Genomic DNA, 115,343 nt, shown 5'->3' on the forward strand with positions numbered 1-115,343 from the left:
CGCATTGAACGAACTACAGACCAAACGTTCACAGCAATCACCCAAAGTAATTGCCCTAAACCCTTACAAAAAATTCCTGCGTATCGCAGCTGCCATTGTCATCTTGATAACAGGTTCTTATTTGTATCTAAATTTCTCAAATACTTCATACTCAAGTGAGATGGCAGAAAATACAGAAGTTGTACTTCCAGATAATTCCGAAGTTATATTGAATGCTGATTCCAAAGTTACTTTCAACGAAAAAAATTGGGATACCAATCGAAAAGTGAACTTAAGAGGTGAAGCTTTCTTTAAGGTAGCCAAAGGGAAAAAGTTTACAGTAGAGACCACTCAGGGAAGTGTAATCGTATTGGGAACCCAGTTCAACGTTGAGAACAGGGATGGTTTCTTTGAGGTAAATTGTTACGAAGGTCTTGTGCAAGTGGAGTACAAAAACATCAAAAAAGAATTACCGGCCGGAACCTCATTTTTGGTTTTAGACGGTAAAGTATTGGATGTAGAAGAATCAAATGCCTTAGAACCGTCATGGACCAGAAGCGAAAGTTCTTTTGATGGCATCCCCTTAAAATATGTCTTCAACGAGCTTGAAAGACAATTCGATATTTCCGTGAATACCGAAAATGTAGACACCAATCTCCTTTTTACAGGTACTTTTAGCAACACAGACCTAAAAATGGCGTTAAAAAGTATAGCTACCCCGTCCAGAATCAAGTTCAAGAATGAGGGTGATAATGTACTTTTCTATGCTGAGAACACAAATCAGTAGTTTTAGAAGGTTCTTCTTAGCGATTGTGTTGTTTTTGCCCTTTTTCCTAATGGCACAGACTACGCAAAGCACCTCACGTCCCGTGGTTAGTATCTTAAAAGACCTAGAAGGGCAATTCAATATTAAGTTTTCATACATAAACAAGGATATTGAAGATTTAAATACAACCCTCCCAAATAACCTTGTTGCCCTTGAAGACATCATTTCATATCTGGAGGTCCAATTCCAAATAAAGCTTGAAAAACTGAGCGACAGGTATTATTCCGTAGTTAAAAAGAGTTTGGTAGATGTCTGCGGAAGGGTATTGGACAATTTTGCCGAAAACACCGTGATGGGCGCAACCGTGGAGGTTTTGAATTCTGAAATCGCTTTAACGACCGACATGGACGGTAATTTTACCCTTAAGGATATTCCAAGGGATGCCTCTTTAAAAGTCAGGTTTTTGGGCTATATCACCCAATACGTTTCAGTTGAAGAGCTAGTATCCGGAAAAGACTGTCCTAGTATATTGATGGCCCAAAATTATCAGCAGCTTAAGGAAGTTACTGTTTACAAGTTTCTAACCACTGGCATAACTAGGGAAGAAGACGCGAGCATCACCCTAAATACAGCAGACTTTGGTATTTTACCTGGACTTATAGAGCCAGATATCCTTCAAACGGTACAGGCTTTACCAGGAATTAAGAGCATAGACGAGACTGTTTCCGACATTAATGTACGAGGTGGGACCAATGATCAGAATCTTATACTCTGGAATGGCATTAAAATGTATCAATCCGGCCACTTTTTTGGGTTGATTTCGGCATTTAACCCTTATTTGACAGATAAGGTCACCATATTCAAAAACGGGACTCCTTCTAATTATGGGGATGGGGTTAGCAGTGTACTCCAAATGGAAACCAACAACGAAATATCCGATACATTTTTTGGCGGAGCCGGTTTTAATTTTATAAGTGGAGATCTTTATGGCCAAATTCCATTGACGGATAATATGGCCTTCCAGTTTTCTGCGAGACGGTCTACCACAGATTTCTTAAACACCCCTACCTATGACCGCTTTTTTGACCGTGCGTTTCAGGATAGTGAGGTTATTGATGAAAACAATATCAGATTAAATCAAGCTTTTAGCCGTGAAGAAAACTTTTTCTTCTATGATTTCACGGCGAAATTGCTTTATGACATCAACGAAAATCATAAACTTCGCTTGAATTTTATCAACATAAATAATGATTTGAATTTTGAGGAAACCAATTTGGATACTGATGAAACGACCAATAGTCTTTTGGACCAAACCAATTTTTCCGCTGGTGCTCAACTTACAAGTCAATGGACCAGCCGGTTTTCAAGTAACTTGAACATTTATTACACCAGCTACAATTTGGATGCCCAGAATTTGTTTGCCAATCAAATACAGTTACTTTTCCAAAACAATCAAGTTGAGGAAACTGCTCTAAAGTTAAATACCTCCTATAAATTTTCCGAACGTTTAAATTGGAACAATGGTTATCAATTTATTGAAACGGGAATCAGAAATGTAACCAATATCACCCAACCGCCCTTTGGCAGCAACATTAAAGGAGTTATCCGTATTTATGCCCCACATACTGGGTTGTCTTATGCTACAGAAAACAAACACTTTATTGGGAGGATTGGTGCTCGTGTCAATTATATTGAAAACTTAGGCACTTTCAATAGGTTTCTGGTAGAACCAAGACTAAATATCAATTTTAGGGTGGCCAATTACCTTAGGGCGCAAATCTTAGGTGAGTTTAAAAGTCAGACCACCAACCAAGTTGTGGATTTGGAACAAAACTTTCTGGGTATTGAGAAAAGACGTTGGGTATTGTCCGATGACGATTCACTACCGGTAACTCAAAGCAAACAAGCTTCAGTTGGGCTTAATTATGAAAAAAATGACCTCTATTTTGGTATTGAAGGGTTTTACAAACGAGTGGATGGCATAAGCACCAGTACCCAAGGCTTCCAAAACCAAAACCAATTCAATGGAGAGATAGGGTTTTATAATGTTAGGGGAATGGAGTTGCTAATCAATAAACGAGGTGCAAACTACAGTACATGGTTCAGCTATACTTATAATGATAATGATTACACTTTTGAATCTCTTGATCCTGTTAGTTTTCCCAACAATCTGGATATTCGCCATACCCTAACCTTAGCAAGTACCTACGACTATAAAAAGCTCAAATTGGGGTTAGGAATAAATTATCGAACAGGAAGACCATTTACCGAACCTTTAGAGGGGGACGAGTCGTTGAACACTTCGGTTTTTCCAGCACAAATCAACTTTAGGGATCCCAACTCAAGTAGATTACCAGAATATTTTCGAGTGGATGCTTCGGCCATCTATAATTTTGATATAAGCAGGCGTATTAAGGCCAATGCAGGAATTTCCGTCTTAAATGTGACTGACCGTAAAAACATCCTTAACACCTATTATCGGGTAGCTGATGATAATCAGATTGAAACTGTGGAAAATATTTCATTGGGCATCACTCCAAACCTGAGTTTCAGAGTCAGTTTCTAACTCCCTTTTTCCAACTTGGACATTACAATCACATGAGGAAAAGTTATGGCCGCTAAAAAGTAAATTAAGACCGCGACCATGTTTTGAGAACTATCCTTTAAAAACCAAATTAAGGCTAATAACCCTATTATGGATATTGCCCAGTACAGGATAGACTCTTTAACATATAATCCAAACGTTCTCCAAGTAGACTCGCCATATAAATAATCCATTTGGTCCTTTAATGACGGGATGCTGTGCCAAACAATAAAGTAAATACAGAAACCCCATAACAACGAAGCGGTCTTGAAAATGATAAAGAAAACCAACAAAACAAAGAGCTCCTCCCAAAGACTGCTCTTGACCAATCTATTCGTATAAAAGAAAATACCAAAAACCAGAAGACAAAGCCCGATAAATAGGAAGGAATAGTCTATTATTTCAGTTGTTATAGATATTTTCAAAATACTCTCTAATATTGGTGTTACTTGTTCACTCTTTATATGAAAAATCATAAACAAAATAAACAATCCATAAAAGGTATAAAAAAGTGTACTCCAATAGGAATCCACTAGAATACTTTTTGACCAATGTTGTTCTCCAAAATGATACCCACTAATGAGAATAAACAAACAAAGAGCTAAAATGGGCATTGTAAAAAAAAGAGTTAAAATTCCGGCAACAACCAAAACATAGACCAAGACAATTTTAAAAAACGTTGATTTTGAATTCTTTGAGGTGACACTCTGAATCAATCGGATATCATTTGCTCCGTGCAACACTCCAAAACTCATAATCAATACATAAGAAAGTATGGTTTCAACATAGTCATCAAAAAACACAGAAAACCATAATGAAAAGACCGTGACTACAATCATTGCGCTTTTCATTTTCGTAAAATTCAATGTCTTTTGTTGAATCATCTCTAAAAAAATATGAACAAAATTATGAAATTATGTTTAGTTTTTATTAGATTTGTTTAAACAAAAACTAATAACTTAATATATACATGGAAAATTTATTAACTTCTTTACCTATGGTGGCCAAAATGGCTACCAATGATTATGTAGGCTTTACCTTCTTTGTAGGATGTATGGCCATGATGGCCGCATCTGCCTTTTTCTTTTTGTCCATGAACGGATTTGACAGAAAATGGAAAACCTCAATCTTGGTTTCCGGTCTTATCACGTTTATTGCTGCGGTACACTATTGGTACATGCGGGACTATTGGGCCGTGAATGCAGAATCGCCTACTTTCTTCCGCTATGTGGATTGGATACTTACCGTACCATTAATGTGCGTTGAGTTCTATTTGATACTCAAAGTAGCTGGAGCTAAAAAATCTTTGATGTGGAGGCTTATCTTCCTTTCTGTAATTATGCTTGTAACAGGATATCTGGGAGAAGCAGTGTATCGTGACCAAGCGCAAATTTGGGGTCTAATTTCGGGTATCGCTTACTTCGTGATTGTCTATGACATTTGGTTAGGCCAAGCAAAGAAATTGGCTCAAGAAGCTGGAGGTGCTGTTCTTAAAGCACACAAAACTTTATGCTGGTTCGTATTGGTAGGATGGGCTATTTACCCTATTGGTTACATGGCAGGGACTCCAGGATGGTACGAAGGTATTTTTGGTGGAATTTCAATGGATGTTATCTACAACATTGGTGACGCCATAAACAAAATTGGATTTGGATTGGTTATTTACAATTTAGCAGTGACTGCTACTTCTGATTCAAATGCATAGTTAATTTAGTTGGTTATTGAAAAAAGCCATGCTTTTTAAGCATGGCTTTTTTTACATTCTTTCCGGAACGTCTATACCCAATAATTTAAATGCAGCTTGAATTACTTCACCAACCTTTTTGGAAAGTTGCACCCTAAATTGCTTTTTCTGCTGATCTACTTCAGGTAAAACCGGAACTTGTTGATAAAATGAATTGAATTCCTTGGCCAAATCATATGTATAATTAGCAATCAATGCTGGACTATGGTTTTCCGCTGCCAACTGAAGCGTTTCCGGAAAAACTTGTATTTGCTTCAATAGCTCTTTCTCCTTGGCATGTAAGTCAAAAGTCATGTCACGGGTAGTCGAAATATCGAAATCTGCCTTTCTGAGAATCGATTGAATTCGGGCATAGGTATATTGAATAAAAGGACCTGTATTACCTTGAAAATCTACAGATTCCTCTGGATTGAAAAGAATTCGTTTTTTAGGGTCCACCTTCAGGATGTAATATTTTAGAGCCGCCAAACCGATTATTCGATACAGCTTTTGTTTCTCGTCTTCAGAATATCCTTCCAATTTTCCTTGAGCTTTGGATATCTCCTCAGCAGTCTCATCCATATTTTGAATAAGATCGTCCGCATCTACCACAGTACCTTCCCTACTCTTCATTTTGCCACTGGGCAAATCCACCATACCATAACTTAAGTGGTACAATTGTTCGGCCCAAGTATAACCTAACTTTTTAAGAATCAAAAACAAGACTTTAAAGTGATAGTCTTGCTCGTTACCTACAGTGTAGACCATCCCATTAATGTCTGGAAAATCAGTAACTCTTTGAATTGCTGTACCAATATCTTGGGTCATGTATACCGCAGTTCCGTCAGCACGAAGCACAATTTTTTCGTCCAATCCCTCATCACTCAAGTCAATCCAAACACTTCCATCCTCTTTTCTAAAGAAAACCCCTTTTTTTAGACCATCTTCTACCACATCTTTCCCCAACAAATAGGTGTCGCTCTCGTAATAAAGCTTGTCAAAGTCTACTCCTAGGTTCTTGTACGTGGTGTCAAAACCTGCATATACCCAACCATTCATCATTTTCCACAGCTTTACCACCTCTTCATCACCGGCCTCCCATTGACGCAGCATCGCTTTTGCTTCCAAAAGAATGGGAGCTGTCTTTTCTGCTTCCTTCTTTTCTTTGCCCTCAGATTTCAACTGCGCTATCTCAGCTTTGTAGGCTTTATCAAAAGCTACATAGTACTTTCCTACCAGATGATCGCTCTTCATTCCTGAACTCTCAGGCGTTTCTCCATTTCCAAATCGTTGCCAAGCCAGCATACTTTTGCAGATATGGATTCCGCGGTCATTCACAATTTGTGTCTTATAGACCTTGTGTCCAGAGGCTTTTAAGATTTCAGCCACCGAATAGCCCAACAAGTTGTTTCGAATATGTCCTAAATGCAAGGGTTTGTTGGTATTTGGCGAAGAATACTCCACCATAACGGAAGCTTTACTATTGGTTTGGGCAAAACCATAGTTTTCTTCGTTCTTTATACTGTTGAAGAAATTCAAATAAAACACATCAGAAACCACAAGGTTCAAAAAACCCTTGACCACATTATATCTACTGATTTCCTCAACGTGTTCCTGCAAATAATCTCCTATTTTGGAACCTATCTCAACAGGATTGCCCTTAACGTAGCGTAACATGGGAAAAATAACCACAGTGATGTCACCTTCAAAGTCCTTTCGCGTAGGTTGAAACTCCACGGATGGTACTTCCACATCATACATCTGCTTAACTGCATCCTTTACTTTTTCCACCAACAAGGGCTGTAAATCCATAAAACCTGTTTTGAGGCTGCAAAACTACATATTTTTTACCCGTTTCCATCAACAATAATGGGCTTTGCCTACAACAAACCCATCTATTTTGGTTAATTTTAAACATGCTTCTGAACGTCTCGTACAACGACAAAAAAATCAGGGAAAAAATTGACAATGAAGTGGGTAAGCCCTTTACCCTAAAAGAACGTTTTAGTATGGGCGGCATAGGGTCTCCCAAGCTGTTCATTACCGAAACCAGCGTAGAAATCCAAAATTTGCTCATTTTGGATAACAACCTCAACAGCTGTAATATCGAAATGCGCCCAAAAGGAATCATTGTGAGATTTCGTTCGTTGCTGGAAACCTACGGTTTGATTATACCCTTCTACAAATTGACCATCTATAAAGGCGATTTTGCCATATACTCCATTTACCGCGATAACTATTTTATCAAAGTGAAGTCTGATACAAAGGCTATACAGAAATTCTTTAAAAAACTATTGGATTATAAGGCGGATAACGCGCCCACTTCAATTGAAGACCTATGAAAATCCTTCTCACTGGTGCTAATGGCTACATAGGTATGCGATTGCTGCCCAAACTCTTGGAAATGGGCCATGAAGTAGTCTGCGCCGTGCGGGATGAAACCCGATTGTCCATTGATCGTGAAACCCGTAAAAAAGTAGAGGTTATTGAGATTGATTTCCTCAAAGATGTGGTGCAAAATAAAATCCCGAAGGACATTGATGTCGCCTATTTCCTGATTCATTTGATGACGGTGACTACCAAGAACTTTGATGAACTGGAAGCACAGGTCGCAAGAAACTTCAATGAATATGTGAAGGGAACCAACATCAAACAGGTTATTTACCTCAGCGGCATTGTTAACGATAAAAACCTGTCCAAACATCTATGGTCGCGCAAAAATGTTGAAAACATCCTTCAAGATGGCCCATTTTCACTGACTGTACTGCGTGCCGGCATCATTGTAGGTTCGGGAAGTTCTTCTTTTGAAATTATTCGTGATCTCTGTGAAAAACTTCCGCTCATGGTAACCCCAAAATGGGTATTGACCAAAACCCAGCCTATTGCCATTCGAGATGTGATCAACTTCCTTTTGGGTGTGTTGGGGCATGAACAAACCTATGACGATTCCTTTGATATTGCCGGACCAGACGTGCTCACCTATAAAGAAATGTTGCATCAGTATGCCGAAGCACGCGGATTTAAGAATTGGATATACACCGTACCGGTCATGACCCCCAAACTATCCTCATATTGGCTCTATTTTGTAACCTCAACATCCTATAAACTGGCTTTGAATCTGGTGGATAGCATGAAAATTGAGGTCATCGCAGAAGATACACGCCTTCAAGATATTCTTGGAATCAAACCCCATACCTACAAAGAGGCCATTGACATGGCTTTTATAAAAATTGCTCAAAACTCCGTGGTTAGTAGCTGGAAGGATAGCATGGTAAGTGGAAATTTCAATAAAAATCTAGAGAAGTATATCCAAGTACCCAAATTTGGGGTGTTGAAAGATGTGCAGACCTTAAAGGTAGAAGACGAGAATAAAGCGTTGGAAAACATTTGGAAGATTGGTGGAGAAACAGGTTGGTACTATGGTGGTTGGCTTTGGAAAATTCGTGGTTTTTTGGACAAACTCAATGGAGGGCCAGGGTTACGAAGGGGACGTACCCACCCAGATAAAATTTTTCCTGGGGATGCATTGGATTTCTGGCGGGTACTCCTAGCCGATAAAAAGAAAAAACGCTTGCTCCTCTTTGCAGAAATGCGCCTACCTGGGGAAGCATGGTTGGAGTTTCGCATAGACGACAACAAAGTCCTGCATCAAACCGCCACCTTTCGGCCCAAAGGTCTAAAAGGGCGACTATACTGGTACAGCGTTCTCCCCTTTCACTTCTTTATTTTTGGGGGAATGATTCGCAACTTGGCGAATACCTGATGTTTTTGGCTCCTATTCTGTTATAAAATCAAGTTAAAATCGTCTAAGTGGAGGCAACCCTTTGCCTACTTTTGATGTCTTTATGTTGATGATAGCCAAAAACAACCCTATGTCCGTACGCAAATCTCTCATCTTTTTTGCAATCGCTTTGATTACCATGCCTGTGGCATTGGCACAGAATGTAAGTTCAAGACTGGTTGATGCCAAGACAAAAAAAGGCATTCCCTACGCCACCGTGCAGTATGGAGAGAATCAGGGAGTGATTACAAACGAAGAAGGCCGCTTTAGCTTCATGTTGGAAAAAGACTCCCTAGCTTTGGATTCCGTCTACATCTCTTCTTTGGGGTACAAAAAAATTGGATTCACCCTAGAACAACTTCAAGATTCGGTGGTTTTGGTACAGCCTAAAAACATTGAGCTGAGCGGGGTCTATCTTTTTGATAAAGAACTGGAGGTAGACGATATTATGCGTAAGGTAAAGGAACGTTTACCCCAAAACACCAATGACCAGCCCGTAAAACAACGTTATTTTTTACGGCAATCCGTTTTTGGCAATATCCATAAAATCGATTTGGGGTTTGAGAAGTCTTCAATAGAAGGTCTAGATAAAGAATTGGTAGATAGTATCGCCAGGACGGTACCCCGAAACTCATATTTCTATACGGAGGCATTGGGGGATTTTTACAAAACAAGAGATGCCAATAAAGTGAACGTGCTTAGGGCTGCAGAACTGTATGACAAAAAGGACATTGGTTCTTTTGAGGACTTAGGTGAGCGAATGGAAGAAATGTTCAAGAAAAACGTGAAAAAGGACTCCTATCTCAAGATAAAGTCAGGTCTTTTTAGCCAAAAAGTACAGGTGGACTCTATTTTATCCGATATAGAGGCCGAAGAGGCCAAAGAACTGGAAAGGGAACTAGGAAAGGACACGGTTTCTGGTCTAGTTGATGGACAAAAACACATTTTTAAAGAGTTATTGGGCGAGGTGTATTACGAAGAAGACAGCAAGTTGAATGTTATCAACAAAAGCCGCAAGTACAACTTTACGCTGGATGGCTATGCGGATATAGACGAGAACGGGGTCTACGTGATTGGTTTTGAACCCAAGGGCAGTGCCGATTTTAGAGGCAAGCTTTATGTGAACATTGAGGACTTTGCCATTATGCAAATTGACTTTGAGAACCTAAAGAACTTACGCAATTTTCGCCTTCTGGGCATCTATTACCGTGAAACCGTGTACAAAGGCACCATGCGCTTTACCAAACTGCCCAATAACAAATACGAACTCAAGTTTGCGGACTTTAGTTTTGGGCGTTGGTTCCGTTTTGACCGCCCCTTGGATGTTATTGAAAAGAACAAAAATGTAAAGGGTCGCCGCAAGCAGAACGAACTTCGCCTTAATATTGATTTTCGAATGGCAAACATGAACAAATGGGAACTAGTGGTCTATAACAATACCCTAATAGACAATGGCCAATTTGAAAACCTAAAAGAGGACAAGAGTGCCAAAGCCACCTATATGCCCGCCTATAACCCAGAGTTTTGGGAAGGCTATACCATCATGGAACCCAACCAAGCGATTCGGGAGTTTACGGTTTCGGAAGAGTAGTCTAAAGATGATGATTTCACAGAAATAGCTTCAAATCCAACGAAAGTGCGTTTTGCAAAGCAAAAAAGAGCATGGAGTGGTGAGATTTAGAAGCGGTTTTGCGATGTGGCACAAAAATTTCCTTGAAATCATCTTGAATTTTTGGTTCGTTTTGTTTCAAGACAAAATGAACAAGTAATTCTTTTTTGCTTTTCCCAACTTGCCATTTATGGCATGTAATACTTCATACTAAAATCCTTTCTTGCTCAGTAAATTCTAAACATGAGCACAGAAGAAGCATTAAAAAAATGGATTGAGGATACCTACGGTTCTCCGGAAAAACTAGCACAAGTACTGGATTCTGTTATTGAAATGCTCTTTTATTTGGAAGAAAACACCTTTGAAAAAAGAGAAGTACAGGATGTGGTGAGCACTTTGAGGGGGATTGTTAATGAAATAAGGGTCGATACTAGTATCATTTCGAGTGCAATGAGAAATCTAACAGGTTAGAGATTTCTCATTCACTTCGCTCATTCGAAATGACGGAAGAAAAGAGACCCTAAAACAAGTTCAGGGTGACAATTAAGATTTAGGCAAGAAAACTTCCGCCATCATACAACGTGCAGAACCACCCCCACAAGTTTCAATGGTATCCAATGGGCTGTGTACAATCTCGCAATGTTGGGTTATGGCATCAATTTGGTCTTTGCGCAAACTTTTATAGGCTTGGGTGCTCATCACCACCAAACGTTGGTCGTTCGCACCAATTACCTGCAACATATTTCCTGCAAAGGCATGCATTTGGGCCTCAGTAATGGAAATGATCTGCTTTCCATCTTTTTTCAAGTGTTCCACCACATGTTTGCGCTCTTTTTTATCGTCTATGGCGTCCAAACAAATCACGGTAAAGGTCTCGGCCATGGCCATCATTACGTTGGTATGGTAAATGGGCTTGCGTTCCCCATCTACGGTTTGGTTAGCCGTAAACAATACGGGAAAACAATCAAAATTCTCACAGAACTCAATAAAAAGTTCTTCGTGTGCGCGTTCGGAGAGTGCACAATAGGCCTTTTGGTGCACGCGATCCTTAAGGATACTCCCCGTGCCTTCCAAAAACACGCCTTCCTCTTCAGCAGCGGTATAGTCCAAAACATCATCTATGCGAAAACCATGCTGCTCCAATACTTCAAAAACCTCTTCCCTTCGTTCCAATCTTCTATTCTCCGCAAACATGGGATACACAGCCACCGTACCCGTAGCGTGGAATGACACCCAATTATTAGGAAATATGGAATCTGGAGTATCCGGTTCCTTGGTGTCCTGAATCACAATAACCTCTACGCCATGGTTTCGCAAAACCTCTACAAAAGTATCAAACTCCTTTTGGGCCTTTTGGTTGATTTCGGCATTGGTAATTTCCAAGGTTTCTTGGAAATAGTTGTTCACCGCGGTCTGTTCGTTCATTCTAAACGCCACCGGACGAATCATTAAAATGGTATTCGTAATCTGCATCAGCTTGGAATAAAATCCCCCAAAAGTAGCAAATCCGATGTTCATTTTGTAACAAAAAAACAGCATCGATATCTTTATAGCATGTGGGCCAATTATTTGGGAAAATATAAGGATTGGTTGTTGTGTCTGATACTGATTCCAGTTATCAATACCATTAACTATCATCTCACCTATGGTACCATCCGTTGGGACTGGTACACCTATGCCACCTACTTTATAGACACGGCACAGGGGTTTATTGCTTGGTGGTTGCTTCGGGTTACCATCGTGTATTTGGACAAGAAAATGCCTTATGAAAAGGGATTGTCCAAAAGATTGATAGTACAAATACTACTAACCAACCTCATTGTCCAGGGTTTTATCATACTTGCTACTGAAATTATCAATGCCCTATATACCGATAAACCTTTGCCCATAAAGTTCTACACCTACAATCTATTCATCTTTTTTATCTGGATCTTGGTCATAAATGGCCTGTACATCGGTATTTACTTTTATGATGAGTGGCGCAGTTCGCAAAAAATGCGGGAACAGGACAAGGCATTGCGGCAAACCGGATTTGAAGTTGGATTGGGAAATAAAAAGAGCCATATTCCTTTTTCTTCAATTGCTTGGTTCTTTGTGGATGAAAGAACTACCTATCTAATAACCCAAACAGGTCAATCTTTTGTTTTGGATGATTCGCTGAATAAAATCATGCCCAAACTCCCCGAAGAACTTTTTTTTAGGTTAAATCGGAAGTATATCGTGAATCGAAATCAGCTTTTGGGCTATAAGAAAGAAGTGAATGGAAAATTGGCGGTAGAGTTTGGAAATAAAACCCAACCCAACAATACTGAAATCGTAAGCCGAACTACCGCACCAGAGTTTAAAAAATGGTTTAGCCTTACCGTCCACAGTGTATAATGCAACTCCCATGACATCCCATCCTAAAAAATGCTACACTTTACACATTTTGAACACTGTGTGCGTTCCTTAATGATGCTGCTTGGTGGATATTTGACCCAAAATATCAATCATGAAAAAACAAACAGCAACTTTTATTTTAATTCTTTTCTCAGCACTAAGTACAGCACAAACCAAAGGGTTTCCTGAAGAAAAAAAGGAAGCCGTTAAAGCCATACTCCAAAAGTATATTGAAATGGGAATTCCCGGCCTTGCACTTACCGTATTCAATGCGGATACGGGTTTTTGGTCCCATGCTGCAGGCTATTCCAATATGGAAAACAAGGAACCCTTGACAAACGAACATCTGTTCTATCTACAAAGTGTTAGCAAAACCTATATGGCGGTGCAGATACTTCAACTGTACGAGAAGAAAAAACTGGATTTGAACGACCCTATTACCAAATATCTAAGCTACGATTGGTTAATGGACAAAGAAGGAATAGATAAAGTTACCATCAAAATGCTATTGAACCAGACTTCGGGCATTCCAGAGTATAGCACTGACCCTATTCTGGTCTCTAGGATTATTCAAAACCCGCAAAAGGTCTTGTCGGTAGAAGAACTCCTATCTCACCTAAGAGGAAAGAATATGGATTTTGCTCCAGGAACAAAATACGCCTATCGAAATAGCAATTATGAACTATTGTCACTAATTGCAGATAAAATTACAGGGGACCATGTTGCCTACATGGAAAAACACATCTTCAAAAAGTTAGGATTGGAGTCCACATATTACCTTTCTATAGAAAACATCAGCGATGATTTGAATATTGCTGATGCCTATTGGGATGTTCTACTCATTGGAAGTCCCACCAACATTTCAAAAATACAGCGGGCCAATGTTTCTTCCATGAAAGGTGATGATGGTATGGTTACCAGCACCAAAGATGCCGTATTGTTCCTTAAAGGATTGGTCTCTGGCAAACTTTTAAAACCTAGGACCTTAGAAATGATGCAAGAGTTTGTTTTAAACGACAAGGGAGAAAAAAGATACGGATTGGGTATTCAATACTATGACCTTGACGTTACTTACGCTATAGGGCATTCTGGTGGCGGTATAGGTGCTGGATGCGTATTGTTGTACCTTCCGGAATTGGATTCCATCGTCTTCATGTCCACTAACTTCAACACTTTAATGGATTCACCCATTTTAAGGGAAGCAGAAAACATGCAACAAGAAATCTTAATGGCTTTGTTTATGTAATGCTATTCCCGTATTAAGGGTAGTGTACTGCAACGAAGAAGTCCCTCTTGCTTGGCAATCTCGGCATAAGGGATTTCTTCTACGGTAAATCCTTGACTGCGAAGCCAATTATTCAATCGGATAAAATTCTGTTCCGAGACAACAACTTCAGGAGAGATTGAAAATACATTGCTGAACATTTGGTACATCTCTTCTTTGTCAATCTCAAAAATATTGTCCTTACCGAAGTGATTGACCAACCATTGGTATTCTTCCTCCACCAAAAAGCCATTTTTGTGCAAAATGGCCTTGTCTTTGCCAACGGGTTGAAAGCAACAGTCCAAATGCAGCGCGTTTTCTTTAGCGTTGGTATTGGATTTTCTCAGTTCAAAGGATTTTACAGTTTTATATGGAAACAACTCCCGAAGATATTCTACGGCTTCCTTGTTGGTTCTTGCTGTAATATAGTCCGGATAGTCCTTTCCCGTATAGGTGCCAACAAAAATATAATCGTTCCATGGCATCACGTCACCTCCTTCTATATGCACTTCTTCTGGAGGCCTGATGATTTTGTTAGGGTCTATCTGTTCTAAAATAGGTCCAATTGCTTCAAACTCGCGTTCCCTGTCTGGTAAAATATTGGAATGGAATAATTTATCCTCAATTACAAAAGCAATGTCTCGTGAAAAGATTTGGTTACAATCCTGAATTACTTCGGGACGAAATACTTTTACGCCATATTTTTCAAAGACTGCAGCAAAAGCATCCATCTCTTTGACCATATCAGCTTCTTTAGGATAGGTGCCTTTCAAGACGTGCTCCAAAGATTTTGGGTCATATGCTTCTTCAGGTTTTGGGATAGGGCCACAGCTTTCCGCAGTACCCAATACCACCGCTTTCAGTGGTGCCGTTTCGTCTACAATATGAAGCTTCATCATATGGTTGAGATGAGTTGAATGGTTAAAACTTCTCAAAAACGAAAAGAAAAACCTTATAATTTCAGGGGCAAATCTAGTGTTTTACGTTTGATTTTCCCCAACAGGAAAATAAAAAAACAACACCCACATTTAGGGGTATCCCTTAACACTTTTGTGGTATTCTTTTTTCGTTTAACTACCTGATTAGTAAATAGTTAAATATAATTGATTTTACTCTTTTTTCTGACAAAAAGTGCAGCTTCATTCGCAAATTTTGTTACATTTAGTATGATAATGATTTAAAGATGAAGCGATTAATAATTGTTCTCCCCATAGTTGCATTGAGCTGTGTGTTTCTTTTACACATGAACGCCAATCGTGCCAACCCTTTTTCTTTGGAAGCAGTTTCCCAAACTCAGGAAAGAGTATCCAGTTCAATAATTAAATATGAAGATTGTATTCAGGAAGAATCGCTGATAAAACTTAAAGTCTTTTTGAAACATAAAAACCGATTGCTTTTTGGTAAAAACCTATCTCAATTGGATATACAAGTAGAGAAATACCGGACTTCTTTAGATTCTACAATTCAGAATTTGAGTGCCATTGATGCACATGGCTTTCTCCATAATGAGTATAGGAGATGTGAAAACATTTTATTATCCTCTGAGAGCTCATCTTTTCAAACCTACTATCATTTAAAGATAATGGAGGCCTGCTATGAAAAGGATAAAATACTAAATGAAAGTTCTCAAAACAGTTTAGCAAAACTATAAAACCAAAAAACGCCCTTTAAAGGGCGTTTTTCTATTAGGTACATTTTCCTATTGTTATCGTTTGGAAACATCCACGAAAGGTCTGTGGTTTTCTCCAATGTAAATTTGTCTTGGTCTTCCTATAGGTTCCCCACGTAAACGCATTTCTCTCCATTGTGCAATCCATCCTGGAAGTCTTCCCAAGGCGAACATTACCGTAAACATCTCCGTTGGGATACCTAAAGCACGATAAATGATTCCAGAGTAGAAATCTACATTTGGATACAATTTGCGCTGCACAAAGTATTCATCTTCCAAGGCTTCTTTTTCCAAACCTTTGGCAATATCTAAAATAGGATCTTCAATTCCCAGATTAGCCAAAACTTCGTCAGCTGCTTTTTTAATGATTCTGGCACGTGGATCAAAGTTTTTATACACTCGGTGTCCAAAGCCCATCAAGCGGAACGGGTCGTTCTTATCTTTGGCCTTGGCCATATATTTTTTGGTATCACCACCATCTGCCTCTATAGCTTGAAGCATTTCTAACACCGCTTGGTTAGCTCCACCATGCAATGGGCCCCAAAGTGCAGAAATACCAGCTGAAAGGGAAGCAAAAAGCCCTGCATGGGAAGATCCTACGATTCGTACTGTAGAAGTAGAACAGTTTTGTTCGTGATCCGCATGCAAAATCAATAGTTTATCAATGGCATCGATAGCTATTTGGTCCTTTACATATTCTTTGTTAGGCCTCTTGAACATCATTTTGTGAAAGTTCTCTGCATAGCCCAAGGTGTCGTCTCCATAATTCAATGGAAGTCCCTTTTTCTTGCGTTGTGTCCAAGCCACCAAAACAGGGAACTTAGCTAAAATCCGTACAATGGAATTATACATGGCCTCCTCAGAAGAAACGTCCACAGAAACCGGATTAAAGGCAACTAAGGCGCTGGTCATGGAGGACAATACGCCCATAGGGTGCGCCGCTTTTGGAAAAGCTTGTAAAATCTTTTTCATTTCCTCATCTACATCAGCCTCTTCCTTAATGTCGTGATGGAACTTCTCCAACTGCTCCTTATTGGGTAATTCTCCGAAAATTAGCAGATAAGCCACTTCAAGAAAATCGGCCTTTTCGGCCAAGTCTTCGATAGAATAGCCGCGATACCTCAAAATGCCTTTCTCTCCATCTAAAAAGGTGATGGCACTTTCACAAGATCCCGTGTTTTTATATCCAGGATCTATGGTTACCATACCACTGGCAGACCTCAAGGTTTTAATATCTATGGCCAATTCATTCTCAGTACCTTTTATAACTGGAAACTCGTAGCTGTTACCAGCATATTGAAGTGTTGCTTTATCCGACATTGAAATTTTTAAAAGATTATTAAAATAGAGGCGCAAAATTACGAAAAAGCAAAGGCATTAACAATTTCCCGAAGCTATTTATATCCTTCTTAACAGATAGGTAAACTCAAGAGATTTAAACCGGTTTTTATTCCAGTTTATAAAGCAATTCGTAATATTTATCTACCGATTTTTTCCAAGTAAACCGCTTCCGCTTTGCACCGGCCTGTATTTTCTTCCACTTCTCCTTGTCATTGGTGTAAACATCCAAAGCAGTATCAAAAGCGGCCAGCATATTTTTTATTTTCTCGTCATAGGTATCCCCGTCAAAAGTGAAGCCGGTTTTCATATGGCTCACCGTATCCTTCAACCCTCCGGTATGATGTACTAGGCAAGGATTACCATTACGCATGGACAGCATTTGGCTTATTCCACAAGGCTCAAAAAGGCTGGGCATAAAGTATAGATCGGACTCCAGATAAATGGAATCAATAAGGTTTTCCGATTGACCATTGGTAAAAATGAAGTTTTTATGCTCGTAGCTCAATTGTCTGAACAATTCTTCGTACTCCGGAGCGCCGGTACCTAAAAGCATAAAAATACCATCGACTTTTTCCAGCTTCTTCAAAATTTCTACAAATGCTTCGGGAGAACGCATGAAAAAGTAAAATTTCTGTTCGGTCAAACGGGCCACACTAGAAGCAATGAATTTGGGCCGATTACCTACATATTCCATAATTTTTTCACCGGTATGAGCCAAAAAGTCCGCTTTGTATTTCTTGTCTTCCATTTGCAACCAACCAAAGAGCGCCTTCACCGTATTCCGATAAATAAAGCCTTTTTCTTCTTGGTTGATGTTTTTGTAATTACACCCATTTAAAATGCCTATCAATCGACCTTCTTCGTTGGCTTTTTGCAAATCCAATTCCAAGCCCTCGCCTCCAATAAACTCAGGAGGAGAACTAGGTTTGAGCACATCATCTTTATAAGATGGTGAAACGGTATGGACGGCATCAGCAAAACGAATACCTACAGCCATAAGGTTGATACAATCCGTATATCGGTAATCTTTAAGAGCATCATAATCAAACTGAACGTTAGGGAACCAATTTTCCATGGAAGAGTAGTTATCTCCAAACGGACGAATTCCCTGAATGGCCAAATTATGGATACTGTACACAAACCGAATATCCTTTAAAAGTGTATATTCTTCATGGTACTCACGAAGAAACAACAGCAAACTGGAGTGCCAATCATGCAAATGGATAACATCCAAATCCCCAAAAGCGCCACGCTTTACCCCTTCTGCAACGGCGGTACAGAAAATAAAATACTTGATGGCATCGGTATAAAAAGGTTCCTCTGGGTCGTTGTGATAAATATGGGCAATATCTCCAGCTTCAATCTCAGGATGATGAATGACATAATGTACAATATTCGGAAACTCTTTTTTGGGTTTCACCTCATACAGCTCAGCCGCATAGCCCATTCCCCTAAGATTGAAATATAAGCTGGTCTTAAAAATTCCATCTTGATGTAATCTTCCGTAGGAAGGCACTATTACATGCACCTTATCGCCATGCTCCGAAATCTGCCGAGGAACGTCTCGGACTACATCTCCCATTCCTCCAGCTTTACAATCTGGGATGGCATCATTTTCTGCAGAAACAAAAAGAAAATTGTTCATTAGGGGTGCTTTAGTTAGGTGGTTTTAGTTAGGTGGTTTTAGTTACGAGATTATAAGTTACCTAAACTTTATCAATAGCGCAAAAAAAAGCCTTTCCGCAATCAGAAAGGCTTTTACAATGCTAAAAAAACATTATGCTTTTACTTTAAAAGCTTTTTCTTGAGGATAGTAAGCCGTTCCCCCCAACTCTTCTTCTATACGAAGCAGTTGATTGTACTTGGCCATACGATCACTACGTGATGCTGAACCGGTTTTAATCTGACCTGTGTTCAAGGCCACAGCTAAATCTGCAATGGTATTGTCTTCAGTTTCGCCCGAACGGTGGGACATTACAGAAGTGTATCCTGCATTCTTTGCCATGTTAACCGCCGCGATGGTCTCTGTAAGTGTTCCTATTTGATTTACTTTAATCAAGATAGAATTGGCGATTCCATTTTCAATTCCTCTTGAAAGGCGCTCTACATTGGTCACAAAAAGGTCATCTCCTACCAACTGTACTTTATCACCCACTTTATCTGTCAACATCTTCCAACCGTCCCAATCGTTTTCATCCATACCATCTTCAATGGAGATGATTGGATATTTTTCGCACAAATCTGCAAGGTATTGAGCTTGTTCTTCCGATGTTCTTACCACTCCACTGTCTCCTTCAAACTTGGTGTAGTCATATTTTCCATCCACATAAAACTCAGCGGAAGCACAATCTAAGGCAATCATAACATCATCACCCAATTTGTATCCAGCTTTATCTACAGCTTTAGCGATAGTATCCAAGGCATCTTCCGTTCCACCTTCCAAGGTTGGTGCAAAACCACCTTCATCCCCTACAGCAGTGCTTAAACCTCTATCGTGCAATACCTTTTTTAGGTTGTGGAAAATCTCAGTTCCCATTTGCATGGAATGGCTAAAATCTTTTGCTTTTACTGGCATTACCATAAATTCCTGGAATGCAATCGGAGCATCGGAGTGAGAGCCTCCATTAATAATGTTCATCATAGGCACTGGCAACGTATTGGCGCTTACGCCACCTACATAGCGATATAGTGGCATTCCCAGTTCTTCAGCTGCAGCTTTTGCTACGGCCAAGGAAACCCCTAAAATTGCATTAGCACCCAGTTTTGATTTGTTCGGCGTACCGTCCAAATCCATCATGGTCGCATCAATATAGTTTTGCTCAAATACGGAAGTACCCACCAATTCTTCAGCAATAATGGTGTTTACATTATTGACTGCTTTGCCAACTCCTTTTCCCATAAAAGAGTCTCCACCATCACGTAATTCTACTACCTCGTGTTCCCCTGTTGATGCTCCTGAAGGCACAGCTGCCCTTCCCATAACTCCGTTTTCTGTGATTACATCCACTTCTACGGTTGGGTTCCCTCGTGAATCTAATATCTGTCTAGCATGAATGTTGATGATTATACTCATATTGAAGCAATTTATTTGGTTGAAATTAATTTGGCTAATATATGAAAAGACAGTCTTTCAGGCTTCATTTAAAACAGAATAAAGCCCGCTTAATACCCTAAAAACAAACTACATCGTTTTAGTTGCGTCCAGTTTGAATCACTTCAAAAAACTGGTCGAACAAATAGTCGGCATCATGGGGTCCAGGGCTAGCTTCCGGGTGATATTGAACAGAGAATACATCCTTGTCCTTCATCTTGATTCCCGCGACCGTATTATCATTTAAATGTACATGGGTAATTTCCAAATCCTTATTTGCCTCCGTTTCTTCCCGATTTATGGCAAAACCGTGATTCTGGGACGTAATTTCACCTTTTCCAGTAACTAGATTCAAAATAGGGTGATTGATACCTCTATGCCCGTTGTACATTTTGTAAGTAGACACTCCATTGGCCAAAGCCAACACCTGATGCCCCAAGCAAATCCCAAATAAAGGCTTGTCGGATTGTATCATTTCCTTGGCAGTGGATATAGCATCGCTTAGCGGCTCTGGGTCACCAGGTCCGTTGGAAATAAAATATCCATCAGGATTCCATTCCGCCATTTCTGAAAAAGATGTGTTATAGGGAAAGACTTTAATGTAGGCTCCTCTTTTTGCCAGGTTACGTAGAATATTCTTTTTGATACCGATATCCAAGGCCGAAATCTTTATTTCTGAATTCTCATCCCCATAGTAATAGGGTTCTTTGGTAGATACCTTGGAAGACAATTCCAAACCTTCCATACTGGGCACTTGCTTCAATTCTTCTTTAAGTGCATCTATTTCATCCACTCTAGTGGAGATTAGCGCGTTCATTGCACCATTATCCCGAATGTAGCTTACCAAGGCACGGGTATCCACATCAGATATGGCGAACAAATCATTCTTATCCAAAAATTCCAACAAGCTCATATCCGCACCTGGACGCGAATACTCGTAGCTAAAGTTTTTACAAATCAATCCAGCAATCTTGGTACCATCGGATTCCACTTCATCACTCATCGTACCGTAGTTACCAATATGGGCATTGGTGGTTACCATAAGTTGTCCGTAATACGAAGGGTCCGTGAATATTTCTTGATATCCGGTCATCCCCGTATTGAAACAAACTTCGCCTACAGCGGTTCCTTCTTTCTTTCCTACAGACTTACCATAAAAGATGGTTCCGTCTGCCAACAATATGAGTGCTTTCTTTTTTGAGTGGTATTTCATAGCCCGTTAAAAAATTTCAATTTCACAAAAGAACATAAAAAAAGGATACGTTTTCACGTATCCTTTTTCTACTATTCCATAAGTTAATAACATAGTTATTATTCTTCTGAATCGTCTGCTTTAGTTTCAACAACTGGAGCTGCAGCTTCAACCTTTTTAGCCCCACCTCTTCTACTTCTTCTAGTAGTTTTCTTCTTGGCAGACTTACCCGCGTTGTACAATTCGTTGAAATCAACCAATTCGATAAGCGCCATATCTGCGTTGTCCCCAAGTCGGTTCCCCAACTTGATGATACGAGTATACCCGCCTGGCCTGTCCGCTACTTTTTCTGCTACCTCACCAAAAAGTTCAGTAACTGCATGCTTATTTCTCAAGTTGCTAAATACAACTCTTCGGTTATGCATACCCTTTTCAGCTGTTTGGTTATTTTCCGTCTTTGATTTTGTAATCAAGGGCTCAATAAATTGCTTAAGCGCTTTGGCTTTAGCAACCGTAGTATTAATGCGCTTGTGCTCAATCAAAGAGCAGGCCATATTGGCCAACATCGCTTTTCTATGCGCTGCGGTTCTTCCTAAATGGTTGAATTTTTTTCCGTGTCTCATTGTCTTTGTTTTATCATCTTGCTACCAAACCCAAATTATTTGGGGAGCAAAATATGATTACTTAATCTTTGTCTAATTTGTATTTGGACAAGTCCATTCCAAATTGAAGGCCTTTGTTGATAACCAACTCCTCCAATTCAGTCAATGATTTTTTACCGAAGTTTCTAAACTTCATCAAATCGTTCTTGTTGAAAGAAACCAAGTCACCTAAAGTGTCTACTTCAGCAGCTTTCAAACAGTTCAATGCACGTACAGACAAATCCATATCGACCAATTTGGTCTTCAATAGCTGACGCATGTGTAAGGACTCTTCATCATACGTCTCTGTTTGTGCAATCTCATCAGCTTCCAAAGTGATACGCTCATCAGAGAACAACATGAAGTGGTGAATCAACACCTTGGCTGCTTCTGTCAATGCATCTTTAGGATGAATGGAACCATCAGTAACGATTTCAAAAACCAATTTTTCATAATCGGTCTTTTGCTCTACCCTGAAGTTCTCAATGCTGTACTTTACATTCTTTACAGGAGTATATACTGAATCCACAGCAATACTACCAAGAGGAGCATTGGACTTTTTGTTCTCTTCTGCAGGAACATATCCACGTCCTTTTTCTATGATAACCTCCAAATTGATACTCACTTTGGGGTCCATGTTACAAATGACCAAATCTGGGTTCAATACTTGATACCCAGAGATAAATTTCTGGAAATCACCAGCGGTCAATTGTTCTTTTCCACTTACTGAAACTGAAACGGTTTCGCTCTCAACATCATCAATCTGTCTTTTGAAACGTACTTGTTTCAGATTCAATATCATTTCTGTTACATCTTCCACTACACCGGGAATAACAGAAAACTCGTGCTCAACACCATCAATACGAACTGAGGTGATGGCAAATCCCTCTAAAGAGGAAAGCAAAACTCTACGCAATGCATTTCCAACAGTTAATCCATAACCAGGTTCCAAAGGGCGAAATTCAAATTTCCCTTCGAAATCTGTTGAATCTATCATTATAACTTTATCGGGCTTCTGAAAATTAAGTAATGCCATATTGGACTAATGTTGATTTTATTTAGAGTATAACTCGACTATTAACTGCTCTTTGATATTTTCAGGAATCTGAAGTCTTTCGGGAACAGTTACAAAAGTACCTTCCTTTTTTTCTGAGTTCCAAGTAATCCATTCGTATACGCTACTGTTAGCGGCCAAAGAATCGTCAATGGCTTGAACGGATTTTGATTTTTCACGTACTCCCACAACATCACCTGCTCTTAAGGAATAGGAAGGAATATTTACAATCTCGCCGTTTACGGTTATGTGTCTGTGGGAAACCAGCTGTCTGGCTCCACGTCTTGATGGAGCAATACCCATTCTGTAGACTACGTTATCCAAACGGGATTCGCACAATTGCAACAATACCTCACCGGTTACCCCATCGCGTCTTTTAGCTTCTGTAAACAGATTTCTAAACTGACGCTCCAAAATACCATAGGTATATTTTGCCTTTTGCTTTTCCATCAACTGGATTGCGTATTCTGATTTCTTACCACGGCGTCTGTTGTTACCGTGTTGCCCTGGAGGGTAATTTTTCTTTTCGAACGACTTATCGTCTCCGAAAATCGCTTCTCCAAACTTCCTAGCGATTTTTGTTTTTGGTCCTGTGTATCTTGCCATCTTTTTTATTTTTTGAAAATGCGATTATGAATTAAGGCTTATCCTTCGATAATCTCTCTGCACCTTCAAGGCCGAAAGGCCATTAGTAAATAAATAATTAAACTCTTCTTCTTTTTGGAGGTCTACAACCGTTGTGCGGTAGTGGTGTAACATCCACAATTTCGGTAACTTCAATACCGGAGTTATGAATGGTACGGATTGCAGATTCTCTACCATTTCCTGGTCCTTTGACATATACTTTTACTTTGCGAAGACCTGCTTCGTGTGCTACTTTGGCACAATCTTCGGCAGCAACCTGGGCAGCGTAAGGAGTGTTCTTTTTAGAACCTCTAAAGCCCATTTTTCCCGCAGAAGACCAAGAGATTACGTCTCCCTTTTTATTTGTCAAAGAGATAATGATATTGTTGAAAGAAGCTACTACGTGAGCCTCACCTGTAGACTCAACGATTACTTTACGCTTCTTTGCTGTTTTTGTATTTGCTTTTGCCATATTTTTTAGTTTCTAGCTGTTAGTTCTTTGTTATTGGAATCCTAGACTTTTACATTTCAAACAGATTCTTCTAACGCCTGAATACTAATGACTGCTATCTATTATTATTTAGTTGCTTTTTTCTTGTTCGCAACTGTTTTACGCTTTCCTTTTCTTGTCCTAGAGTTGTTCTTGGTACGCTGACCTCTTAATGGTAATCCGGATCTGTGACGAATTCCACGGTAACAACCGATGTCCATCAATCGCTTGATGTTCAACTGGGTCTCGGAACGAAGCTCACCTTCAATAGTATAGCTGGAAACTGCTTCCCTGATTCGTCCGATTTCGTCATCGTTCCAATCAGAAACCTTGGTATCCTCGCTTACTTGCGCTCTTTCCAAAATTTCTTTGGCTCTACTTTTCCCTACTCCGTAGATATAGGTAAGTGAAATAATGCCTCGTTTTTGTTTTGGTATGTCTACACCTGCAATTCTTGCCATAACTACCCTTGTCTTTGTTTAAATCTAGGATTCTTTTTGTTGATTACATACAATCTGCCCTTTCTGCGAACTATCTTGCAATCGGCACTTCTTTTCTTTATGGATGCTCTTACTTTCATCGTATTAGTATCTATACGTAATTCTTGCTTTTGTTAAATCATATGGACTCATTTCCAACTTTACCTTATCTCCTGGAAGTAGCTTAATGTAGTGCATACGCATTTTTCCAGAGATATGAGCCGTAACCACGTGTCCATTTTCCAGTTCTACCCGAAACATAGCATTGGATAATGCCTCGATAATAGTTCCGTCTTGTTCTATTGCCGCTTGCTTCGCCATAGGTTATGCTACTTTTCTGTTTTTACCTGTTTTCATTAGACCATCATAATGTCTGTTCAACAAATATGAATTTACTTGCTGAACGGTATCGATAGCCACACCTACCATAATCAATAGGGAGGTTCCTCCGTAAAACAATGCCCAACCCGCTTGAACGTCCATCAACTTAACCACAACCGCTGGCAAAACTGCCAACAAAGCCAAGAAGATAGAACCTGGGAAGGTTATCAATGACATAATCTTATCCAAGAAATCACCAGTTTCTTTGCCTGGGCGAATTCCTGGGATAAATCCTCCACTTCTTTTCAAATCGTCTGCCATTTTGTTGGTAGGAACTGTTATCGCCGTATAGAAATACGTAAAAATGATAATCAATACCCCAAACAAAATGTTGTAGGCCAATCCGAAAATATCCGCAAATTGAACCTCCATCCATTGTCCTGCAGCCGTATCATTAAATGTTCTTCCTATAAGACTAGGTGCAAACATGATTGCTTGAGCAAAAATGATAGGCATTACTCCAGAGGCATTCAACTTTAATGGAATATATTGCCTAGACCCCATCATGTTCTTTTCATACCCTCCCGAAGCAGTTCTTCTAGCATATTGAACCGGTACTTGACGAATAGCCATTACCAATAGCACACTTGCCAAGATTACCAAGAACCAGATGATTACTTCAATCAACATGAACATGATTCCACCCGTATTATTAGTAGTTCTTGAGATAAATTCCTGAACAAAGGACTGAGGCATTGTTGCTATGATACCAATCATAATCAACAAAGAAATACCATTACCGATTCCTTTATCCGTTATTTTTTCACCCAACCACATCGCGAAGATGGTACCTGTAACCAGTATGATTACAGAAGGAATAATGAAGTCAAGACCTTTACCAAGAACGAAAGCACTTTCAGGAACACCCAAAGCACTCAATCCGTACAAATATGCCGGAGCCTGAACCACACAAATACCAATAGTCAACCATCGTGTGATTTGGTTTATGGTCTTTCTACCACTTTCTCCTTCCTTTTGTAGTTTCTGAAGATAAGGAATAGCTATCCCCATCAACTGCACTACAATTGAAGCAGAGATGTATGGCATAATTCCCAAAGCAAAAACAGAAGCATTGGCAAAAGCCCCTCCCGTAAATGCATTAAGAATACCTAAAATACCTTGTTCCGTATTGGACGATAGTTCCGCTAATTGTGCAGTATCAATACCAGGAAGTACTACCTGCGCTCCAAAACGGTACACCAAAAGTAGACCCAAGGTAACCAAGATGCGTTGTCTCAGTTCCTCAATTTTCCAGATATTCGATATGGTCTCTACAAATTTCTTCATGCGTTGTTCTTATAAACTTATTGCTTCACCTCCTGCAGCCTCGATTGCCGCTTTGGCAGAAGCAGTAAATTTATGTACTGATATTTTCAATGAAGCCTTAAGCTCCCCGTTTCCTAAAATCTTAACCAAGTCATTCTTGTGGGCCAAACGGTTTTCCACCAAAGTATCTAAAGTCACTTCTTTCTTCACAATGCCTTTGTCCACCAACTCTTGCAACTTGCTCAAGTTTACGCCTTGGTACTCTTTTCGGTTAATGTTCTTGAAACCGAATTTAGGCACACGGCGTTGTAACGGCATCTGACCTCCTTCAAAACCAATCTTCTTGGAATATCCGGATTCTAGACTTTGCACCCTTGTGTCCTCTTGTAGAAGTGCCACCCTTTCCAGAGCCTTCTCCTCTACCTACACGTTTTCCTTCTTTATGTACAGCACCTTCGGCTGGTTTAAGATTATGCAATTCCATTACAAACTATTTTTAGGCTTCCTCTGTGGAAACCAAGTGTTTTACTTTATCAATCATTCCAAGGATACTTGGCGTTGAATCGTGCTCAACAACCTGTCCTATTTTACGAAGTCCCAAAGCCTCCAGTGTTCTTTTCTGGTTTTGTGGTCTTTTGATGCTGCTTCGTACTTGTTTTACCTTAATCTTTGCCATGCTATCCTCTATTTATCCTTTAAAGACTTTTTCCAAGGAAATTCCTCTTTGATTGGCAACTGTTCGGGCTCCTCTCAATTGAAGAAGGGCGTCAAATGTTGCTTTTACCACATTATGTGGATTGGAAGAACCTTGTGATTTTGATAGTACATCGTGCACACCTACTGCTTCCAATACCGCACGTACGGCACCACCGGCAATAACCCCGGTACCCTGTGATGCTGGTTGAATATAAACGCGTGCACCTCCATACTTACCTTTTTGCTCATGAGGCAATGTACCTTTGTTCAAAGGAATTCGTACCAAATTCTTTTTAGCATCCTCTATCGCTTTAGCAATGGCTGTGGCAACTTCTTTGGATTTACCCAATCCGTGACCTACAACACCATTCTCATCTCCTACAACAACTATGGCAGAAAATCCGAATGCACGTCCACCTTTCGTTACCTTGGTAACTCTTTGAACTCCAACCAAACGATCTTTCAATTCCAGACCTCCTGGTTTAACTATTTCTACATTTTTATACTTCCCGTACATCGTTATTAGAATTTAAGTCCTGCTTCTCTGGCGCCTTCAGCCAATGATTTTACTCTTCCGTGATATAGGTTTCCTCCTCTATCAAAAGCAACAGTATCGATACCTATTTTTTTTGCTTTTTCTGCAATTGCCTTTCCAACGGAAGCAGCAACATCAGATTTTGTGCCTTTGGCATCAATTTCTTTGTCTCTGGAGGACACAGCAGCCAATGTAACACCTTTGTTGTCATCTATCAATTGCGCATAGATTTCCTTGTTGCTTCGAAAAATAGACAATCTGGGTCTAGTTTCTGTTCCGAAGGAAATCTTACGTATTCTTCTTCGTATTCTTAACTTTCTGTCAGTCTTGGATAATTTCATTGTACTACGTATTACGCTGATTTACCTGCTTTTCTTCTTAATTGCTCACCAACAAACTTGACACCTTTTCCTTTGTAAGGCTCCGGCTTACGGAAAGAACGGATTTTAGCCGCTACTTGCCCAACCAATTGCTTGTCATGGGATGTCAACTTTACGATAGGATTTTTTCCTTTCTCAGAAACCGTCTCAATTTTGACCTCGGGAGCAATATCTAAAACTATATTGTGAGAAAAACCAAGGGCTAAATCCAATTTTTGTCCTTGATTGCTGGCACGATATCCAACACCAACCAACTCCAATTCTTTGGTCCAACCTTTGGAAACGCCATCAATCATGTTGGCAATTAAAGCACGATATAATCCATGCTTCGCTTTATGCTCCTTGGAATCTGAAGGTCTTTCTAAAACTACATTGCCTTCTTCAACCTTAATGGCAACTCCTGAAAATTCTTGTGTCAATTCTCCAAGTTTACCTTTTACAGTAACCGTACCCTCGCTTACTTCTACAGTAACAGCTTCTGGGATTGAGACTGGATTGTTACCTATTCTTGACATTTCTTTACTCTTTTATCATTAATAAACGTAGCACAATACTTCGCCACCTACGTTCTCTTGCTTGGCTTGCTTGCTAGTCATAACCCCGTGAGAAGTTGAAACAATGGCAATACCCAAACCGTTCAATACTCTAGGCAGTTCTCCAGAACCCGCATACTTGCGAAGTCCCGGTTTACTTACCCTCTGAATTTTTTTTATCACAGGTTCTTTGGTAAACTTATCGTATTTCAATGCGATCTTAATGTTTCCTTGAACCTCATTCTCTTCAAACTTATAACTCAAAATGAATCCTTGATCAAAAAGGATTTTTGTCATTTGTTGCTTCAAGTTAGAAGCTGGAATGTTCACTACCCTATGACCTGCCTTGCTGGCATTTCTAATTCTGGTCAGATAATCTGAAATTGGATCTGTAAGCATTTCTTTTCTTTATATCGGTTTACCAACTAGCCTTTTTAACTCCTGGAATCAAGCCTTGATTGGCCATCTCTCTAAAGGTTACCCTTGAAATACCAAAAGTTCTCATATACCCTCTAGGTCTTCCTGTCAATTTACAACGGTTGCGCATTCTTACCGGAGAAGCGTTCTTTGGAAGCTTTTGCAATGCTTCATAATCTCCTGCTTCTTTCAAAGCTTTGCGCTTTGCTGCGTATTTGGCTACCGTTTTTGCCCTTTTTCTTTCACGGGCTTTCATTGATTCCTTGGCCATATTAGTTCTTTTTAAAGGGTACTCCCAATTCGCTTAATAATGATTTTGCTTCTTTGTCCGTCTTTGCAGAGGTAACAAAGGTGATATCCATTCCGTTGATTCTATTGATTTTATCAATGTTTATCTCAGGAAAGATGATTTGTTCTGTAACGCCCAAGTTGTAATTTCCTCTTCCATCAAAACCATTAGCTTTTACACCTTGGAAATCACGAACCCTTGGTAGAGCAGTAGTAATCAATCTATCCAAAAACTCATACATGCGCTCTCCTCTCAAGGTTACTTTAGCACCGATTGGCATACCTTTTCTCAACTTGAAAGAAGCAACATCTTTCTTAGACATTGTTGCTACTGCTTTCTGACCAGTGATGTTGGTAAGTTCCTCTACCGCGTGGTCAATTAATTTTTTATCTGAAACTGCAGCACCAACACCTCGGCTTACTACAATCTTTTCCAACTTAGGAACCTGCATGATGTTCTTGTATCCAAATTCTTCGGAAAGAGCTTTCATCACGCGCTCCTTATATTCTTGCTTAAGTCTAGGAATGTAACTCATAACTAAAGTACTTCATTGGATTTTTTAGCAACACGTACCTTTTTCCCGTCTCTCACTTCGTAACCTACTCTGGTTGCATCTCCAGATTTTGGGTCAATTAATGAAAGGTTTGAAATATGGATAGGTGCTTCTTTTTTCACAATTCCTCCCTGAGGATTCTGAGCGCTTGGCTTCTCGTGCTTAGATACCATATTGATACCTTCCACGATGGCCTTATTCTTTTCACGGTCTAATTGCACCACTTTTCCTTCTGACCCTTTATGGTCTCCGGCAGTAACTATAACCGTATCCCCTGTTTTTATCTTTAATTTCATCTCTCTATCTACTTTTTAAAGTACCTCTGGGGCCAATGAAACAATTTTCATGAACTGCTTGTCCCTAAGCTCTCTTGCTACAGGTCCAAAAACACGGGTTCCTCTCATCTCTCCGGTAGGGTTCAATAATACACATGCGTTATCATCAAAACGGATGTAAGAACCATCAGGTCTTCTTACTTCTTTTTTGGTTCGCACTACAACAGCTGTAGAAACCGAACCTTTTTTTATAGTTCCATTAGGAGTAGCTTCCTTTACGGTAACTACAATTTTGTCTCCCAATGAAGCATATCTTCTTTTTGTTCCTCCCAAAACGCGGATAGTCAACACTTCTTTTGCACCAGTGTTATCCGCAACTTTTAATCTAGATTCTTGTTGTACCATGATTACTTAGCTCTTTCAAGGATTTCAACCAATCTCCAGCATTTTGTCTTGCTCAATGGTCGGGTTTCCATTATTTTAACAGTGTCACCTTCGTTGCAGTCATTCTTTTCATCATGGGCAACATATTTCTTGGTTTTCAAAACGAACTTCCCATACATTGGGTGCTTTACTCGTTTTACTTCAGAAACCACAATGGATTTCTCCATTTTGTTACTGGTAACTACCCCTATTCTTTCTTTTCTTAAGTTTCTTTTTTCCATAAGGCAAAACCAATTATTGTACTTCCCTTTTAGTTAATTCTGTTGCCAATCGAGCCACAGTTCTTCTTGTACTGCGTATCTGCATAGGATTCTCCAATGGTGTCACAGCATGGGCCATTTTAAGGTCTTCGTGCTGTTTTTTCAGCTCGGCAAGCTTTTCTCTAAGCTCTTCTACCGAAAGTTCTTTTATTTCTGACTGTTTCATTTTCTTACCCATTAAAAGATTAAGCGGAATAATCCCTTGCAACAACAAACTTAGTCTTCACTGGCAACTTCTGAGCCGCCAAACGAAGTGCTTCTTTAGCAATGTCATGTGGTACTCCGGCAACCTCGAACATGATTCGACCAGGCTTAACAACGGCCACCCAATATTCTGGAGCACCTTTACCTTTACCCATACGTACCTCAAGAGGCTTTTTAGTAATAGGCTTGTCCGGGAAAATTTTAATCCACAATTGACCCTGTCTTTTCATATATCTTGTCGCAGCAATACGTGCAGCCTCTATCTGACGGGCCGTGATGAAATGTGAATCCAAAGATTTGATACCGAACATTCCATTGGAAAGTTGGTGACCTCTTTGGGAATTCCCTTTCATTCTTCCCTTCTGCGCTTTACGAAACTTTGTTCTTTTTGGCTGTAACATGTTTCCTTTACTTTATCTTAATTACTTTCTGCGGCGTTGTTGTCTCTTTCCTCCACCATCTTGCTTACCACCTTTTCCTTGGCTCTTGGATAATCCTACCAATGGGGAAAGCTCTCTTTTTCCGTATACCTCACCTTTCATAATCCATACCTTGATTCCCAATCTACCATAGGTAGTGTGGGCCTCAACTAGGGCATAATCCACATCTGCTCTAAATGTTGACAATGGAATTCTACCTTCCTTATAGGATTCAGAACGTGCCATTTCAGCACCATTCAAACGTCCAGAAATTTGAATTTTAATTCCTTCAGCATTCATACGAATTGCAGCTGCAATAGCCATTTTGATGGCTCTACGGTAAGAAATTCTACTTTCAATCTGTCTTGCAACACTCGCAGCAACCAAGTTGGCATCCAACTCTGGCCTTTTAATTTCATGAATATTGATTTGAACCTCTTTGTTGGTGATTTTCTTAAGCTCTTCCTTAAGTTTATCCACCTCTTGTCCACCTTTACCGATAATAATACCAGGACGAGCCGTGGTAATAGTAATGGTGATTAATTTTAAGGTTCTTTCTATAATTACCCTAGACACACTAGCTTTAGCCAAACGTGCATGGATGTATTTTCTGATTTTGTCATCCTCAGCCAGCTTATCGCCGTAATCATTACCGCCATACCAGTTGGATTCCCATCCTCTGATAATTCCTAAGCGATTTCCTATCGGATTGGTCTTCTGTCCCATAATTCTGTTCTAGCTTTGAACGTTATTGTTAGCTTCCAATACCAAGGTTACATGGTTGGAACGTTTTCTAATTCTATGCGCTCTACCCTGAGGTGCTGGACGCAATCTTTTCAACATAGTACCCCCGTCTACACGGATTTCTTTGATGAAAAGGTCTGCATCTTCAATACTAGCTTCCTCATTCTTAGCTTCCCAATTGGCAATAGCTGAAAGCAATAGTTTCTCCAATCTTCTTGATGCTTCTTTTTGGTTGAATCTCAAAATAGCCAAAGCCATTTCAATTTGCTTTCCTCTGATAAGGTCAGCTACCAATCGCATTTTTCTTGGCGAAGTTGGGCAATTGTTCAACTTTGCAAAAGCAAGTTGCTTTTTCTCAGCCTTAATTCTTTCGGCCATTTGTCTTTTACGAACTCCCATTGCTTACTTACTTTTTACCTTTGTTTTTAGCTCCTGCATGACCTCTAAAAGATCGTGTAGGTGAAAATTCTCCTAGTTTGTGACCTACCATGTTTTCAGTTACATACACAGGAACAAATTGTCTCCCGTTGTGAACTGCAATGGTTTGTCCTACGAAATCAGGAGTAATCATTGAAGCTCTAGACCAAGTTTTGATCACGGTCTTCTTTCCTGATTCTATATTGTTCTGTACTTTCTTTTCCAGACTGTGGTGAACGTATGGTCCTTTTTTTAATGAACGTGCCATTTCTCTTTACTTTTATTTCTTTCTACGTTCTACAATGTATCTATTGGAATCTTTGGTCTTAGAACGAGTTCTAAATCCTTTAGCAGGAATACCGTTCTTCGATCTTGGGTGACCTCCGGAAGCCCTTCCTTCACCACCACCCATTGGGTGATCAACTGGGTTCATGGCTACTGGTCTAGTTCTTGGTCTTCTACCTAACCATCTACTTCTACCTGCTTTACCAGATACCAACAATTGGTGGTCAGAGTTTGAAACTGCTCCGACCGTAGCTAAACAATTAGCCAATATCATTCGAGTTTCACCAGAAGGCAATTTAATGGTGACAAACTTTCCATCTTTCGCCATCAATTGTGCAAAAGTACCAGCACTTCTAGCAATAACAGCACCTTGACCTGGACGAAGTTCGATACAAGAAATAATTGTACCTAAAGGAATTTCGCTCAATGGCAATGCGTTACCAATTTCTGGAGCAGACTTAGAACCAGAAGAAATCTTTTGGCCCACTTGCAATCCATTTTGTGCAATCACATATCGCTTCTCTCCATCTTTGTACTCCACCAATGCGATGAATGCTGTTCTGTTGGGATCGTACTGGATAGAAACTACAGTAGCTTCAACACCTTGCTTATCTCTTTTGAAATCGATAATACGATATCTTCTTTTATGACCTCCACCTCTATGGCGCATTGTCATTTTTCCTTGACTGTTCCTACCACCCGACTTTTTTAACGGAGCGATCAAACTCTTCTCCGGCTTATCAGTAGTAATCGCGTCAAATCCGTTTACTACTCTAAAACGCTGTCCAGGGGTTATCGGTTTTAATTTTCTAACTGACATTTCTTGTCCTTATAGATTGCTGTAAAAATCAATAATATCTCCTTCGGCAACATCTACAATCGCTTTTTTCAAAGCGTTGGTCTTACCGTGTTGGATACCTGTTTTTGTATATCTAGATTTACGGGTTGGACCGTAATTCATAGTTCTTACTTTTTCCACAGATACACCATAAGTGGCCTCAACCGCTTCTTTAATCTGGATTTTGTTGGCATTCGGGTCAACATAGAATCCATAACGATTGAAAAGCTCGCTATCCGCGGTCATTTTTTCCGTAATGATTGGCTTTATCAACACACTCATGATACTCTTATTTCTTTAAGTTCGATTGAATTCCTTCCAAAGCACTTTCTGTCAACACAACGCTATTCGCGTTTACTATTTTATAAGTGTTCAATTCAGAACTGTTGATTACTTCAGAACGCTCTAAGTTTCTTGAAGACAAGTACACATTATCATTAGCACCTCCCAATACAACCAAGGATTTGTTGTTCTCAATCCCCAAGGAAGTCAAAAACGATACAAAATCTTTTGTTTTGGGAGCTTCAAAATTGAAATCCTCGACCACAACCAAAGATTTCGCTTTAGTTTTCTGGCTAAGTGCAGATTTTCTAGCCAAACGCTTCACATTTTTGTTAAGCTTTTGGGTGTAATCTTTAGGTCTTGGACCGAAGATTCTACCACCACCTCTAAACACAGGAGACTTAATACTACCCGCACGAGCAGTACCTGTCCCTTTTTGTTTTTTGATTTTTCTGGTACTTCCGGTAATCTCAGCTCTTTCTTTCGCTTTGTGATTACCTTGTCTTTGGTGAGCTAAATACTGCTTAACATCCAAATAAATGGCATGTTCGTTAGGCTCTATTGCGAAAACAACATCTGAAAGGTCAACCTTTCTTCCTGTCTCTTTTCCGGTAATATCTAAAATTGCTACCTTCATTACTTCTCGATTGTTACGTAAGCATTTTTATGACCTGGAACAGCACCTTTCACAACGATTAGGTTTTTCTCAGGAACCACTTTCAATACTTTCAAGTTTTGAACTGTAACTCTTTCTCCTCCCATTCTTCCGGCCATTTTCATGCCTTTGAAAACACGAGCAGGATATGATGCAGCTCCAATGGAACCAGGAGCTCTTAATCTATTGTGTTGACCGTGCGTTGCTTGTCCAACACCACCAAAGCCGTGTCTTTTAACAACACCTTGAAATCCTTTTCCTTTTGATGTTCCTATAACATCAACAAATTCTCCTTCATTAAAAAGGTCAACACCTACGGTATCACCTAATTTAAACTCACCTTCAAAATCACGGAATTCAACGACTTTCTTCTTTGGAGAAGCACCTGCTTTTTTTGCATGGCCCAATTCGGCCTTGTTTGCACGTCTTTCTGCCTTGTCATCGAAACCGAGCTGAAGGGCACTGTACCCGTCTACCTCTTCGGTTCTGACTTGGGTAACCACACATGGCCCTGCTTCCAAGACAGTACATGGAATGTTTTTTCCATTCTCGTCAAAGATGCTGGTCATGCCGATTTTCTTTCCTATTAACCCAGACATATTATTTGTTATTAATTATTTCTTTTAAAGGCCAATTTCTTGGCAAAAAAATTGGGTCAAAGAAAAGATTCTGTGACCCAGATATTTTTTCTTTTTCCCGTTTTTCCTTCGCACGCAGCTCAGGACATGTTACCCTTTTTCTCAAAGGGCGTGCAAATCTACACTTTTATTTCGACTTCTACACCACTTGGAAGCTCTAATTTCATTAAAGCGTCAATAGTTTTTGAAGAAGAACTATAAATATCAAGCAATCTCTTATAAGAACTTAATTGGAATTGCTCTCTAGATTTCTTGTTCACGTGAGGTGAACGCAAAACTGTAAATATCTTTTTATGTGTTGGTAATGGAATTGGTCCAGTTACAACAGCACCTGTTGTCTTTACTGTTTTCACAATTTTCTCAGCAGATTTATCCACCAAATTGTGGTCATAAGACTTTAATTTAATTCTAATTTTTTGACTCATCTTGCTGAAAAATTAAGCGGTTACTCCTTTTACTGATTTAATAACTTCTTCTGCAATATTGGTTGGAGTTTCTGCATAGTGCGAAAATTCCATAGTTGAAGTTGCTCTACCAGAAGACAATGTTCTTAATGATGTAACATAACCAAACATTTCTGATAAAGGCACCTCACCCTTAACCACTTTGGAACCAGCTCTATCACTCATATCACTAATAGTTCCTCTTCGTCTGTTAAGGTCACCAACTATGTCTCCCATGTTTTCTTCAGGTGTTAACACCTCAATTTTCATGATAGGCTCCATCAATACAGATCTTGCAGATTTAGCTGCAGCTTTGTATCCCATTTTTGCAGCCAATTCAAAGGAAAGTGAATCAGAATCCACAGGGTGGAAAGAACCATCCTTCAAAGTAACCTTCATACTATCCATCTCAAATCCAGCCAAAGGACCATTCTTCATAGCCTCTTTGAATCCTTTTTCTACTGACGGAATATATTCTTTAGGAATGTTACCTCCCTTAATAGTATTTACAAATTCCAATCCCACTACTTCATCACCAGCAGGCTCCATAGTAAAGACAATATCTGCAAACTTACCGCGACCACCAGACTGTTTCTTGTAGACCTCTCTGTGGTCAGCAGACTGTGTAATCGCTTCTTTGTACTCCACTTGAGGTTGCCCTTGGTTCACCTCAACTTTAAACTCTCGACGCAAACGATCAACAATGATATCTAGGTGAAGCTCACCCATACCAGAAATGATTGTCTGACCAGAAGCCTCATCAGTCTTAACCTGGAACGTTGGATCTTCCTCAGCTAACTTAGCTAAAGACATCCCCAATTTATCTACATCAGCTTTCGTTTTAGGCTCAACTGCAATACCGATTACAGGGTCAGGAAAGTCCATACTTTCAAGAACGATAGGATGTTTCTCAGAAGACATGGTATCCCCTGTTTTGATATCCTTAAACCCTACAGCCGCACCAATATCTCCAGCTTCTATATATTCAATCGCATTCTGCTTATTAGAGTGCATTTGATAAATACGAGAGATACGCTCTTTTTTTCCTGAACGGTTGTTCAAGATATAAGAACCTGCATCCAAGCGACCAGAATATGCTCTAAAGAATGCCAAGCGACCTACGAAAGGATCCGTAGCAATCTTAAATGCTAAAGCAGAGAAAGGCTCTTTTGGATCTGGCTTTCTAGTGATTTCTTCACCAGTATCAGGGTTGGTACCTACGATATCATCCTTATCTATAGGCGATGGTAAGTAACGACAAACAGCATCCAATAGGAATTGAACTCCCTTGTTTTTGAAAGAAGAACCACAAATCATAGGAATGATAGCTCTATCCATAACAGCAGCTCTCAATGCAGCATGCACTTCTTCTTCAGTAATGGAATCTTCATCTTCGAAGAATTTTTCCATTAATTCCTCATCATATTCTGCTACCGCTTCAATTAAAGCAGCTCTATACTCCTTTACCTCATCTTGCATTTCAGCAGGGATATCGATAACATCAAATGTAGAACCGAAGTTCTCATCATGCCATACAATAGCTCTGTTCTTTGCCAAATCCACAATTCCTTTGAAATCTGCTTCTTCACCAATTGGCAAAACAATTGGAACTGCATTAGAGCCCAACATTGTTTTAACCTGGTTACAAACCATTAAGAAGTTAGATCCTTGGCGGTCCATTTTATTTACAAAACCAATCCGTGGTACTTTATAGTTATCCGCTAATCTCCAGTTTGTCTCAGACTGAGGCTCAACACCATCAACCGCACTAAACAAGAAAACCAATCCGTCCAAAACACGCAGTGAACGGTTCACCTCAACCGTAAAGTCAACGTGTCCCGGAGTGTCAATGATATTAAAGTGGTATCCTTTTGCATCGGCTGTAGGTTTGCCATTCTCAGTAGGAAACTCCCATGTACAGGTTGTAGCAGCAGAAGTAATCGTAATACCACGCTCTTGTTCCTGTTCCATCCAGTCCATAGTAGCTGCACCATCATGCACCTCCCCAATCTTGTGACTTACACCTGTATAAAAAAGAATACGCTCTGTAGTTGTGGTCTTACCAGCATCAATGTGAGCAGCAATACCAATATTCCTTGTATATTTTAAATCTCTTGCCATTTTATGAACTAAAATCTAAAGTGTGAGAATGCTTTATTGGCCTCTGCCATCTTGTGTGTATCCACTCTTTTCTTAACTGCAGCACCTTCTTCTTTGGCAGCAGCCAAAACCTCAGCAGCCAATTTTTGAGCCATGGATTTCTCATTACGCTTTCTAGCATAACTGATCAGCCACTTCATAGCAGTAGAAATCTTTCTATCTGGACGAATCTGCATGGGAATCTGGAACGTAGCTCCACCCACTCTTCTACTTCTAACCTCAACATGTGGCATAACATTGGAAAGAGCATCCTTCCAAAGCTCTAAAGCAGTTTTTTCTTCGTCTGTGTTTTTTTCATCAACGATGTCAATGGCATCGTAAAAAATTTTGTAGGCTACGGATTTTTTTCCGTCCCACATCATCATATTGACAAAACGGGTTACCAGCTGGTCATTGAACCTTGGGTCTGGCAATAAAGGTCTTTTCTTTGCCTGTCTTTTTCTCATCTCTTCTTCTTAAAAGTGTTACTTACTTTTTAGGACGCTTTGCACCATACTTAGATCGTCTCTGGGTTCTTCCTGCAACACCCGCAGTGTCCAAAGCCCCTCGAACGATATGATATCGCACACCAGGCAAATCCTTTACTCTTCCACCTCTTACCAATACTATCGAGTGTTCTTGGAGGTTGTGACCTTCTCCAGGGATGTATGCATTTACTTCCTTACCGTTCGTCAACCTTACCCTTGCAACTTTACGCATTGCAGAGTTTGGTTTCTTAGGTGTAGTAGTGTAAACACGCGTACATACCCCTCTTCTTTGAGGACACGAATCCAAAGCAGCCGATTTACTCTTCTTGGTAATTGTGACTCTTCCTTTTCGTACTAATTGTGAAATTGTTGGCATTAAAATTTCTTTATAAAATCAAAACAACCCTCGTTTTGAGGGGTGCAAATGTAGTGATAAACAACAATAAATCAAATCAAGTCTATTTTTTTTTGAATTTAAGCACATGCTTACCGAAGTAAACATGAAATTTTGAAGAATCACCAACTTGAAAATACTTTAAAATCTTCCTTTTTGCGTTTCAACATAATCTCGGCAATAAATAGTACTCTTTTGATAAGATTTTAAAAAGCATACCCTACTTCTTTTCTCTTTTTACAATCAAAAATTATAAGTGGTTTATACCTTAATATATATACGATAAATTTTTCCTGAATTTTAAGATTGGAAAAATTTCTCAAATGAATTAAAACCAATCATTTTTATTAAATCCGCAAAAAGAAAGGTCCTGATTATTTTTTTTCTGATCATTATCAACTTTTTTGATTCCTTTTTAAATTCTTAAGGAATTCTAAAATTTTATCTAAAATCCTTTGGATTATTAACATGAAATTATGACTTTAGGCCCAGCTAATTCAAATAATTAAAGTAATGAGAACAAAACTTAATGGATTGTTAACGCTACTATTGGCGTTTGTTGTGCATCTATCCTTTGCACAAGACAAGACGATTTCAGGGACGGTCACGGATTCGGACGGCCTTCCGTTGCCTGGGGTTAACATTGTCGTAGAAGGTACTAGTAATGGTACCCAAACAGATTTTGATGGAAATTACTCCATTTCGGCGAGCGTGGGTCAAACCCTTCTTTTTACCTACATCGGTCAAAAAGAGGTTAGACGTACGGTTGGTGCCGGAAACACCGTCAATGTCCAAATGGAGGAGGATGCCCAGGCTCTTGAAGAGGTAATTGTTACTGCCCAGGGTATTAAAAGAGAAAAGCAAGCTCTTGGTTACGCGGTATCTGAAGTTGGAAGCGAAGACTTGGAGCAACGTACCGAAGGTGATGTTGGTAGAGTTTTGACTGGTAAGGCTTCCGGTCTTAACATTACTCAACAGAGTGGACTTTCCGGATCTGGAACGAACATTATCATTCGTGGGTTCAGTTCCTTTAGTGGAAGTAACCAACCATTATTTATTGTTGATGGTGTTCCTTTCGATAGTGGCACAAATAGTGTGGGTGGTACTGATGGAGATGCTGGAGATGATTTTATCGATGGTAACTCGGGTTCTAGCCGTTTCTTAGATTTAGATCCAAACAACATTGAAAGTGTTAACGTTCTTAAAGGTTTGGCTGCTGCCACACTTTATGGGACACTTGGACGAAACGGGGTTATTTTGATAACTACAAAAAACGGAGCTTCTACTGGAGCAGTGAAGAAAAATGAGATTACTGTAACTTCTTCTCTCTTCTTTAACGAAATCGCTTCTTTGGCAGATTATCAAAATCAATTTGGTAATGGATTTGATCAAGCCTTTGGGTGGTTTTTCAGTAACTGGGGACCTAGTTTCGAAAGAGATGGTGTAGCAGGTTGGATTAACGGTGTAGATTCAAGAGACAATGTAGGCTTTAATGAGGACGGCACCTTGGCCCACCCATATTCCACAGCCGCAAGTGCTACTGGCATTCCGGATGCATTCCCAGAGTTTGCGGGAGTTAGATATGACTGGAGACCTTATAACAGTGTTCCTGATTTCTTTAGAACTGGAACTGTAAAGACCAACTCTATAAATATAAGAGGGGCTTCTGATGATGGAAAAGTATCGTACAATGCCAACTTTGGTCATTTGGATGATGAAGGATTTACTCCTGGTAATAACCTTAGAAGGTATACCATAGGACTTGGAGGTAGAGCTATTCTTTCAAATAAATTTACTGTGGCGGGTACTCTCAACTTCTCCAATACTGATTTTCGAACACCTCCGGTAGCAGCAAGTACAGGTAACGGAGCGTTGAACCAAGCAACAGGTTCATCCGTTTTCGGGGAATTGTTTTTTACTCCTAGAAGTGTGGATTTAATAGGATTACCTTTCCAAAATCCAATTGATGGTTCCAGCGTTTATTACAGACAGAACAACAGTATCCAGCATCCACTATGGACAGTTGCCAATGCCAAGGTACAACAGGTAACTAATCGTGTATTTGGTAATATGTCATTGACATATGCCTTTAACGACAATCTAAACCTTCTATATAGATTCGGTCTTGATGTCTTTAGCGAGAATAATGTAAACCAACAAAACGCAGGAGGTAGAGGGCAGCCTAATGCTGAGTTAATCAGTGGTTTCTACCAAACATGGAACAATACAAATACCATTTTGAACCATGACCTTATCTTAAATGGGGATTACGATCTTTCTGAGCAAGTAGGTATGACGTTCAACGCGGGTATCACTTCCAGAAGAGAGGTTTTGGATAGAAATGGTGTTGCCAGTAGTGGTCAGCAGGTGTTTGATGTATTTAGGCATGTGAACTTTGCCAACCAAAATGAGATTCAGTTCTTCCAAGAAAGAAACATCGCCGGAGCATTTCTTCAAGCTGATTTTGATTATGACCGATGGATTTTCTTGACTTTGGCTGGAAGAAATGACTGGGTATCCAACTTGGATATTGAAAACCGTTCTGTTTTCTATCCTAGTGCGAGTGTATCCTTCATCCCAACCACAGTCTTTGATGGTCTAAAATCTGAAAAAGGATTGAACTACTTAAAGTTAAGAGCTGGTTTCGGAACTTCAGCGAACTTTCCAACTGGATTCCCTGTAGCGACAAACCTTAATATTAACACGCAGTTCTTCCAAGATGAAGGGGTTGATATTGTAACTAATTCTGTAGGAAACCGTTTAGGTAATCCAGACTTGCAGCCTGAACTTTTAACGGAGTTTGAAGTAGGTATCGAAACTAGATTCTTTAACAATATTGTTTCTTTGGAAGCTTCATACTATAATAGAACAACAGAAGACTTGATTGTTGATAGACCTTTAGATCCATCTACTGGATTTACAAGACAGCAAACCAACGTTGGTGAGATTAAAGGGGATGGCCTTGAGGTAGACTTAGGCATTAATCCTTTCCGTAGTTCAGAAGAAGGTGGGTTTAACTGGAATTTGAACGCAAACTTCACAACCAACAATGCAACGGTTGAAGACCTAGGAGCAGATACAGATATCATCGTGTACTCTGGTTTTGCAGACTTAGGTAATGCGGCCATTGAAGGTGAGCAATTAGGTGTAATTGTAGGAACACGAATAGCACGTAATGAAAATGGCGAAGCATTGGTTGATAGTGCTGGTGATTTTGTTGAGGAACAAGGACAATTTGTAATAGGTGATCCAAATCCAGATTGGATACTTAACGTAAACAACAGTTTATCCTATAAAAACTTCACATTCTCTTTCCTTTTGAACTATACACAAGGTGGAGACATTTACTCCAGAACTATCTCAACTCTTTTAGGTAGAGGTTTAACTACGGATACAGTGGATAGGGTCAATACTTTTATCCTCCCTGGTGTTCAGGAATCTGATGGAAGTCCAAATACCAAGCAAATCAACAACTCTACATTCTATTTCAACAATGTATTGTTTGGTCCTGATGAATTAGGGGTATTTGATGGAACTGTAATTCGTTTACAAGAAGTTTCTTTGGGTTATTCAGTACCTAAGAAGTTCTTGGACAAAACTCCTTTTGGATCTTTGAGCATTACTGCTTCAGGTTTAAACTTGTTCTATGATGCCATCAATGTACCAGATGGAACTAACTTCGATCCTAACCAAGCTGGTTTAGGTGTAGGTAACGGTAGAGGATTCGATTTCTTGGCTGGACCTAGTGCAAGAAGATATGGTCTAAGTGTAAAAGCCACATTCTAAATTAAAAAGATTAACAATGAAAAGAATATTTAAAAAATTTGGTTCAAGTGCACTCATAGCCACCTTACTTTTAGGAGCTTGTGAAACCATTGAACTTGATCTAACAGATAATCCAAACCAACTGAGTTTGGATCAGTCCAGCGCAGATCTTCTTTTGAATTCAATTCAAATTGATTTTGCGACGTTCGTAGAACTTATGGGACAAAATGGTGGAGATTTGGTACGAATAGGTTACCTAAATGGTAGAAACTATCAGAATATTGCTAATTTTTCCCCAGTACAGCTGAACTTGGAATGGAACATAGCCTACCAAGGAGATAATGCAGAAACCTTGCCTTCAGGTCTTGAAGTAAACGGTATTTTAGCTGATATCAGAGCTTTAGCTCCAGCAGCAGAAACTAATGAACTATTCAGACATACTGCAATAGCTCAGTTTATTGAAGCCTATACCATTGTAACATTGGTAGATTTCTTTGGTGACATTCCTTATTCTGAAGCAATTCAGGCTACTGCGGAAACACCAATATTAAATCCTAATGTGGATTCTGGAGCAAGTATTTATGATGCTGCCTTGGGCTTACTAGATGCTGCAATCGCTAACTTTGAAAGCGATGTGGTTACCGAGCCACAGAATGATTTCTATTACGGTGGAACTTGGAGCAACTGGGTTAAGGCCTGTAATACATTGAAAATGAAAATCTACCTACAACGTAGATTGGTTGATGGTAGTGCTGTAGCGAGTTTTAATGCTCTTGTTGCTGAAAACAATTTCATCGATGAAACCGCTGAGGATTTAGAATTCCAATGGGGAACAAATTCAATTCTTCCGGATGCCAGACATCCAAGGTATGCAGACAACTATACTCCTTCTGGGGGTGCAGATTATTTGCCTAATTGGTTGATGAATCTTATGGATACTTCGGATGATCCAAGAATCCGATATTACTTCTACCGACAGGTAAATGCTGTTCCAGGTGAAGAAATCCCACCAAATGAAGAGACAATAGCCTGTTCCTTAGAGCCCACACCCGCTCATTATACCGACGGTGGATTTACTTTCTGTACACTTCCCAATGGATATTGGGGTAGAGACCACGGACAGAATGCAGGTATTCCACCAGATGGATTTGACAGAACTATTTACGGAGTTTATCCTTCTGGTGGCATCTTTGATGATAGTAGTTTTGAAGGTCTATCCGTTGGTGATGGTGGCGGTGGTGCTGGAGTTACTCCAATTATGTTGGCTTCTTGGGTAGATTTTATGAGAGCTGAAGTAGCAATGTTGACAAGTCCTTCCGATGGAGAGCCTTTTATATTAGCTGGTCTTACCAAGTCAGTTGCTAAAGTTACTTCTTTTGGTTCTTTGGACGCCTCTGCAAATGGATCGTTCTTCCCTACGGCTGGAGAGATAACGAATCACAGTAACAATGTAAGTGCTGACTTTATTGCTGCTGATGATGATGGCAAGTGGGATATTTTGGCAGAACAGTTTATGATTTCTTTATTTGGTAATGGAATTGATGGATACAATTTCTACAGAAGAACTGGTTTCCCAACTACGTTCCAACCAAACTTAGAACCAGATCCAGGATCATATATAAGGTCATTGAACTACCCAGCAGACTTTGTGAACAACAACTCTTCGGTAGACCCTAAGCCAAATCAAACAATTCAAGTCTTTTGGGATAACAATCCGGCCTCGCCAACTTTCCCAATAGCTAACTAAAAATTAGACGCAGACAATGAAAACAAATAATTATAAAATTGCAATATTAGGTTTAGCACTTGCTACACTTGTTGCCTGTGAAACAGACGATAAGATTGTTGATGAAATTTTGGCAGAAGTAGGTACTGGTGCTGTTATAAGAACCATAGACGAGGATAATGACCTAGTCTATAACGACGAAACAGATGCATTTGATGCAGGTTCAGCTTATACCCTCGTTTTGGAAGAACAGGATGAGGAGGAAGGAGCTCTACTGGAAAGTGTTGAAATCTTCGTCAACTTTGATGACAACTCCACGGACGGTGGTGATATGACTACAACTGAAGTTTCCTTGCAAACTCTTCAAGCCAGTGAATTTAGCACCGGTGACAGAGGATTGCCTCAGGTAACGGTTTCTTACACATCAGATGAACTAATCGCCGCTACTGGAATAGATGAGTCCATGATTATTGGGAAAGACCGTTTTGAATTTCGTTTGGTCCTTAATTTGACAAATGGAGAAACCTATACCAATACGGATGTTGGAGGTCCTGTAAGTGGAGGAGCATTTTTCTCAGCTCCGTTCGAGTACTTCCCAGTGATTGAATGTTCAATTACGGAAAGCTTAGCAGGTACTCACACCTATGTAACTACTGATATTAGACCTGCACCAGGTGGTGGCGGATTATGCTCAGGAGGATCCGCAAATGGTGTCGTTACATGGACTGAGTCTAGTGAACTAAGTGGCGTACTAACTTCTAGCGATATGAGTTTTGGTCAGTACGAGGATTGCTATACAGGTAGAGGTCCTGCAGCTGGAGACGATATTGAAATCGAATGGGATTGTACATTACTTACTCCGGATGGAGAAGTCTTTTTGGAAGATGGCGTAGTTGTTCCAAATGATGAGGGTGATAATGACCCGGATACTGAAATAACCTATAGCTATGAGATCACCAATGTTTCTGGACCAGATATGACCATTGAGTTCTCTAGCTCAACGGGTGATGCAGGAACTGTTGTAGTAACCAGAGAAGGTGGAGTAGATTGGCCAGTTATCTTTACTGCCAATAACTAATAATCAATTTTAATACCAACAAAAAAGGCCATCCAAAACGGATGGCCTTTTTTATTGATTACAATTTTTATAACGTATTGTAATATCGGAATACTTTTGCTACATCAAAAGGCTCTTTTAGGTTTAATCTATTTTTGCCAACAAACTGCTTAATTTTTTTACTCGCTTCCGGTTCGCCATCAAACAAGGAATACACTTCTTTCTTTGAGGTTTTAAAAAATTGTATCTCTTCTTTATCTCCGTTTTTTTTACCCAAAAACAACTGTCTGGATTCAACGAAACGATTGGGCACATCAAGTTCCAAAGAAGTTGTTCCCTCTTTACCTTCTTTAAACAGTTTTGTTCTTTTCTCGTACAGAACCATATCTTCTAAATCTGCCAATACAAAAAGATATCCTTGCTCGAATTTTCCTTTCTTGTCATTATAGCCTTTGAATTTGGCCGTTTTTCCATTAATCACACAATAAATATCTTCTCGTGGAAGAAGAACTTGGGTCTCTTCATTATTAGCCGTTGGTTTGATTTCAAACTGATCCCTAAAACCATCATATCTTAACAACAATACCCCTTCAATACCATCTACACTATAAATTGAAGCTTTTCTATATTCCTCATTAAAATAAGCAGAACCTTGTATTTTTATTTTCTTTTCTATAGGTTTCTGATTTCTTACTTGCTGAAAAGCAAAATCCAATCTTGGATTTCTCCCTGTAACGTCCAAGTCAACATTGGAAGCGCTAAAATTTGAGGCGGGTAATTGGGCAATTGATATTGTACTTACTGTCATTGCTATTGACAAAAAGTAAATCTTTCTATTCATTTTTTTCATGTTGATCGTGTTTATTGATATGAATTAGCTTGAATCGTGAGCAATAGGAAAAATTATCAGTATAATTGCTACTTCTTGCTTTACTTTGCATATAAGGTACAAATAATAGCAATATTCCCTTTATTGGAATGTTAAGAAAACTTGTCACCTATCTAGCAAAATAATACATGGAAAAAAAATCCCAAGTATATGGACTGCGTGCCATTATTGAGGCAATCGAGGCAGAACGGCCCATCCAAAAGGTTTATTTACAAAAAGGGTTAAAGGGTAACCTTGCCAAAGAATTGGAATCCTTACTTCGGAAAGAAGGGATTAGCACCTCATATGTTCCTATTGAGAAATTGAATCGATTGAATCGAAACAATCATCAAGGGGCCATCGCTAACATTTCCCCTGTTGCATTTAGTAGCTTTGAAACATTAGTGGAAAAAGTAGTTCAAGAAAAAAAAGAACCGTTTTTCCTATTATTGGATGGTGTAACCGATGTGAGAAATTTTGGTGCTATCATCCGTAGCGCAGAATGTTGTGGAGTAGATGGTATTATTATTCCAAAACAAGGTTCTGCCCCCGTTACCGATGACACTGTGAAAACATCAGCGGGAGCTGCATTTAGGGTTCCCATTGCTAAGGTAAACCATTTAAAGGATGCTATTTTTTACCTACAGTCTCATGAAATAACTATTGTAGCAGCTACAGAAAAGGCTGAAGACGATTTATTCAACTTAGATGTTTCGGGTCCATGCGCTGTTATCATGGGTGCTGAAGATAAAGGGATTTCGCCATCCATATTAAAAGCCGCGGACAAAAGGGCCAAACTTCCTCTGATGGGTAGTATTGGCTCGCTGAACGTTTCCGTGGCTTGTGGTGTTTTTTTGTACGAAGTGGTAAGACAGCGGTTAAAATAGATTATTCTTCTTTGCCGTCTTTTGATTTGTAATGATACTTAATTTCAATCTGCTCCTTAAATTCTTCAAACTTTTCTGAGGTACTTATAAAATTACCATCGGCATCAAAATGTTGCAGAAAAGGGTCATTTTCTTCATCAAAATCTTCTTTTTCCCAATAATACTTTTTCTCTTTTGGAGTATGAACCCTCAAGAACAGAGCGAGTAAAAGACCTGTTAGAAAGCCTGATAGATGACCCTCCCAAGAAATACCATCCCTTATAGGAAAAACATACCATATCATACTGCCATACACAAAGACCACAATTAGTGAAAGGGCCACCAACCGGTAGTGCTTTGTAAAAATGCCTTTGAAGAAAATGAAACTGGCCAATACATAGATCAAGCCACTTGCCCCAATATGGTACGAAGGTCGACCGATGAGCCACGTTAAAATTCCAGAACCTAAAACCCCGAGTAACAGTACTCGAAAAGCAACGCCTTTATAAAAAAGAAAGAGAAAAAAAGTCAACACCGCCAAAGGAATGGTATTGTTATACAAATGCTCCGCCGAGCTATGGATAAAGGGACTTAAAAATACACCTTTTAACCCTGAAAGAGTTCTAGGTTGTACCCCCAAGTGATTAAAATTAAAATCGAAACGTACTTCCGCCCAATACACCATCCATACGGCCAAGACAGCAAATAAGGGGGCTAACAGAGCCCTTTCCCATATTTTTAGCATCTTGGAATCTTTCATCAGGTCTCTTTGTTCAATTTCCTTTCCACAGTGATAAAATGGACAAATTGTCGGTTTTAGATAATTTGTCTTACCAAACTACTAAATCCCAGAATAAAATTTGTTTTACTTTTAGTCTTATGAATGAACCTCTAGCGGAACGCGTCCGACCCAAAACCCTTGAAGGGTATATCAGCCAACAACATCTGGTGGGCGAAAATGGGGCTCTTACCCAGCAAATAAGGAATGGAACCCTACCTTCCTTGATTCTTTGGGGGCCACCTGGAACGGGTAAAACTACCTTGGCCCAGATTATGGCAAATGATAGCAAAAGACCATTTTATACCTTGAGCGCTATCAATAGTGGGGTTAAGGAAGTTAGAGAAGTAATAGAAAAAGCCAAACAGAGTGGTGGACTTTTCACGGCAAAAAATCCAATCCTTTTTATTGATGAAATTCATAGATTCAGTAAATCCCAACAAGATTCATTGTTAGGAGCTGTAGAGAAAGGATGGATTACCCTGATTGGTGCAACCACGGAGAACCCAAGTTTTGAAGTAATTCCAGCCCTCTTGTCAAGATGCCAGGTGTATGTATTAAATCCCTTTACAAAAGAAGATTTGGAGGCCTTGTTGAAACGGGCAATAGAATCTGACTCACTCCTAAAAGCCAAAAAGATAAACTTACAAGAAACTGAGGCTTTACTCAGATTGTCTGGTGGGGATGGAAGAAAGTTACTGAACATCTTTGAACTCATTATCAATTCAGAAAGCTCTGAGCCTATTACCATAACTGATGAAATGGTATTGCAAAAAGTTCAAAAAAACACGGTACTCTATGACAAAACAGGAGAACAACATTATGACATAATATCTGCCTTTATTAAATCCATACGGGGGAGTGACCCTAACGCTGCCGTATATTGGTTGGCTCGTATGATTGAAGGTGGAGAGGATGTCAAGTTCATTGCCCGAAGGATGGTGATTTTGGCTTCCGAAGATATAGGAAATGCCAATCCAACTGCTTTGGTATTGGCAAATTCCACATTTCAGGCCGTGAACATCATAGGCTATCCAGAAGCTCGAATTATCTTAAGTCAATGTGCCACCTACCTAGCCAGTTCTCCAAAAAGTAATGCAAGCTATATGGCAATAAACAAAGCACAACAAACAGTTCGACAAACCGGAGACCTGTCGGTTCCTTTAGAAATACGGAACGCCCCAACGCAATTGATGAAGGAGCTCAATTATGGAAAAGGATACCAATATGCACATGACCATGAAGACAATTTTGTGGAATTTGAGTTCTTGCCTGATGAAATTTCGGGCACAACATTTTATAACCCTGGAGGAAACCCTAGAGAAAAAGGCATGCGTGAATTCCTTCAGAAACGGTGGAAGGGAAAATATGGGTACTAGAACTTAATATTAAGCTCTTCAACCACAATTGCCCCATTTTCAACATATTCCAGACGCCATTTACCGTCTTTTACAAAAACAACCCCAGATTTGTCACCTTCTGCGACCAAATAAAAATCTTTAACCGAAGTCCTCACTAGTTTGTATCTGATTTTTGGAGAGCTATCTACCAGTTGAAACCCATTTTGGGTGGGTTGGGCATACAATAAACCCGAAATACCAGATTTAGGTTCAATCGCCTTAAAAGTTTGATTCTCCGTTGTGGATTCTTGTTCCAAAACCATTTGTTTTGCCTCTTCGGTTTTAGAGGTTTCATCCGCCACTTTATTCGTAATAGCCGGTTTAGGTTTGATAGCCTTATAAACTTGTTCTTCTTGAGTGGCCTTTTGTTCCAAAACAACCTCTTTCGGTTCTTCTTTCAACGTTTTGACATCGTTTTTAAAATTCAAGGTCAAAGTTTCTTCTTTGGAAGTATCTGTTTTCGCATTTTTTGGTTGATACTCATAGTCCACACCATCCAAAGAGACAAAAGCTCTCTGTATGGCCTGTGAATATGCTGGTCTAAACTCTTTCAACTTGCTTTTACCTTCAATTGTCCTAAATATTTCAACCGACCGGCAATCTTTAAATACAATCGAAACCTTTGTGCCAAATAATGAAGAATCATCTTGCAAGCTGACAATCGCACCCAAACATCTATTTTGAAACAAATCATCTGGCAAAGCATCATCATAAACCACGTTAAACCCCTTTTGAGTCAAAAAGTATTTTATATAAGTACTTGTTTGATGCATGTTTTCTTTTCTAAATGCATCAAACTTTTTAGGTACAATAATGTATTTATAGTCATTGAACTGGGCTAATGCACTAGCGCCAACAACCAGGGTAAAAATCAACGAGAAGATAAATTTCGGTTTCATGGTAAACGGTAATCAATTACCGTTCCAAGATATGATATTAAATCCAAATTGAAAGGATGCATAATGACTATCTGCCACATTTCGATATGCCAATAAATTATCCCCAAGAATGTAGAAATTGACAGGACCAGCTTGTAGATTAAGTCCAACACCAACATTCGAGAACGAGTACTTATCCACGGTATAGGCACCTTTTAAAGTTAATGCCCTACCTAATCTTCTTTGATAGAAACCGGTAAGCGCAGGTTGTATGCCCAAGGGTCTTTTTTGCAAAAATATCTGTCCTCCAATACTATTGCGATAGTATTGTTCACTATTTCCTTTCACTACATTTATGGCACAACCACAGTCTATGGTAGAAGTCTTGGTGCTACCTTCGCCAAAATCGTATCTGATAGAGCCATACACCTTAACCGGTCTGAACGAAATATACCCATTTTCATTCTCTTCATATGGAACAGCTGCCTCTATTTCATCTATAAGTTCTTGCCACAGGTCTGTTCCTAAATTATCAATATCCTCTGGTAAAAAAACATTGATTCCTTCGTTGGATGCACTGCCTTCCAGAGTAAAGTTTCGAACATCTTTGGTATTGTAAATAAAGCCAACATCCAAAACACTACCAGTTATAGTGGTCTGTTCATTCAATTTATAGGTAAATCCTGCATCAAAGCCCAAACCTAGGTTGCCTCCAAGCAATGCTCTTCGGGTAAACAAGTTCTGCGCATCCTGTCTTCTGGTACCTGAGCCTTGATCTATAATATCCAAAAACTCATCTACTCCAGCGGTCTGAAGTTGTAAATCGGCATCGATGGAGTTCTCCAAAATGTTCTGTTCCCCTGCCGTGGTTCTAAAGGTTCCCGAGTTGTTAGTAGACTTAAAATTAAAAATACTCGAATACAGTTTGGCCCTAAGCCCTACCGTTAGTCCAGAATTTACTTTTCGATTGACTCCAAAGTGCAGCACGTTCACCATTTCACCTCGAACATTAAGATGTCCAAGGTCGAAGCTTCTCCCGATATTTGCCCCTCCATTGCCTTCAAAAGCGAGTATAGCTAAATCTTGGGGCCAATAGACTATTACATCGGTCTCTCCATACATACCAAAACTGTAGTAATCATCAGGCCTGTTTCTTCCTCTAAAACCAATATTGAAAATTTCAATTTGGCTTGTGGTACTAAAATCGTCTCGCTGGTTCAAAGAGTTGATTACCCTCTCCCTTACTTTGACATTAAAATCTATGCCGTCATTGGCGAATAAGTCATTCACCGTTACACCACTGGTTGCGGCTTGAAAGGAAAATCCCGATAAAACCGGAATGCCAACGTGCCATTTTTCATTGGCTTTGACCCCAGGGTTCACCATCAATGATTGGGGAATCTCGTAGAAATCGTAGAGTAGTTGTTTATTTTGGGCATTTAAAAAAACAGTTCCAAAGAAAGAAACCAATGCCAGAAGTCTGATACATTTCATTCTACCAATTGGAATATAAATTCAGCAGCCGATTTCATGGTAACTTTGGCATCTGGTTCTGGTGAGACACTTACGTTATCTCCAAGATTTCTACCGGTTACTCGAATACTTGCAGTGTTAATCAAAATATCCAATGGTTTTCCATTTGGGCCATACTCCACATTTCTAGTCAGTGTTTGATTAGGTCCCTGTGCAATGTTGAAATTTTCAAAATCCAACACATTGTCTCCAGCATCCAAGAACTCCACGATAATATTCAAAGGCTTGCTGGTGGTATTCGCAAACTCGTATGTTATTGTGCCTTCCAGCAATCTTTCTGCAACAAATTGCTCACTAAAGGCCTCAAAAATAAAAGTCTGGGTGTAAAACGTATTTACCGTGGTTACGGTATTTATAAAGTCTTCATCAGCTTCGAAAGAAAAAATACTAGAGGCGACCGCCGGTGTGATTTCCAAATCATCGAACTGATCAAAATCCTGTTCCTCGGAACAAGAAAGGTATAAAAATAAGGAGATTACTAAAGTGAGAAACAGAGACGGTGTGGGCCGCATAGTCGCAATTCTTTTTTAAAAAACAAATAGCCAATACTACTACCCTACTATAACTCTACAAAAGGTTTTTTATTTCGTCCAAACTGTTAATGATTCGGCTCAATTGATGCTTGGGTTCGTTGTGAAAATTAAAATGAAGCGCTTGCATGCCCAAGGCTTGTGCTCCCAGAATATCTGCTTCTAAGTTGTCTCCAATCATTAAAGACTGTTTAGCTGAGGTTTTTGCATGCTCCAAAGCGGTTTCAAAAATTTGGGGATGCGGCTTTTTTACTCCCGCAGTCTCAGAATCTATGATTTTATCAAAAAAATGATCGATATTGGAGTTTTTCATTTTACTCCTCTGGGTTTCTTTAAACCCATTGGTAATGATGTGGAGATTATATTTTGGGGCTAAGTAGTTAAGAGTTTGCATGGCATAGGGGATGAGATTCCCGAAAGTGGACAAATCGTCGATATACCTTTCTGAAAGAATGTGAATTAATTTATCTGAGGCCTTATATCCAATTGCATCAAACGTTTCTTTCAGCCTCTTGTACCGCAAATCTTCCTTGCTTATCCTGTTCTCTCGATATACTTTCCAGTATGCCAAATTTATAGGACGATACACCTCAAGAAATGAAGCTATTTCCACAGTAACTTCATTTTCTACCAATATTTTTTGGAACGTGAGGGCTGAGTTTAATTCAAAATCCCAAAGGGTATGGTCCAAATCAAAAAAGACATCCTTAACTCCTTCAAACATGATAACGTTTCAATAAATTTTCATAGAGGGAAATCCAAGGAATTCTATGCCTACTTCCCAGAAGTTCATTGGAAAAAATAGCTATGAACCTTCCTTTTACTCCCTTAATATTCCTAAAAACAATGTCCAATTTATCAAACACTTCACTGGGATTTTTGTAATTCAACAGCGCATAGTCGTGCACTGCAAAAGGGTGCACCTTTAGGGGTTGTCTGGATTCCAGACTTATATCATAAAAATAAAAGGGTGTACAGGTACCTGCCCTAAAACCTATCTGGTGTGTGTAGCCCATTGAAAAATCATCTGTGAACTCCACCTCAATCAATGTACGATAGGTATTAGGCACATTTACCCGGTTATAGCGGAGTCGAGCATATTTTATGGGCCTATGTATCAAACCCCGTAGACCTTTTTTTTCCTCTATCAAAACTTTTTTGTCCGTAGAGGATAAAAACGAAGTGCTGAGGGAAACCACGCTATAATCTGCGATGGATTTAATTAAATATCGAAATTTATTGTTATTGGGTGAAATGTTTTTATCATGTGCAGAATATTCGGCAAATTGAAAAAAGAACATACTTTTTACTTTGTACTTTTTATGAATTTTGACCAGTTTTTCAAAATTATCATAAGGGTCTTTGGAAAGGCGAAGTAAAACAGCCGTTCGTTTTACCATTTTATTAAAACCAAACTTACCAAGATCTAGTAAATATCCCCCCAGAGTTCTTACCAGACCACGGTGTGCATAGCAATGAGAGGCAGTTACATTAACCACACTCGTAAAATTGTACTTCCTTTTTTTTGCTTTAATTTCCGGAAAACGCTCTTTCACCAATACGAATAGTTTATGAGCCCAAAGATCTACAACGGGTAACTCCAAAAATTTATTTCTGAAAGCCAAGCTTTCTTTTGCAGGATATCTACCAACACTGTCCTTAACATGCGGGAGATATTCTTCGTACCTACTCAAAAGAAAAAAACTAGCTGAAAAAATATCATAGGGTACAGCGCTTTTCTCATCCGTTGCAAAAAAACAAGGAACACCCTCCCAATCTGAAACTCGAATCTCCAAATCATTGATCCCCTGTTCAAACAGAAGGTCATTGCTTCGTATAAAAAATTCGTTTTGGAGGGCTTGCTTGGTATAAGTTATTTTAGGACCAGCATGTTTAATAAAGTCTTCAACCTTGGTGGTAAGCGCAGTATCCACCCCTAAGATGCCCCCAAAAATCTGTTTGGTTACATAGCTTAGGCGGTTGGTTATTTTATGGGTGTATATGAGCAACATATCACAGTATTCCTTTATCGGCAAAGCTAATATACTGGTGTTGGGCCAAAATCAGGTGGTCCAAAACCTTTAAATCCAAAGCTTCAGCTGCAATCTTCAGTTTTTTGGTTATCTGCTTATCCGATGTACTTGGTTTTAAACTCCCTGAAGGATGGTTATGGGCCAAAATAATGGCAACCGCACCCAGCTCCAATGCTTGTTTCATTACCAAACGTACATCTACCAAAGTACCCGTAATACCGCCTTTACTTAGCTGAGACTTATGGATTACCTTATTGGAGTTATTCAAATAGAGTACCCAAAACTCTTCGTGTTCCAGTTCCCCAATCAGAGGGTACAACAAGGTGAAAACATCATGGCTACTTGTTATTTTCTCTACTTTTATACCTTCCTGTACGTGGCGACGGCGGCCTATCTCCAATGCCGCGGCAATAGTAATTGCTTTGGCTTCCCCTATTCCCTTAAATTTTTTCAATTGATTAATGGATAGTTTTCCCAGTTCGTTAAGATTATTATCCACCGTGGAAAGAATACGTTGAGAAAGTTGAACGGCACTCTCTTGCCTATTTCCCGACCCAATTAAAATAGCCAAAAGCTCTGCATCTGAAAGTACGGAACGCCCTTTTTGTGCCAATTTCTCTCGAGGTTTATCGTCATTGGCCCAATTTCGGATGGGAAGCGAAAGGGTATTTTCTTGCATGCTTAAATATAGCGGTTTCAAAACTAAGGCCCAGATAAAAATACATAACTATCATGGGAAGAATTACCTTGTCAAAGCATTGAAAAACAATAGGTTTTCAATTCATTTACAAAATTCAAAATGTTTGTACACATTTGTACTTAAGTACAAATATGTAATTCGCCTTATTCTCCCATATTTATTGGTTGGTTTATGGTTTTTATGGAAATTTAAGGATTAAAGGCTATACTATTGTTGTAAGCAATTTGAAAAAACCAAATGGGAGTACATTTAAGAACAAGTCATTTCATATATGAAATAGGAACGAGCGATTTCTTGACTTCCTTTTTTGACACAATTGAAATTCGTCTGACAAAAGGAATATTTGAAAAAAAATACCCTATTGTACTGAATGAGTTTTATAATGGAAGTCTGAACTATGAAAATTTAGACAAAGCGGAAAAAGAGCTTAAAGACATTCGGAAACGGTTGAGCAAATTCAAACCCTCAAAAGTAGTTTGGGACAAATATGACTTGAATAAAATGCCACCTTGGGGAGATAATATTAGTTCGGATATAACTGACTTATCCAATTACTATGTGACTTCGGAAGGAAAAGATTTATTTGAAGTTATTTTTAAAGTAATTGAAAGAGCTAAATCTGAAAAAAGTGGAATAACAATTGAATAAAAAACTGCTTACAACAACGTATAAAAATAATTGCAGTTTAGTGCTTAATCAAAAGGCATTGTGGCCAAATTGCAACTTGGAAACGAATTGTTGATCGTGCACATGACTTTGGAGTGAAACAATAGAACTAAAAAATAATTAATTACAGTTGGAAGTCTTTTACTTGGTCATTTCAGAATAGATTCAAAAAAATATTTGATACAATCGAAGAAATTGTAGCTTAGACCTTCAAACCCAACACTGGTTGTTAAATCAAAAAATGGTATCAAAACAAAGACATGGATGTGTAACTGCTTGGCTTATTCTGATGATAATTGCCAATTCTTTTACCTCAATTACCTATCTTTTTTCAGGAGATACCGTTTCGCAAAATTTACCGACCCCAGTATCAAAATCAATGATAATGACACTTGCCTTCGTTGGAATTGCCAACCTCATTTTTTCAATTATGTTGTTTCAATGGAAAAAATGGGCGTTTTGGGGATTTGCAGCAACTAGTTTAATAGCTTTGGGAATAAACCTTTCAATTGGACTAGGTCTTGGAACAGCATTGTTTGGACTTGCTGGAGTAGCAATCCTATATGGTATTTTACAAATTAAAAAAGATGGAATGTCAGCCTGGGATAACCTTGAATAGATTTTAAAGTTTTCAAAGTAAAAACTAAATTGCATCAAGATGAAATTGACGCTGAATCCATAATCTTTGCACCGCTGAATAACAAAAAAAACTTAAAAAGAAATGAATTGGCAACTAGGTTCCGAGCATATTTTAAGAGCATCCTTTTTAAAAAAATTGGTTTTCACTTCCTTGGTTGCCCTATTTGGCTGTGGTCTTAATGCCCAGGAAAACGATTGTAATTATTTCGATTTATCCTTACCAAAAGGTGTTCCGCAAGATTTCAATCCTGAAGTATTGGATTTAAAAGGAAGCTTCAAATACAATGTTGAGATGAAAAATTGTAACGAAATCTATTTCACTACAATTGACTCAAAAGAAAACATTTACTTTTCAAAAAAACATGATGGAAAATGGAGCGAACCAACCATCGCCACTTTTTCCGACTCCAACTATAACGACGCCGACCCATTTTTAACCAAAGATGGAAACAGGATATACTTTATTTCTAAAAGACCGACTCACGAAACAGATAAAAATCTGGATTTTAATATTTGGTACGCCGATAAAGAAAACGGTGAATGGTTAAATCCAAAGCCACTTGCAAAACCTATTAATTCCGATGATTTTGACGAATATTTCTTCTCAATTTCAAATATGGGAAATGCTTTTTTCTCTTCAAACAGAAATGGTGGAGAGGGTTCATTTGATATCTACACGGTTAAAATTTTGGACAACTATACGTTTTCGGAGCCAAAAAATGTTGGGAGACCTCTGAACACGGAAAAGTATGAGTTTGACCCGTATATTTCTCCAGATGAACGTTTTATGCTTTTTTCAATCAATGAAAATGGTAATAGTAGTTTGTACTACAGCAGCAAAGACGGTAATAACACATGGACAGAGCCTCAAAGTTTAGGGGATCAAATCAATAGTACACGTCAAGATTTTGCGCCATCACTTTCGCCGGATGGAAAGTTTATATTTTATTCAAACAATGGGAAGCTTAGATGGGTAAGTACGGCTATATTGGAAATGCCCTAATTGAAACTGAAACGTCGGCAAAAGAATCTTTAGTTTGCTTTAGACCCATATTCCCAAAAACATAAATCCAAGGCATATTCCATAAACGAAAAAATCTTAACTTTTCAGAACATCAATTAGCAAGCCGTAAAGTAGACATTACCATTATAAATTATGGCAGATAACGCTATCTGTAATTTTAAGGAATAGGACTTTGAACATAGAAGAAAGGAAACCAATTTGGATTGCGCTATCTGATTTTTATCTGGATACAGAACTTCAAGAATCAGACTTCAGACATATTGCCTTCAAAATAATTGAAAGCCCCTACTCCTTCCAAAAAGTCAAGGAAATAGATAAATACGAGATTTTTCCAGTTCTTCAACCGAATTTAATGAGCGTTGCGGGAGAATGGGCCGGTTTTCATGAAGAATGGTTGGTCAATAGTATCGTTGAGTCACTTTCAAAAAGAAATACTGCTAAAAAAATCGCAATTGAAAGTTCTTATCTGACTTTAAAATGGATGAATAAGGGGTATTGGAACAAACTTGAAAAGGTCTACAATGACATAAAATCCAACTAGAACTCATTGTTCTGAACTATAAGAATCAAGATAAACTCATAGAGTTTTGTCATTTTTTACGAGAAGGACAATTTGGAACAAATCTTTGGGCTGCTTATTTTTTACTTGATGTTTTTACATTGAAGAACACAGACAAGTTAATTGAACTGAATGAAGATATTGGAGTTGTTGATTTTTGTATTGAAATCATTGAAAGAAATCAACCTTATTTAGAAAAAGAAACCTCAAAAGCGAATTGCAAAAAATGGATAGAAAACAAAAAAAGAATCTACAACAATGACTCCAAATAAAGACTTTTTACACCTCATAAAACAATTCTGGGCCAAGACCATTGGGTGCAACTGAAGATAATTATGGAAAACGGTTTGAAAGTATCAAGGCTTCATAAGAACGATGTCAATCTATTTATTCAACTTATTGGGTTGCTCAATGAGGTTTTTGAAGAATATCATACAGTAGGTTCAAAAAAGCAGTTGGAGAAGTTATTGAACAAACCAGAGTTTTATGCGGTTGCCGCATTTATGAATGGTATTATTATCGGTGGGTTGACGGCATATGAACTGGAACGCTATTACAATGATAAAAGTGAATTATACATTTATGATATAGCGGTAAAACCTGAATTCCAAAATCAAGGGGTCGGAAAAAGGTTGATCAATTATTTGAAAGAATACGCATCAAAAAAAGGAATAGAAACAATTTTTGTTGATGCATATTCAGAGGATAAACAAGCAGTGAAATTCTATGAATCAACAATGGGAAAAGGTGAAAAAGTTCGTCACTTTAATTTTGAGATAAAAACTACCAACAATAAGCCTTAAATACTTCAAAAATCTTTTTACAAACCGTTGAATACGAAAAAAAACCGAACACCAACTATGCCTAGACCCAATTTTGAAGATATAAAAACTGGAGAGGAGTTTAATCAATGGTATTGGTTAAAGGAAGAATTGGTAGAAATCTGTAAACGTTCAGGTTTGCCTATCCGTGGAAGAAAGTTCGATTTGAGAGACCGAATTATGTTCGCTTTGGATAATGATGGAAAGATAAAGCCTGAACCCAAAAAACGTAAAGTAAAATCAAAATTCAATTGGTCAAAGTCTAAATTGACCAAGGATACCCGAATTACCGACAACGTATCTTTTGGACCCAACTTCAGAAACTTTATGGCAAATCACATAGGAGGTAAATTCCGCTGTCACGGAGATTTTATGGATTGGGTAAAATCAAACGAGGGAAAAACACTGAAAGACGCCATTCAACAATGGAATATACTTGAAATGAGAAAAGATAATCCAGATTTTAAGCGAGATATAGCTGAAAACAACATGTACAGCCAGTATATTAGGGATTTCCTTGACGATAATCCCAATTACGCTTTTAAAGGTGTCAAAAAGTATTGGTTATTAAAAAAAGAGTTGCCCATGAAAAACGGGTTTGTAAAATATGAAAAGTCAGATATTATTCTTGGAGAAGAATAAGCTTTTGCAGACTTTAGCTTTAATTCATTGTAATTTAGAATAACACCAAAATGTATGAGTCAATAACCCATCTTTTGACGGAGCAAAAGTGCTGTCATACTTTAACCAACCACAACGAATGATAAAATTCTTTAGAAAAAAGCGACAAAATCTGTTATCCAAAGGAAAAATTGGAAAATACTTTAGATATGCCATCGGAGAAATAATACTGGTAGTACTCGGTATTTTAATCGCTTTACAGATAAACAATTGGAATCAAAATGAACAACTTAAAAAGGAAGAACTAAAAACCTTAAAAAGTTTAAAGGAGTCTATCAAAATAAATAGTATTGAGTTAGATTATATTCTCAACGCCCAAATTCTAAGAAATAAGAGCCTACGGGAAGTTCTCTTCATTGAGGTCTCAAGCTATCAACTTCCCCATCTTGACTCGTTGATAACAACTAATGTTAAAAATCATACATTCGACCCATCTACTGGGATTTACAATTCCATGATAAATTCAGGTAAAATAGAATTAATATCCAATGATTCCTTAAAAAACAGAATATCCAAACTTTATGATAAGGTAAAGGACTATCAAGAAAGTGAGGATGAAATAACACAATATACCAAAGAACATTTGGAAAGGCATTTCATTGAAAACTATAGTATTGACCCAAAGGTATTGGCCAAACTTAAGGAGAGAACAGACGAGCAAAAAAAAAGAGATAAAGCTTTCTACACCAAAACCTTTAATTCGCAAAAAGTTAAAAACATGTACATATTGCTTCTCAACAAAATGGGCGAGGTTATATCAAAAGGTCAAAGTTTGGAATTGGAGTACCAAAATTTGGTAACGGATTTGGAAAATGAAATAAAACTCAGAAAATAGCCAGTAGCAAAGTAATACATACAAGACTCGGGGCTATTGAATACTGTTCAGTAGGAACAGGAATTCCAATAGTATTTGTGCATGGCGGGCATTCAAATTGTTTTGAGAACCTTTGCCACAAGGGCTTTGACGTAAAAAAGTTTCGGTTGATAACGCCTTCCCGTCCTGGATATGGAAAAACCCAATTGACCGGAAATCGAACTCCAAAACAAGCCGCCGCCCTGATTATGGAATTACTGAATCAATTGTCAATAACCAGTTTTGTTGTTTATGGAGTTTCAGCCGGTGGACTGACCGCAATTGAGTTGGCCAGTAATTACCCAGGCAAAGTAAGCAAACTGATCTTGGCCTCGGCAATCTCAAAAAAATGGTTGGACAAAGAGGAAAAAATATATAAGACTGCAAAAAGAATATTCAACCCAAGAGTTGAAAAATATGTCTGGGGCATGGTTAGGCTCTTCTCTACTATTTTCCCCAAAATGATTGCAAAGAGTTTTTATCCTCAGTTTTCAAATAAGCCAAGTCACAAACTAAAAAAAGATGATGTTGATGAGTTGATTTCAGCAATGAGAAACTACTCTTCTAAAAATGGGTTCCTTAACGATATTGACCAAAGCATAGATGAAGAAATCCTTACAACAATTAAATGCCCAACGCTAATCATTCATAGTGAAAACGACGCTAGTGTTCCTTTTGAGCACGCCTTGCACTCAAGCAAAATGATTGATAATTCAAGGATTGTTAAATTGAATAATGAATGGGGGCACTTATTTTGGATTGGAACTGACTCAATAGAGCCTATTACAAGGACAATAGACTTTTTAAATGGGAAAGCTCTGGCATCTGAAAGTAATAAAATAATAGATTAACCAAAGGTTTTACGCGGTGCAGCATCACAAAAAGACAACAATTTCCTTCATGAATAAAATCTCTTATAAAAAGGCAGGTATTGATGATTCCATAAGAATTTCCGTTTTGCTCAAAACCGTTTACATAGAAGTTTATGCAACCGAAGGAATCACATTTGAGTTTGCAAACTTTATCGAAAAAAGATTTTCAAACGACCATATCAAAAAAATAATTAAAAATAATCCTGACCAATTTCTGATTGCCTACTACGATGACAACCCTATTGGTGTGGCAGAACTACTTTTTAATAGTAATTGCCCAATAAGAAAAATAAGCACCTCTGAATTGAGCAAATTATATGTTTTAAAAAGATTTAATGGAAAGGGAATAGGATATGGATTAATGCTTGCGTCTGAAAAACTATTAAAGGAGAAAGGATTTAAGGAATTAAACTTGGAAGTTTACATAGGAAATGCTCACGCAATCTCGTTTTATGAAAAGCTAGGTTATCAAAAAATAGGTAAGGTTGATTTTCCAATGGAGAAAAACATCTATGAGAATTGGGTTATGAATAAAAAACTCAAGTAAGAAAGACCCGGTACATTACAAAATAATGTATCGATTTTTATTTCAGTTGATTAAAATCAAGTCCTCCATAATTTCCCGAGCTCATCAATAACAAAGCTGTACTATCTAGGTTTTGGCCAAAAAGAAACTCTTGAAATGCAATTGGGTCAGTATAAACCTTAAGGTTTTGATTTTTGAACGCCTCTCTTATTTGAGACTCAGTGACTTCCTCCAACCTTTTAATTTTAACGGCATCCGGAGAATAAAAAACAACTGCTTCATCTGCTTTGTCCAGAGCACCTTGGTACTCCTTTAAAAATTCGGCATTCAAACTGCTATACGTATGCAGTTCCAAGCAAGCTAATACTCTTCTTTCAGGATATTGTTCTTTAACTGCAGAAGTAGTGGCCCGAACCTTGCTCGGAGAATGGGCAAAATCCTTAAATATTACCGTAGTGCCTCTTTCAGCTATCTTTTCCATCCGTTTAGAAGCTCCTTTGAAAGAGGCAATGGCTTCATAGAAATCGGCCTCGTCCACACCCATCTGCTGACAAATCCATTTTGCTCCGGCCAAGTTATTTAGATTGTGCTTCCCAAAAATTTCGATGGGCATTTCACCCTCCGGGGTATCCAACAAGGTAAGGCCATTTTCAACCCTATATTCCGGAGTTTGATACGGAAATTTGCGTATGGTATTTTCAGAAGATTCAACCACAGTTTTTAGGGTTTCATCTTCCATATTGTATGTGATGCTACCTCCTTTGACTATTCCATCAACAAAAATCTTGAACTGCTCCACATACCCTTCAAAAGTTGGGAACACATTGATATGATCCCATGCAATACCACTTAATAAAGCAATATTGGGTTGATACAAATGAAATTTCGGCCTTCTATCAATAGCGGAGGACAAGTACTCATCACCTTCCAGCACAATAAAATCATTGGTAGCGGTCAGATGTACCATACGGTCAAAACCTTCCAATTGGGCACCGACCATATAATCCACTTCAATATTACAATATTGGAGCACATGTAAAATTATGGAGGTTATTGTGGTTTTCCCATGACTTCCCCCAATAACCACACGAGTCTTGTCCTTAGATTGTTCATACAAAAACTCCGGATAGGAATACATGGGAACGCCAAGCTCTTGTGCTTTTAACAGCTCTGGATTGTCCGCTTTTGCATGCATTCCCAATATCACAGCATCCAATTCCTTGTTTATTTTGTCTGGAAACCATCCAAATTCAGTGGGTAATATACCTTTAGCAGCCAGTCTGCTTTTAGAAGGCTCAAAAATTACATCATCGCTTCCAGTTACCTCGTAACCCTTATCTGCCAAGGCAAGGGCCAAATTATGCATAGCGCTGCCTCCAATGGCTATGAAATGAATCTTCATAAATTGAATTTACCCGCCAAAGATAGCTATTGCCAAAAAAAATACTGTGGAGTTTTCACCTTGCTTTAGAGCATATCGATGATTTTACACTCTTCCAAGGCAAGTTTGGATTTTGAATCTGATTGCAATGCCCTTTTTATCCAAATACTGGCTAATTTTCTGTCGCCCTTTAAGCGATATAGTTTTGCCATTTGATAATATGCTTTGGAAATAGGCACTCCATCCTTTACGCCATAATCTTGTATGTAGGTTTTCATCCGTTCAATCCCATTCTCCAAATCCAAATTAAAATCACTACAAACCTTACCAATAAGATAGTTGAGTTGATTTCGCTTTATGGATTGCAGGTTTTTAAAGTAAGGTACAGTCTTCATTAAGTTCTCTTGGGCCTTTTGTGGTTCATTTTCCAAATCATACAGATAGGCTAAAGCAAAATGGCCTTCAATAGGAGATATTTTTAAAAGCTCTTTGGCACATTGGAAGGCCTTGGCGGTACTTCCACCCAAAATAGCGGGAACAGTGGTATAAAATTCAATCAAACCCCATCTGACATCAATATGCTTAGGGTCCAAATTCGCAGATTTTAGAAAACTTTTCTTGATTTTCCCAACCAACATCAACGCTTTTACCCTGCTGCCAACCTCCGCCTTTCTGGCCATGACCCCTCCATATTTGAACTGCAGTTCTGCATTATTTGGAAATTGTGCTACCAACTCTTCATACAAATCTATGGCTTCGTCCCATTCTCGTAAATTTCCATGAGTTTCTGCCAAAAGTGCTTTAGCTTCAAAAGATAAATTCCGTTTTACCTCATCCTGTAGAATAGTTTTGACCTGCCCATATTTTTTTTCAGCAAACAAACTTGAAGCCTTTTCCATCTGGGATTGTTGTCCAAAAATCGGGAAAGCAGCCAAGAAAAGTAGTAAGAATGCAGATTTCATAAAAAGGTTCAAACACAAAAACTGTCGATAGGATTTGGGTTTCCTTAAATATGGCACTGTTAATTTTAAGATAAGAGGATGGAGTTGGTCTTAATGGCCTATTTCAGTATTTTTAGCTTTATGGAAAAACATTGTTACAAATGAATCTATCTGAAATTCCCTCAAAGGAAATAATGCCAGGATACCATGGCAAACTGGTACATTCCGAAAGCATGACCTGGGTTTTCTGGGATGTGGAAGAAGGTGCCGCCGTACCGGAACACCATCATATCAATGAACAGATAATGCATGTGGTTGAAGGTGATTTTGAGTTTACCTTAGATGGAAAAACTGCAATTTACCATGCCGGAGATGTGGTGGTTATCCCCTCAAATGTTCCGCATAGTGGGAAAGCACTAACACCCTGTAAATTGATGGATATTTTCAACCCGGTAAGAGCCGAATATAAGTAGATATGCATATTTCTTTATTAGGTAAAAATGCCCTTGTGGGAGGAAGCAGTAAAGGCATTGGAAAAGCAATTGCCCTGCAAATGGCATCGAGTGGCGCCAATGTAACCGTAATGGCCCGAAACGAAGAAGCCTTAAAAAAGGTTGTGGACGAAATGGATATAAGTTCTGGTCAAAACCACAAGTATTTAGTGGTCGATTTTTCAGATTTTGAAGGATTCTCTCAAAAAATGTCCAAGTTTTTTGAAAACCAAACCATCGATATTTTGGTGAACAACACCCAAGGTCCTGAAGCAGGTGGGGCCTTGGAAAAAACCGTTTCTGACTACCAAAAAGCATTTGATTTACTTTTCAAGTCGGTTGTGCTGACTACCGAGCATACCCTCAAAGGAATGCTTCAAAAAAAGTGGGGACGCATCATTAATGTTGCTTCCATTTCGGTAAAGGAGCCATTAAACTATTTGGCTCTTTCAAACTCAATTAGAGCTGCCATGGTTACTTGGGCCAAAAGTCTAGCCATTGATGTAGGTAAGGACAATATTACTGTGAACAGCGTATTGACAGGTTATTTTGATACGGATAGGATTGCCGCGCTTAATGCGAAGAAGGCGGAAAAAATGGGCGTTTCTCCTGATAAAGTAAGAAGCGCCATGGAAGAACAGGTTCCGGCAAAACGGATTGGTAGACCCGAAGAATACGGGTTTCTAGTTACCTTCTTGGCTTCGGAACAAGCAGGTTATATTTCCGGGACCAACATCCCTATAGATGGGGGCCTCTTAAAATCCATGTAACCTCGCATCTTTCATCGGGTTGATAAAAATTAAGTACATTTAGTATCTAACCTAAAAATTCAAACTGATGAATTCGAAAATCTTTTTGGTGGTTCGATGGCTTTTGGGCATCATGATGTTGGTTTTTGGGGTAAACAAATTCTTCGAATTTTTACCTCCCTTTGAACTAACTGGACCTCCCTTAGACTATTTTGTTTCCCTTTCAGCAAGTAAGACGCTGGATTTAGTGGGCCTTGTTGAAGTTTTGGCAGGATTGGCTTTTGTTCTCAATCGTTATGGGGCACTAATGGCGATTATTTTGATGAGCGTTTCTGTAAACGCAGTACTTTTTCATGCAACGCTTGCACCTGCTGATATTGGCCCAGCCATAGGAATGCTTGTTTTGAATATTATTGTACTTATTGGATACAAAGACCGGTATAAGGATATACTAAGGGCTTAACTTAAAAGAGGCTATCTTAAAAATAAAGTTTCGTCAACCTGAACTTGTTTCAGGTTCTTTTCAATATTTGAATTTAACAATGTTGAGATTCTGAAATGAATTCAGAATGACGACTTTCACTCTTTTTAATAGCCTCTTTCTATAGACTCATTTTGTCTTTAAAGATGTAGGATTGCCTTCTGGAAACCTCTATCTCATCCCCATTTTGCATTTTCAGTTTTAACTTCCCATTGAACCAAGGCACAACACCATCAATGTAGTTAGTATTGATTATCTGCTGTCGGTTTACCCTAAAAAAGGAATCTTCAGGCAGTTTTACCTCAATTTGGTTCAAAGATTTATAGAGCAGCGGTTTTTTATCTTGGAAAAAGACACGGGTGTAGTTTCCTACAATTTCAAAATGTGAAATCTCACCTATTTTTATGAGCCAGCAGTCTTCCCCATCTTTTATAAAGATTTGACTATCTGCGGAAAGACGATTTCCTTTAACAGTTTTTGATTTTTTTTCGTTCAGCTTTGCCTGTGCCTTTTCCAGAGCTAGGGAAAAACGCTTTGCACTTACAGGCTTTAACAAATAATCCAAGGCGTTGTATTCAAAGGATTTAATAGCGTACTCATCAAAAGCAGTTGTAAAAATGGTTATGGGAACATCGTCTAGCATTTCCAAAAGCTCAAAACCATCCTTTTCTGGCATATTGATGTCCAAAAACAAAATATCTGGATGTTCTTTTTGAATTAACTCATACCCTGAATCCACATTTCCTGCCTCCCCTATTAATTCTACCTCGTTATGTTGCTTTAGCAACTCCTTAAGCTCTTGGCGGGCCAAACGTGAATCCTCAACAATCACAGCTTTCATTTTCATGCCAAGGGAATTTTAATAAGTGCTACAACCTCATCTGCTATCTCGCTTAAATAAAAAGATGCTTTATCGGCATAAAGTAACTTCAAACGTTGTCTAATATTTTTCAATCCTAGCTGAGTTGTATTGTGCGCAATCTGTAGTTTGCCGGTATTCTTTACCTCTATCTTTAATAATTCGGCATCCTTCTTTATACTCAATATGATTTTTCCCCCGTGCTTTAAATTCGAAATACCATGTTTCACAGCATTTTCCACCAAAAGTTGAATCACCATAGGCGGAATTTCAAGTCCAAGTGTACTCGAATCAATATCTTTTACAAATTCCAAACGGTCTTCAAATTGAATCTTACTTAAATCAATATAATTATCCACCACTTCAAGTTCTTCTTCAACAGGGATTGAATTGATGTTGTTTTTGGTCATGGAGTACCGAAGAATTTCCGACAATTTGGTCAGCATTTCACGTGATTTATCAACATCTTCCAACATAAGTCCTCTAATATTATTGAGACTATTGAACATGAAATGGGGATTGATTTGTCCTTTAAGGGTGTTGAGCTGTGCCTGCTTCAAATTGGTATTCAACTCGAGCCGTTCTATACGGTCACGATTCAGCTTGAGCAATAGTTTGATTACCAAATACGTAACCAGCCATGCACCAACCATGAAAAGGGCATTGATAATCTGAAGCCACACCGCATTATAGGCTTTATACAACTGGATTTCTGCTTCCGTATGTTCGGGTCCAAACTTGCCATAAAGGTATCCAAAGGCATAATTTAGAAACCCAAAGAGGAAGCAGGTAACTAGAAAAGAGATAACTATTTTTAAAAAATCCTTTATATCAAAGGATTCAAAGCTCACATTTCTCTTCAAATACCATCGAAGCAGAGAGGTTGTAGAAATACTCATGAGAATACCAAAGACAATGGAAGATACCATCAGAAAAGTGGTCTTTTCCTTTATTACGAAAAGCGAAAGACAATTGATAAACCCCCATCCAAAAAACTGGAGTACCCAAAAAATGGTGTTTTGATTCTTCTCGGTAATATTCATCCGTTGTTATTTCGCTATCAAATATATTGACTTTAGGAGGTTTTTAGTGGATAACGTGGTATAGAAGCTTCCCTACGCCAAAACCAATACCAAAACATATCACTACAGCTAAAAAGGTTATTAAAGCCACTTTAACCGTTTGATTCCTATTTAAAAGTGCTTTACCATCGCCCGCCACCATACTTTTTGATTCGTTCTTGATTATGGAAAGTGAGCAAGAGGCCAATATCTTCCTTCCAAAAGCCTGATAAAAAAACAATGCAGCGGTCAAAAATGAAAGCCCTGCTAAAGCTCTATTTTCAGATTGGTCAATTTGAAGAAACCCAACTATGGTGAATGTAAAGGATGCTAGAAGTGCCAATACTTTTTCTTTCCGTTCCATAATCTATTTTCTTTTGGATTCCGTATTCTTTCGCTTTGCCCTACAAGAACGTCTATCGTTTATAAATGCGATCCAAATCATAGAAGTACCTGCATAAAAAATAGGGAAGAATTTATCAAACCCAGAATCAGTTGCTCTCAGGTAAAGGGCAATAGAAACTCCCGCTATACCCATTCCCAAAACTATCCATTGATCTTTTCTTAGTTTCATAGTTATCAGGTTTAGAAGATTATTAGAAAAAGTGAGGTTAAAAGGGTAACTATCAATTTTGCTAGAGCTATCATAATTCCGTTTTAAGTTGCTTTACAAGGCTAAACTATCACAAGAACAGCAAGTATGAAATCAATTTATGACCAGTGGTAAAAACAAATGCTTGAGCGGTAAACACTTTTCAGCCACATTAATACACAAAAAAAGGAGCCCAAAGGCTCCTTTTTCGTTTTTTGATTGATCTGTATTTATTAATCCTTCAAAGGTGTTGGAATTTCTTGTTTGCCTAAATGTTTGGCATAAAAGCCCATCATTGCCTTGTAGAGTTCTATCCGGTTCTCTTCCTTTCCAAACCCATGGCCTTCATCATACTTTACCATGTAAGGAACATCAAATCCTTTACCACGGAGGGCACTCACTATTTGGTCCGATTCATCGATGTTTACTCGAGGGTCATTAGCCCCTTGTACTACAAATAATGGTTTTTTAATTTTATCAATTTGATAAACCGGGGATACTTCTTCCATGATTTTCTTTTCTTCTGGAATGTCTTCATCATACCAAATCTCTTTGATAATTTTTAGATAAGGCTTCCAATATGGTGGAATGGTCTCCATAAAAGTGAACAGATTGGAAACGCCCACATAATCCACTCCGCATGCGTAGAGGTCCGGAGTTTTGGTAAGCCCTCTAAGTACAGCATACCCTCCATGACTACCTCCATATATGGCCACCTTGCTTGGGTCTATCCAGCCTTGATCAATAACATATTCAACTCCATCCTCTACATCATCCATTGCTTTTCTTCCTATCTGCTTAAATCCAGATTCCAAAAACTCTTTACCATATCCTCCTGATATTCTAAAGTTTACCTGAAGTGTTGCATAGCCGCGACTTGCAAACAACTGGGATTCTGGGTTAAAGCCCCATGAGTCCCGAATTCCTTGTGGACCTCCATGAGGATTTACAATCAATGGCACTTTTTCTCCAGCCAAAGCGGCCTTGGGTAAGGTGATGTAACCATGCAATGTAAGTCCATCCCTGCTCTTGAAGGTAATTGGCCGCATTTCCGACATATCCTCTTCCTTCAACTGGGGCATAAGATTGTATAGAAATGTAAACTCATCGGTGTTTTGGTTGTATGAGTAGTACTCCCCATAGAGTTTGTCGCTTTGTATAAAAATCAAGAATTGGTCTTCTTCATCCGTAAAGTCAGCAATACTGTATTGTTTGCCAGGGAAGCGACTAACAATCTTCTTATGGAATTTGGTGTAGAAATCGCTCACAGGTACAATTTCAGTCTTCTCTCCTTCGTATTGAAAATAATCCATCTCATACCCTCTTTTCCTAGAGATTCCCAAATCCTGAACATCGTACTTGTCATTTGAAAATACCTTATTCAGAATCTTATCTTCTTTTAAATCATACAGAACCACTTCGGCTTTGTCATTATCCAGATTGGAAACCATATAGGCGTCATTTGGATTATCTGAAGCGTAATTAAAATCGAGGATAGTAAAGGAATCTTTCCAGTTCAAGCTTTTGACCACCTTATAACCACCAGTGCCATCTTCGTAATAGAGGTCTTGTTCCACGCCATCTCTAATCTTGGTATACGCTTTTAGATTTCCATCCTTATCAAAATTATAACCTACTATGGGATTGGCTGGGTCTTCATTGGAAAACAACTGTTTTAATTCCCCTGTATTGACATTTACCTTATATGGCTCAAAAACCTGTGCATTGTTCTTGTTCATGGAGACAATGATGTGGTCCTTATCTTCTTTTAGAAGTTCGGTAAACTGCGCTTGCACTCCATCAAAAGGGGTAAGGTCTTTCAAATTGCTCCCATCCAAATCAACGGCATAGATATGGTAATTTTCATCCCCACCTTTGTCCATGGCATAAACAAGTCTGTCGTTGCTTATCCAACCATAGCCGCGTACCAGCTCTTCTTTTTCTTCAATCGCCATTTTTACATCTCCCGATGCTATTTCCTTGACCATAATATGCCGCTTGCCATTCTCATCCTTCTCACGGTACGACATATATTTTCCATCTGGTGAAAATCTGAAAGTAGATGCCTTTGGGCGAGCAAAATAATCTTCAACCTTGTAGCGATAATCACCTTGATCTAATGATGCTAATTCCAACAATTCGGCATCTGAACTTACCAAATCAGGATTACCTGGAATTGTTTTTTCCTTCTTTTCCAAGTTTAGCGGTAATTCCATACCTCCTTGAAAGAACGTACCTTCCATGGTATCGCCATTCGCCTTTCCAACGTATTTGATTCCAGCCTGCTTGAAAACTACCGTTAGTTGACTATCTTCAAAAGTGGTCTCATCCATTGGGATACCAGTTGCTCCTTGGGAAGGACTGTCCATAGTAGCAGATAACGCACCATCTTCTTCCGAAATATTGAATACCAAAGGCATTTCTGTTCCCTGTACTTCAATTGTACCATGCCAAGAACCTGCGATTTCTTGAGCTTGGGATACAATACCAAAAGCCAGGAAAAAGAGGGTTCCAAAAATCTGTTTCGTTTTTTGTGTTTTTTTCATTTGTAGTGATTTATTTTTTTGTTAGGAAGTAGTATTACCTGAAATAAGACTCATCCCAGTTAGTGTTTGTTACAAACTTCGGGGACAAAATTATAGGAAGAGACTTCTGGTAAGTAGTAAAATATGACAAACGGTAATTTCCCGAACTTTAGCGGAAGTCCTATTTCTCTGGTGGGTATTTTGAGAACACTTTTTTGACCACAGCGCGCAACTTGTCTTCCCTCACGCTGGGAGAGCCATTGTCTCGATAGCCGCTTTCGCTGAAGGCCTGCCAGAAAAGCGCATCACGATCGGCGTCCACAAAATCAAACTGAATCATTCTTTGCAAACCAGAATTCCCCACAGGTATTCCAAGTGAAACCCCACCCCCAACATTTCTACCGGTTCCACCAATGCCAACACCTACTGCATTGTTTGGGGCACTTCGGAATTCATTGCTTAAAATGTTAATAAAGAAATCGGGCTCCTCGGCCAATTGATAGCCTTTGGTTTTCAAGGTGGAATCCAAAACCCGGAGAAGTCTTCTTTCGTCAAGTTGACTAAGCCCCGTTTCCATATCGGAAAAGTAGTTGTAAGTAGAATATTTAGAGAAATCCACATCACGATCAAAGTCATAGTCTACCTTGACAGCGCTGCAAGAGACAATCAACATCATAATAGCCAACCCAAGAAGAAATCTCATCCTTGAAAAATTTCTATTAAAGTTACTGAATCTGCCCGGTTCAGAATAGTCCGAATGTATTTAATCGTTCAAAAGCGCCCACAGCTTATCCTTCAACTCTTGAATTCCCATCTGGGCAACTGACGAAATAAATAGGTAGGGGATATCTTTGAAGTCTTTATCCAATTCCACTTTCATTTCGGCCATTAGTTCTTCATCCAACATATCGCATTTGGAAATGGCGACCAACCTTTCTTTGTCCAAAAGTTCTGGATTATATCGCCTTAATTCATCAAGAAGGATTTCGTATTCTTTGGAAATATCATTGCTATCCGCGGGAATCAAAAAAAGCAAGGTAGCGTTTCGCTCAATATGTCGAAGAAAATAATGTCCCAAACCTTTCCCTTCGGCAGCTCCTTCAATAATTCCCGGAATGTCGGCCATAACAAAGCTTGAGAAGTCTCGATGTTCCACAATGCCGAGATTGGGTTTTAGGGTGGTGAACTCATAATCAGCGATTTTGGGCTTTGCTGAAGTCATAACAGAGAGAAGCGTAGATTTTCCTGCGTTGGGAAAACCAACCAAGCCGACATCCGCCAAAACTTTTAATTCCAATGTAACCTGTGCTTCATCTCCAGGAATTCCGGGTTGGGCATATCTTGGGGTTTGATTAGTGGGACTTTTAAAGTGCCAATTACCTCTGCCTCCCTTTCCACCCTCTAAAATAATTTTTTCCTCTTGGTCATCTGTAATTTCCAGTAACACTTTATTGGTTTCCGTGTCCCGTATTACCGTTCCCAAAGGAACTTCCAGATATACGTCTGTACCATCGGCGCCAGTGCTGCGATTTTTGCTACCATGCTCTCCATGGCCTGCTTTAAAGTGTTTTTTGAATTTATAGTGGACTAAGGTCCAAAGGTTCTTGTTGCCTCGAACAATGACATGACCTCCACGACCACCGTCCCCTCCATCAGGTCCGCCTTTGGCTACATACTTTTCACGGTGCAAATGCGCAGAACCCTTACCTCCATTTCCAGAGGCAATATGCACTTTTACATAATCGACAAAATTACCTTCGGTCATTGTGTATCAAAAAAGTATAAAAATGGCTAATTGCTATGCCAAAGAATCAATCACCTTACCCAAACGCTCAGTGATTTCAGAAATCTCCCCTATCCCGTTAACGGAATGAAACTTTCCTTGTTTTTCGTAATAGGCACGCAAGGGGGCTGTTTTGGCATTGTATTCGTCAAAACGATTTCGAATTTTGTCTTCATCTTGATCATCAGAACGTCCGCTATCCTTTCCACGTTCCAACAGTCGGGCCACCAAAATATCATCTTCCGCTTCAAGTGCAATAGTAGCATTCACCTGCATATTTTTGGACTCCAAAAAATTATCCAGTGCTTCTGCCTGTGCTGCGGTTCTTGGGAATCCATCAAAAATGAATCCAGCAGCCTCAGTGTTTTTCTCCACTTCGTCCTTCAGCATGTCTATCGTAACTTCATCAGGAACCAAATCTCCTCTATCAATATAGGATTTGGCCAATTTTCCCAATTCAGTTCCATTCTTGATATTATACCGGAAAACATCTCCGGTAGAAATATGTTTTAGATTATACTTTTCCTTTAAAAAACCGGCTTGGGTTCCCTTTCCAGCTCCTGGCTTTCCAAATAGCACTAGATTGATCATATGTGATTCATTAAGTTGATATATTTCCCTTAAATTACGCCCCAATTCATTGTAATCCAATCCGTAACCCACTATAAAATTATCCGGGATTTCCAATCCAATGTAATCAATGGTGTATTCTCCATTATAAACATCTGGCTTATGAAAAAGGGATGCAATTTTAAATTCTTTGACATTGGTATTTGAAAATAGGTGCACCAATTTTTTTAAGGTGCGCCCGGTGTCAATAACATCTTCAAGGATAATGACACTTTTCCCTTCAACATCATCTGGTATGTCCAACAAACTTTCCACAATACCGGTTGATGTCAAACCTTGGTATGAGCTTAAACGGACAAAGGACACTTCACACGGATGAGGATAGGCCTTTAGAAAATCGGATACAAACATAAAAGCTCCATTGAGCACTCCCACAAAAACAGGCACTTCATCCTTATAGTCCTGCGCTATTTCATGAGCTATCTTGTCGATAGCTTCCAAAATCTGCGCTTCTCTTAAAAAGGGTTTGAAGTACTTGTCGTGAAGTTTAATCAAAGCTATGGCCAGTTTTATCAGGTTGGCAAAGATAACATTTTATGAGGTCTTTCTTGCCAAGGCTTTTACCGCTTTCATGAATTGACGTATTTTTGCTTTCATTCGAATATTAGGTCAATGCATTTTTTCTCTTCAGATTTTAAATTGGGTATTCTTGGTGGCGGACAATTAGGCAAAATGTTGTTGTATGAAACCAGAAAATGGGATATTCAAACCAAGGTAATGGACCCATCTCCCGAGGCCCCTTGTAAAATTGCCTGTAATGAATTTGTTCAAGGGGATTTATTGGATTTTGAAACTGTTTGTACATTCGGTCAAGATGTGGATGTTTTAACCATTGAAATTGAAAACGTAAATGTGTATGCCTTGGAAAAGTTGGAGGAAGAGGGTGTCATTGTCTATCCTTCTTCCCATACACTCCGTACCATACAAAACAAGGCAAACCAGAAGTTGTTTTATGTAGACCATAATATTCCCACTTCCCCATTTACCCGATTTGCGTATACCTCGGAAATTGAGGATAGCATCTCCAATGGTGGACTTCAGCTCCCTTTTGTATGGAAAAGTGCCCAATTTGGATATGATGGGCAAGGAGTTAAAATTGTTAGGCGCATTGACGATTTACAGGAATTGCCCAATGTAGAGTGTATTGCCGAGCAGTTAGTTGATTTTAAAAATGAACTTGCCGTCATTGTAGCTCGAAATGCGGAAGGAAACATACAAACATATCCTGTGGTGGAAATGGAGTTTCATCCAGAGGCCAATCAGGTAGAATATGTAATTTGTCCTGCTCGAATTGATGAAGCAGTTGCAAAAAAGGCTCGTGACGTTGCTTTAAAGGTATCTGAACAAATGGAGCATGTTGGACTGTTAGCTGTGGAAATGTTCCAAACTCAAGATGACGATATTTTAGTAAACGAAGTGGCTCCAAGACCTCATAACAGTGGGCATTATAGCATTGAAGCCAGTTACACCAATCAATTTGAGCAACATATACGTGCAATTCTAGGACTTCCTCTGGGAAAAACAGATAGCAAGGTAGCAGGAGTGATGGTAAATTTGGTAGGTTCAGAGGGGCATATCGGAGATGTGATATACCAGAACATGAACGATATTTTGAAAATGGATGGAGTTACGCCTCACATATATGGCAAAAAACAAACACGTCCGTTTCGTAAAATGGGCCATGTCACCATAGTGGACGAAGACATGTCCAAAGCAAGAGCAAAGGCGCAAGAGGCAAAAGAAATAATCAAAGTGATAAGTCAATAATTTATATGAGCAAAGTAGCCGTAATCATGGGAAGTACCAGCGACCTTCCCGTAATGCAGGACGCTGTAGAAATCCTAAAAGGATTTGATATTCCTGTAGATGTAGATATAGTTTCTGCCCACAGAACCCCTGAAAAATTATTTGATTTTGGAAAGAACGCCCACAAGAATGGCTATTCCGTAATCATTGCTGGTGCAGGAGGCGCTGCACATCTTCCGGGTATGGTGGCCTCTTTGTCGCCTCTTCCAGTAATAGGTGTGCCTGTAAAAAGTAGCAATTCGATTGATGGATGGGACTCCGTGCTTTCTATACTTCAGATGCCGGGTGGTGTCCCCGTTGCTACGGTTGCCCTAAATGGCGCAAAAAATGCAGGAATCTTAGCAGCCCAGATTATTGGTTCTTCAGATAAGTGTGTTCTGGATAAAATTGAAGTCTATAAACAAGGCCTTAAAGAAAAAGTAATCAAAGGTGCAGAAGAAGTAAAAAACAAAAAATAAAATTGTCTGTTTCATTACGATTGAGAACTATTCCCTATAAAATTTATTAATGAGCAACCCCTTATTAACTCCTTTCGATAAAGCTCCCTTTGAGCAAATAAAAAATGAACATTTTAAACCCGCTTTTCTTCAAGCCATTGAAGAAGCTAAAAAGGAGATAGACCAAATTACCCAAAACCCAGAACCTCCTTCCTTCGAAAATACCTTGATGGCATTGGATTTTTCTGGTCAGCAACTGGATAGGATTTCGAGCTTGTTTTTCAACCTTAACTCGGCAGAAACCAATGAGGAGATTCAAAAAATTGCTCAAGAGGTTTCGCCATTGTTATCCGAGTTCAGCAATGATATCACACTTAATGAAGCTCTTTTCCAAAGAATAAAATCGGTTTACGAACAGCGAGATACCCTTAAGCTTTCTGAAGAAGAGAAAACACTCTTGGAAAAGCGATACAAAAGTTTTAGTCGCAATGGAGCCAATTTGAATGAAGAAGGCAAAAAAAGATTGAGGGAGATTGATAAGGAATTGGCACAACTCAAACTAAAGTTTGGAGAAAACGTATTGGCTGAAACCAACAAATACGAAATGCACCTAGTGGAAGAGGAACTGTTAAAAGGACTTCCCGAAGGTGCAAAAGAAGCCGCAGCGCAATTGGCCAAATCAAAAGAAAAAGAGGGTTGGCTGGTAACTTTGGATTATCCCAGCTATATCCCTTTCATGAAATATGCAGAAAATCGAGCATTGAGAAAGGAACTTTCTTCGGCCTTTGGAAGCAAAGGTTTTCATAAAGATGAACTGGATAATCAGCAAAACGTACTAAAAATTGTAAATCTACGACATGAAAGGGCCAATCTGTTGGGCTATGAGTCCCATGCGCATTTTGTTTTGGAAGAGCGTATGGCAGAGACCCCTAAAAAAGTTTTCGGCTTTCTGAATGAACTTTTGGAAAAAGCCAAACCAGCAGCTGAAAAAGAGTTTGCTGAACTGGAGGCATTTGCCAAAAAAATCGATGGTATTGAACGCCTGGAAAAATGGGATAGTGCCTATTATGCCGAAAAGTTGAAACAAGAGAAATTCGATTTGGATGATGAAAAATTGAAACCTTATTTTAAGTTGGAAAATGTCATTGATGGTGTTTTTAAAGTGGCTGAAAAGCTATTTGACCTCAACTTCAAGGAAGTATTTACTATTGAAAAGTACCATGAGGAGGTAAAAACTTATGAAGTTTACGATGGTAATGATAATATGGTCTCGCTTTTCTATGCGGATTTTCATCCTAGACCGGGAAAACGAGGTGGAGCGTGGATGACTTCATATAAATCTCAATATATTCAAAACGGGGAAAATAGCAGACCACATATTTCAAACGTCTGTAATTTCACAAAACCGACCGAAACCAAACCTTCTTTGCTCACATTTAATGAAGTAATTACACTTTTCCATGAATTTGGGCATGCTTTGCATGGAATGTTGGCCAACACTACCTACCCGACCCTCTCTGGAACTTCAGTGTATTGGGATTTCGTAGAGCTACCCAGCCAGGTGATGGAAAACTGGTGTTACGAGAAGGAAGCCTTGGAACTGTTCGCACATCACTATGAAACGGGAGAGTTGATTCCTATGGAATTGGTTCAAAAAATAAAGGATTCTTCTACTTTTCATGAAGGAATGGCCACGTTGCGCCAACTAAGTTTTGGATTTTTGGATATGGAATGGCATGGTTCAGACCCATCCCATATCACAAACGTAAAAGACCATGAAACCAAGGCTTTTGAATCAACACGCCTGTTCCCGGATACGCCTGAAACTTGTATGAGTACGGCCTTTTCACATATTTTCCAAGGAGGATATTCTTCAGGATACTACAGCTACAAATGGGCAGAAGTTTTGGACGCCGATGCCTTTGCCTATTTTAAGGAGAATGGCATCTTCAACAAAGAGGTTGCGGATAAATTCAAAAACCATGTACTTTCCAAAGGAGGTACGGAAAACCCAATGACTTTATACAAGCGTTTTCGTGGGGCAGAACCTAAAATTGAACCTTTATTGGAGCGTGCGGGGTTAATTAAGAGGACTGCATAATATTTTTAAACTTTCAATAATTTTTGAAAATACAAAAATAATGCTATCTTTGTCTTATGGAATATCAAGAGGCAAAAGATAAGTTCATTAGCACCTGGGGTAGCCTGGGTACGCTGTGGGGCATCAATAAAGCTATGGCCCAAATACAAGCTTTACTCTTTATTTCGACGAAGTCCTTGACCACCGAAGAGATTATGGAAGAGCTTCAGATTTCCAGAGGTAATACAAGCATGAATGTCCGTCAACTAATTGATTGGGGCATCGTAAAGAAGGAATTGAAGGCCGGTGAGCGCAAGGAGTATTTTTCTACGGAAAAAGATGTACAAGAATTGGCTAGGATTATTGCTGAAGAAAGAAGTCGAAGGGAAATTCAACCTGTCATCAAAACACTTCAAGAAATCAGTTCAATAAAAGATGATGGTACAGAGAAAACAAAGGAACTCATCAAACAAACGAAAGCCTTACATGATTTAGCCAAAACAGCTGATTCACTTTTGAACAAGGCCATTCATCACAAACAAAATTGGGTAAGCTCTACGCTACTAAAAATCATTAAATAATTTTTTTTGATATATATTTTCAATATTTTCTGAAACTTTAAAAATTAAAAGAATGTACTACGAAACTCCAAATTGGCTGATTGTTCTGGGCGGAATAGGTCAAATATTCACAGCTATCATTTATCCATATATAAGGCACAAGGTATTTGATTGGTATTCGGATATGAAACAGCTCAAACCCTTAAATCAAGAAATAGCCAAAACCTATGGTCGCTATATTCAAGGACTCAATTTTTCGTTTGGCTGTATCGCAATTCTCCTTGCAGAAGATTTACAGAGCGGCACTCGGCTCTCCATCGCTTTAACAGGGCTTGTAGCCGCCTACTGGGTAGGTAAGGTTGCTACACAAATAGCTTATTATCCCATGTACACTATACCCCAGAAACCCCTCTTCAAAATAGGAAGTTATCTTATGAATACCCTATTTGTATTGTTTGCAGTGGTATTTTCTTGGTTGCTCATCAATAATTGTCTGATTTATTCAAACTCTTAAAAGTTATAGTCATGAAAGAATTGGTTTTTGAAAAACAACACGATTTAACGGAAGAAAAATTAAGAAGCCACGTAGATATTGTTGATTTCTATAATGAGGCTACCGAAGATTATAAGTTCTGGAGCAAGGATTTCAACATGCATTTTGGTTACTATGATTTTTTTAGAACAAGTCCATTTAAAAGAGACCAAATGCTTAATGAAATGAACAAGCAGGTTTTAAACAGGTTGAATCTTGACAACGAAAAACGTCTCTTGTTGGATTTAGGTTGTGGAATGGGCGGTACAATGAGATATGCCCTAAAGTCCAGACCAAAACTTTCCGCTATCGGGGTCACTTTGTCAGACTTTCAGGTTAAAGAGGGCAATAGACTTTTAAACTCAATGAATGGTGTCATTCTAAAACAGAACTATAACAATACTTCTTTACCTTCAGACTCTGCTGATGGTGTCGTTGCCATGGAAAGTTTTTGTCACTCAGGCCACAATATTTCGGCATTTAAAGAAGCATATCGTACCTTAAAGCCTGGAGGGAAATTGGTAGTTGCAGATGCTTTTTTGAAAAAAGAAGAAGATGAACTCTGTCATGGAAGTCTTATGGCTTATAGAAAATTATGTAATCACTGGAGCTTGGAAAGACTGGGGAATATACATCAAGTAGTTCGCGAACTTAGACTAGCTGGATTTAAAAACATAAAGGCAGAAGACGTTTCATTTAGGGTCGCTCCATCCGTGTTGCATGTACCTTTTGCCATATTAGGTTTCGTTTTAAAAAAACTTTTTAGAAACAAAGTTTTGAAGAAAGAAAGCTTGCATAATCTAAAGGGTTCTTTTTACGCATTGCTATCCGGCCTACACATGAAAAGTTTTGGATACTATCTGATAAGCTGTTCAAAATAGTCTTTATTGTTTAACTAGGGTACCACCATATTTGTTTTCTTAGTATTCTAGCCAAAATTTCTTAACAAATAGCTAAATACGTATTTCATGAACATTTCGTGATACTTTTTGAAGTCGTTTGTAATGGACAAAACATAAAATCATTAACTAAAATCCATTACTTTTGGTACTTCAAACAAATATGGCAGCTCACACACTCAATCCCGACAGCTGGGTAGATTTATACGCAGACTACCTTTTTAATTATGCCATCGCAAGAGTCAGCGATGCTGAAATTGCCAAAGATTTAGTACAGGAAACTTTTTTTGCTGGACTAAATTCGGCAAAAAACTATAAAGGTGATGCCGCTGAGCGCACGTGGTTAATTGCAATTTTGAAACGGAAAGTGATTGACCACTACCGCAAAATCAACTCCAACAAAGGAAAAGCTGAGGTTCGCATCAATTACAATGCATCATCAGAATCAGAAGGTGACTGGTTGGAAGAACAAGTTGCTGACCCTTTCAGTAAAGATGGGGACAACACTATTGAAAATGAGGAATTGGGACTTGCTATCGAAGATTGCATTTCCAAATTGCCCAAAAAGCAGTCCTTGGTTTTTAAGATGAAGACCATTCAGGGAATGAGTACGGAAGATATTTGTAATGAATTGGGAATTAACCCGTCCAATTTATGGGTTATGATCCATAGAGCACGCACATCGCTCATGGGTTGTATGAATCAAACATGGTTTTAGACGTATGAAAATATCTATTGAAAAGGCAAAGCAAATTTGCACCAAAAGTCAATATGGAGAAGCTACCTGGTGGGAATTGCTGCAACTCAATGTGTATTTGCTCTTTAGCAAAGAGTGTTCTGATTTCTCTGCAAAGAACAAGAAACTGACTTCCCTATGTGAACGTGCTGGTTTGGATACACTATCAGAAAATGAAAAAGACAATATGAAGAAAAAGCTAAAAGAACTCTCCTAGCTCAATTCCCAAAGAACTACAATTGAAACAGCCCAGAATATGGGTACCGCCTCAATCCAAAAAGACGTAAAGTATTTGGATTTTTTTTTGGATACCAGAAGCATGGGTATTAAAACAACTCCCAACAGAATCCTTGATACTAATTCTTTTACAGAAAGAAAATCTTTAAAATAAGTAAGCAGGACAAAAAATAAGGTAAGTACAACTCCTAATACCGTGGCACCTCGAATTCCAATAATCTGGGGAATAGTCCATAATTCTTTAAAATCTGTTTCCATATCCCGTATTTCAAAAGGCAGCATTAGAATGATGACCAAAAGGAATCGTTGCAAAAGCATAACTCCGACATCCCAATTAAATGGAGATTGATGTTGAACCACAGGTAATAAAACGGTAAATCCTGCCCATACCAAAGCAACAACATAGATTTTAAAGCCTGCAAGATTTCGAAGATTCTTGGTTTTGGGTAAAAAAGGAATGGCATATAGGCCAGACAATATACCCAGTCCGGCAATGTAAACTAAAACTTCCTGCCTCAATTGAGATGCGAAAAAAACCGTTGGAATGAAACCCAAAAAACTAAATACCTGGATCTTCCTGTGATACGTTTTAGAAACAATGAGATATTTTTTGGCTTCCACGCCATATTTGATGAAATTATAGCATACAATCGTCGAAAAAAATGAAAACCCTAATAACGCATTTTCAACTGGAATGTTTAACAAAAGAGAAGAAGTAATAACCAGTGCGGTAACCGCCAAACCCACATGAATACTGGCATCCAAATAAAAGTCGAAAAGGGTCCGAAGCGTACGCATTAAACAGAATTTAAGAAACGCCCTTAAAGGTTAATTTTCAGTTAACAACTTTGAAGGGCCATAGCTCAAAAATGCCCATTTTCATTGAATTTATCGCTAATTTTGTGGACTTTATAAGCTGACTATGAATACAGAAGTGTTTGCATCTAGGCACAACGGAATCACAGAAAAGGATTTGCCCCATATGTTCGATACCATTGGGGTGGAAAACATGGAACAATTAATTCAAGAAACCATTCCAAATGACATCAGGTTAAAATCTCCATTGGACTTACCTGAAGGCATAAGTGAGCATGAGTTTTTGAGTCATATCCAGAAGCTATCTGAAAAAAACAAGGTATTTAAAAGCTATATTGGATTGGGATACCATGAATCGTTGACTCCCTCCGTAATCAAAAGAAATATTCTTGAGAATCCGGGTTGGTATACCGCCTATACCCCCTATCAAGCAGAAATCGCCCAAGGAAGACTGGAAGCGCTTCTTAATTTCCAGACCACAATTTGTGACCTCACTGGAATGGAAATTGCCAATGCCTCTCTTTTGGATGAAAGTACGGCAGCCGCTGAAGCCATGACCATGCTTTTTGATGTTCGTAGTAGACAGCAAAAAAAAGAAGGTATTCTAAAGTTCTTCGTTTCAGAAGAGATTCTACCCCAAACACTAAGTCTGTTACAGACTCGTTCACATCCCTTAGGAATTGAATTGGTTGTGGGCAATCATGAAGAATTTGATTTCTCAACTGATTTTTATGGAGCATTGCTTCAATATCCTGGAAAACACGGTCAGGTTCATGACTATGCTTCCTTTGTGGAAAAAGCAAAGGCAAATGATATTAAGGTTGCCGTTGCTGCTGATATTTTAAGTTTGGTTTTATTAACTCCTCCAGGGGAATGGGGTGTTGATGTAGTCGTGGGTACCACTCAGCGTTTTGGAATTCCACTAGGGTATGGTGGCCCACACGCTGCCTTTTTTGCCACGAAAGAAGATTACAAACGAAATATTCCGGGAAGGATTATTGGTGTGACCAAGGACACGGATGGCAATCGTGCACTTCGCATGGCATTGCAAACCCGTGAGCAACACATCAAAAGGGATAAAGCTACTTCCAACATCTGTACAGCTCAGGTATTGCTGGCGGTAATGGCCGGAATGTATGCGGTCTATCATGGTCCAAATGGATTAAAATTTATAGCAACCAAAGTTCACAACAATGCCAGATTAGTCTCTGAAATGGTTGAACATTTAGGCTTTGAGCAGCTCAATTCTTGTTATTTTGATACAATAAAGGTACATGTAGAAGACGTTTATTTACTCAAGAAGATAACAGAACACATAGGAATCAATTTAAATTATATTGATAAAAAATCTGTTTCTATATCTCTGAATGAGGCTGTAACTGGAGAAGACTTAGTAAATCTTTATGAATGTTTTAATGCATTAAAAAGGTCTAGTGGTGACAAGACAAAAATCAAAGAGGATTTCTCAAACCATGATTCAGAAGGTTTTACACATATTTCGAGTCAATCAAAAATATCCATACCCAAGGATAATCTTATCCCTCAAAATTTGCAGCGCAAAACTCCTTTTTTGGAACATGAAGTCTTCAATTCCTATCATTCCGAGACAGAGTTGATGCGTTATATCAAAAAATTGGAACGCAAAGATTTGGCATTAAATCATTCCATGATTTCATTGGGAAGCTGCACCATGAAGTTGAATGCGGCTTCTGAAATGCTTCCTTTAAGTTGGGCTAATTGGGGCAATATCCACCCTTTTGCACCGCTTGACCAAGCTGAAGGTTATCAAATTGTTTTAAAAGAATTGGAGCAGCAGCTAAATATAATCACTGGTTTCGCAGCTACTTCGTTACAACCCAACTCCGGAGCCCAAGGTGAATATGCTGGATTGATGACCATAAGGGCTTATCACAAATCGAGAGGTGAGGAACACCGTACCATCTGTATTATTCCTGCTTCGGCACACGGTACCAACCCAGCTTCAGCAGTAATGGCAGGAATGAAAGTTGTGGTTACCAAAACCGATGACCAAGGAAATATTGATGTTGGTGATTTAGAGGAGAAAGTGCTTCAGCATTCTGAAAATCTCGCTGCACTTATGATAACCTACCCCTCAACACACGGGGTTTTTGAATCTTCCATAAAACGAATCACTAAACTTATTCATGATAACGGAGGGCAGGTGTATATGGACGGGGCCAACATGAATGCTCAAGTTGGGTTGACTAATCCGGCTACTATTGGCGCAGATGTATGTCACCTTAATCTACATAAAACTTTTGCCATTCCACATGGAGGAGGGGGCCCAGGAGTGGGGCCAATTTGTGTAGCAGAACAATTAAAACCTTTCCTTCCCACCAATCCTATAATCAAAACAGGTGGTGAACAGGCCATTACGGCAATTTCTGGTGCTCCATGGGGCAGTTCATTAGCATGCCTCATTTCGTATGGATATATAAAAATGCTAGGGACCAAAGGGCTGACTGATGCTACCAAAATTGCCATTTTAAATGCAAACTACATCAAGGACCGCTTAAAAGGTAAATTTGACGTGCTCTATACTGGGGAAAGAGGCAGAGCGGCCCATGAAATGATAATCGACTGTAGACCTTTTAAAGCCCATGGAATTGAAGTGACCGATATAGCCAAAAGATTGATGGACTACGGCTTTCATGCTCCAACCGTATCGTTCCCTGTTGCGGGAACCATAATGATTGAACCCACGGAAAGTGAGAGTTTGGCCGAGTTGGATAGATTTTGTGATGCCATGTTGGCTATCCGCGAAGAAATTGATGAGGCTAACCCTGCCGATTCAGATAATGTTCTTAAAAATGCACCTCACACTTTGAACATGGTCACAAGTGACCATTGGGAGTTTCCCTATACGCGGCAAAAAGCAGCTTTCCCATTGGAATATGTAGGTGAAAACAAGTTTTGGCCTACAGTTCGGAGAGTGGATGAAGCTTTTGGGGATCGTAATTTAATATGTACTTGCGCACCCATCGAAGCATACGCCGAGGCTTAGATAAAGTAGCACTATGACTGATATAAGGTACTGGATTTTCATAAAGTCTGGTGCCTTGTTTTTTATTAGCTTAAATTTAGTAGCGCTTGAACGTCGTACTTAATATTATGCATGCATAATAAAATTTAGGATTAAGGCTATTTTTAGAATAATTAAAACCTCAATATGAAGATAGGCATCACTGGAACTGGAAGTTATATCCCCTCTGTAGTCACAAAGAATGAAGATTTCTTAGAGCATGATTTTTTAGGGACCGATGGCTCTTCCTTTCAAGTTGAGAATGCAGTTATCATAGAAAAGTTCAAATCAATTACGGGTATTGCTGAAAGGAGATATGCAAAACCTGAACTAAAAACCTCGGATTTAGGTTACTTAGCCGCCGAAAAAGCAATAGAGAACGCACGAATTGATAAAGAGGAACTGGACTATATCATCTTTGCCCACAACTTTGGAGATTTGACCGTAGGAAAGAGTCAGGGAGATACTTTACCCAGTTTGGCTACTAGAGTCAAACACTTGCTTCAGATAAAAAACCCTAAGTGTGTTGCTTACGATACAATTTTTGGTTGCCCCGGTTGGATAGAGGGTGTAATACAAGCTTCCGCCTATATTAAAAGTGGAATGGCCAAAAAGTGTTTAGTAATAGGTGGAGAGACATTATCTCGAGTGATTGATGAACACGATAGAGACAGTATGATTTATTCTGATGGAGCTGGCGCAGCCATAATTGAGAGCAACGCCTCTGGTGAAATTTTGAGTCATGCTTCGGTTACACATGCCAACGGAGAAGCCTATTTTCTGTTTTTTGATAAAACCTATAATGAAGAAGGCTGTTCAGATACCCGTTACATAAAAATGCATGGACGTAAAATCTATGAATTTGCATGTACCCATGTGCCCAAAGCAATGGCAGATTGTTTGGCAGATAGCGGTGTTGCCATTGACGATGTTAAAAAAATATTCATTCATCAAGCCAATGAGAAAATGGATGAAGCCATTATTAAGCGTTTTTATCGAATCTATGGTAAAGAAGCCCCTGAAGGCATTATGCCCATGAGCATTCATAAGCTGGGCAACAGCTCTGTAGCCACTATTCCCACCCTCTTTGATTTAGTTCGAAAAGGCCATTTACAAGAACATGAAGTACACAAAGGAGATGTTGTTATCTTTGCAAGCGTTGGTGCTGGTATGAATATCAATGCCATTGTTTACAGATATTAAATGTACGAGAACAACTTTCCAAACAAAAGATACAAACACACTCTTACCTTTTTACAGAAACATATACCCGTTTCAGATACCATTCTGGATTTGGGCGTGGACAATCCATTTTCCAATATTATGAGGGAACAGGGTTATAGTGTAGAAAACACCATGGGAGAGGATTTGGATATAGATTTTTCCAGCGTAACGCAATCAAACGCCGAGGTGGTAACAGCCTTTGAAATCTTTGAACATTTGGTTGCTCCTTTTAATGTGTTGAAAGAAATCAAGTCCAAGAAACTAGTGGCCAGCATACCTATGCGGCTCTGGTTTTCATCTGCCTACAGAAGTAAGACAGACCCATGGGACAGGCACTACCACGAATTTGAAGATTGGCAATTTGATTGGCTTTTGGAGAAATCCGGTTGGAAAATAAAGGATACTGCAAAATGGACGAACCCGACCAAAAAAATCGGCATAAGACCCTTGCTCAGGTTTTTTACTAATAGGTATTATATTGTCTACGCCGAGCGTTAACTTATGCATATAAGCATTATCATCCCGGCACATAATGAGGAGGCATATCTTTCACAATGCCTGGATTCCTTTGTCAATCAAACCCATCCCCCAACCGAGTTGATTATTGTGGACGATAACTCAAGTGATGACACTTTTGAAATTGCGTCCAAATTTGCCGAAAGGTTTAAATGGATAAAAGTATTCCAACGGCAGTCTTCAGACGAGCACGTTCCAGGCAAAAAAGTGGTGGACACCTTTAATTTTGGGCTCCAACAAACTTCTGACTATGATCTTATCGGAAAGTTTGATGCGGATATTATCTTGCCTCTTAATTATTTTGAAGTCTTACTTAACCACTTTCAAAGTAATTGGAAGTTGGGAATGTGTGGTGGTCTCCTATATATCAAAAAAGGGGAAGATTGGGTCTATGAAAACATTGCTGATAAGTCACATGTTCGCGGGCCTATAAAACTGTACTTTAAGAAGTGTTTTGAAAAAATTGGTGGGCTACGCCCGGGTGTTGGCTGGGATACCGTAGATGTACTCTTGACTAAATACCATGACTTTGAAACCAAAACCGACCCAAGTTTAAAGGTAAAACATCTACGGCCCACTGGTCATGGATACAGTTCCAAAAATTATCAGGCCAAAGGATTGGCACTCTATAAAATGCGCTACGGAATACTGCTCACTAAATTGGCTGCACTTAAGATGACATGGCAAGCAAAAAAACCACTTCTTTTTTTCCAAGTGCTTATTGGTTACTGCAAAGCAGTTATACGTAAATTACCACGATATGTTACCAAACAAGAAGGTAGTTTTATTAGAAAGTATCGGTGGAATGGTGTTTGGTCAAAAATTTTCTAACCAATCTTAAATTACAGATAAATATTTATTCCAATCCAATTTTTTCTTACAAATAAAAACGATTAATCTTTTTATTCAATCATTTAAATATTACGATTTATAGACTTATAGACCCCTGAACATCAATTGGTTAATCCAAAGAACCCATTCATCAATTGAGAATCCATAATATCAGTTTTGAAGGGTATTTTAATAGTAGAGCTACTATTGAGATTTACCTACAAAATGAAAAGCATTTATATAAAAAATCGATGTCACACCAATTCCAAAAAGTTTTCAATTCTCTTTTTTTCTGCTTTCTTTCTGCTGAATCTACATTTGATTTTCTCACAAATTCCTGGACAAAGCTATTTTGATGATACAGCATACATAGAATACATCGCTGGAAATTACCCTTTAATTATTTCCGTACCACATGGGGGAGATATGTCCCCAGACATCATTTCTGATAGAGTCTGCGTTGATTTAAATGATGATAATTTTGATGATGATTTTAATGTTCCGTGTGGAAGCATAATTACTCTTAATGATTCTTTTACTCAAGAAATAGGAAGAAGTATAACTACCTACTTTCACCAACAAACAGGGTTTTACCCGCATGTGGTGATTAATCGTTTAAGGAGAAGAAAACTGGATACTAATCGTAGCAAAGAACAAAAACCATATCAAAATGAAGGTGGCGAAACGGAGGAAGCATGGGACAATTATCAAAATTTTATTGAGATGGCCAAAACCAAAATTGTTCAAGACTTTGGAAGAGGACTTCTTATAGATCTTCATGGTCATGCTCATGAAATAAAAAGAATAGAGCTAGGGTATATCCTGACGCACAGCGACCTTAACCAATCCGATAATACTCTCAACACACCTTTTCATATTAATAGGAACAGCACTAAAAACCTAATTAACAATAATGCCTTAAATCTTGAACATTCAGAATTGGTTAGAGGGCCGATGAGTTTTGGGGCGCTAATCCATAATAAGGGATACCCAGCGGTACCTAGTCCAGCAGACCTTTTTCCAGACTTTGATGAACCTTATTTTAATGGAGGGTATAATGTGCTCATGCACGGAGCACATTTTAATGATAACTTCGATGCGTTTCAAATTGAGTGTGACCAAGACATCCGAATAAACGGTGGAGAACCAGCTAGAGAACAATTTGCAGAATTATGCGCCACTGCAATTAACGAATACATAAGCCTTCATTATGGTCTCGGAGTAATAGACTTTGATGGGGATGGAGCATTCAGTGATATAGATTGTGACGACAATAACGCATCTGTCAACCCAAATGCAGAAGAAATTCCATACAACGGAATAGATGACGACTGCAATCCCGATACACCAGATGATGACCTTGATGGGGACGGCTTTGTAAATGCAAATGACTGTGATGACAACGATGCTTCAATAAAGCCAAACGCAGAGGAGATTCCATACAATGGCATTGACGATGACTGCAATGCCAATACACCCGATGACGACCTCGACGGGGATGGCTTTGTAAATGCAAACGATTGTGACGACAATGATGCATCCATAAAACCAAACGCAGAGGAGATTCCATACAACGGCATTGATGATGACTGTAATCCTGACACACCCGATGATGACCTTGATGGGGACGGCTTTGCAAATGCAAACGACTGCAATGACAACAATGCTTCAATAAACCCGAATGCAAAAGAGATTCCATACAATGGTATTGACGATGACTGCAATGCCAATACACCCGATGACGACCTCGACGGGGATGGCTTTGTAAATGCAAACGATTGTGACGACAATGATGCATCCATAAAACCAAACGCTGAAGAAATTCCATACAACGGCATCGATGACGACTGCAATCCCGATACGTCCGACGATGACATTGACGGGGATGGCTTTGCACATGTGGATGACTGCAATGACAATGATGCTTCAATAAACCCGAGCGGCGAAGAAATACCAAATAATGGAGTTGATGACGATTGTAATCCAGAAACATCGGACACCGTTTCAGATGAAATTTCCATTCCATCTGAAGAAGAACTTGAAGAAGTTAACGATTTATTTATTGTGTATCCCAATCCGGCCAATGAAGAGCTAAATATCAATCTTCCACAAAAAATACAGTCTTATCGGATTAGATTATTTGACCAGAATGGAAGGCTTGTGTTAGAGGTTAAGAATCAAAATGTTTTAAAAGTGGCCCACTTATCCCAAGGAACCTATATCCTGATTTTCCAAAATCTCAAAAACAACAAGCTAATAATCAAAAACTTACTTATAGTACGTTAGAAATAAAGACTATATAAAACCCTTAATCCAAAACCTCTCCAATAGGTTTTCCCGTAGTGCCATTGGGAAAGGCTATTCCTAATAAAGTAGAAATTGTAGGGGCTACATCTGGAATTTCGGTTCGATTGACAGTAGTACCCTTCTTAATTCCTTTTCCAAAGAACAAAAGTGGCACATGGGTATCATAAATCATAGGGGTACCATGTGAAGAGCCAGTTCTTCCATATTGTGCAAAACCAGGTCTAGGAACAAAAAAAATATCACCTGAACGTTTTTGGTTATAGCCTTTCTGCAAAATAGAAGGAATTCCAGAAGTATATTCATTTTGCCACATTTGAAATGCAGTGTAAACTTGATTGACGTTTTCGTATCCCAATAGCTCAAAAGCAATTTCGTCTTGGGCGTCATCCAAATCAATATCCAAATTCTCTATAACCTTGTGGTCCAAAAAAACCTGAAAATTAGAGATATTCATTACTATGTCTGTTGTACCGTATTTATATCTCAAAAACTCATTAAACCTTCCACGTATTCCTTCAAGGTCGATATACCCAGCTGGTACTTTTTGATCACGTAGATACGCCGGCACATGAACCGCTCCATGATCTGCGGTCAAAAACAAAGTATATTGCCCTACCCCTACCCTTTCATCTAGTGTATTGAGTATACGCTCCAAATCCAAATCCAATCTAAGATAGGTATCTTGAATTTCCTTGGAGTTCACTCCATATTTATGACCAATATAATCAGTGCTAGAAAAGCTTATTGCCAGAAAATCGGTGACGCTATCAACGCCTAAGCCCTCTTTTTCAAGAGCTTTCAAAGCAAAATCCGCAGTGATGCTATTGCCGTAGGGTGTATATTTCAATATTTCGAAATCTTTTTCCTTACTTAACAGGTTTGGGGTGTTATGGGGAAATGTGGGACTTACCTCATCCTCAAATGGAGTTTCATAGGAGTTGTTGTCAGAACCACTCTCAACATATGTGCTGATATCCTTTAAAGTATTCCATTCTTTTTTATACTGCTTAATGGCATCGGATGTGTTAAAATCATTGACCCATTCAGGAAGTTGTGACATATAGTAGGAACTGGTAATCCATTTTCCCACATCACCTCCTTCAAACCAGTAAGCAGCATTGGCCATATGTCCGCCTGGAAGCACGGCCCCTCTATCTTTCAAAGCGATGGCGACAACCTTCCCCCGTTTCTGTGTGTGCAGACGCAATTGGTCGGTTATCGTTGTGGATAGCATCCGATGTGGTGACATTTTCCCGGCATTGGAAGATGTTCCTATGGAATTATACTCGCTGTCCCCAGCACAATACACCCCTAAATCCTGGGTTTTATCATACCAAGTGTTACCTATAATGCCATGCGTAGCAGGTGTGGCTCCGGTATACACTGAGGCGTGACCCGGACCTGTGCTTGTTGGAGCGTAATTAAAGTGATGATTTTTACAGTTAAAACCTTCCCTGACCAGACGCTTGAATCCTCCTTCGCCATAATGACTCCAAAAACGAGTCAGATAATCATATCGCATTTGGTCTACAATAATCCCTACAACCAATTTGGGTTTCTGCGCAACTTCAACAGCCTTTACCTCCGGTGTTTTTTTCTTATTACGCTGTGCTTGAACGCAAAAACTACTAAAAATCACAACAATTAAAAGTATGAGGTTGTTTCTCTTCACAATTTCTTTTTTTAAACAATAACGGCAAAGCTATCTAATATTCCAGTTTAAAACTCAATTGAAGGTTAAATACAAAGCAATATTCTTATTTTTATCGAATGAACTATCTGGAAGCGATTGGTAGATACTTCATCATGGTATGGGAAGTGTTTAAAAAACCTACCAAATGGCCAATCATGAGGTCCCTGATTCTCAAGGAAATTGATGAACTTATCTTTGGATCTCTGGGAATCATCATTTTCATCTCTTTTTTTATAGGTGGGGTGGTTACCATACAGACCGCACTCAATTTGAATAGCCCACTTATACCAAAAAGTCTTATTGGTTTTGCCACTAGACAATCTGTTATTTTGGAATTTGCTCCCACCTTTACCTCTATCATCATGGCAGGAAAAGTAGGCTCGTACATCACTTCGAGTATTGGAACCATGAAAGTAACGGAACAAATTGATGCGCTTGAAGTAATGGGGGTCAATTCATTAAATTATCTTGTTTTTCCCAAGATAATTGCCATGTTGATGTATCCGTTTGCTGTGGCCCTTGCCATGTATGTTGGAATTTTCGGCGGTTGGATTGCTGGAGCTTTTGGAGGTTATGCCCCTAGTGGGGAGTTTGTTAAAGGACTTCAACTCGACTTTATTCCATTCCATGTCACCTATGCTTTCATAAAAACCGTAGTTTTTGCCTTTGTTATAGCCACCATTCCCTCCTATCATGGTTTTTATATGAAGGGAGGCGCTTTGGAAGTTGGTAAGGCCAGCACCACTTCTTTTGTATGGACCAGTGTGGTCATCATTATATTAAACTATATTCTCACTCAATTACTTTTGGGCTAATGATTCAGGTAGAAGACATACACAAGTCGTTTGGAGAAACCCATGTTCTGAAGGGAATTACTACAAATTTTGAAAAAGGTAAAACCAATTTGGTCATAGGACAGAGTGGCTCTGGGAAAACTGTTTTTCTCAAATGTCTACTTGGACTTTTTGAACCGGAAAAAGGCAAAATTTGTTATAATGGACAGTTTTATTCTGAACTTTCCATAAGCGAACGAAGGGATTTACGACAGGAAATGGGTATGGTTTTTCAAGGTAGTGCACTCTTTGATTCCATGACTGTTGAAGGTAATGTTATGTTTCCTCTGGAAATGTTCACCAAGCAGACTCGAGCAGAAATGAAGGACCGGGTAGACTTTGTATTGGAAAGGGTAAATCTAGTGGAAGCACACAAAAAATTCCCTTCGGAAATATCTGGTGGAATGAAGAAACGGGTAGCTATAGCTAGGGCCATTGTAATGAATCCAAAGTATTTGTTTTGCGATGAGCCCAACTCGGGTTTGGACCCTAAAACTGCCATTTTAATAGATAATCTAATCCAAGAAATAACCAAAGAATACGACATTACCACTGTAATCAACACCCATGATATGAATTCGGTTATGGAAATTGGAGAGAAAATTATTTTTCTGAAAAACGGATATAAAGAATGGGAAGGCACTAATAAAGAAATCTTCAAGACCGATAATGAAGCTGTCACTAATTTTGTCTATTCTTCCGAATTGTTCAAAAAAGTACGGCAAATGTATATTGAAGAAAGAAACTAATCAAGGTTCCACTTCCTTAACCACCACAGTTTTATCGCCTAAGCGGATTTTTAACCAATCATTGATTTTTTTCCGCTCCGTTTCGCGTTCTTTTTTTCTAATGCTTTTATTCCATTTCAATTCAAAGACCGGGATTGTATCCGTTTTCTTAAAATCCGTTTGTAATTGATAAGAAAAACTCATTTGATCCACGTTTTGGTAATTGGCTTTTAACTCTTGTCCTATATTTCCAAAAGGTATTTGTTTTGAAGCATTTTTGGTCAAACCTGCCACGGTTTGCTCCAATAACCGAATTTGTTCATCTTTATTCAAAAGCTCTGCCTTGTTCTTTTCATAAAGCTCACTCACATAATTGAACTTTTCTTCTGAATCGTCCCTTCCTCCCTGCAGTATTCTAAATTCTGCATCTTGAAGTCTGGAATATTGATTTTTTTGCGTTCGCCAAGTATTGATGACATTTTCCGGAATCAATTCATCTCCCATACAAACCAATTCTATTAACGGTACCTCTCCATCCCGAAACTCAAGTTTTGTAAGGTTATCAACGTATCTTCCGGAAGAGCCAAATTGATATACTTCAATGGTCTCATTTAAAAACTCCTGAGCCTGTTTCCGAAACAAAGACTCCTGAAACACGCTATAAAAAGTAATTCCAGCAGGAATCATGACCAAAATCCCAGTTAAGGAAGCTACCCGAGCAATAAACCGTCTTCTTTGAGAATTGGCATAACGCACCATGGGAAAACGCAGAAACTTAATCACCAAAAAAGTGGCTAAGCCAATAAAAATGGTATTGATAATGAAAAGATACATGGCTCCCGCGGCATACAACGGTTTCCCGATTGCCAAGCCGAAGCCAACGGTACATAGAGGAGGCATAAGCGCTGTGGCAATGGCAACACCAAAAATAACACTGGCAATAGTTCCCTTTTTTGCTCTAGCTATCACCAAGGCCAAACCTCCAAAAAAAGCGATAAGCACATCACGAATATCAGGTTTGGTGCGAGCCAACAACTCTGAAGATTCGTCCCTTAAAGGAAACAAGTAGAAAAACAAAAATGCAGTTACCACACTGAGCACGACCATCACAGCGAAGTTCTTCAAAGACCGCCTGAGTGTATCTATGTCATTTATCGCCAATGACAAGCCCATCCCCAATATTGGGCCCATTAAGGGAGAAATCAACATGGCTCCAATTACCACAGCAGTGGAATTGGCATTTAATCCAATGGATGCTATAAAAATGGAACAAATGAGAATCCAAGAGGTATGCCCCTTGAACGGAATGTCGGCAATAATAGATTCTTTGGTGGCCACGGCATCTGTGTTGGAGCGTATTTCCAAAAGATCGGAAAGAAACCTTAGGCCACTACCCAAAAGGCCTTTAAAATCCTTTTTTACCTCATCCCCACTATCTTGGGGGTTTGGGTCGCCGGCAAATAAATTCTCACTCATGTTTATGTGTATTCTTCTCCAAATTGATCTTTTACTTTACCAAGTACCTTTTTAATATCCTGCTGTTTGGCTTTGGGGTATATGAGAAGTACATCTTCCTTATCAACAATAATATAATCTTCTAAACCATCCACAACAACAATCTTATTTGAGGAAGTTCTAATCATGTTGTTTTGGGCGTTCTCCAGCAAGGTTCTACAGTTTACAACTGCATTCTCTTCACTGTCTTTATCCAATTTGTCGTACAAAGCACCCCATGTACCCAAATCATTCCAATCAAAACTGGCGGGTAGGGTGTAAATAGACTTGGACTGTTCCAAGATAGCATAATCAATGGAGATGTTCTCCGCCTTGGCATAGTTTTCCTGTATAAACTCAGCTTCATCAGGAGTGTTATAGCATGAAAAACCACCTTGAAACAATTCGTATTGTCCAGGCTGGTAATTTTTAAATGCATCAACTATGGTTCTCACGCTCCACATAAATATTCCGGCATTCCATAAAAAATTTCCCTGAGCCAGAAACTCTTTGGCGGTTTCATAATCAGGTTTCTCTCTGAATTGTGACACTTTTTTAAGCTTTTGGTCACCTCCCTTTTCAAATTCAATATAGCCAAAACCTGTATTGGGAAATGTTGGCCGAATACCAAGAGTACATAATACCGATTCCTGCTCACACTTGTCAAAACAGAGTTTTACGTCATTCGCAAAAGCTTCTTCATCCTCAATCCAATGATCACTGGGTGCCACGACCATTACAGCGTTAGGATTCATTTTTTGAATCTTTAAAGAGGCATACAAAATGCAGGGAGAAGTATTACGCATGGCTGGCTCCAAAACAACTTGATTTTGTTTTACCATAGGCAATTGTTCCAATACCAAATCATTGTAGCGTTCATTGGTCAGAATGAGTATGTTTTCTGTTGGGATAAATTGGTTGAGGCGGTCAAACGTTTTTTGGATAAGTGTTTTTCCCGTTCCCAGCATATCATGGAACTGTTTAGGATAAGAAGAGGTACTCACCGGCCAGAACCGAGACCCTACCCCGCCCGCCATTAAAATGGCATAATAGTTTTTGTTCATATTGGTTTTACTTTGTAGTTCCTGCCAACATAGGAGTCTGCTACTATTTTTAATTCCGCACCAAGTGCAGAATGCTATTTATTTTATCAATTCGACCTCTGCATTGGGTTGAAACAAATATACCTTGCCTGTATTCAATTCAACACATTCAAAACGTTTAATTCGTTTTTTGCCCTTTTTGAACAACTTTCCGTTGTACAGACGAAATGTACTTCCCATAGGTATTTCAAAAATATATTGATTTTTACGTTCTTCTGGGTCAAAAGCCTTAAGGCCAATGGACAAGCGAGCGTCTGTACTGCTACTTGCTTTGGGGTTTTTAAAATGATTGGCAATTATAGGAAGTAATTGAGATGGAAAAATCTCGGGTCGGATAAAGGGAAGCATCAAACGTTGAAAGGTTTGTTTCCATTCCACTCCATGAGGTTTAATATAACGGCCATACGTTTCAAAAGCCACTAAATGAGCGATTTCATGAACTAGAGTAATAAGAAATCGATATGAGTTCAGTGAGGCATTCACCGTGATTTGATGTCCACCATTGGGAAGTTTTCTATAATCCCCATGACGCGTAACCCTATGACTGACAATTTTCAAATGCACCTCATACGTTTTGATAAGCTCAAAACAGGGCTCCACTGCTCTTTCAGGTAGGTATTTGCTCAAAGTAGCGTTCACACTACCAAAATTACGTTTTTCTATTTAGGAAAGAAGTTTTAAGGTGTACTGTTACTTACTTGCAACAGCTTTCCATTGTAAAATTGATGCCCTGTGAATGCAAAGTTCTTGATATAGTTGGCCATTTCCAGTGCGGTAACTGGAGCTTCATAGCCCGGAAACGCTTCGGCCAACATCTCAGTCTGAACAGCACCTATTGCCAAAACATTGAAACTTGGACCACTTTCTTTGAATTCTTCGGCCCAGAGTTCCGTTAGAGTAATGACCGCTCCCTTGCTTGAGCTATAAGCGGATAATCCAGGAAACTTAAGACTGCCCTGTACTCCTCCCATAGAACTTATGGTAACAACATGTCCATCTTTGGACATTTTAGGTAAGACCGTTTTGGTTGTTTCCGCTACCCCAAAAACATTGACCCCATATACTTTTTTAAAGTCTTCCATCTCAGTCTCTAACATGGGTTTATTCAAAAAGCTGCCCGCATTATTGATGAGTACATCCACGGACGACCAATCTTCCAAAACACTTTTTAATTGACTAAAGTCATCTGGACTGCCTAAATCAAATGGAAAGGCTTCAACACTGGGCAATTGCAAGTCCAATACTGGTTTAGCATTTCGAGATAGCGCTAAAACTTGATGCCCTTCTTCGGCAAAAAGTTTTACCAACTCAAAGCCTATGCCCCTGCTTGTTCCCGTGATTATAATGTTTGCCATTACTTGGTATGTATATTAAATCTTACTGGTCATTTCAAATCTTTGGAAAAGAATGAGAAATCTCGAGGTTTCGAGATTTCTCCCATACGGTCGAAATGACATATTAGTTAATTCATCTTGACTACTTGGTCAGGAGCGTTGGAGATACCTTCCACAACCGGAATAAGTTTGTTCACCAAAGTTGCCATGTGCTCAAAATCCATCAACTCATTTTCATCACCTACGCGGTGGTAAAACATAAAATTGGTGAAATCAAACGTACAAAAGGTATGTGAGGGTACTCCAAACTGTTGATAAAAAGGATAATTATCAGAGCGCTGGAACAGATTATATTCTTTTGCGGTAGGCAGAAAACCCACCAAGTTTTCCTTGGCATATTGGTTTGTTACCTCAGCCAAGTTTGATTTTTTATATCCCGTAATGTAAACCTGATAATCCTTGTCTCGCATTGGGACCCCGGTCATTTCAAAATTAAGCATGGAATACAGATTTAAACCTTCTTCTTTCATCCTTTTGGCCATATGCTTAGAACCAAACAAGCCTTTTTCCTCAGCACTGAATAAAGCAAAAATCAAGCTTCTTTTGTTGGTCTTCTTCTCTCCAAAATATCTAGCCAATTCTAATACGGAACTGGTTCCAGATGCATTGTCGTTAGCTCCGTTGGCTATGGCATCCCCGTTTTCAATTTTAATTATTCCAATATGATCATAGTGCGCCCCAATTATGATGTATTCCTTCTTCAATTCTGGGTCGGAACCTTCTATCACACCCAAAACATTGTAAGATGTTTTTTTATAATTGGTCAAGGTATCTCGATAAGATTCGTAATATGGAGCTACTTGATTCGATTGAAGAAAATTCTCAATGTACTGGGCAGCTTTTTCGATGCCCTCACTTCCTGAATCGCGGCCTTTCAAATCATCTGAGGCAAGAAAACTCATGTGGGCCTTTATGGTTTTGGCATCCGTAAATGCGATTCGGGATATTTCATTCTTATCTGCCTTTAGGCCTTCCGGACCACCAATATCTTGAGTTGAAGGCCTCCATGTAGGACTTATAGGGTCAGTTTCAATACGCTCAGGAGTCTGAGTAGTTTTACATGAAGCCATCAAAACGCAGAACGCAACGCATATGAGTTTATTTAATTTCATAATCTATTCTTCCAAAATTCAGATATATCTATCCTAACTTTAATTAATCAGAACATTACTAGGTTCTATCAAATCTAAAACAAAAAAAGTATCTCTATTCCAGAGATACTTTTCAGCATGTATTTTTATATCGTCATTAATTTTAAGCAAGCATGGTCACCGGGTTCTCCAAATATGCCCTTAGGGTTTGAAGAAACTGTGCCCCTGTTGCGCCATCTACGGTTCTGTGGTCACAAGCCAAAGTGATTTTCATAGTACTTCCTACGACAATTTCACCATTTTTGACCACGGGCTTTTCCACTATGGCACCTACGGATAAAATTGCTGAATTAGGTTGATTGATAATGGAAGTAAATTCCAAAATACCGAACATTCCCAAATTAGAAACTGTGAACGTACTACCTTCCATTTCATCGGGCTTGATTTTCTTTGAACGGGCCCGACCCGCCAAATCTTTTACCGATGCCCCGATTTGAGTCAAGGTCAGTTGGTCTGCAAACTTGATTACAGGAACTACCAAACCTTCATCCACGGCCACGGCCACCCCCATATGTACATGGTGTTTGTAAACCGTAGTATCTGCATTCCAAGTGGTATTCACCTGTGGATGTTTTTTCAATGCCATCGCACACGCCTTCAACACCATATCGTTAAAAGATACTTTAGTATCTGGTAAGCTGTTGATCTGCGCACGGGATGCTTTTGCGTTGCCCATATCTACTTCTATGGTAAGATAATAGTGTGGCGCTGAGAATTTGGATTCTCCCAAACGTTTGGCAATAACTTTACGCATGGTAGAGTTTTTCATCTCTTCCATACTTTCCTCACCAACCGGAAGGTTTATTGGAGCCATTGCAGCCGGTGCAGCTTGTTCCGTAGGAGTAGAAACTGTTGCGGGTGCACTCTTTTCAGAAGGTTGATAATTTTCAACATCCCGTTTCACTATTCTACCGTTGTCACCGGAACCTTTTACGTCGGATATATTAATTCCTTTTTCGGCAGCAATCTTTTTAGCCAATGGCGAAGCAAAAACACGTTGTCCATCATTAACCGAAACTGTTTCTGAGACAGCTGGGGTTTCCTGTGATGTAGTAACTGGCTCTTTTACTTCAGGAGCACTTTCAGAGATAGAACCTTTAGCTGGAGCATTCAAAACAGCATTAACATCCGTGCCGGCAGGACCAATAATTGCCAAAAGCGAATCTACTGGAGCACCTTCCCCTTCTTGAATACCAATATGTAGCAATGTTCCGGAATAAAACGATTCAAACTCCATGGTGGCCTTGTCTGTTTCAATCTCTGCAAGAATATCTCCCTCTTCAACAACATCTCCAACATTTTTTAACCATGCAGCTACTGTACCTTCTTCCATGGTATCGCTCAATCTTGGCATGTTGATGATTTCAACACCTTCCGGAATCGCAACTGCTGCAGTAGGAGCAGAAACTGGGGCTTCACTAGAGGATTCCTCCGCCTTTGGCGTTTCTTCAGCAGTGGAAGTAGCACCAGTGCCATTTAAAAGAGCAGAAATGTCTTCTCCTTCATCACCAATAATGGCCAAAAGTGAATCCACAGGTGCACCGTCCCCTTCTTCTATACCGATATGCAGGAGGGTTCCTTCATAGAAGGATTCGAACTCCATGGTGGCCTTATCCGTTTCAATTTCGGCAAGTATATCACCTTCTTCTATCTTGTCCCCTACTTTTTTGAGCCATTTTGCCACGGTTCCTTCTTCCATGGTATCGCTCAATCTTGGCATGTTGATTACTTCTGCCATTTACCTAAAGTTTATGTTGTAAAAATGGATAGTCTTTTTGTTCGTACACTGTATCGTACAATTGTTGGATTGGAGGAAAATCCGAATCTTCCGCAAATTTCTCACATTCAGCCACCAAATCCTTCACCTGCTTGTCCATTACTTTAATCTCTTCCTCCGTAGCATATCCTTTTTCAAGAATTACATCTTTCACTTGGGTAATGGGGTCAATCTTTTTGTATTCCTCCACTTCTTCCTTGGTTCTGTAATGCTGAGCATCCGACATGGAATGACCACGATAACGGTATGTTTTCATTTCCAAGAAAGTTGGACCACCGCCTGTTCTAGCCCGCTCTATGGCTTTATCCACTTCTTTAGCGACAATAGCAGGATCCATACCATCAACAGGACCACAGGGCATTTCGTATCCCAAACCTAATTTCCATATATCTGTGGAATATGATGTTCTGGCTACAGATGTACCCATAGCATATCCGTTGTTCTCACAAATAAAAACTACGGGAAGCTGCCATAACATGGCCAAGTTAAACGCTTCGTGCAAAGACCCTTGGCGAACGGCTCCATCACCCATGTAACATAGAGTAACAGCATCCCTTTTAAAATACTTATCGGCAAAAGCCAATCCAGCTCCCAATGGAATTTGACCACCAACGATTCCATGCCCTCCATAAAAGCGGTGTTCTTTGGAGAAAATATGCATGGAACCTCCCATTCCTTTAGAAGTTCCAGTGACCTTACCATAAAGTTCGGCCATTACCCTTTTGGGGTCAACTCCCATTCCAATAGGTTGAACGTGATTACGATATGCCGTAATCATTCTGTCCTTGGTCAGGTCCATGGCATGCAAGGAACCAGCCAGTACTGCTTCTTGCCCATTGTATAAATGAAGAAATCCTCTAACTTTTTGTTGAATATATACGGCAGCCAGTTTGTCCTCGAACTTTCTCCAGAACAACATGTCCTCATACCATTTTAAATATACTTCCTTGGTAATCTTTTTCATCAATGGTTGAATTAATTGAATTTCCCCAATAGTGGAGGAAAGCAAAAATACATATATAAATCTTTTGGAAAAAAGATTTGCTCTTTAAGAATCTCCTAAAAATGAATTGCCAAATGCTAAGGGCAATATGTCCTTAAGTGAGTTGCATTTATAGACCGGCCCCTCTTGCCCCTGAAGTAATAAAGAAATGGGAGAGTTTTGTTTGATTTCATACTCCATTATCGCTTGTCGACAGTTGCCACAAGGGCCTGCCGGCAAATCCAATACATAGTCTTTTGAAGCTGCACTTATGGCAATAACTAAAATAGCTACTCCAGGATACAAGGCCCCAGCTTGAAACACCGCAACCCTTTCTGCACAAAGCCCAGAGGGGTACGAAGCGTTTTCTTGATTGTTACCTATTACAACTTCGCCGTTTTCCATGAGCACTGCTGCTCCTACTTGAAAATTGGAATAGGGTGCATATGCATTTTTCCGTGCTGCAATTGCTTTTTCCAGAAGTCTTCTTTCTGAAGAGGGCAATTCCTCTATTCCTTCATAAATATCAAGGTCAAAACCAATATGTTGTTTTTTCATAAACTGAACGGCTGGGTATCAAAAATAAGAAAACCTGCTAATGAGCAGGTTTTCAAAAATTTATTTATATACTTTTCTTAATCGTTCAAATACTCTTCTCCAAAATTAAAGGAAAGTGAAAAGCGTAATGTATTCTCTAAAGGATTACGTACTTGTGAGGTAGAGAACAGATAAGACAAATCTATCTGCGCTGCTTTGAATTTAAATCCAGCTCCAAGTGTAAAGAACTTTCTAGCTCCTTTTGCTTCGTTCTCATTAAAGTATCCTCCACGTAGCATGAATGCTTCTTGAAATCTATATTCTGCTCCTAGGGCCCATGTAATTTCTTGTAGTTCCTCGCTAAATCCATCAGGAGCATCCCCAAAAGATTCAAAAGCACCACTTAAGAATCCAATTTGTTGGTATTCGTCATTATCCTCCGGACCAATTATACCATCACCGGTAAAATCCCGTGGCGTAGGAACAAGAAGTTTGTTGAACTCACTGTATAGACCAAGGACATTATCTTGGTCAAAAATAAAGTCAAAACCTGCACCAAATTTCAGGTTGGTAGGCAAGAAGTTTTCTTGACCTCCAGCATCATATTGAATTTTGTTTCCAATATTGGAAATATTAAATCCGGCTCTCCACCTTCCATCAAAACTGTTGTATGCAATTTCTCTTGATCGGTAAAAACCAGCGATGTCAACCGCAAAAGCATTGGCGGCTTGGGAATCTTGCGTGGCATCCTGAAATCTGAGGTTGGAACTGATAAACCTACCGGCAACTCCCATAGAAAAGGTTGGACTTAACTTTAAGGAATAAGAACCATCAATTGCAAATTCATTGGGGTTGACCAAAGTAGCTTCTTCGTCTATGGTTTGTCTTAATTCAATCTCTCCCAATCCAAAATACCTAACCGAAAAAGCAAAAGCATTTCTATCGTTAAGCTTGTTATAGTAGCTAGCATTTAGTAATGACACATCATTTACGATGGTTTCCAAATACGGGGTGAAACTTGCCGCAACACCACTTTTTTGGGTAGCAAAAGCAAATTTGGCTGGATTCCACTGTTGGGAGAAAATATCGAAAGTAGTAGCGACTCCCATATCACCCATACCTGCGGCACGGGCATCCGAAGCAATAGTAAGAAAGGGAACTGCAGTAGTAATTGCTCTTTCTTGTTGTGCTTTAACTTGTGCAGCAATTAGAACAACTACTGCCAATAGTAACTTCTTCATTTCTTGTCTTTAGCGTTAAAAATGTCGGGGCTATAACACCCTTAAGCCCAATTGGTATAGAACATATTACATGTAAACGGGGTTTTCTATAAATTCTTGTAAAAGAAACCTCTTTTTTTCTCTAATTCTCGATAAACCGAATATAACGATGTAAGAAAGTTCTGCGGAAAGGTAAACATTGTAAGCGTTAAAACACATACTTGCCATACTAATTATCCAAACCAATCGTTTTGTTTAGAAATCCACCAAAGAATTGGAAGTTATTATTTAGTTCGATAAAATATAATGGCCATTCTTTCGTTCTAGGATAGTAAAATTAAAATCAAATTGAAGTAGGAAAGGGTGCAAACCCTTAAATAAAAAAGTACTCAAGCCCAAATTATGAAAAAACATCTTATCAAAGTTGTACTTTCTTGTGCTGTTATAGTTGGAGGTATTTCCAGTTGTAAAAAGTCATCATCCTCATCTAAGAATGTTTCAAGAGCCACAGGATGGAAGATTAATGCCAAAGAAGGAGGATTCCAATATAATTCTGACTTCAAGGAACAAGAAACTCCTCCGGGAACTGTATTTATTGAAGGAGGTACCTTTACCAAAGGTAAAGTGCAGGACGACATTATGCACGATTGGAACAATACACCTACCCAACAGCACGTCCAATCCTTTTATATGGATGAAACTGAGGTAACCAATGTAATGTATTTGGAGTATTTGGATTATTTAAAGGCGGTATATCCTCCCGAAAATCCAAATTATGCCAACATTTACAAAGGAGCTCTACCAGATACATTGGTATGGAGAAACAGATTGGGCTTTAACGAGACCATGACGAACAATTACCTAAGACACCCAGCATATGCGGAGTATCCAGTAGTGGGTGTTAATTGGGTACAAGCTTCACAGTATGCTGAATGGAGAACAGACAGGGTTAACGAAGCCATGCTGGAACGTGAAGGTTTCTTAGCACAAGATGCCAAATATCAGGTACTTAATGGAGAGATTGGAGGTACTTTTAGTACTGAGGCCTATTTGAACAATCCTGAATCCGTATATGGAGGGCAAATTGATTCTCTACAAGGAAAACAAAAAAAGGATTCAATCAATTCGTTTGCAAAACGAAGCAGCGGTGTTATTCAACCTGAGTACAGACTGCCCACGGAGACAGAATGGGAGTATGCAGCTCAAGCTTTGATTGGCTCAAGAGAATACAACAACTACAGAGGTAGAAAAAAATATCCTTGGGAGGGTGACTATACCAGAAATGGACAACGTGTAGGTAGAGGTGATCAGTTAGCCAACTTTAAACAAGGAAAAGGTGACTATGGCGGAATTGCTGGTTGGTCTGATGATGGTGCTGATATCACTGCACAAGTTAAATCATATAAGCCCAACGATTTTGGTCTTTATGACATGGCCGGTAACGTATCTGAATGGGTTGCTGATGTATATCGACCTATAGTTGATGATGAAATAAGTGATTTTAATTACTACAGAGGTAATGTCTATTTGAAAAAAGCTATTGGTGAAGATGGTAAAGTAGAAATCTTGAGAGACGAGATTGTATACGATACACTTCCAAATGGAAAAATAGTAGCAGTTAACCTTCCAGGTGAAATCAAGGAGGTTCCTGTCGGTGATGAAGAAACCTATTTAAGAACGAATTTCTCTTCAAGTGATAACCGTGGTTACCGAGATGGAGACCCAGGTTCCTCAAGATTCTTTGAGCGTTTTAGTGATGAGTCTGACAATCGTAAAATGTATGATTCTCCAAAACATAAAGTTGAGCGTGATTCAACAGGAAAATTGCTTCGACAATATGATACCTCAAACTACAGAACTTCATTGATCAATGATGAGGTAAGAGTATACAAAGGAGGTTCTTGGAGAGATAGAGCTTTCTGGCTAGATCCAGCGCAACGTAGATATTTGCCACAGTATATGGCCACAGATGACATTGGATTTAGATGTGCCATGTCTAGAGTGGGCTCCAAATCAAAATCTAAGAACAAAACGGTACGTCATAAAAAGGCGAAATAAATTCCGAAAAAAATAGCAAAAAAGCCCTGATACTTCATCAGGGCTTTTTTTATCTTCGAACTATGAAGATAGCTGAACTCTACCAAATATTTTTAAAGCATTCCGAAGTAAGCACGGACACCCGAAAAATTAATCCTGGTTGTCTGTTTTTTGCCTTAAAAGGACCTAATTTCAACGGCAACCTGTTTGCAAATGAAGCTTTGGAAAAAGGAGCTGCATATGCAATTATTGACGAAACTGAATTCAAAGTCTCCGATAAATGTATCCTAGTGGATAATGTGCTGGAAACATTGCAAGCACTTGCTACCTATCATAGAAATCGGTGCAGCGCCAAAATTATTTCCTTAACGGGAAGTAACGGTAAGACTACTACCAAAGAGCTTATTTTCAGTGTACTTTCAAAAAAATACAAAAGCATTGCCACACAAGGAAATTTAAATAACCATATAGGAGTTCCGCTCACTTTGCTTTCTATTAAAAATGATACAGAAATAGCCGTGGTAGAGATGGGGGCCAACCATCAAAAAGAGATTGCTTTTTTAAGTTCTATTGCGCAACCGGACTTTGGTTACATTACCAATTTTGGCAAGGCCCATCTTGAAGGTTTTGGGGGAGTTCAAGGAGTGATAAAAGGAAAAAGTGAACTTTACGATTATCTCATAGCTCATGATAAATATGTTTTCATGAATGCGGATGACCCTATCCAATTGGAAAAGCTAGGTACTTATGTAAAGAAAATAGGCTACAGTACTTCAAATCCGCAATACTATTCAATCCAGCTAAAGGAAAGTAGTCCCTTTGTAATAATGGAAGTTGAAAAAAAGCGAATTTCGACCCAGCTTACAGGAGCCTATAATTTCACCAACTGTTGTGCTGCCATTATCATGGGCAAATATTTCAATGTCCCCTTAGATGATATTAAATCTGCTTTAGAAGGATATTCTCCGGAAAACAACCGCTCCCAGATTATTGAAAAAAGTGGAATCAAAATCATATTGGATGCTTATAACGCAAATCCGACTAGCATGGAAATGGCCATTCGCAATTTTGCTAACCTGAAAACGTTTGATTCATATCTAATTCTTGGTGACATGTTTGAGCTAGGAGAAGCTTCTACGGAAGAGCATCAGGCCATCGCCGACCTCACAAAAACTTTGGAGTTTACAAATGTTTTGCTGGTGGGTAAGCATTTTTATGAAACACGAACCCCATTTTTAAAATTTAAAACCTATGAAGAGCTTGAAAGCCATCTAGAATCCCATCCTATAGAAAAGGGAAACGTGCTCATCAAAGGTTCTCGGGGCATGGCTTTAGAGCGTATTTTGGATTATCTGGGATAATCCACTAAAATCATAAACTTTTCTAAAACTTCCTTCTTCCATCCAACTTCCATGAAATGAAGTCGGTACTATTCCGAACTAAGGAGTATCAACAGTTTGGATATGGAAAAAAGTGTTATAGTATTTGATGGCGAATGTAACCTATGCAACGGAGTGGTTGGCTGGTTATTAAAAAATGCTGATGTGGACGTCTTCAATTTTGTACCATTCCAATCCAACTATGGTCAAGAGATTCTTAGGAACAATGGTTTTGAAACTGATAATCTAGAAACCGTTGTGCTTCTTGATGAAAAGGGTGTTCATACACTTTCCGATGGATTTTTAAGAATACTGGCCAAACTTCCACAATGGAAATCTTTAACTACTGTTTTTGGTTGGGTTCCAAGATTTATACGGGATAGTGTTTATAGACTTGCTGCAAAAAATCGGGTGCGCTGGTTTGGAAAATCCCAGTTCTGCACCGTAAATCTTTCTTAGAAGAATCCAACATTAACTCCTTCTATATACCAATTCCGAGAGAGGTTGTATTTTTGGGTCATGAAAAAGAAAAAACCAGATAATGTTGTCTTCAACGAAGAAGAACAAGCATATGATGCTTTTCTTAAACCCTACGCTACCAGTCTAAGCTCGCCGAAAATACAATCCAATAATCTCTCCCCTTGGAAAAACAGTAATATCCGGAAGGTAAATAACTCCCTGAAAGCAGAATTTGACGAGGTAAAAGTGAAATATGAGCAATTAATGGAACGGTATGAATACAATAATTTAGTGTATGCCGCTAAGTTTTCATTTCAACCCATTGTGGGAGAAACCTATCACCTGTATAAAAATAAAAACAGCGAAGCGTTTCTATCCATATTGGCTCCCAACGAATGTGGTTTTGAGCATTTAGGTAGTTTTAGATTGGGTTCGGACCATATGTGGGAAAAGCTATAAACTCCTATTGGAAACACATTTTGGTCTCTCCACTTCAAAATTTTAAGCTAGGTTCTATCTACTTCGGACACCGTAAAGGTAAACTCTCCCGAACATAGTTTACGAAAACACTTATCGGAAAAAACCACAACCTGCTAAAAATATAGTAACTAGTTTTCCCATTACAACCTAAGGGGCTAGAACTCATGAAAAAGTTTATCTCAACTATTTTTAATAATAGAAAGGCTTCATCCACTCAAGATGAGACCACTTTATTATCAAAATATCAAAAATCCGGTCTTAAAATGTCCGAAGCTCTTGAGATAAAGGAGAAAGTACGTCTGGCGTTTGAATGTGATAAGATACATCAGAATAATGCACTTGGGCTCAATGAGCTATCATCGCATATATCGATGGACCGCTACAAAGTATCCCAAGTAATAAACGAATATATTTCTGTAAATTTTTATACGCTTCTTAATCAATACAGGGTAAAAGATGCCAAAAACCTATTGATTCACAATCCAAACCTTAGTGTTAAATCCATAATGTATGAAGTAGGCTTCAATAGCAAAACCTGCTTTTACGGTGCCTTCAAAAAAGAAACAGGCCTCAGCCCAAATGACTTTAGAAATCTCGTCAGATTGGCTTCCTAACTACCTCAACGCTAACCCATTCCTTTTTTAGAAATTGTTTTTAGGAAACAGTATTCCAATATCCTTTTTAATAAAAAGATATCCAATCTTGATACAATGAAATGAATAAAACTATGTTAAAAAGAGTTCGGGCCGTTTGGGCCGTTAATTTTTAAAGTTCTTCCCGTTTTAGAAGTACCCCTCCAGTATTGTTTTCCAATTGCTTTGTTATTGCAATTGTAAAGGTAAGGCGGTGAGAGGCTTTACTACCTTAAAATAGACTTTCCATTAAGTTTTGTTTTCGTGCAAGGGAGTGTTATTTGAATTAGCTATCAAACCACTTCTCCCGCCTACCTTTCTCAGTTGCGCTAACTCATTATTACTAACAAAACTTTTAACTCTATGAAAGTACAGAAACTGTTTGGGACGCTCTTCATGCTACTGGTGACAACGGTAGCTATGTCTCAAGAAAAAACAATTACTGGTACAGTGATTGACCAAGCTGGGGTTCCATTGCCCGGAGTGAACATTGTGGTAGAAGGCACCTCCAATGGTACACAAACCGATTTTGATGGAAACTATTCAATCACAGGAAATGTTGGACAAGCACTTCTGTTCACCTATTTAGGTCAGAAAACTGAAAGACGTATCATTGGCGCATCCAATGTGATTGATTTACAAATGGAAGAAGATGCCCAAGCACTACAGGAAGTCGTAGTCATTGGTTATGGTAACCAAGAAGAAAGAAAGATTATTCAAAATGTAGGAATTGTAAAGGAAGAAGCTATCGAAAACTTACAGGTAGTATCAGCTGATCAGCTATTGCAAGGTCAAAGCGCAGGTACTCAAATTGTGAATGCTTCGGGTGTTTTAGGTTCTGCAGCTGTAATAAGGGTGCGGGGTGTTAATTCCATTAATTCTGGTAGCCAACCCTTAATTGTTATTGATGGAGTTCCAATTACCGACACGGAAGGGAATACGTTAAACCGCGGTGGTAACACTGATATAAATCCACTTTCCTATGTGAACCCAAATGATATCGAATCATTGACCGTTTTGAAAGATGCCGGCGCTACTTCCATATATGGTTCACGAGGTGCCAATGGAGTTGTTTTAATTACCACCAAAAAAGGTCGTAGAAACTCAGGAGCACAGGTAACACTTGATATGAATACACAATTTTCAGAATCTACTGATGTTCCTGACATTTTAACGGCTGACGAATTCAGACAATGGAAATCAGATATTGCAACCATACAGCAAGGCACTCCTGTAAGTCCAGAAGATCTTGGTTTGGGAGCTTTAGGCTCGGGAGGAACAGATTGGCTCTCGGGAGTACAACGTACTGGTATCTCTCAACAGTACAACTTAGGTGTTCGCGGAGGTGGAGAAAAGACCTCCTATTTCTTTGGTCTCGATTTTAGAGATGCACAAGGTTTTATTATTGGCAATGACCAACAGCGTAGTGCTGCAAGAATAAATATTGATACCGATGCTACAGATTGGTTAAAAGCTGGAATGAACCTCAGTGTTACCAACAATAGATTGGCTAGGGTCTTTATTGAAAATGAAATTGATGCGCCATTTACAACAGCATTCTTACAAAGTCCTGTTGTACGCGCTTTTGACGATGAGGGTAACTTTTTACAGTCTGGTTCTTTTATTCCAAACATCTTTGCGCGGGTAGCACTAGATACTAGGGAGCTTAAAACTTTCAGGGTTATTGGTAATGGATTTACCGAAATCACACCTTTTGAAGGGTTAACATGGCGCTCAGAATTTGGTGTTGACTGGTTAAGTACGGAAGAAACCACGCGAGAAGCTGAATTTAACACTCCTGGAGGATTAGGCCAGATAGCAAGTGTAAGGGAAGAACGATGGTTAACAAATCAGACTCTTAACTACACCCCTTATTTGGGTGATGATCATACCATGAACATTCTGCTGGGGTTAAACTACGAAGAAACACTTCGTACCCGTTTAAATGTTTCTTCCACGGGTTTTTTGACCGATGGTCTTAGAAACCTAGGATCTGGTTCCACACCAACTGTTTTGAATGGCGATCGTTTCCCATCTAGGTTGTTCGGACTTTTCTCAAGAGTCTCATACGATTACAAGGGCAAATATATTGTTGAAGGCTCTCTTCGTCGAGACGGTTCTTCACGATTTGGGGCAAATAATCGTTTTGGATACTTCTGGTCAGCAGCTGGAGGATGGGTAATATCAGAAGAAGCTTTCATGGATTCAGTATCCTTCATTGATTACCTTTCTTTAAGAGCTAGTATTGGTACCGTGGGTAATGATCGTTTGGGCACATTCCCTTCGCTCGGACTTTTTAATGCTGGAGCCTTTGGCGACTATAATGGAGAATCGGGGATTGTTCCCAACCAACCTGAAAACCCCAATTTAAAATGGGAAGAGAGTCAAACGCTTGACATTGGTTTGAAATCTACATTTTTTGGAGGCCGATTGAACTTCAACATGGCTTACTTTAAAAAGACCACAAGTGATTTGCTTTTAAACCAAGTTCTTCCACCGCAAACAGGTCTCAGATTTATTAGGGCGAACATTGGGGAGCTGGAGAACATAGGATGGGAATTTGACGTCAGCAGTATTAATGTTTCCACAGATAACTTCGAATGGAGAACCAGTTTTAACCTAACTACAATTGACAACACAATTACTAAGCTAAATGAAGATGCTGCGACAGACCCTCAAGGTAGAAGAATTATTGATGGGCCTATACAGCGAGCAATAGAAGGAGAGTCTTTGAACAATTTTTATCTAATTCGATATGTAGGCATAAACTCTCAAACGGGTGATGCAGAATGGTTGGATGCCAATGGAAACATTACAACCAGCCCTAACTCTGGTGACAGAGTTGTAACCGGAAGTCCACTGCCAGACTTCTCTGGAGGTATGACCAACACTTTAAGGTACAAGGACTTTGACTTATCTATGCTGGTGAACTATTCTTATGGAAACGAAGTGGTCATAGATGGACTTCGATTTGCCGATGGAGCAGATGCTATTGGAGGAATTGTCAACGTGAGAAGGCAAAACTTGAATCTTTGGAGACAGCCTGGAGACAATGCTTTTTTACCAAGTCCGAATAGTTCAACCTTTAATCAGTTCAATCAACGCTCCACACAACAGATGTTGGATGCGTCTTATCTAAGGGTTAAAAACTTGACTATAGGATATAACCTACCCCAAGAAGCTTTGGAACGTTTAGGTGGATTTATAACGGGAATTCGCTTTTATGCAACGGGAACTAACCTTTTCACGATTAAAAGTGATGAGATGAAAGGTATAGATCCAGAAGTTACCGATGATATCGACCCTAGATTCCAAGGGGAATCTTTCTTTACCGCGCCTCAAGCGAAGTCTTATTTGTTAGGAGCTAGATTAACTTTTTAATTCAAAAAAATGAAAATATTTAAAACAGTTATATTCTTCTTGGGACTCAGTATATTCCTTTCTTGTGAAGATAGATTGGACGTAAGCCCTGAAGACAGTGTAGAAACAGAAACCGTTTTTGATACCCGCGGTTCCATCAATGGTGCTGTAGTGGGAATCTATAGTAAAAATCAAAGCGGGGATTTAAACGGAAATCCTCAGCTGATGTCAGATTTTATGGCTGACAATGTGAATTTCGTAGGGAGTTTCACCTCACTTCAAGAAATTGATCAATTTGAGACCTTGGCGACCAATACTTCCATAGATAATATTTGGGCCGATGGATACGAACTTATTGGAGCTGCCAATAACGTCATTGTAAATCTGCCAGATGTAGATTTATTGGATTTAACAGAAGAGGACAAAGCACAATTTATTGGTGAGGCCAAGTTCCTAAGAGCTTTGACTTACTTCCAGTTGGTCAATCTTTTTGCTCAGCCTTTTCAATTTAATGGAGGTACTAATTTGGGAGTGCCTATAGTATTGATTCCATACTCTCCGGATATTCCTCTTTCTGAGTTTCAGTTGGAGCGATCTACTGTAAATGAAGTACATGCTCTTATTGAACAGGATTTGTTGGATGCCATTGCCAGTCTTCCAGAAAGTAATGGCGAAAGAGCTGAGGCGGGAGCTGCAAGAGCTTTGCTTTCTAGATTATATCTGTACCGAGAGGATTGGAACAATGCTGCCAACCTCGCTGACCAAGTAATAAGTTCAGGGGAATACGAATTGGTTCCCAACTTTGATTTCTATGATGATAATCCACAATCTCCTGAAAATATCTTTTCGGTAATCAACACACCTACTGATGGTCCCCAAGATGAAGATGTGCCGGGATCGGATGAAGTGTATGTTAACTTTTATAATCCAGCACCGGGAGGAAGAGGAGATGCGCCATTTAGTCAAGACCTTATTGACGCGTTTGCAGCAGAACCAGGAGATCGTCGGTTTGATGAGCTAACTCAAGCGGCCACAGATGCAGGAGGGAATGACACTTTCTTTACCACTAAGTATCCTGATGTGGTAAACAATGCCTCTGATGGAATGGTTTTGCGTATGGCCGACATGTACCTTATGAGAGCTGAGGCCAACCTTAGAGGAGGCACCTCAATTGGTGATACCCCGTTAAATGATGTGAACATTGTTAGAGCAAGAGCAGGATTGGCAGCCTTGGGGTCCGTAGATTTAGATGCCATCTTGCTTGAAAGAAGAAAAGAATTCTGCTTTGAGGGTCTAAGACGTATGGATTTGTTGAGGAACAATCTAAATCTTCGTCCAGGAGGAGGTCCTGAATCAGCACCGGGAGCTAATAAGGTGATTTTTCCCATTGTAGATAACGAGTTGGTCAATAACCCGAACATTACTCAGAATCCAGGAAATTTCTAAAATTGATTATAGTGAAGGAATACCACTGTTTAAAATTTAACAGTGGTATTTTCATTTTTAAGCTATATTGCAATTATGATAAGACTCTGTAAAACCCTCCTAGTTCTACTATTGACAGGCATTAGTCTTGAAGCCCAAACTTTACAATCCGATGATGTTACATTATATGAAGTTTCATTTTTTGTGGATATCAACAACCCAAGATATAAACAAGTTGAGGGAACAAGATATATTAATGAGGCGTTTATTCCTGCTAAAATCAATAACTTCAATAAATTATATCCTTTGCGGTTAGATGTTGTGAATAACGTTATGGAATTCAAGGAGAATAATAAAGATATTCGAGGTATATCTCCAACCCAAGATTATAGAATTGTTTTCTCAAACCCCCTAAAGAGTGTATTCGTATCCAATACAATTATTAATGAATCTGGAGATTTACAAAGAGTCTTCCTTGAAGAAATCTCAGCAGAACAGGAATTTACCTTATACAAAAGAGAACGTAAACAATTTCAAGCGGCCAAACCTGCAAAAAGCGGTTATGAGTCTGCAATTCCAGCCGCTTTCAAAAACATGAAAGACTCATATTATGTGGACTTTGCCAATGATAACATAGATTATCTATTACAAATACCCAAAAACAAAAAGAAAATCAAAACCTTCTTTGGAGACCTTGGCCCAGAAGTCCTTAAATATGCCAAAAAGGAACGACTAAAATTTGACTCAGAAGAAAACCTCATCTCCATTTTGAATTTTTACGTTGAAAAACGTTAACGCTTTCGTTTTACAAAGCTGGGTGTAGGTTTTCACTTCTTAGATGATTAAATTCGCAGTCCCTAAAACCATTTTGGTATGATTGCCACAATTTGCAGGAAGGCCCATTTTAACGCCGCGCACAGATTACACAATCCAAATTGGAGTGACGAAAAAAACATTGAGGTATTTGGAAAATGCAATAGTCCAAACTATCATGGCCATAACTTTGACCTAGAAGTCAGGGTAAGGGGAGAAATAGATATGGATACGGGTTTTGTTATGGACTTAGCGGATTTGGGAGCTCTCATTAAAAATGAAATTGAAGCACGTTTTGATCACAAAAATTTAAACGAAGATTGCCCCGAATTTGAAAACTTGTTCCCGACCACGGAGTATTTTGTAAAGGTGATCTATGACATTCTAAAGCCCAAATTGCCTCAAGGTCATTTACTCCACATCACGCTTCATGAAACCCAAAAGAATTCCGCAGAGTATGGAGATTGGTAACAAATTTCCGATATTGCGGCACCTTTTAAAGGGATATTAGCTCAGTTGGTTTAGAGCGCTGCCTTGACAGGGCAGAGGTCACTGGTTCGAATCCAGTATATCCCACAGAACGAGCCTCCAATCTTTTCAGATTGGAGGCTTTTCTTTTTTACGTATACTTTTCAGCTTCTTTTTAAACACACTATTTATTGGGTATAAAAAATTCCCTTTTAAACCCAGAATTTCCGCTTCGCTTAGTTTTTTTGGATTTGAATCCTACTTCGATTGTTCATTTGCAGCAACAACCAAAAGACAGAACAAAATTTTCACAATTAACTTTTAAAAATCTAGAATTATTATGAAAAAAAATGTTTTGAAGGCTGCAGTTTTAACCCTATTGTTAGCCTCTTGTTCTGAAGACGATTTTGTCGGGGATACCCCTGACCCTATCGAGCCTGATCCATCAGGTGAAGTTGCTGTTGTTTTAAACGAAGTGGAATATCTGGGTAACCGTGTTGAGATTTTCAATAATGGCCAAGTGGATGTTGACCTTAACGGCTATTTTCTTTGTCTAGGGCCAGGCACCTATAGACAGATTGGAGACCTTGAAACTCAAGGAAATACTAACTTAGGTCCTGGAGAGTATTTGGTTGTTTCTTATGACATGCCCAATGCCGAAGGTGGTCTTGGTTTATATATAGACAACTCTGGATTTGGAGATGCTTCCACATTAGCGGATTTTGTACAATGGGGTGCATCAGGAAGTCCACGAGAGAACGTTGCTGTTGAAGCAGGAATTTGGACTGCTGGTGATTTTGTTCCAGTACGTGGAAACGAGAATTACAGCATCATTTTTGATGGTGAAGGTACAGGTGTGGCAAACTGGGCAGAAACTACCACCGTTACTTTTGGTGAAGAAAACGTATTGACTATGCCCGAAGAATTGAGACGTAGCATAGTTCTAAATGAAGTGCAGTACGCCAGTGATGATTTAGTAGAAATCTACAACAATGGTGAAGTAGCTGTTGATTTGAGCACTTACTGGTTATGCCTAGGCCCTGGTACTTATGTACAACTGGGCAATGTAACTCCAGAGAGCGGAAACTTACAATTGGCTGCTGGAGAATTCTTAGTAGTACCTTACGCTATGCCTGATGTAGCTGGTGGTTTGGGTCTTTACTCAAATAACTCATTCGGAAGTGCGGATGCTATCGTTGATTTCGTACAATGGGGTGCTGGAGGAAGTCCTCGCGAAAATGTAGCCGTTGAAGCAGGTATTTGGACAGCCGACGACTATGTTCCCACCGTGACCCTTAGCAGTGCTAGTATTGAATATGATGGGGAAGGTGATGCTTCCACGGATTGGAGTCAAGAAATCAATCCTTCTCTTGGTTTTCCAAATGATGCAGTAAATGCTACAACTACATTCAACGTAACCATAAGCAATGTTATCAACTATCTGAATGTTCATGTATTCAACGAAAACTCAAGAACAGGGACTCCCGGTCCTTTGACTCAAAACGGTGATTCTTATGAAATTACTTTTCAGGCGGTACGTGGAACAAAACTGACCCCCGTTACCATGATGGGGAATAGTAATGACTGGTTTTTGGCTCCTGAAGATTTAGCTGGAATCGATTTATATCCAAACGGTTCTCCACTTAATGGAGTGGATATTGCCAGTGATTTGATTCTTTATGATTTGGGGACTGAGATAGATAATGAGCCTTCTTACTTCCCTCCTGCCGGTGCCAATGTAGGTCAAGCAGACCTAAACACCTTGGTAAGAACGGTCAACCGCGGAGTCCGAGGTGACTTCTACTTGACGGCTTACATTACCTACAAGCCAGGCGACGGACAATCTGCAGGTACGTTTACATTGACAATAACTGCTATCAACACTCCAGACCCTAGCCAACCTGCAAGTTCCACAAATGGATTTGTAGTAACTCCGGGTATAGCTGTACTTCATGCTCTGCCAGAGCCATTGTTCACACTAGGAACAGAAGATAGAGGTGTTGGTCTTGAGGCCATCGCTGAAGATGGTAATCCTGGTCCTTTGTATGATTGGTTCACCGAAACCGGTTCACAAGGTGCTCCTTTAAGATTATCTTCCACGCTTAGTGTTTTCTCTCCAGGTTTGGTCTACGCTTTTAACACAGATAGCGACCCATTTTTCACTCAGGGAGCTACTGTAAACCCAGAAAGTGGATTAGAAGAATTGGCTGAGGATGGAAACAATGCCGTTGCTGTATCTTATTTTGAAAACCTTGGGTTGCCCGTAGCTGCCAGTGAACAAAGCGCACCAATAGGTCCTGGTGAAGATTTGACCTTTACCATTGAAGTACCTCAAGGTCAAGACTACAAACTAGGTATTGGAACTATGTTGGTTCAGACCAACGATTGGTTCATAAGTTATAACAATAGCGGTGTAGCCCTATTCGACGAAGTGGGCACACCATT

The 115,343-nt window shown here is 39.1% G+C and carries 120 protein-coding genes, 1 tRNA gene and 1 pseudogene (2 of these 122 cut by a window edge); 53 read left to right on the forward strand and 69 right to left on the reverse strand.

What is annotated here, in order from left to right:
• Both ACOKFD_RS08220 and ACOKFD_RS08225 read left to right on the forward strand, forming a co-directional pair.
• On the forward strand, positions 1 to 766 hold the 3' portion of the coding sequence (locus ACOKFD_RS08220) for a FecR family protein (RefSeq protein ID WP_422860803.1). The gene continues 149 nt to the left of window position 1, outside the view; 766 of the gene's 915 nt are visible here — the last part of the coding sequence; the start codon falls outside the window, past its left edge; it ends in the stop codon at positions 764 to 766.
• Positions 744 to 3,311, forward strand: a complete 2,568-nt coding sequence (locus ACOKFD_RS08225) for a TonB-dependent receptor (RefSeq protein WP_422860804.1) — start codon at positions 744 to 746, stop codon at positions 3,309 to 3,311. The genes ACOKFD_RS08220 and ACOKFD_RS08225 overlap by 23 nt, the downstream gene beginning before the upstream one ends.
• Here ACOKFD_RS08225 and ACOKFD_RS08230 read toward each other — a convergent pair.
• On the reverse strand, positions 3,308 to 4,180 hold the full coding sequence (locus ACOKFD_RS08230) for a Brp/Blh family beta-carotene 15,15'-dioxygenase (RefSeq protein ID WP_422860805.1): 873 nt from the start codon (positions 4,178 to 4,180) through the stop codon (positions 3,308 to 3,310). The genes ACOKFD_RS08225 and ACOKFD_RS08230 overlap by 4 nt on opposite strands.
• Before the next feature lie 119 nt (positions 4,181 to 4,299).
• On the opposite strand from ACOKFD_RS08230, the gene ACOKFD_RS08235 reads away from it, so the two are divergent.
• Positions 4,300 to 5,034, forward strand: a complete 735-nt coding sequence (locus ACOKFD_RS08235) for a bacteriorhodopsin-like (RefSeq protein ID WP_298999994.1) — start codon at positions 4,300 to 4,302, stop codon at positions 5,032 to 5,034.
• A gap of 51 nt (positions 5,035 to 5,085) precedes the next feature.
• Here the strand turns inward: ACOKFD_RS08235 and argS are convergent, their stop codons facing one another.
• Entirely contained in the window at positions 5,086 to 6,864 is a 1,779-nt protein-coding gene (gene argS / locus ACOKFD_RS08240) for an arginine--tRNA ligase (protein ID WP_422860806.1), read from the reverse strand.
• Positions 6,865 to 6,968: 104 nt separating this feature from the next.
• Between argS and ACOKFD_RS08245 the strand changes: the two genes are divergently transcribed.
• The 4 genes from ACOKFD_RS08245 (at position 6,969) to ACOKFD_RS08260 (ending at position 10,913) form a co-directional block, all read left to right on the forward strand.
• A complete protein-coding gene (locus tag ACOKFD_RS08245) occupies positions 6,969 to 7,394 on the forward strand; it encodes a hypothetical protein (protein ID WP_422860807.1) in 426 nt (141 codons plus the stop codon).
• A complete protein-coding gene (locus ACOKFD_RS08250; protein ID WP_422860808.1) occupies positions 7,391 to 8,815 on the forward strand; it encodes an SDR family oxidoreductase in 1,425 nt (474 codons plus the stop codon). The genes ACOKFD_RS08245 and ACOKFD_RS08250 overlap by 4 nt, the downstream gene beginning before the upstream one ends.
• 109 nt (positions 8,816 to 8,924) lie before the next feature.
• On the forward strand, positions 8,925 to 10,424 hold the full coding sequence (locus ACOKFD_RS08255; protein WP_422860809.1) for a carboxypeptidase-like regulatory domain-containing protein: 1,500 nt from the start codon (positions 8,925 to 8,927) through the stop codon (positions 10,422 to 10,424).
• Positions 10,425 to 10,685: 261 nt separating this feature from the next.
• Positions 10,686 to 10,913: a hypothetical protein gene (locus ACOKFD_RS08260; protein WP_422860810.1), complete on the forward strand. Its 228-nt coding sequence runs from the start codon at positions 10,686 to 10,688 to the stop codon at positions 10,911 to 10,913.
• Between the two features lie 72 nt (positions 10,914 to 10,985).
• On the opposite strand, the gene ctlX is transcribed toward ACOKFD_RS08260, so the two are convergent.
• Positions 10,986 to 11,915 carry a citrulline utilization hydrolase CtlX gene (ctlX, locus tag ACOKFD_RS08265; protein ID WP_422861013.1) on the reverse strand — a complete coding sequence of 310 codons (930 nt, stop codon included), beginning with the start codon at positions 11,913 to 11,915 and terminating at the stop codon, positions 10,986 to 10,988.
• Between the two features lie 81 nt (positions 11,916 to 11,996).
• Between ctlX and ACOKFD_RS08270 the strand changes: the two genes are divergently transcribed.
• The gene (locus ACOKFD_RS08270; RefSeq protein WP_422860811.1) at positions 11,997 to 12,821 is read left to right on the forward strand and encodes a LytR/AlgR family response regulator transcription factor; all 825 of its coding nucleotides are present in this window, start codon (positions 11,997 to 11,999) and stop codon (positions 12,819 to 12,821) included.
• A 112-nt stretch (positions 12,822 to 12,933) separates the two neighbouring features.
• Positions 12,934 to 14,067 (forward strand): serine hydrolase domain-containing protein, encoded by a 1,134-nt coding sequence (locus ACOKFD_RS08275; RefSeq protein ID WP_422860812.1) that lies wholly within the window; start codon positions 12,934 to 12,936, stop codon positions 14,065 to 14,067.
• Between the two features lie 2 nt (positions 14,068 to 14,069).
• Here ACOKFD_RS08275 and ACOKFD_RS08280 read toward each other — a convergent pair whose 3' ends face one another.
• On the reverse strand, positions 14,070 to 14,984 hold the full coding sequence (locus tag ACOKFD_RS08280) for a dimethylarginine dimethylaminohydrolase family protein (RefSeq protein WP_422860813.1): 915 nt from the start codon (positions 14,982 to 14,984) through the stop codon (positions 14,070 to 14,072).
• 284 nt (positions 14,985 to 15,268) lie between these two features.
• Between ACOKFD_RS08280 and ACOKFD_RS08285 the strand changes: the two genes are divergently transcribed.
• Positions 15,269 to 15,736, forward strand: a complete 468-nt coding sequence (locus ACOKFD_RS08285; protein ID WP_422860814.1) for a hypothetical protein — start codon at positions 15,269 to 15,271, stop codon at positions 15,734 to 15,736.
• Between the two features lie 54 nt (positions 15,737 to 15,790).
• Here ACOKFD_RS08285 and ACOKFD_RS08290 read toward each other — a convergent pair whose 3' ends face one another.
• The 36 genes and pseudogenes from ACOKFD_RS08290 to rpsL all read right to left on the reverse strand — a co-directional run bounded on the left by ACOKFD_RS08290 (position 15,791) and on the right by rpsL (position 38,623).
• A complete protein-coding gene (locus tag ACOKFD_RS08290) occupies positions 15,791 to 17,074 on the reverse strand; it encodes a citrate synthase (protein ID WP_299000009.1) in 1,284 nt (427 codons plus the stop codon).
• Between the two features lie 127 nt (positions 17,075 to 17,201).
• A complete protein-coding gene (locus tag ACOKFD_RS08295; RefSeq protein ID WP_422860815.1) occupies positions 17,202 to 18,740 on the reverse strand; it encodes a glycogen synthase in 1,539 nt (512 codons plus the stop codon).
• A 132-nt stretch (positions 18,741 to 18,872) separates the two neighbouring features.
• Positions 18,873 to 20,168, reverse strand: a complete 1,296-nt coding sequence (gene eno, locus ACOKFD_RS08300) for a phosphopyruvate hydratase (RefSeq protein ID WP_422860816.1) — start codon at positions 20,166 to 20,168, stop codon at positions 18,873 to 18,875.
• Positions 20,169 to 20,286: 118 nt separating this feature from the next.
• Positions 20,287 to 21,399 carry a glutamine-hydrolyzing carbamoyl-phosphate synthase small subunit gene (carA, locus tag ACOKFD_RS08305; RefSeq protein WP_422860817.1) on the reverse strand — a complete coding sequence of 371 codons (1,113 nt, stop codon included), beginning with the start codon at positions 21,397 to 21,399 and terminating at the stop codon, positions 20,287 to 20,289.
• A gap of 98 nt (positions 21,400 to 21,497) precedes the next feature.
• Positions 21,498 to 22,001, reverse strand: coding sequence for a 50S ribosomal protein L17 (gene rplQ / locus ACOKFD_RS08310; protein WP_422860818.1), 504 nt, complete (start codon positions 21,999 to 22,001; stop codon positions 21,498 to 21,500).
• 61 nt (positions 22,002 to 22,062) lie between these two features.
• Entirely contained in the window at positions 22,063 to 23,055 is a 993-nt protein-coding gene (locus ACOKFD_RS08315) for a DNA-directed RNA polymerase subunit alpha (RefSeq protein ID WP_055397087.1), read from the reverse strand.
• Between the two features lie 18 nt (positions 23,056 to 23,073).
• Positions 23,074 to 23,679: a 30S ribosomal protein S4 gene (gene rpsD / locus ACOKFD_RS08320; protein ID WP_299000017.1), complete on the reverse strand. Its 606-nt coding sequence runs from the start codon at positions 23,677 to 23,679 to the stop codon at positions 23,074 to 23,076.
• Between the two features lie 97 nt (positions 23,680 to 23,776).
• On the reverse strand, positions 23,777 to 24,169 hold the full coding sequence (gene rpsK / locus ACOKFD_RS08325) for a 30S ribosomal protein S11 (protein WP_299000018.1): 393 nt from the start codon (positions 24,167 to 24,169) through the stop codon (positions 23,777 to 23,779).
• Between the two features lie 104 nt (positions 24,170 to 24,273).
• On the reverse strand, positions 24,274 to 24,648 hold the full coding sequence (rpsM, locus tag ACOKFD_RS08330) for a 30S ribosomal protein S13 (RefSeq protein WP_299000020.1): 375 nt from the start codon (positions 24,646 to 24,648) through the stop codon (positions 24,274 to 24,276).
• 2 nt (positions 24,649 to 24,650) lie between these two features.
• Positions 24,651 to 24,767, reverse strand: coding sequence for a type B 50S ribosomal protein L36 (gene ykgO / locus ACOKFD_RS08335; RefSeq protein WP_010519235.1), 117 nt, complete (start codon positions 24,765 to 24,767; stop codon positions 24,651 to 24,653).
• Between the two features lie 4 nt (positions 24,768 to 24,771).
• On the reverse strand, positions 24,772 to 24,987 hold the full coding sequence (gene infA / locus ACOKFD_RS08340) for a translation initiation factor IF-1 (protein ID WP_011710675.1): 216 nt from the start codon (positions 24,985 to 24,987) through the stop codon (positions 24,772 to 24,774).
• Between the two features lie 3 nt (positions 24,988 to 24,990).
• Positions 24,991 to 26,334, reverse strand: coding sequence for a preprotein translocase subunit SecY (gene secY, locus ACOKFD_RS08345; protein WP_299000024.1), 1,344 nt, complete (start codon positions 26,332 to 26,334; stop codon positions 24,991 to 24,993).
• A 9-nt stretch (positions 26,335 to 26,343) separates the two neighbouring features.
• Positions 26,344 to 26,797: pseudogene (gene rplO, locus ACOKFD_RS08350) on the reverse strand (50S ribosomal protein L15).
• A gap of 12 nt (positions 26,798 to 26,809) precedes the next feature.
• A complete protein-coding gene (gene rpmD, locus ACOKFD_RS08355; protein WP_299000027.1) occupies positions 26,810 to 26,989 on the reverse strand; it encodes a 50S ribosomal protein L30 in 180 nt (59 codons plus the stop codon).
• Positions 26,990 to 27,001: 12 nt separating this feature from the next.
• Positions 27,002 to 27,526, reverse strand: a complete 525-nt coding sequence (gene rpsE, locus ACOKFD_RS08360) for a 30S ribosomal protein S5 (protein ID WP_299000029.1) — start codon at positions 27,524 to 27,526, stop codon at positions 27,002 to 27,004.
• A 5-nt stretch (positions 27,527 to 27,531) separates the two neighbouring features.
• Positions 27,532 to 27,885 carry a 50S ribosomal protein L18 gene (rplR, locus tag ACOKFD_RS08365; RefSeq protein WP_299000030.1) on the reverse strand — a complete coding sequence of 118 codons (354 nt, stop codon included), beginning with the start codon at positions 27,883 to 27,885 and terminating at the stop codon, positions 27,532 to 27,534.
• A gap of 11 nt (positions 27,886 to 27,896) precedes the next feature.
• The gene (gene rplF, locus ACOKFD_RS08370; RefSeq protein ID WP_299000032.1) at positions 27,897 to 28,439 is read right to left on the reverse strand and encodes a 50S ribosomal protein L6; all 543 of its coding nucleotides are present in this window, start codon (positions 28,437 to 28,439) and stop codon (positions 27,897 to 27,899) included.
• An 18-nt stretch (positions 28,440 to 28,457) separates the two neighbouring features.
• On the reverse strand, positions 28,458 to 28,856 hold the full coding sequence (rpsH, locus tag ACOKFD_RS08375) for a 30S ribosomal protein S8 (protein WP_106145063.1): 399 nt from the start codon (positions 28,854 to 28,856) through the stop codon (positions 28,458 to 28,460).
• Positions 28,857 to 28,875: 19 nt separating this feature from the next.
• Entirely contained in the window at positions 28,876 to 29,145 is a 270-nt protein-coding gene (gene rpsN, locus ACOKFD_RS08380; RefSeq protein WP_054559724.1) for a 30S ribosomal protein S14, read from the reverse strand.
• Between the two features lies 1 nt (position 29,146).
• A complete protein-coding gene (gene rplE / locus ACOKFD_RS08385; protein ID WP_299000038.1) occupies positions 29,147 to 29,698 on the reverse strand; it encodes a 50S ribosomal protein L5 in 552 nt (183 codons plus the stop codon).
• Between the two features lie 2 nt (positions 29,699 to 29,700).
• Positions 29,701 to 30,012 carry a 50S ribosomal protein L24 gene (rplX, locus tag ACOKFD_RS08390; protein WP_299000040.1) on the reverse strand — a complete coding sequence of 104 codons (312 nt, stop codon included), beginning with the start codon at positions 30,010 to 30,012 and terminating at the stop codon, positions 29,701 to 29,703.
• 15 nt (positions 30,013 to 30,027) lie between these two features.
• Positions 30,028 to 30,396: a 50S ribosomal protein L14 gene (rplN, locus tag ACOKFD_RS08395; protein ID WP_130611997.1), complete on the reverse strand. Its 369-nt coding sequence runs from the start codon at positions 30,394 to 30,396 to the stop codon at positions 30,028 to 30,030.
• Between the two features lie 2 nt (positions 30,397 to 30,398).
• On the reverse strand, positions 30,399 to 30,656 hold the full coding sequence (rpsQ, locus tag ACOKFD_RS08400) for a 30S ribosomal protein S17 (protein WP_299000042.1): 258 nt from the start codon (positions 30,654 to 30,656) through the stop codon (positions 30,399 to 30,401).
• A 13-nt stretch (positions 30,657 to 30,669) separates the two neighbouring features.
• Entirely contained in the window at positions 30,670 to 30,861 is a 192-nt protein-coding gene (rpmC, locus tag ACOKFD_RS08405) for a 50S ribosomal protein L29 (RefSeq protein ID WP_422860819.1), read from the reverse strand.
• Positions 30,862 to 30,880: 19 nt separating this feature from the next.
• A complete protein-coding gene (gene rplP, locus ACOKFD_RS08410; RefSeq protein WP_106145058.1) occupies positions 30,881 to 31,300 on the reverse strand; it encodes a 50S ribosomal protein L16 in 420 nt (139 codons plus the stop codon).
• Between the two features lie 21 nt (positions 31,301 to 31,321).
• The gene (rpsC, locus tag ACOKFD_RS08415) at positions 31,322 to 32,044 is read right to left on the reverse strand and encodes a 30S ribosomal protein S3 (RefSeq protein ID WP_299000045.1); all 723 of its coding nucleotides are present in this window, start codon (positions 32,042 to 32,044) and stop codon (positions 31,322 to 31,324) included.
• 9 nt (positions 32,045 to 32,053) lie between these two features.
• Positions 32,054 to 32,461, reverse strand: coding sequence for a 50S ribosomal protein L22 (gene rplV / locus ACOKFD_RS08420; RefSeq protein ID WP_106145056.1), 408 nt, complete (start codon positions 32,459 to 32,461; stop codon positions 32,054 to 32,056).
• A 7-nt stretch (positions 32,462 to 32,468) separates the two neighbouring features.
• A complete protein-coding gene (gene rpsS / locus ACOKFD_RS08425) occupies positions 32,469 to 32,747 on the reverse strand; it encodes a 30S ribosomal protein S19 (protein ID WP_106145055.1) in 279 nt (92 codons plus the stop codon).
• 12 nt (positions 32,748 to 32,759) lie between these two features.
• On the reverse strand, positions 32,760 to 33,584 hold the full coding sequence (gene rplB, locus ACOKFD_RS08430; protein WP_299000049.1) for a 50S ribosomal protein L2: 825 nt from the start codon (positions 33,582 to 33,584) through the stop codon (positions 32,760 to 32,762).
• Positions 33,585 to 33,593: 9 nt separating this feature from the next.
• Positions 33,594 to 33,884, reverse strand: a complete 291-nt coding sequence (rplW, locus tag ACOKFD_RS08435; protein ID WP_299000050.1) for a 50S ribosomal protein L23 — start codon at positions 33,882 to 33,884, stop codon at positions 33,594 to 33,596.
• 7 nt (positions 33,885 to 33,891) lie between these two features.
• Entirely contained in the window at positions 33,892 to 34,521 is a 630-nt protein-coding gene (gene rplD, locus ACOKFD_RS08440) for a 50S ribosomal protein L4 (protein WP_422860820.1), read from the reverse strand.
• Positions 34,521 to 35,138, reverse strand: a complete 618-nt coding sequence (rplC, locus tag ACOKFD_RS08445) for a 50S ribosomal protein L3 (protein WP_422860821.1) — start codon at positions 35,136 to 35,138, stop codon at positions 34,521 to 34,523. The genes rplD and rplC overlap by 1 nt, the downstream gene beginning before the upstream one ends.
• Positions 35,139 to 35,296: 158 nt before the next feature.
• Positions 35,297 to 35,602 (reverse strand): 30S ribosomal protein S10, encoded by a 306-nt coding sequence (gene rpsJ / locus ACOKFD_RS08450; RefSeq protein WP_007094989.1) that lies wholly within the window; start codon positions 35,600 to 35,602, stop codon positions 35,297 to 35,299.
• A gap of 12 nt (positions 35,603 to 35,614) precedes the next feature.
• Positions 35,615 to 37,741, reverse strand: a complete 2,127-nt coding sequence (gene fusA, locus ACOKFD_RS08455) for an elongation factor G (RefSeq protein ID WP_299000055.1) — start codon at positions 37,739 to 37,741, stop codon at positions 35,615 to 35,617.
• A gap of 8 nt (positions 37,742 to 37,749) precedes the next feature.
• Positions 37,750 to 38,226, reverse strand: coding sequence for a 30S ribosomal protein S7 (gene rpsG / locus ACOKFD_RS08460; protein ID WP_422860822.1), 477 nt, complete (start codon positions 38,224 to 38,226; stop codon positions 37,750 to 37,752).
• A 22-nt stretch (positions 38,227 to 38,248) separates the two neighbouring features.
• The gene (gene rpsL / locus ACOKFD_RS08465; protein ID WP_031445118.1) at positions 38,249 to 38,623 is read right to left on the reverse strand and encodes a 30S ribosomal protein S12; all 375 of its coding nucleotides are present in this window, start codon (positions 38,621 to 38,623) and stop codon (positions 38,249 to 38,251) included.
• 531 nt (positions 38,624 to 39,154) lie between these two features.
• Here rpsL and ACOKFD_RS08470 point away from each other — a divergent pair.
• From ACOKFD_RS08470 to ACOKFD_RS08480, 3 genes are read left to right on the forward strand one after another with little or no spacing between them, the layout of a single operon-like run.
• Positions 39,155 to 42,427 (forward strand): SusC/RagA family TonB-linked outer membrane protein, encoded by a 3,273-nt coding sequence (locus ACOKFD_RS08470; protein ID WP_299000059.1) that lies wholly within the window; start codon positions 39,155 to 39,157, stop codon positions 42,425 to 42,427.
• A 16-nt stretch (positions 42,428 to 42,443) separates the two neighbouring features.
• A complete protein-coding gene (locus ACOKFD_RS08475) occupies positions 42,444 to 44,153 on the forward strand; it encodes a SusD/RagB family nutrient-binding outer membrane lipoprotein (RefSeq protein WP_422860823.1) in 1,710 nt (569 codons plus the stop codon).
• A 16-nt stretch (positions 44,154 to 44,169) separates the two neighbouring features.
• The gene (locus ACOKFD_RS08480; RefSeq protein WP_299000062.1) at positions 44,170 to 45,210 is read left to right on the forward strand and encodes a hypothetical protein; all 1,041 of its coding nucleotides are present in this window, start codon (positions 44,170 to 44,172) and stop codon (positions 45,208 to 45,210) included.
• A gap of 67 nt (positions 45,211 to 45,277) precedes the next feature.
• Here the strand turns inward: ACOKFD_RS08480 and ACOKFD_RS08485 are convergent, their stop codons facing one another.
• Complete coding sequence (locus tag ACOKFD_RS08485) at positions 45,278 to 46,030, reverse strand: hypothetical protein (protein ID WP_422860824.1); 753 nt, start codon at positions 46,028 to 46,030, stop codon at positions 45,278 to 45,280.
• Positions 46,031 to 46,206: 176 nt separating this feature from the next.
• Between ACOKFD_RS08485 and rlmB the strand changes: the two genes are divergently transcribed.
• Positions 46,207 to 46,944: a 23S rRNA (guanosine(2251)-2'-O)-methyltransferase RlmB gene (gene rlmB / locus ACOKFD_RS08490; protein ID WP_422860825.1), complete on the forward strand. Its 738-nt coding sequence runs from the start codon at positions 46,207 to 46,209 to the stop codon at positions 46,942 to 46,944.
• Between the two features lies 1 nt (position 46,945).
• On the opposite strand, the gene ACOKFD_RS08495 is transcribed toward rlmB, so the two are convergent.
• Entirely contained in the window at positions 46,946 to 47,683 is a 738-nt protein-coding gene (locus ACOKFD_RS08495; protein WP_422860826.1) for a rhomboid family intramembrane serine protease, read from the reverse strand.
• Between the two features lie 119 nt (positions 47,684 to 47,802).
• Between ACOKFD_RS08495 and ACOKFD_RS08500 the strand changes: the two genes are divergently transcribed.
• Positions 47,803 to 49,080: a replication-associated recombination protein A gene (locus tag ACOKFD_RS08500; RefSeq protein ID WP_422860827.1), complete on the forward strand. Its 1,278-nt coding sequence runs from the start codon at positions 47,803 to 47,805 to the stop codon at positions 49,078 to 49,080.
• Here ACOKFD_RS08500 and ACOKFD_RS08505 read toward each other — a convergent pair.
• From ACOKFD_RS08505 to radC, 6 genes are read right to left on the reverse strand one after another with little or no spacing between them, the layout of a single operon-like run.
• Positions 49,077 to 50,000 (reverse strand): hypothetical protein, encoded by a 924-nt coding sequence (locus tag ACOKFD_RS08505; protein WP_422860828.1) that lies wholly within the window; start codon positions 49,998 to 50,000, stop codon positions 49,077 to 49,079. The two genes, ACOKFD_RS08500 and ACOKFD_RS08505, sit on opposite strands and share 4 nt — an antisense overlap.
• A 12-nt stretch (positions 50,001 to 50,012) precedes the next feature.
• Complete coding sequence (locus ACOKFD_RS08510) at positions 50,013 to 51,473, reverse strand: DUF5723 family protein (protein ID WP_422860829.1); 1,461 nt, start codon at positions 51,471 to 51,473, stop codon at positions 50,013 to 50,015.
• The gene (locus ACOKFD_RS08515) at positions 51,470 to 52,024 is read right to left on the reverse strand and encodes a hypothetical protein (protein WP_422860830.1); all 555 of its coding nucleotides are present in this window, start codon (positions 52,022 to 52,024) and stop codon (positions 51,470 to 51,472) included. Before ACOKFD_RS08515 ends, ACOKFD_RS08510 begins: the two co-directional genes overlap by 4 nt.
• A gap of 55 nt (positions 52,025 to 52,079) precedes the next feature.
• The gene (locus ACOKFD_RS08520) at positions 52,080 to 52,766 is read right to left on the reverse strand and encodes a YjjG family noncanonical pyrimidine nucleotidase (protein ID WP_422860831.1); all 687 of its coding nucleotides are present in this window, start codon (positions 52,764 to 52,766) and stop codon (positions 52,080 to 52,082) included.
• Complete coding sequence (locus ACOKFD_RS08525; protein ID WP_422860832.1) at positions 52,759 to 54,054, reverse strand: polysaccharide deacetylase family protein; 1,296 nt, start codon at positions 54,052 to 54,054, stop codon at positions 52,759 to 52,761. The genes ACOKFD_RS08520 and ACOKFD_RS08525 overlap by 8 nt, the downstream gene beginning before the upstream one ends.
• Position 54,055: 1 nt before the next feature.
• Positions 54,056 to 54,754 carry a RadC family protein gene (gene radC / locus ACOKFD_RS08530; protein WP_422860833.1) on the reverse strand — a complete coding sequence of 233 codons (699 nt, stop codon included), beginning with the start codon at positions 54,752 to 54,754 and terminating at the stop codon, positions 54,056 to 54,058.
• Between the two features lie 258 nt (positions 54,755 to 55,012).
• On the opposite strand from radC, the gene ACOKFD_RS08535 reads away from it, so the two are divergent.
• The 9 genes from ACOKFD_RS08535 to ACOKFD_RS08575 all read left to right on the forward strand — a co-directional run bounded on the left by ACOKFD_RS08535 (position 55,013) and on the right by ACOKFD_RS08575 (position 61,437).
• Positions 55,013 to 55,423, forward strand: coding sequence for an immunity 70 family protein (locus tag ACOKFD_RS08535; protein ID WP_422860834.1), 411 nt, complete (start codon positions 55,013 to 55,015; stop codon positions 55,421 to 55,423).
• Between the two features lie 244 nt (positions 55,424 to 55,667).
• Positions 55,668 to 56,060, forward strand: coding sequence for a hypothetical protein (locus ACOKFD_RS08540; protein WP_422860835.1), 393 nt, complete (start codon positions 55,668 to 55,670; stop codon positions 56,058 to 56,060).
• Between the two features lie 102 nt (positions 56,061 to 56,162).
• Positions 56,163 to 57,083, forward strand: coding sequence for a TolB family protein (locus ACOKFD_RS08545; RefSeq protein ID WP_422860836.1), 921 nt, complete (start codon positions 56,163 to 56,165; stop codon positions 57,081 to 57,083).
• 193 nt (positions 57,084 to 57,276) lie between these two features.
• Positions 57,277 to 57,645, forward strand: coding sequence for a DUF7079 family protein (locus ACOKFD_RS08550; protein WP_422860837.1), 369 nt, complete (start codon positions 57,277 to 57,279; stop codon positions 57,643 to 57,645).
• Positions 57,646 to 57,998: 353 nt separating this feature from the next.
• The gene (locus ACOKFD_RS08555; protein WP_422860838.1) at positions 57,999 to 58,466 is read left to right on the forward strand and encodes a GNAT family N-acetyltransferase; all 468 of its coding nucleotides are present in this window, start codon (positions 57,999 to 58,001) and stop codon (positions 58,464 to 58,466) included.
• A gap of 57 nt (positions 58,467 to 58,523) precedes the next feature.
• A complete protein-coding gene (locus ACOKFD_RS08560) occupies positions 58,524 to 59,126 on the forward strand; it encodes a DUF6434 domain-containing protein (RefSeq protein WP_422860839.1) in 603 nt (200 codons plus the stop codon).
• 118 nt (positions 59,127 to 59,244) lie between these two features.
• The gene (locus ACOKFD_RS08565) at positions 59,245 to 60,000 is read left to right on the forward strand and encodes a DUF6090 family protein (protein ID WP_422860840.1); all 756 of its coding nucleotides are present in this window, start codon (positions 59,245 to 59,247) and stop codon (positions 59,998 to 60,000) included.
• 77 nt (positions 60,001 to 60,077) lie between these two features.
• A complete protein-coding gene (locus tag ACOKFD_RS08570; RefSeq protein ID WP_422860841.1) occupies positions 60,078 to 60,869 on the forward strand; it encodes an alpha/beta fold hydrolase in 792 nt (263 codons plus the stop codon).
• A 49-nt stretch (positions 60,870 to 60,918) separates the two neighbouring features.
• Entirely contained in the window at positions 60,919 to 61,437 is a 519-nt protein-coding gene (locus tag ACOKFD_RS08575; protein WP_422860842.1) for a GNAT family N-acetyltransferase, read from the forward strand.
• A 37-nt stretch (positions 61,438 to 61,474) separates the two neighbouring features.
• Here ACOKFD_RS08575 and ACOKFD_RS08580 read toward each other — a convergent pair whose 3' ends face one another.
• Both ACOKFD_RS08580 and ACOKFD_RS08585 read right to left on the reverse strand, forming a co-directional pair.
• A complete protein-coding gene (locus ACOKFD_RS08580; protein WP_422860843.1) occupies positions 61,475 to 62,818 on the reverse strand; it encodes a UDP-N-acetylmuramate--L-alanine ligase in 1,344 nt (447 codons plus the stop codon).
• Between the two features lie 65 nt (positions 62,819 to 62,883).
• Entirely contained in the window at positions 62,884 to 63,759 is an 876-nt protein-coding gene (locus ACOKFD_RS08585; protein ID WP_422860844.1) for a tetratricopeptide repeat protein, read from the reverse strand.
• Positions 63,760 to 63,899: 140 nt separating this feature from the next.
• On the opposite strand from ACOKFD_RS08585, the gene ACOKFD_RS08590 reads away from it, so the two are divergent.
• From ACOKFD_RS08590 to ACOKFD_RS08600, 3 genes are all read left to right on the forward strand, one after another.
• Positions 63,900 to 64,211 carry a cupin domain-containing protein gene (locus tag ACOKFD_RS08590; RefSeq protein WP_299000107.1) on the forward strand — a complete coding sequence of 104 codons (312 nt, stop codon included), beginning with the start codon at positions 63,900 to 63,902 and terminating at the stop codon, positions 64,209 to 64,211.
• A 2-nt stretch (positions 64,212 to 64,213) separates the two neighbouring features.
• Positions 64,214 to 64,999 (forward strand): SDR family oxidoreductase, encoded by a 786-nt coding sequence (locus ACOKFD_RS08595; RefSeq protein WP_422860845.1) that lies wholly within the window; start codon positions 64,214 to 64,216, stop codon positions 64,997 to 64,999.
• Positions 65,000 to 65,066: 67 nt separating this feature from the next.
• The gene (locus ACOKFD_RS08600; protein WP_299000111.1) at positions 65,067 to 65,441 is read left to right on the forward strand and encodes a DoxX family membrane protein; all 375 of its coding nucleotides are present in this window, start codon (positions 65,067 to 65,069) and stop codon (positions 65,439 to 65,441) included.
• Between the two features lie 139 nt (positions 65,442 to 65,580).
• On the opposite strand, the gene ACOKFD_RS08605 is transcribed toward ACOKFD_RS08600, so the two are convergent.
• The 8 genes from ACOKFD_RS08605 to ACOKFD_RS08640 all read right to left on the reverse strand — a co-directional run bounded on the left by ACOKFD_RS08605 (position 65,581) and on the right by ACOKFD_RS08640 (position 73,404).
• Entirely contained in the window at positions 65,581 to 66,306 is a 726-nt protein-coding gene (locus ACOKFD_RS08605) for a LytR/AlgR family response regulator transcription factor (RefSeq protein WP_422860846.1), read from the reverse strand.
• Positions 66,303 to 67,361, reverse strand: a complete 1,059-nt coding sequence (locus ACOKFD_RS08610; protein WP_422860847.1) for a sensor histidine kinase — start codon at positions 67,359 to 67,361, stop codon at positions 66,303 to 66,305. Before ACOKFD_RS08610 ends, ACOKFD_RS08605 begins: the two co-directional genes overlap by 4 nt.
• Before the next feature lie 43 nt (positions 67,362 to 67,404).
• Positions 67,405 to 67,743, reverse strand: coding sequence for a hypothetical protein (locus ACOKFD_RS08615; protein ID WP_422860848.1), 339 nt, complete (start codon positions 67,741 to 67,743; stop codon positions 67,405 to 67,407).
• 3 nt (positions 67,744 to 67,746) lie between these two features.
• Positions 67,747 to 67,953 carry a hypothetical protein gene (locus ACOKFD_RS08620; protein ID WP_422860849.1) on the reverse strand — a complete coding sequence of 69 codons (207 nt, stop codon included), beginning with the start codon at positions 67,951 to 67,953 and terminating at the stop codon, positions 67,747 to 67,749.
• Positions 67,954 to 68,204: 251 nt separating this feature from the next.
• Positions 68,205 to 70,517, reverse strand: a complete 2,313-nt coding sequence (locus ACOKFD_RS08625) for a S9 family peptidase (RefSeq protein ID WP_422860850.1) — start codon at positions 70,515 to 70,517, stop codon at positions 68,205 to 68,207.
• Positions 70,518 to 70,677: 160 nt separating this feature from the next.
• Positions 70,678 to 71,199 carry a DUF4136 domain-containing protein gene (locus tag ACOKFD_RS08630; protein ID WP_422860851.1) on the reverse strand — a complete coding sequence of 174 codons (522 nt, stop codon included), beginning with the start codon at positions 71,197 to 71,199 and terminating at the stop codon, positions 70,678 to 70,680.
• 60 nt (positions 71,200 to 71,259) lie between these two features.
• Positions 71,260 to 72,261 (reverse strand): GTPase ObgE, encoded by a 1,002-nt coding sequence (gene obgE, locus ACOKFD_RS08635; protein ID WP_299000118.1) that lies wholly within the window; start codon positions 72,259 to 72,261, stop codon positions 71,260 to 71,262.
• A gap of 33 nt (positions 72,262 to 72,294) precedes the next feature.
• The gene (locus tag ACOKFD_RS08640) at positions 72,295 to 73,404 is read right to left on the reverse strand and encodes an adenylate kinase (RefSeq protein ID WP_422860852.1); all 1,110 of its coding nucleotides are present in this window, start codon (positions 73,402 to 73,404) and stop codon (positions 72,295 to 72,297) included.
• Positions 73,405 to 73,521: 117 nt separating this feature from the next.
• Between ACOKFD_RS08640 and ACOKFD_RS08645 the strand changes: the two genes are divergently transcribed.
• From ACOKFD_RS08645 to ACOKFD_RS08680, 8 genes are all read left to right on the forward strand, one after another.
• Positions 73,522 to 74,676 (forward strand): 5-(carboxyamino)imidazole ribonucleotide synthase, encoded by a 1,155-nt coding sequence (locus ACOKFD_RS08645; RefSeq protein WP_422860853.1) that lies wholly within the window; start codon positions 73,522 to 73,524, stop codon positions 74,674 to 74,676.
• A gap of 5 nt (positions 74,677 to 74,681) precedes the next feature.
• On the forward strand, positions 74,682 to 75,173 hold the full coding sequence (gene purE, locus ACOKFD_RS08650) for a 5-(carboxyamino)imidazole ribonucleotide mutase (RefSeq protein WP_106145013.1): 492 nt from the start codon (positions 74,682 to 74,684) through the stop codon (positions 75,171 to 75,173).
• Between the two features lie 49 nt (positions 75,174 to 75,222).
• Positions 75,223 to 77,253 carry a M3 family metallopeptidase gene (locus ACOKFD_RS08655; protein WP_422860854.1) on the forward strand — a complete coding sequence of 677 codons (2,031 nt, stop codon included), beginning with the start codon at positions 75,223 to 75,225 and terminating at the stop codon, positions 77,251 to 77,253.
• A 56-nt stretch (positions 77,254 to 77,309) separates the two neighbouring features.
• Positions 77,310 to 77,813: a MarR family transcriptional regulator gene (locus ACOKFD_RS08660; protein WP_299000127.1), complete on the forward strand. Its 504-nt coding sequence runs from the start codon at positions 77,310 to 77,312 to the stop codon at positions 77,811 to 77,813.
• Between the two features lie 52 nt (positions 77,814 to 77,865).
• Positions 77,866 to 78,306: a hypothetical protein gene (locus ACOKFD_RS08665; protein ID WP_422860855.1), complete on the forward strand. Its 441-nt coding sequence runs from the start codon at positions 77,866 to 77,868 to the stop codon at positions 78,304 to 78,306.
• Between the two features lie 11 nt (positions 78,307 to 78,317).
• Positions 78,318 to 79,205 carry an SAM-dependent methyltransferase gene (locus tag ACOKFD_RS08670; RefSeq protein ID WP_422860856.1) on the forward strand — a complete coding sequence of 296 codons (888 nt, stop codon included), beginning with the start codon at positions 78,318 to 78,320 and terminating at the stop codon, positions 79,203 to 79,205.
• Positions 79,206 to 79,386: 181 nt separating this feature from the next.
• A complete protein-coding gene (locus tag ACOKFD_RS08675) occupies positions 79,387 to 79,941 on the forward strand; it encodes a sigma-70 family RNA polymerase sigma factor (RefSeq protein WP_299000131.1) in 555 nt (184 codons plus the stop codon).
• A 4-nt stretch (positions 79,942 to 79,945) separates the two neighbouring features.
• Positions 79,946 to 80,176 carry a hypothetical protein gene (locus ACOKFD_RS08680; protein ID WP_422860857.1) on the forward strand — a complete coding sequence of 77 codons (231 nt, stop codon included), beginning with the start codon at positions 79,946 to 79,948 and terminating at the stop codon, positions 80,174 to 80,176.
• Here ACOKFD_RS08680 and ACOKFD_RS08685 read toward each other — a convergent pair.
• Positions 80,173 to 80,994, reverse strand: a complete 822-nt coding sequence (locus tag ACOKFD_RS08685) for a hypothetical protein (protein ID WP_422860858.1) — start codon at positions 80,992 to 80,994, stop codon at positions 80,173 to 80,175. The two genes, ACOKFD_RS08680 and ACOKFD_RS08685, sit on opposite strands and share 4 nt — an antisense overlap.
• Positions 80,995 to 81,118: 124 nt before the next feature.
• Here ACOKFD_RS08685 and gcvP point away from each other — a divergent pair, with 124 nt between their 5' ends.
• The 5 genes from gcvP to ACOKFD_RS08710 all read left to right on the forward strand — a co-directional run bounded on the left by gcvP (position 81,119) and on the right by ACOKFD_RS08710 (position 88,912).
• On the forward strand, positions 81,119 to 84,037 hold the full coding sequence (gene gcvP, locus ACOKFD_RS08690) for an aminomethyl-transferring glycine dehydrogenase (RefSeq protein WP_422860859.1): 2,919 nt from the start codon (positions 81,119 to 81,121) through the stop codon (positions 84,035 to 84,037).
• A gap of 165 nt (positions 84,038 to 84,202) precedes the next feature.
• Complete coding sequence (locus ACOKFD_RS08695) at positions 84,203 to 85,258, forward strand: 3-oxoacyl-ACP synthase III family protein (RefSeq protein WP_422860860.1); 1,056 nt, start codon at positions 84,203 to 84,205, stop codon at positions 85,256 to 85,258.
• Positions 85,259 to 85,777 carry a methyltransferase gene (locus ACOKFD_RS08700; RefSeq protein WP_422860861.1) on the forward strand — a complete coding sequence of 173 codons (519 nt, stop codon included), beginning with the start codon at positions 85,259 to 85,261 and terminating at the stop codon, positions 85,775 to 85,777.
• A gap of 3 nt (positions 85,778 to 85,780) precedes the next feature.
• On the forward strand, positions 85,781 to 86,626 hold the full coding sequence (locus ACOKFD_RS08705) for a glycosyltransferase (protein ID WP_422860862.1): 846 nt from the start codon (positions 85,781 to 85,783) through the stop codon (positions 86,624 to 86,626).
• A 225-nt stretch (positions 86,627 to 86,851) separates the two neighbouring features.
• Positions 86,852 to 88,912 carry a MopE-related protein gene (locus tag ACOKFD_RS08710; RefSeq protein ID WP_422860863.1) on the forward strand — a complete coding sequence of 687 codons (2,061 nt, stop codon included), beginning with the start codon at positions 86,852 to 86,854 and terminating at the stop codon, positions 88,910 to 88,912.
• 22 nt (positions 88,913 to 88,934) lie between these two features.
• Here the strand turns inward: ACOKFD_RS08710 and pafA are convergent, their stop codons facing one another.
• Positions 88,935 to 90,605 (reverse strand): alkaline phosphatase PafA, encoded by a 1,671-nt coding sequence (pafA, locus tag ACOKFD_RS08715; RefSeq protein WP_422860864.1) that lies wholly within the window; start codon positions 90,603 to 90,605, stop codon positions 88,935 to 88,937.
• A 98-nt stretch (positions 90,606 to 90,703) separates the two neighbouring features.
• Between pafA and ACOKFD_RS08720 the strand changes: the two genes are divergently transcribed.
• Together ACOKFD_RS08720 and ACOKFD_RS08725 are read left to right on the forward strand one after the other, a co-directional pair.
• Complete coding sequence (locus ACOKFD_RS08720) at positions 90,704 to 91,441, forward strand: ABC transporter permease (RefSeq protein WP_299000148.1); 738 nt, start codon at positions 90,704 to 90,706, stop codon at positions 91,439 to 91,441.
• A complete protein-coding gene (locus tag ACOKFD_RS08725; RefSeq protein ID WP_422860865.1) occupies positions 91,441 to 92,208 on the forward strand; it encodes an ABC transporter ATP-binding protein in 768 nt (255 codons plus the stop codon). Before ACOKFD_RS08720 ends, ACOKFD_RS08725 begins: the two co-directional genes overlap by 1 nt.
• Here the strand turns inward: ACOKFD_RS08725 and ACOKFD_RS08730 are convergent, their stop codons facing one another.
• From ACOKFD_RS08730 to porV, 9 genes are all read right to left on the reverse strand, one after another.
• Complete coding sequence (locus ACOKFD_RS08730) at positions 92,209 to 93,663, reverse strand: DUF389 domain-containing protein (RefSeq protein WP_422860866.1); 1,455 nt, start codon at positions 93,661 to 93,663, stop codon at positions 92,209 to 92,211.
• Positions 93,664 to 93,665: 2 nt separating this feature from the next.
• On the reverse strand, positions 93,666 to 94,745 hold the full coding sequence (locus ACOKFD_RS08735; protein ID WP_422860867.1) for a mannose-1-phosphate guanylyltransferase: 1,080 nt from the start codon (positions 94,743 to 94,745) through the stop codon (positions 93,666 to 93,668).
• Between the two features lie 78 nt (positions 94,746 to 94,823).
• Positions 94,824 to 95,423 (reverse strand): SprT-like domain-containing protein, encoded by a 600-nt coding sequence (locus ACOKFD_RS08740; RefSeq protein ID WP_422860868.1) that lies wholly within the window; start codon positions 95,421 to 95,423, stop codon positions 94,824 to 94,826.
• 38 nt (positions 95,424 to 95,461) lie between these two features.
• A complete protein-coding gene (locus ACOKFD_RS08745) occupies positions 95,462 to 96,139 on the reverse strand; it encodes an SDR family NAD(P)-dependent oxidoreductase (protein ID WP_422860869.1) in 678 nt (225 codons plus the stop codon).
• Positions 96,140 to 96,246: 107 nt separating this feature from the next.
• The gene (locus ACOKFD_RS08750) at positions 96,247 to 97,290 is read right to left on the reverse strand and encodes a M28 family metallopeptidase (protein WP_422860870.1); all 1,044 of its coding nucleotides are present in this window, start codon (positions 97,288 to 97,290) and stop codon (positions 96,247 to 96,249) included.
• A 142-nt stretch (positions 97,291 to 97,432) separates the two neighbouring features.
• Positions 97,433 to 99,067: a 2-oxo acid dehydrogenase subunit E2 gene (locus ACOKFD_RS08755; RefSeq protein WP_422860871.1), complete on the reverse strand. Its 1,635-nt coding sequence runs from the start codon at positions 99,065 to 99,067 to the stop codon at positions 97,433 to 97,435.
• 4 nt (positions 99,068 to 99,071) lie between these two features.
• Positions 99,072 to 100,070, reverse strand: a complete 999-nt coding sequence (pdhA, locus tag ACOKFD_RS08760; protein WP_422860872.1) for a pyruvate dehydrogenase (acetyl-transferring) E1 component subunit alpha — start codon at positions 100,068 to 100,070, stop codon at positions 99,072 to 99,074.
• 84 nt (positions 100,071 to 100,154) lie between these two features.
• On the reverse strand, positions 100,155 to 100,646 hold the full coding sequence (locus ACOKFD_RS08765) for a cytidine deaminase (RefSeq protein ID WP_422860873.1): 492 nt from the start codon (positions 100,644 to 100,646) through the stop codon (positions 100,155 to 100,157).
• Between the two features lie 77 nt (positions 100,647 to 100,723).
• The gene (porV, locus tag ACOKFD_RS08770) at positions 100,724 to 101,866 is read right to left on the reverse strand and encodes a type IX secretion system outer membrane channel protein PorV (RefSeq protein WP_299000173.1); all 1,143 of its coding nucleotides are present in this window, start codon (positions 101,864 to 101,866) and stop codon (positions 100,724 to 100,726) included.
• Positions 101,867 to 102,247: 381 nt separating this feature from the next.
• Between porV and gldJ the strand changes: the two genes are divergently transcribed.
• The 11 genes from gldJ to ACOKFD_RS08825 all read left to right on the forward strand — a co-directional run.
• A complete protein-coding gene (gene gldJ / locus ACOKFD_RS08775) occupies positions 102,248 to 103,903 on the forward strand; it encodes a gliding motility lipoprotein GldJ (RefSeq protein WP_422860874.1) in 1,656 nt (551 codons plus the stop codon).
• Between the two features lie 62 nt (positions 103,904 to 103,965).
• Complete coding sequence (locus ACOKFD_RS08780; protein ID WP_422860875.1) at positions 103,966 to 105,243, forward strand: UDP-N-acetylmuramoyl-tripeptide--D-alanyl-D-alanine ligase; 1,278 nt, start codon at positions 103,966 to 103,968, stop codon at positions 105,241 to 105,243.
• Positions 105,244 to 105,345: 102 nt separating this feature from the next.
• Positions 105,346 to 105,720 carry a thiol-disulfide oxidoreductase DCC family protein gene (locus ACOKFD_RS08785; RefSeq protein WP_422860876.1) on the forward strand — a complete coding sequence of 125 codons (375 nt, stop codon included), beginning with the start codon at positions 105,346 to 105,348 and terminating at the stop codon, positions 105,718 to 105,720.
• 60 nt (positions 105,721 to 105,780) lie between these two features.
• On the forward strand, positions 105,781 to 106,179 hold the full coding sequence (locus ACOKFD_RS08790) for a DUF2452 domain-containing protein (RefSeq protein ID WP_422860877.1): 399 nt from the start codon (positions 105,781 to 105,783) through the stop codon (positions 106,177 to 106,179).
• Positions 106,180 to 106,364: 185 nt separating this feature from the next.
• Positions 106,365 to 106,814, forward strand: a complete 450-nt coding sequence (locus tag ACOKFD_RS08795; protein ID WP_422860878.1) for a helix-turn-helix domain-containing protein — start codon at positions 106,365 to 106,367, stop codon at positions 106,812 to 106,814.
• Between the two features lie 381 nt (positions 106,815 to 107,195).
• The gene (locus tag ACOKFD_RS08800; protein ID WP_422860879.1) at positions 107,196 to 110,213 is read left to right on the forward strand and encodes a SusC/RagA family TonB-linked outer membrane protein; all 3,018 of its coding nucleotides are present in this window, start codon (positions 107,196 to 107,198) and stop codon (positions 110,211 to 110,213) included.
• A gap of 9 nt (positions 110,214 to 110,222) precedes the next feature.
• Positions 110,223 to 111,638: a RagB/SusD family nutrient uptake outer membrane protein gene (locus tag ACOKFD_RS08805; protein WP_422860880.1), complete on the forward strand. Its 1,416-nt coding sequence runs from the start codon at positions 110,223 to 110,225 to the stop codon at positions 111,636 to 111,638.
• A gap of 75 nt (positions 111,639 to 111,713) precedes the next feature.
• Complete coding sequence (locus tag ACOKFD_RS08810) at positions 111,714 to 112,412, forward strand: hypothetical protein (RefSeq protein ID WP_422860881.1); 699 nt, start codon at positions 111,714 to 111,716, stop codon at positions 112,410 to 112,412.
• A gap of 78 nt (positions 112,413 to 112,490) precedes the next feature.
• Entirely contained in the window at positions 112,491 to 112,901 is a 411-nt protein-coding gene (locus ACOKFD_RS08815) for a 6-carboxytetrahydropterin synthase (protein WP_299000190.1), read from the forward strand.
• A gap of 30 nt (positions 112,902 to 112,931) precedes the next feature.
• A tRNA-Val gene (locus ACOKFD_RS08820) sits at positions 112,932 to 113,006 on the forward strand.
• Positions 113,007 to 113,238: 232 nt separating this feature from the next.
• Positions 113,239 to 115,343, forward strand: the 5' portion of a protein-coding gene (locus tag ACOKFD_RS08825; RefSeq protein WP_422860882.1) for a spondin domain-containing protein. It continues 268 nt past the right edge of the window; 2,105 of the gene's 2,373 nt are visible here — the first part of the coding sequence; the start codon lies at positions 113,239 to 113,241; its stop codon lies off the right edge, out of view.

Source organism: Flagellimonas ulvae (genome assembly GCF_049333175.1).
Lineage (GTDB): Bacteria > Bacteroidota > Bacteroidia > Flavobacteriales > Flavobacteriaceae > Flagellimonas.

Bases quoted from the DNA above. Each gene is read 5' to 3' on its own strand.
- ACOKFD_RS08225 (WP_422860804.1), top strand. From the start codon at position 744: ATGCTGAGAACACAAATCAGTAGTTTTAGAAGGTTCTTCTTAGCGATT.
- ACOKFD_RS08230 (WP_422860805.1), bottom strand. From the start codon at position 4,180: ATGAAAAGCGCAATGATTGTAGTCACGGTCTTTTCATTATGGTTTTCT.
- ACOKFD_RS08235 (WP_298999994.1), top strand. From the start codon at position 4,300: ATGGAAAATTTATTAACTTCTTTACCTATGGTGGCCAAAATGGCTACC.
- argS (WP_422860806.1), bottom strand. From the start codon at position 6,864: ATGGATTTACAGCCCTTGTTGGTGGAAAAAGTAAAGGATGCAGTTAAG.
- ACOKFD_RS08245 (WP_422860807.1), top strand. From the start codon at position 6,969: ATGCTTCTGAACGTCTCGTACAACGACAAAAAAATCAGGGAAAAAATT.
- ACOKFD_RS08250 (WP_422860808.1), top strand. From the start codon at position 7,391: ATGAAAATCCTTCTCACTGGTGCTAATGGCTACATAGGTATGCGATTG.
- ACOKFD_RS08255 (WP_422860809.1), top strand. From the start codon at position 8,925: ATGTCCGTACGCAAATCTCTCATCTTTTTTGCAATCGCTTTGATTACC.
- ACOKFD_RS08260 (WP_422860810.1), top strand. From the start codon at position 10,686: ATGAGCACAGAAGAAGCATTAAAAAAATGGATTGAGGATACCTACGGT.
- ctlX (WP_422861013.1), bottom strand. From the start codon at position 11,915: ATGCAGATTACGAATACCATTTTAATGATTCGTCCGGTGGCGTTTAGA.
- ACOKFD_RS08270 (WP_422860811.1), top strand. From the start codon at position 11,997: ATGTGGGCCAATTATTTGGGAAAATATAAGGATTGGTTGTTGTGTCTG.
- ACOKFD_RS08275 (WP_422860812.1), top strand. From the start codon at position 12,934: ATGAAAAAACAAACAGCAACTTTTATTTTAATTCTTTTCTCAGCACTA.
- ACOKFD_RS08280 (WP_422860813.1), bottom strand. From the start codon at position 14,984: ATGATGAAGCTTCATATTGTAGACGAAACGGCACCACTGAAAGCGGTG.
- ACOKFD_RS08285 (WP_422860814.1), top strand. From the start codon at position 15,269: ATGAAGCGATTAATAATTGTTCTCCCCATAGTTGCATTGAGCTGTGTG.
- ACOKFD_RS08290 (WP_299000009.1), bottom strand. From the start codon at position 17,074: ATGTCGGATAAAGCAACACTTCAATATGCTGGTAACAGCTACGAGTTT.
- ACOKFD_RS08295 (WP_422860815.1), bottom strand. From the start codon at position 18,740: ATGAACAATTTTCTTTTTGTTTCTGCAGAAAATGATGCCATCCCAGAT.
- eno (WP_422860816.1), bottom strand. From the start codon at position 20,168: ATGAGTATAATCATCAACATTCATGCTAGACAGATATTAGATTCACGA.
- carA (WP_422860817.1), bottom strand. From the start codon at position 21,399: ATGAAATACCACTCAAAAAAGAAAGCACTCATATTGTTGGCAGACGGA.
- rplQ (WP_422860818.1), bottom strand. From the start codon at position 22,001: ATGAGACACGGAAAAAAATTCAACCATTTAGGAAGAACCGCAGCGCAT.
- ACOKFD_RS08315 (WP_055397087.1), bottom strand. From the start codon at position 23,055: ATGGCATTACTTAATTTTCAGAAGCCCGATAAAGTTATAATGATAGAT.
- rpsD (WP_299000017.1), bottom strand. From the start codon at position 23,679: ATGGCAAGATACACAGGACCAAAAACAAAAATCGCTAGGAAGTTTGGA.
- rpsK (WP_299000018.1), bottom strand. From the start codon at position 24,169: ATGGCAAAAGCAAATACAAAAACAGCAAAGAAGCGTAAAGTAATCGTT.
- rpsM (WP_299000020.1), bottom strand. From the start codon at position 24,648: ATGGCAAGAATTGCAGGTGTAGACATACCAAAACAAAAACGAGGCATT.
- ykgO (WP_010519235.1), bottom strand. From the start codon at position 24,767: ATGAAAGTAAGAGCATCCATAAAGAAAAGAAGTGCCGATTGCAAGATA.
- infA (WP_011710675.1), bottom strand. From the start codon at position 24,987: ATGGCGAAGCAAGCGGCAATAGAACAAGACGGAACTATTATCGAGGCA.
- secY (WP_299000024.1), bottom strand. From the start codon at position 26,334: ATGAAGAAATTTGTAGAGACCATATCGAATATCTGGAAAATTGAGGAA.
- rpmD (WP_299000027.1), bottom strand. From the start codon at position 26,989: ATGGCAAAGATTAAGGTAAAACAAGTACGAAGCAGCATCAAAAGACCA.
- rpsE (WP_299000029.1), bottom strand. From the start codon at position 27,526: ATGTACGGGAAGTATAAAAATGTAGAAATAGTTAAACCAGGAGGTCTG.
- rplR (WP_299000030.1), bottom strand. From the start codon at position 27,885: ATGAAATTATCCAAGACTGACAGAAAGTTAAGAATACGAAGAAGAATA.
- rplF (WP_299000032.1), bottom strand. From the start codon at position 28,439: ATGTCAAGAATAGGTAACAATCCAGTCTCAATCCCAGAAGCTGTTACT.
- rpsH (WP_106145063.1), bottom strand. From the start codon at position 28,856: ATGCTTACAGATCCAATTTCAGATTATCTGACCAGAATTAGAAATGCC.
- rpsN (WP_054559724.1), bottom strand. From the start codon at position 29,145: ATGGCCAAGGAATCAATGAAAGCCCGTGAAAGAAAAAGGGCAAAAACG.
- rplE (WP_299000038.1), bottom strand. From the start codon at position 29,698: ATGAGTTACATTCCTAGACTTAAGCAAGAATATAAGGAGCGCGTGATG.
- rplX (WP_299000040.1), bottom strand. From the start codon at position 30,012: ATGAAATTAAAGATAAAAACAGGGGATACGGTTATAGTTACTGCCGGA.
- rplN (WP_130611997.1), bottom strand. From the start codon at position 30,396: ATGGTACAACAAGAATCTAGATTAAAAGTTGCGGATAACACTGGTGCA.
- rpsQ (WP_299000042.1), bottom strand. From the start codon at position 30,656: ATGGAAAAAAGAAACTTAAGAAAAGAAAGAATAGGGGTAGTTACCAGT.
- rpmC (WP_422860819.1), bottom strand. From the start codon at position 30,861: ATGAAACAGTCAGAAATAAAAGAACTTTCGGTAGAAGAGCTTAGAGAA.
- rplP (WP_106145058.1), bottom strand. From the start codon at position 31,300: ATGTTACAGCCAAAAAGAACAAAGTTTCGTAAAGCGCAGAAGGGAAGA.
- rpsC (WP_299000045.1), bottom strand. From the start codon at position 32,044: ATGGGACAGAAGACCAATCCGATAGGAAATCGCTTAGGAATTATCAGA.
- rplV (WP_106145056.1), bottom strand. From the start codon at position 32,461: ATGGGAGTTCGTAAAAGACAAATGGCCGAAAGAATTAAGGCTGAGAAA.
- rpsS (WP_106145055.1), bottom strand. From the start codon at position 32,747: ATGGCACGTTCATTAAAAAAAGGACCATACGTTCACCACAGTCTGGAA.
- rplB (WP_299000049.1), bottom strand. From the start codon at position 33,584: ATGTCAGTTAGAAAATTAAAACCGATAACCCCTGGACAGCGTTTTAGA.
- rplW (WP_299000050.1), bottom strand. From the start codon at position 33,884: ATGAGTGTGTTGATAAAGCCAATCATTACGGAAAAAATGACCGCGGAT.
- rplD (WP_422860820.1), bottom strand. From the start codon at position 34,521: ATGAAGGTAGCAATTTTAGATATTACCGGAAAAGAGACAGGAAGAAAG.
- rplC (WP_422860821.1), bottom strand. From the start codon at position 35,138: ATGTCTGGGTTAATAGGAAAGAAAATCGGCATGACCAGCATCTTTGAC.
- rpsJ (WP_007094989.1), bottom strand. From the start codon at position 35,602: ATGAGTCAAAAAATTAGAATTAAATTAAAGTCTTATGACCACAATTTG.
- fusA (WP_299000055.1), bottom strand. From the start codon at position 37,741: ATGGCAAGAGATTTAAAATATACAAGGAATATTGGTATTGCTGCTCAC.
- rpsG (WP_422860822.1), bottom strand. From the start codon at position 38,226: ATGAGAAAAAGACAGGCAAAGAAAAGACCTTTATTGCCAGACCCAAGG.
- rpsL (WP_031445118.1), bottom strand. From the start codon at position 38,623: ATGCCAACAATTTCACAATTAGTACGAAAAGGAAGAGTCACAATTACC.
- ACOKFD_RS08470 (WP_299000059.1), top strand. From the start codon at position 39,155: ATGAGAACAAAACTTAATGGATTGTTAACGCTACTATTGGCGTTTGTT.
- ACOKFD_RS08475 (WP_422860823.1), top strand. From the start codon at position 42,444: ATGAAAAGAATATTTAAAAAATTTGGTTCAAGTGCACTCATAGCCACC.
- ACOKFD_RS08480 (WP_299000062.1), top strand. From the start codon at position 44,170: ATGAAAACAAATAATTATAAAATTGCAATATTAGGTTTAGCACTTGCT.
- ACOKFD_RS08485 (WP_422860824.1), bottom strand. From the start codon at position 46,030: ATGAATAGAAAGATTTACTTTTTGTCAATAGCAATGACAGTAAGTACA.
- rlmB (WP_422860825.1), top strand. From the start codon at position 46,207: ATGGAAAAAAAATCCCAAGTATATGGACTGCGTGCCATTATTGAGGCA.
- ACOKFD_RS08495 (WP_422860826.1), bottom strand. From the start codon at position 47,683: ATGAAAGATTCCAAGATGCTAAAAATATGGGAAAGGGCTCTGTTAGCC.
- ACOKFD_RS08500 (WP_422860827.1), top strand. From the start codon at position 47,803: ATGAATGAACCTCTAGCGGAACGCGTCCGACCCAAAACCCTTGAAGGG.
- ACOKFD_RS08505 (WP_422860828.1), bottom strand. From the start codon at position 50,000: ATGAAACCGAAATTTATCTTCTCGTTGATTTTTACCCTGGTTGTTGGC.
- ACOKFD_RS08510 (WP_422860829.1), bottom strand. From the start codon at position 51,473: ATGAAATGTATCAGACTTCTGGCATTGGTTTCTTTCTTTGGAACTGTT.
- ACOKFD_RS08515 (WP_422860830.1), bottom strand. From the start codon at position 52,024: ATGCGGCCCACACCGTCTCTGTTTCTCACTTTAGTAATCTCCTTATTT.
- ACOKFD_RS08520 (WP_422860831.1), bottom strand. From the start codon at position 52,766: ATGTTTGAAGGAGTTAAGGATGTCTTTTTTGATTTGGACCATACCCTT.
- ACOKFD_RS08525 (WP_422860832.1), bottom strand. From the start codon at position 54,054: ATGTTGCTCATATACACCCATAAAATAACCAACCGCCTAAGCTATGTA.
- radC (WP_422860833.1), bottom strand. From the start codon at position 54,754: ATGCAAGAAAATACCCTTTCGCTTCCCATCCGAAATTGGGCCAATGAC.
- ACOKFD_RS08535 (WP_422860834.1), top strand. From the start codon at position 55,013: ATGGGAGTACATTTAAGAACAAGTCATTTCATATATGAAATAGGAACG.
- ACOKFD_RS08545 (WP_422860836.1), top strand. From the start codon at position 56,163: ATGAATTGGCAACTAGGTTCCGAGCATATTTTAAGAGCATCCTTTTTA.
- ACOKFD_RS08555 (WP_422860838.1), top strand. From the start codon at position 57,999: ATGGAAAACGGTTTGAAAGTATCAAGGCTTCATAAGAACGATGTCAAT.
- ACOKFD_RS08560 (WP_422860839.1), top strand. From the start codon at position 58,524: ATGCCTAGACCCAATTTTGAAGATATAAAAACTGGAGAGGAGTTTAAT.
- ACOKFD_RS08565 (WP_422860840.1), top strand. From the start codon at position 59,245: ATGATAAAATTCTTTAGAAAAAAGCGACAAAATCTGTTATCCAAAGGA.
- ACOKFD_RS08575 (WP_422860842.1), top strand. From the start codon at position 60,919: ATGAATAAAATCTCTTATAAAAAGGCAGGTATTGATGATTCCATAAGA.
- ACOKFD_RS08580 (WP_422860843.1), bottom strand. From the start codon at position 62,818: ATGAAGATTCATTTCATAGCCATTGGAGGCAGCGCTATGCATAATTTG.
- ACOKFD_RS08585 (WP_422860844.1), bottom strand. From the start codon at position 63,759: ATGAAATCTGCATTCTTACTACTTTTCTTGGCTGCTTTCCCGATTTTT.
- ACOKFD_RS08590 (WP_299000107.1), top strand. From the start codon at position 63,900: ATGAATCTATCTGAAATTCCCTCAAAGGAAATAATGCCAGGATACCAT.
- ACOKFD_RS08595 (WP_422860845.1), top strand. From the start codon at position 64,214: ATGCATATTTCTTTATTAGGTAAAAATGCCCTTGTGGGAGGAAGCAGT.
- ACOKFD_RS08600 (WP_299000111.1), top strand. From the start codon at position 65,067: ATGAATTCGAAAATCTTTTTGGTGGTTCGATGGCTTTTGGGCATCATG.
- ACOKFD_RS08605 (WP_422860846.1), bottom strand. From the start codon at position 66,306: ATGAAAATGAAAGCTGTGATTGTTGAGGATTCACGTTTGGCCCGCCAA.
- ACOKFD_RS08610 (WP_422860847.1), bottom strand. From the start codon at position 67,361: ATGAATATTACCGAGAAGAATCAAAACACCATTTTTTGGGTACTCCAG.
- ACOKFD_RS08615 (WP_422860848.1), bottom strand. From the start codon at position 67,743: ATGGAACGGAAAGAAAAAGTATTGGCACTTCTAGCATCCTTTACATTC.
- ACOKFD_RS08620 (WP_422860849.1), bottom strand. From the start codon at position 67,953: ATGAAACTAAGAAAAGATCAATGGATAGTTTTGGGAATGGGTATAGCG.
- ACOKFD_RS08625 (WP_422860850.1), bottom strand. From the start codon at position 70,517: ATGAAAAAAACACAAAAAACGAAACAGATTTTTGGAACCCTCTTTTTC.
- ACOKFD_RS08630 (WP_422860851.1), bottom strand. From the start codon at position 71,199: ATGAGATTTCTTCTTGGGTTGGCTATTATGATGTTGATTGTCTCTTGC.
- obgE (WP_299000118.1), bottom strand. From the start codon at position 72,261: ATGACCGAAGGTAATTTTGTCGATTATGTAAAAGTGCATATTGCCTCT.
- ACOKFD_RS08645 (WP_422860853.1), top strand. From the start codon at position 73,522: ATGCATTTTTTCTCTTCAGATTTTAAATTGGGTATTCTTGGTGGCGGA.
- purE (WP_106145013.1), top strand. From the start codon at position 74,682: ATGAGCAAAGTAGCCGTAATCATGGGAAGTACCAGCGACCTTCCCGTA.
- ACOKFD_RS08655 (WP_422860854.1), top strand. From the start codon at position 75,223: ATGAGCAACCCCTTATTAACTCCTTTCGATAAAGCTCCCTTTGAGCAA.
- ACOKFD_RS08660 (WP_299000127.1), top strand. From the start codon at position 77,310: ATGGAATATCAAGAGGCAAAAGATAAGTTCATTAGCACCTGGGGTAGC.
- ACOKFD_RS08665 (WP_422860855.1), top strand. From the start codon at position 77,866: ATGTACTACGAAACTCCAAATTGGCTGATTGTTCTGGGCGGAATAGGT.
- ACOKFD_RS08670 (WP_422860856.1), top strand. From the start codon at position 78,318: ATGAAAGAATTGGTTTTTGAAAAACAACACGATTTAACGGAAGAAAAA.
- ACOKFD_RS08675 (WP_299000131.1), top strand. From the start codon at position 79,387: ATGGCAGCTCACACACTCAATCCCGACAGCTGGGTAGATTTATACGCA.
- ACOKFD_RS08680 (WP_422860857.1), top strand. From the start codon at position 79,946: ATGAAAATATCTATTGAAAAGGCAAAGCAAATTTGCACCAAAAGTCAA.
- ACOKFD_RS08685 (WP_422860858.1), bottom strand. From the start codon at position 80,994: ATGCGTACGCTTCGGACCCTTTTCGACTTTTATTTGGATGCCAGTATT.
- gcvP (WP_422860859.1), top strand. From the start codon at position 81,119: ATGAATACAGAAGTGTTTGCATCTAGGCACAACGGAATCACAGAAAAG.
- ACOKFD_RS08695 (WP_422860860.1), top strand. From the start codon at position 84,203: ATGAAGATAGGCATCACTGGAACTGGAAGTTATATCCCCTCTGTAGTC.
- ACOKFD_RS08700 (WP_422860861.1), top strand. From the start codon at position 85,259: ATGTACGAGAACAACTTTCCAAACAAAAGATACAAACACACTCTTACC.
- ACOKFD_RS08705 (WP_422860862.1), top strand. From the start codon at position 85,781: ATGCATATAAGCATTATCATCCCGGCACATAATGAGGAGGCATATCTT.
- ACOKFD_RS08710 (WP_422860863.1), top strand. From the start codon at position 86,852: ATGAAAAGCATTTATATAAAAAATCGATGTCACACCAATTCCAAAAAG.
- ACOKFD_RS08720 (WP_299000148.1), top strand. From the start codon at position 90,704: ATGAACTATCTGGAAGCGATTGGTAGATACTTCATCATGGTATGGGAA.
- ACOKFD_RS08725 (WP_422860865.1), top strand. From the start codon at position 91,441: ATGATTCAGGTAGAAGACATACACAAGTCGTTTGGAGAAACCCATGTT.
- ACOKFD_RS08730 (WP_422860866.1), bottom strand. From the start codon at position 93,663: ATGAGTGAGAATTTATTTGCCGGCGACCCAAACCCCCAAGATAGTGGG.
- ACOKFD_RS08735 (WP_422860867.1), bottom strand. From the start codon at position 94,745: ATGAACAAAAACTATTATGCCATTTTAATGGCGGGCGGGGTAGGGTCT.
- ACOKFD_RS08745 (WP_422860869.1), bottom strand. From the start codon at position 96,139: ATGGCAAACATTATAATCACGGGAACAAGCAGGGGCATAGGCTTTGAG.
- ACOKFD_RS08750 (WP_422860870.1), bottom strand. From the start codon at position 97,290: ATGAAATTAAATAAACTCATATGCGTTGCGTTCTGCGTTTTGATGGCT.
- ACOKFD_RS08755 (WP_422860871.1), bottom strand. From the start codon at position 99,067: ATGGCAGAAGTAATCAACATGCCAAGATTGAGCGATACCATGGAAGAA.
- pdhA (WP_422860872.1), bottom strand. From the start codon at position 100,070: ATGAAAAAGATTACCAAGGAAGTATATTTAAAATGGTATGAGGACATG.
- ACOKFD_RS08765 (WP_422860873.1), bottom strand. From the start codon at position 100,646: ATGAAAAAACAACATATTGGTTTTGACCTTGATATTTATGAAGGAATA.
- porV (WP_299000173.1), bottom strand. From the start codon at position 101,866: ATGAAGAAGTTACTATTGGCAGTAGTTGTTCTAATTGCTGCACAAGTT.
- gldJ (WP_422860874.1), top strand. From the start codon at position 102,248: ATGAAAAAACATCTTATCAAAGTTGTACTTTCTTGTGCTGTTATAGTT.
- ACOKFD_RS08780 (WP_422860875.1), top strand. From the start codon at position 103,966: ATGAAGATAGCTGAACTCTACCAAATATTTTTAAAGCATTCCGAAGTA.
- ACOKFD_RS08785 (WP_422860876.1), top strand. From the start codon at position 105,346: ATGGAAAAAAGTGTTATAGTATTTGATGGCGAATGTAACCTATGCAAC.
- ACOKFD_RS08790 (WP_422860877.1), top strand. From the start codon at position 105,781: ATGAAAAAGAAAAAACCAGATAATGTTGTCTTCAACGAAGAAGAACAA.
- ACOKFD_RS08795 (WP_422860878.1), top strand. From the start codon at position 106,365: ATGAAAAAGTTTATCTCAACTATTTTTAATAATAGAAAGGCTTCATCC.
- ACOKFD_RS08800 (WP_422860879.1), top strand. From the start codon at position 107,196: ATGAAAGTACAGAAACTGTTTGGGACGCTCTTCATGCTACTGGTGACA.
- ACOKFD_RS08805 (WP_422860880.1), top strand. From the start codon at position 110,223: ATGAAAATATTTAAAACAGTTATATTCTTCTTGGGACTCAGTATATTC.
- ACOKFD_RS08810 (WP_422860881.1), top strand. From the start codon at position 111,714: ATGATAAGACTCTGTAAAACCCTCCTAGTTCTACTATTGACAGGCATT.
- ACOKFD_RS08815 (WP_299000190.1), top strand. From the start codon at position 112,491: ATGATTGCCACAATTTGCAGGAAGGCCCATTTTAACGCCGCGCACAGA.